The following is a 115,343-nucleotide window of genomic DNA, read 5'->3' on the forward strand; positions in this document are numbered from 1 at the left end:
GCGCATTATAGGGACTTCTCGCCGCCTGACAAGCGCTAAATGCAAAAAAATTATCGAGTGGGGATTTTTTCAGCAAAGCGCAGTAAAAGGCGGCGTTATGCCGGATTTTTCACCGCTAGCTGGGCGAAATCTTCACCGTACAGACTGGCGAACCATTAATTCCGGCGTTAACACCAAGACATTTGGCTCAGTATTAGGGTGATCCAAACGATACAAGAGGGTATCAACAGCTAATTCGCCGAGTTCGTCCTTGGGTTGATGAACGGTAGTAAGAGGCGGAGACATGTAACGGGCCAGCTCAATATCATCGTATCCCACAACCGCCATGTCTTGAGGAATCGAAAGCCCCGCCTGATAAAGCGCATGGTAAACCCCAACAGCCATCGCGTCATTGCTAGTGAACACGGCTTCAGGTTTATCATCCAACGCCAATAACTGCTGCATAGCGCGATAACCCGTTTCAAACTCAAAATCGCCGAAAATTTCATAGTCAGCGGGAATAAATAGCCCAGCGAGCTGCATCGCCTGTCGATAACCTTCTAATCGGTTATAGGCGGTCGTCTTATCTTTCGGACCCGCAATGCAGGCTATCTTTTTATAGCCACGAGAAATGAGGTAATTGGTCGCGATCTCCCCACCGAGCAGAGAGTTATCTTTAATAACGTCCATGACGCCTTCAAAAGGTGCCCAATCCATCATGACCATAGGTATAGAAGGATAGCGGCTCATCATTTCAGGCAAAGGGCGATGGCTTTCGGTGCACATCAGCAGTACACCGTCGACCCGCTTTTGCAGCAGCGTTTCGAGACTATGGCTCATTCTGTCGCGATCGCCTTCGGTGTTGCACAGAATCAGGCTATAACCTCGCTCATAACAGCAGCGCTCTACACCACGAACCACTTCGGCATAAAACGGGTTATTACTGGCAGTGAGCAACATGCCTATGGTGCGGGTCTGGTTTATTTTCAGACTTCTGGCTAGCGCAGACGGCGCATAGTTGAGATCCTCAACGGCCTTCATCACTTTTTCGCGAATGGTATCGCTGACAAAGCGGTTGTTATTTATGACGTGAGATACGGTAGAAGTAGAAACGCCCGCCAGACGGGCGACATCTTTCATGGTGGCCAAAGATCACCCCTGGGTTTGCAAAAATGCGTCGATCTCTTCACGCCACGGTACAGAGGGCTGAGCGCCTCGGCGAGTCACAGCGATCGCCGCTGCCGCATGGGCAAATTTGACGGCGGAGGACATGGGTTTATTTTCCAGCAATGCAGTCACTAACGCGCCATTAAAGGTATCGCCAGCGGCGATAGTATCCACGGCTTTTACACGATATCCCGGAATTCGCTGACCCTGACCGTTTTCACTTAACCATACGCCACGGCTACCCAATGTGATGAGAACCGTTTCAATGCCTTTATCGTGCAGAACCTGTGCTGCGCGAGCCGCATCGTCTTCCGTCTCAACGGTAATTCCCGTCAGGAACTGTGCTTCGGTTTCATTCGGCGTGATCATATTGACCAGCGATAACAATTCATCGGGCAGTTCGCGGGCAGGTGCGGGGTTCAGAATCACTTTTGTTTGGTGTTCATGCGCTAGTTTAGCGGCCGCAATAACCGTTTCCAACGGCGACTCAAGCTGCATAAGCAACGCAGAAGCATCAATAATGTGTTGCTGATGACGATGAAGGTAATCAGGCGACACCGCAGCATTTGCGCCTGCATTAATCGCAATCATATTCTCAGCGTCGGCGTTAACAAAAATCAGCGCAACACCAGTTGTTTCCCCGGAGATAGCCTCAACGGCGGAAACATCAATATTGTCCTTGGATAGCTGCTGACAAATACGGGCACCGATATCATCGACTCCGACACAGGCAATAAAAGCAATATCAGCACCACTTCGGCCAGCGGCAACGGCCTGATTGGCGCCTTTCCCACCGAAAGCAACGCTATATTGCTCACCGAGCACCGTTTCGCCCGGGCGGGGAAATTGCTCAAGATTGAGAATATGGTCAGCATTAATACTGCCCAGCACCACCAGTTTACCCGTTTTCATTATGTCGAATCCCGCTACGTTAATAATGCGCCACCACAAACGGGTGGCGCGAGCCCTGCTTTATTCTTTAATTATTTTGCTACCAGCTTCAGGTCAACCGGAATGATGGCCTGCGTTTTTTCACCTTTCAGCACTTTCGCTGCGGTCTCGATACCAATCACACCGATCTGATCGGGACGCTGAGCAACGGTTGCCGCCAGCTTGCCTGACTCAACAGCCTTCACACCATCCTGAGTACCGTCAAAACCAACAACCAGTACATCGGTTTTACCCGCCGTTTGCAGCGCACGCAGTGCACCCAGCGCCATTTCATCGTTCTGGGCAAATACAGCCTGAACATCTGGGTGTGCGGTCAGCAGGTTCTGCATCACATTCAGCCCTTTCGTACGATCGAAATCAGCAGGCTGGCTGGCCAGCATCGCGAATTTATTTTTCTCAGCCGATTTCATAAAGCCAGCGCCACGCTCACGTGCAGCAGACGTTCCGGCAATCCCTTCCAACTGAATCACTTTAGCGCTTTCACCCAATTTCTTGGCAATGAAGTCACCGGCAACTTTACCACCAAAGGCGTTATCAGAAGCAACGTGGCTCACCACTTCACCACTGCTGGCAACGCGGTCCAGCGTAATAACAGGGATCTTGGCCTGATTGGCCATTTTGATCGCATTACCGACCGCATCAGAATCAGTTGGGTTGATCAACAGAACTTTGGTGCCACGCACCGTCAAATCCTGAACGTTAGCCAGTTCTTTGGCTGGGTTATTTTGGGAATCCAGGACAATCAGTTCGTAACCCAGTTTGTCGGCTTCTTTCTGCGCCCCCTCTTTCATTGAAACAAAGAACGGGTTATTCAGCGTAGACACCACCAGCGCAACCGTATCTTTGGCCAACGCATTAGCACTGACAGTCGCGCTCAGCGCAACAGCGGAAACCAGAGTAGCCAGCTTTTTCATTTTCATAACGCAATTCCTGTGTGAATGAAGGTTATTTACTGCTTTTGTTATCTACCAGAACCGCCAGCAAGATGACGACGGCTTTAACGATCATTTGGTAGTAAGAAGAAACACCTAGTAAATTCAGCCCGTTGTTGAGGAAGCCAAGGATGAGTGCACCGATCAACGTGCCAACGATACGCCCTTTTCCTCCAGCCAGACTGGTACCGCCTAATACCACAGCCGCGATGGCATCCAGCTCATACCCTGTCCCTGCCGTAGGCTGTGCAGAGGACAAACGTGCGACTTCGATGATTCCCGCCAAGGCAGACAACAGTCCACAGAGGGAGTAGACAATGATCTTGATTTTATCAACGCTGATACCGGACAAACGGGTGGCGGATTCGTTGCCGCCTAACGCATAGATATAGCGTCCCAGACGAGTATGGTGCAGCATGTACCAGGCCGCCGCGAACACGATAGCCATGATCCAGATTGGCGTCGGAATACCCAGCGGACGGCCGATACCAAACCAACCAAACGCATCTGCCACATCGGAAAAGCCGGTATTAATCGGGCTACCATTGGTATAGACCATCGTCACGCCGCGTAGCAACAGCATCATGACCAGCGTAGCGATAAACGCCTGCACTTTGCCTTTGGAAACAATGATACCGGTGCCCGCGCCAATCAGCGCGCCCAGCGCCAGTGCGCCAAATACCGCCACCAGCGCATTGACTTCAAGCCCGACAATGGAAGCCGCGACCGCACCGGTCAACGCCAGCAGTGACCCCACCGACAAATCGATGCCCGAGGTCAGAATGACCAGCGTCATGCCAACCGCCATGATAGCGTTCACTGACGTCTGCTGAAGAATATTGAACAGGTTGTTCAGAGTGAAAAAGTTAGGGCTCATAGCGGAAACAATCGCAATAAGGATTAGGAGCGCAATCAGCGATTTCTGCTCCAGTAACCACTCTTTGCTGAACCAGCGTTTTGCCGTGATAGATTGAGAACTCATGTCTGACTTACTCCTGCTTTGCGCCGTATTGCTTACCAACGGCCGCAGCCATCAGTACTTCCTGGGTTGCTTGTTCAATCGGGAAATCACCGCTCAAGCGCCCTTCATGCATAACAATGATGCGATCGCTCATTCCCAATACTTCGGGCATTTCGGATGACACCAAAATGATGCTCAGCCCTTCTTCTTTGAATTGGTTGATTAACTGATAAATTTCTTTCTTCGCCCCGACATCGACGCCACGCGTCGGTTCATCGAGGATCAATACGTTGGGGCGCGTCATCAGGCCGCGAGCAATCGCCACTTTCTGCTGATTACCGCCGGAAAGCAGGCCGATTGGCTGCTCCATCGAAGGCGTTTTCACGTTGAACAGGCGAATAAAGTCGGCAACCGTCAGTTGCTCTTCAGCGTGCTTGAGACGACCGCCTGCATGGCTGAAATAGCGCAATGCCGTTAACGACATGTTTTCTTTTACCGACATGCCCAACACCAGGCCATCACGCTTACGGTCTTCCGAGATGTAAACGATGCCGTTCGCCAAACCATCCTGCGGTTTTCGGGTTACCACGTCGCGGCCATCAAGCGTCACATTACCGCCAGTACGGGGTAGTGCGCCGTAGAGGATCTTCATCAACTCGGTACGACCCGCGCCCATCAGCCCCGCCACGCCGAGGATTTCACCTTTTCGCACCGTAAAATTGACGCTGTCGACCCCCGGTCCGGACAGGTTTTGCACCTTAAGGCGGACCGCTCCCGGCGCTTTACTCGAACGCGGATACTGATCTTCCAGCTTGCGGCCCACCATCATTTCAATCAGCGTATCTTCCTCTAAGTCACTGACCGGGCGCTCGCCGATAAACTGGCCATCGCGGAACACGGTAATGTCATTGCAGATTTCAAAGATTTCTTTCAGACGGTGGGAAATATAGACAATGCCACATCCCTGAGATTGCAGCTCTTTGATGACACTAAATAGCGAAGCGGTTTCGGTATCCGTCAGCGCATCAGTGGGTTCATCCATGATGATGACTTTCGATTCAAAGCTCAGCACCTTGGCAATTTCCACCATTTGCTGATCGCCAATCGATAACTCTCCGACCATACGACGGCTGTCGTAGCGCAGATTAAGGCGCTTCAGCAGCTTGTCGGCTTCCGCATACATCTTATTCCAGTCGAGACGGCCAAAGCGGTTGGTAAATTCACGACCAAGAAAGATATTCTCGGCAATCGTGAGCTGGGGAATCAGGTTAAGTTCCTGATGGATGATACCGATACCTGCTTCCTGGGACGCTTTCGGCCCGTTGAAATCCACCTCCTGCCCCAGAAAATGGATGCTGCCGGCATCTTTACGATAGATCCCGGTCAACACTTTCATCATGGTGGATTTTCCCGCACCATTCTCACCCACCAGCGCCATCACTTTTCCCGGATAGACATTGAGTGCCGCACCGGAAAGCGCTTTAACGCCGGGAAAAGATTTCGTGATGCCTTGCAGTTGCAGTAAAGGTTGCATGGATGCCTCAGAACGTTACGCCAGCACAAAGGATGACATTGGCATACGGAGAGCACTCTCCGCTGCGAATGATGGCCCGGCTTTTGCCGCTTTGGGTTTTGAATTCTTCATGGCTAACATAGTGCAATGCAATTGAGTTTCCCTGGTGTTGTTCAAGTTGCTTCAATTGATCGAGTAATGCGTTATGGATTGTGGGGTTCTTTTCAATCATCTCTTCCGCCAGAATGGCGGCCTCGACCTGCATTTCACTGGTGACCACACTCACCACCTGTAAAAACGTCGGCACATTGTGCGTCAGTGCCAGATCGATACGCGTTGTCGTGTTAGGAATAGGCAACCCCGCATCGCCAATAACAAGGCTATCGGTATGGCCCAGCCGAGCAATCACGGAAGAAATATCTGCGTTCAATAGTGCTGCTTTTTTCATCTTCTTACCCCACTAGCGAAACGTTTCGCTGGTGATATTCTAGGAAAAGAAGAGGGAAAGGCAACGAAGAGATAAAAAAAGTGTGATCAGTATCGAAACGTTTCGCTAACAAAAATAAAGATAACGAGAGACCATTGTAGAAGATTGATAAATCGAGAAATGGCGGGTAAAAGCCCGCCAATAGGGAATTAAGGATAACGATTTAGAGTTTACGAATCTGCTTCACATCCAGTTCGACGGAATTGAAGTCTTTATCCAGTTCACCCTGAATTTCCACTTTATCGGTGGGTGAAACCATCTGACCATTCCAGCGCTTGTGATCGATCTCGACTTCCATCGTGCCCGTCGCATCGCGGAACAGGTAGTTCTCATCACCGATCCGCTTTTCAATATTGCCGCTCAGCGTAACCCAACTGTCGTCACGCAGATCTTTAGCCTTATCTACCGTCGTGAGGGAGTTCTGCGAATCGATGAATCCCCCTTTATGTGTGCTAACCGTCGGCGTTTCAGGGTTGACGAAACCACCGCCGCTTTGTGCAGCAAATACCGGAGCAGAAACCAGAGCGGTAATGGCAAGTAACGCAGCTGCTTTTTTCATATTTACCTTCCTTATTTTACCTGTCGTTTCACGGTCAACTATTTCGCAGTCAACCTGCGGGAGTAATCGGTCTTCGGGAAGGATTAAAACAAACCGTTCTTAACAGAATCTTAAGGAATCAGCGTCTGCATTTTTATTTTTTTATCTTGCCGAAATCGCCCGATTTCAGCGATTTGTCCTGTACATGCCGCCCCTCTATTTCGTATAAAAACCGGAAAAGGCGCAAACGCGACAGCGGCACATTCCCTGTGAGGCAGCCATGAGAATATTGTTAATTGAAGACGATCGCCTGATTGGCGACGGCCTGAAAGCAGGATTAATCAAACTTGGTTTTAATATTGACTGGTTTACGGAAGGCAAAGCGGGTGCCGCTGCCTTGAAGGCTGCGCCCTATGATGCGGTTGTGCTCGATCTCAGCCTGCCGGGTATGGACGGTATGGATATCCTGCGCCAGTGGCGTCAGGCGGGACATGATGAACCGGTGCTGATTCTGACCGCTCGCGATGCGCTGGAACAGCGTGTGGAAGGGTTGCAGCAGGGTGCCGATGATTATTTATGTAAGCCCTTTGCGCTGACGGAGGTTGCTGCTCGTCTGCAAGCGCTGATTCGCCGCCGCCACGGCCAGCTCCAATCCACACTAACGCACGGTGCGGTTTCCCTTGAGCCAGGCTCGCGAAGCGTCACGCTAAACAATGAACCGCTGATACTAAAATCCCGCGAACTGGCGCTGCTGGAACTGTTTTTGCTCAACCCAAACCGCGTGCTAACGCGCGCGCAGTTGGAAGAAAAGCTCTACGGATGGGATGACGATGTTTCCAGCAATGCAGTAGAAGTCCACATCCACCACCTGCGCAAAAAACTGGGCAGCGGATTTATCCGTACCGTACATGGCGTTGGCTATATTCTGGGAGACGCGCCATGAACCGACTCAGCCTGCGCTTACGCCTGATTACCGGTTTTACACTGCTGACATTGATTTGCTGGGGCATAGCCAGTCTGCTGGCATGGTATCAAACGCGCCATAACATCAATGAACTATTTGATACTCAGCAAATGTTGTTTGCCAAACGTCTGGCTACCATGAATCCCGATGAACTGCGAATCCAGCCAGTATCTCTGCCCAAAACCAAGAGTTTGGTGCATAAGAACCGCGGCAAGCAGGACGATGATGCGCTGGCCTTCGCTATTTTTACCCGCGATGGGAAAATGGTGTTGAACGACGGCGATAACGGCAAAAATTTCATTTTTGACTATAAGCGTAACGGCTTCACCGACGGCAAATTACGCGACGATGACGATGCCTGGCGCATCGTCTGGCTAACCACAGAGGACAATAGTTACGTGATTGCGGTAGGTCAGGAATGGGAATACCGTCAGGACATGACGTTAGATATTGTAAAAACCAACCTGATGCCCTGGCTATTCGCTCTGCCGATCATGCTCGCGCTACTATTCTGGCTGATCACGCGTGAACTCTCGCCGCTAAAACGTATAACCGCCGAGCTTCAGCGACGTTCCCCTGACGAAAGCACACCGCTGGCGACACAGCATATTCCACAAGAAGTTCGCCCGCTGGTTAACGCGCTGAACCATCTGTTTTCTCGTATCAGCGACATGCTGGTTCGAGAACGTCGTTTTACCTCTGATGCCGCTCACGAATTGCGTAGCCCGCTGGCGGCGCTGAAAGTTCAAACCGAAGTCGCGCAGTTGGCGCATGACGATGAAACCATGCGCCGCCATGCCTTAATCAATCTGGACAAAGGGATCGATCGGGCCACCCGGCTGGTGGAGCAACTCCTGACGCTGTCGCGGCTGGATGCCGATTCATCCCCCGAAGAGATGCAGCCCGTTCAGTTTAATGACTTACTGCAACAGGCAGTGATTGCCCATTATCATACGGCGCAAACCGCCGGGATCGAACTGACGCTGGATTTACCGGACACCCCGGTTACCCGACAAGGCCATCCGCTGTTGCTGGCTCTGCTGGTGCGTAATCTGCTGGATAACGCCATTCGCTATAGCCATGAAGGCGGTACGGTCAGTCTGGCACTAACGGAACACGGCTTTAAGGTAGCCGATAACGGACCGGGCATCAGCGAGGAAGCGCTGGCAAGAATCGGAGAACGCTTTTACCGTCCACCGGGACAGGAAAAATCCGGTAGTGGTCTGGGGATATCCATCGTCAACAACATCGCCAAACTGCACAAGATGCGAGTCACGTTCACCAACCAACCCGAAGGCGGGCTGATTGTCGCCATAAATTGGTAAAACCTAGCTTCAGAATGAAAACGGCGATAATGGGAGAGAAGAGTAAAGCGTTTGCGCCATGGATGGCGCAATCCGAGCGTACAGGGACGTATTCACAACGTCTTTACGATCTCCCCCATTATCACCGCTCATCAGTAAGCAACTTGAGTTTTTAAATCTCGACCTGTATCCCCAGCTCAATCAGCCGGTTCGGCGGTATTTCGAACTGATCCGCTGCTCGTAGCGCATTGCGGCTGAGCATCATGAATAGCTTGCCGCGCACACGCAAATACCACGGACGTTTACCCATGGTTATTGATTCATTGGACATAAAGAAAGAGGTCTCCATCATTTGGCAAGTCAGTCCATCCTGCCAACAACGATGAAAGACTTCTTCCACATTAGGTGTCTCACGCCAGCCGTAATTGGCAATCACACGCCAAAAAGTGGGGGAAAGTTGTTCAACAGAAACCCGACGGGCATTGAGCACATAAGGCGCATCTTCAGTCCGCATCGTCAATAAGACCACGCGCTCATGCAATATCTTGTTATGTTTGAGGTTATGTAAAAGTGCAAAAGGAATGACATGAATTGCCCGTGACAAATAAACCGCCGTCCCTGGCACACGCAGCGGCGGTGATTTTTCCAGTGAAATAATCATGGCATCCAACGAATTACCATGCTCATGCAAACGACGCAGCAGTCGGAAACGCTCGCTTTTCCATGTGGTCATGATGATAAACATCACCATCCCTAACGCCAGCGGTAACCATCCTCCAGACAGCACTTTTACTACATTAGCCAGGAACATCGGCACATCAATAAATAGCAACCCGATCAGCAATATCCACACAAAATAGCGATGCCATAGCCAATTCTTCACTGCCACCGTACAGAACAGAATGCTGGTAATCACCATCGTACCCGTTACCGCAATCCCGTAAGCCGCAGCCAGATTACTCGAATGCTCAAAGCTGACAATTACGATGACGACGGCGATATAGAGCATCCAGTTAATAGCAGGAATGTAAATCTGACCGGATTCCATATCTGACGTGTGTACGATACGCATCGGCGGTAAATAGCCCAGCCGCACCGCCTGACGGGTCAGAGAGAACACGCCGGAAATCACCGCTTGTGAAGCGATGATTGTCGCCAGCGTAGCCAATATCATCAGTGGAACCAGCGCCCAATCTGGCGCAAGCAGGAAGAAGGGGTTTTTGATCGCTTCTGGATTCTTCAACAGCAGCGCACCCTGCCCGAAGTAATTTAATACCAGCGACGGCAGCACGACCGTAAACCAAGCCAGACGGATAGGGAATTTGCCGAAGTGTCCCATATCGGCATACAGCGCCTCGACACCGGTAATGGCCAGCACCACCGCCCCTAGCGCAAAAAACGATACCGCCTTATATTCGATGAAGAAACGTACGGCGTACATCGGGTTCAACGCCTGCAAGACCTCGGGGTTAGCGATAATGCTGCGCGCACCCAGAACGCCAAGCGTCAAAAACCAAATTAGCATCACGGGCGCAAACAGCTTGCCGACACTGCCAGTGCCGTGTTTTTGGATAATAAAGAGTAACGTCAGCACGACAATCGATAGCGGGACGATATAGCTGTCCATCGACGGCGCGGCAATTTCCAACCCTTCCATCGCCGACATCACCGAGATCGCGGGCGTGATGACCACTTCCCCATAGAAGAAACTGCCGCCAATCAACCCCATGATAACCAGCACGGACGTCATGCGATCAGAAGTATTGCGCCCGGCTAGCGACATTAAGGTAAGAATCCCACCTTCGCCTGCGTTATCGGCACGCATCACATAGGTCAAATATTTCAGCGAAACAACAAGAACCAACAGCCAAAAGATCAGTGAAAGAAAGCCAAAGACCGAATCAGGTTCGACCCCAAAGCCAAACTGCCCTGATAAACATTCCCTTAACGTATAAAGCGGGCTGGTTCCTATATCGCCATAAACCACCCCGATGGCCGCCAGCGTGACAGCCGGAAGCGAACGTTTATGTTCTGAGCTCATAAACCTATCTTCTGTTATCAATTCGATCAGCAAATAGCGGGCGAAACATCTACGCCACTAGAAGCGCACAGTATGTATAAAGCTATGTTATGCACGAAACGGTGCGATACACAAAAAATGTAAGAGCCTGTGTTTATCCCCATCCAGACCAAGCCGCATGCGTATATCTGCACTGGTTATTGAGTTGATGACTGGGGAAGATGAAACATTCTGTAAAAGGTCGTTTATTGATTAATCACGCCTACAAGGGTAAATAATCGACAACTATGTACTAATAAAAATCTGTGATCTGCCGTTTATTGTTACTATTGTCTTTATAAAATACGTTGCGCTCATAAGATGCGGCGTTTAGGTAAAAATCAGGCTTTCCTGAAGATGACCGTTCATTTTTGAACCGTCCGTTTTTGAGCAAAACACCGAGAGAATAATTGATTAATTATGCTTCAATCCACCGCGTTAGCTGAAAGAATTTCACGACTCAGCAATGCACTTGAGCAGGGACTGTACGAACGGCAACACGCCATTCGTTTATGCCTGTTAGCCGCATTAAGTGGTGAGAGTGTTTTTCTGTTAGGTCCGCCAGGCATAGCAAAAAGCATGATCGCCAGACGATTAAAATTCGCATTTCGTCAGGCTAATGCTTTTGAATATCTGATGACTCGGTTTTCTACGCCGGAAGAGGTTTTTGGTCCATTATCGATTCAGGCGTTAAAAGATGAAGGACGTTATCAACGTTTAACTGCAGGTTATTTGCCTGAAGCTGAGATCGTTTTTCTGGATGAGATCTGGAAAGCTGGCCCTGCCATTCTGAATACGCTACTCACTGCCATTAACGAACGTCGTTTCCGTAATGGCAACAGCGAAGACCGCATTCCGATGCGCCTTCTGGTTACCGCTTCCAATGAATTACCCGAGACAGACAGCAGCCTGGAAGCACTGTATGACCGGATGCTCATTCGTTTGTGGCTGGACAAAGTTCAGGAAAAACATAATTTTCAGGCTTTACTGGTCAATAGCAGCAACGACAGAGAAAATCCCGTCAGCCCTTCACTCAGCGTCAGCGATGAAGAATATCAAGGCTGGCAAAACGAGATTGACCAGGTTGCGTTGCCAGATAACTGTTTCGAGCTGATTTATCAGTTGCGTCAGCGACTGGATAACCTAGAACAAGCGCCTTATGTATCCGACCGCCGTTGGAAGAAAGCATTACGTTTACTTCAGGCCTGTGCGTTTTTCAGCGGACGGGAAAGTATTACCCCCATCGATATCATTCTTCTGAAAGATTGCCTTTGGCACGATCATGATTCGTTGTTATTGGTGGAGCAACAAATAGAGCAACTTGTTACCGAGCAGGCTTATCAACAACAGAGTTTGATGTATCACCTGCAACAACTGAACCTCAAACGTCAGCAGTACCAATTACAACAAAGTGAGTCTCAGGCTTTATCCGTAGAAAAACACAGCGCTTTTCTGGGGAGGAAATTCCACTATTCTCTGCCTGAAGCACTTACTGATGATTCGCTAAATCTGGTTCTGCAACGACCATTAATTCTGAATGATCTTGAAGTCAGCCATCTGATTATTGAGCGTAGCGCTTTACAAAACTGGCTACAAAAAGGAGGAGAGATAAGGGGAAAACTTAACGGTATAGGCTTTACCCAACGGTTAGATCTGGTCGTAGACGATCGACGGCATCTGATTATTCGGGATATCAGCCTGCAATCTTCCATTCTTTCCCTTCCTGAAAAACGCGATTGCACACTTCCAACGGAAATCATCGAAGAATATAAAAAGCTTCATCTCCAGTTACGTGAGCAACGTCGGTTATTTGGTCAACATCAGCCATGTTTATTCGTGCCAAGCGAGTGGCTGGCCAGGATAGAAGCCAGTTTGCAACAGGTCGCTGAACAGCTCCAACAGTCGGAACAGGATTAGGTCAGCATGATAACGCTTGAATCACTGGAAGTGTTGCTATCTATCGATGAAAACGAACTGTTGGACGATCTGATCGTCACATTATTAGCAACCCCTCAGTTGGCCATTTTCTTTGATAAATACCCGAATCTCAAATCGGCCTTGTTAAATAAGCTGCCTGATTGGAAAGCAAATCTAAAGCAGCGTCTGCACAGCACTCCCGTCCCGTTAGAGCTGGAAACAGAATTTAATTGCTACCAGCGTACCCAAGCTGTCGATAATCAAGGGTTTCAGACTCGTATACCCAAAATCATGGATATGCTGAATAACGTTGAGTCACCTTTTCTGAAGCAAGCCGATCAATTAGTTAATCATCAGGACCAAACCGTTGGTCAAAAACTCAGTAGTGCGCTGCATACCCTATTTCTACAGCGCTGGCGGTTGAGCCTGACGTTACAAACGCTTTCCTTACACCATCAGATTATGGAACAGGAGCGAGAAACGCTGTTGGATGAGCTGCAACAGCGGCTGACGCTAAGTGGAAAACTAGAACCGATTCTTGCCGAAAATGAGAATGCGGCAGGCAGGTTATGGGATCTCAGCGCAGGCCAACACGTTAAGTCTGACGTCCAATTACTACTGGATTTTGGCGCATTTTTACAGAAGCAGCCTGTATTACAGCGTTTGGCAGAACGGTTGGGGCGTAGTCGCGAAACCAAATCCATCCTGAGTCAGGATGCCCCCAAAGAAACCTTTAACGTCATGGTTCGCGAACCGGCCACCGTTCCGGAAGAGGTCAGCGGTATCCATCAAAGTGATGATATCCTCCGCTTACTGCCAGCAGAACTGGCTACCATGAGTATTGACGAACTGGAATATGAATTTTACCGCCGCCTGTTGGAACATCGTCTACTCACCTATCGTTTACAAGGTGAAAACTGGCGCGAAAAAACAACAGAAAGACCCGTCATCCATCAAAAAAATGAACGTCAACCCCGCGGCCCTTTTATCGTCTGTGTCGATACCTCTGGCTCCATGGGCGGATTCAACGAACGCTGCGCCAAAGCCTTTTGTCTGGCGTTATTGCGCATTGCGCTGGCAGATAATAGGCGCTGCTACATTATGCTGTTTTCAACAAGCATCGTGAAATATGAACTTACATCGGCCGACGGGTTAGAACAGGCGATACGTTTTCTCAGCCAGTCTTTCCGTGGTGGCACAGATATGAGCGCTTGTCTGTCAGCCTTGCTGGATAAGATGGAGGACGCACAGTGGCATGATGCCGATGCCGTGGTGATTTCTGATTTTATCGCTCAGCGTTTACCGGACGAAATCATTAGCAAAGTACGCCAGCGTCAGAAGCAGCTTCAACATCGTTTTCATGCCGTATCTATGTCCAATCATGGCAAACCCGGCATCATGCGCATTTTCGATCATATCTGGCGCTTTGATACCGGGTTAAAAAGCCGCTTGATGCGCCGCTGGCAACACAAGCAAGCGTAATTACAGAAGGCCGGGAATCGACTCTTTCAGAGACGATGGCCACACACCGCACTGAACCTCACCAATGTGAGACAATTGTAATAACAACATCACCAATCGTGATTGACCAATCCCACCACCAATAGTCTGCGGCATTTCCCCACGTAACAGCGCTTGATGCCATTCCAATTTCAGACGATCTTCATCTTGTGTCAGAGACAATTGACGTTTCAGCGTCGCAGCATCAACACGAATCCCCATAGAAGAAAGTTCAAAAGCATCATTCAATACAGGGTTCCATACCAAGATATCGCCGTTCAAACCGGCTAATCCCTGTTCGCCCGGTGTTGTCCAGTCATCATAATCTGGTGCTCGTACATCATGAGACTGACCACTAGACAGCTTTCCACCAATTCCGATCAGGAAGACAGCCCCCAATTCTTTGGCAATCGCCCGTTCGCGCCCTTTTGCATCCAGATCGGGGTAGCGCGCCAAAAGAGATTCAGTGTGTACAAACTGAATGGTATCCGGTAGGAAAGGCTGAATGCCAAAAGCGCGATAAACAGCGTCTTCCGTTTCCTTAATCCCTTTATAAATCTGCGTAACCGTCGATTTCAGATAATCCACATGACGTTCACCATCGCCCATCACACGTTCCCAATCCCACTGATCAACGTACACTGAGTGGATCGGGCTAAGACGATCTTCATCAGGTCGCAGGGCCTTCATATGTGTGTAGATCCCTTCACTCGCCCCGAAATCATAAGATCCCAGCGTTTTTCTCTTCCATTTAGCCAGAGAGTGCACCACTTCAAAGGACGCATCCGGTAATGCTTTGACCTTTACCTGTACCGCTTTTTCCATCCCAGACAGATTATCCTGTGTACCATCACCGATACGGCTGAGAATCGGAGCCTGAACTTCAATCAGTCCCAGCTTTTGTTCTAACTGATTAGAGAAAAATGATTTAACGAAACTGATTTGCTGTTGCTTTTTAATATATTGTTTTTTCATTGCCGTATTCTCGTTAACTACTTTAGTCGCTTATTAAGCAATAAAAACCGCATGCCATTCAATAATCTTATGGAAAAATGAGGGTTATAAATACAATTCATTATTTTATAGCGGTATATAATGATGATTCGATAATTAAGGAGGCAAAAAATGGCAGAAATTTATCAGATCGATAATCTCGATCGGGACATCCTTTCGGCATTAATGGAAAACGCTCGGACACCTTATGCCGAATTGGCAAAACAATTTAACGTCAGCCCAGGAACTATTCACGTCCGAGTCGAAAAGATGAAACAGGCAGGCATCATTGCCGGAACACGCCTTGACGTAAATCCAAAACAGCTCGGCTACGATGTGTGTTGCTTTATCGGCATCATTCTGAAAAGCGCCAAAGATTACCCTTCCGCGCTGGAAAAACTGAACAACCTGGAAGAAGTGGTCGAAGCGTATTATACCACGGGCCATTACAGCATCTTTATCAAGGTCATGTGTCGTTCAATCGATGCATTGCAGCATGTACTTATCAACAAGATCCAAACAATTGATGAAATTCAGTCAACTGAAACGCTCATCTCCCTGCAAAACCCCATTATGCGGACGATCAAGCCATAAATCTTTTTTACTATACCCTTATTATCCACAGGTAGATCCCAGCTAGATCACAGCGTACAATGCCACGTCTTTTATTTGATGGGATCGCTATGGCAGACATTACCGTAATCAGCGGCAGCACGTTAGGTGGTGCAGAATATGTGGCTGAGCATTTGGCTGAATTGCTGGAACAAGCTGGCTTCTCAACGGAAACGTTGCATGGACCCGAACTCAATGAACTGCCGAATAACGGTCTCTGGTTGGTCGTGACATCAACGCATGGCGCAGGCGATCTTCCTGATAATTTACAGCCTTTGTTTAAGCAGCTGGAACAACAAAAGCCGGATCTTTCACAGGTTCGTTTTGGGGCTGTCGGTATTGGCAGCAGAGAATACGATACATTCTGTGGCGCGATCCTTACTGCGGATCGTACGTTAACCCAGCTTGGCGCACAAAGGATCGGGGAATTATTACAGATCGACATTACCAAACATGAAATACCAGAAGATCCCGCAGAAGAGTGGTTGGGATCGTGGGTGGTTTTATTCAAATAAGGTTAAATAACAAGCAAACGAATGTGTATAACTATGCTTTTTACCAGTGTAAAAGCAGTAGTTATCCCGATAACAACCCATGTTTACTTTTTAATCTGTGTATAACTAGCTATTAAGATCCCAGCTTATACGCGATAGGATCACCGATCATTCACAGCTAATGATCCTTACTAATAAATTGATCTTCATAAGAAATGATCACTTATCCACATGACAAGACGATCCTAATAAGAGATCTAATAAAGAGATCTTTAAATAAAAAGATCTTTCTTTAATTAACGACGATCCAACATGCTTGGTCGTTTGAGTAAAGTTGAGTAGAATCCCCACCCCGGGCAAATAACGGTCATTCGCCGCTAATCATTCGCAACTGTGCGAGGAGCAGTACCATGTTTTATCCAGATCCATTTGACGTCATCGTTATCGGTGGTGGTCATGCGGGAACCGAAGCAGCAATGGCTTCGGCTCGAATGGGACGTAAAACCCTTTTACTAACACATAACATTGATACGCTGGGACAAATGTCTTGCAACCCAGCAATTGGTGGTATTGGAAAAGGTCATCTGGTTAAAGAAATTGATGCCATGGGGGGATTGATGGCTCGCGCTGTCGATCAAGCCGGTATTCAGTTTAGGATACTAAACATTAGTAAAGGCCCAGCCGTTAGAGCCACTCGGGCTCAAGCTGACCGGGTGTTGTACCGGCAAGCGATCCGTACAGCCTTAGAAAACCAACCTAATTTAATGATCTTCCAACAAGCGGTAGACGATCTCATTGTTGAAAACGATCGCGTTACCGGCGCTGTAACCCAAATGGGGCTAAAATTCCGCGCCAATGCTGTTGTTTTAACGGTTGGTACCTTCCTGGACGGGAAAATTCACATTGGTCTGGATAACTACAGCGGCGGACGGGCAGGCGATCCTCCTTCCATTCCACTCGCTCGTCGCCTGCGTGAGCTGCCTTTGCGCGTTAACCGGCTGAAAACCGGGACGCCACCGCGTATTGACGCCAGAACGATCGATTTTAGCGTGTTGGCTCAACAGCATGGTGATAATCCCATGCCCGTTTTTTCTTTTCTGGGCAACGCCAGTCAACATCCAGCGCAGATGCCGTGTTATATCACGCATACCAATGAAAAAACGCATGAAGTGATCCGGAATAATTTGGATCGCAGCCCAATGTATGCAGGCGTGATAGAGGGGATCGGGCCACGTTACTGTCCATCGATCGAAGATAAAGTTATGCGTTTTGCCGATCGCAATTCACATCAGATCTTTCTGGAGCCTGAAGGGCTAACCAGTAATGAAATTTATCCCAATGGGATTTCAACCAGTTTGCCATTCGATGTTCAGTGGCAAATTGTGCGTTCCATGACCGGCATGGAGAACGCTCGTATTGTCCGTCCTGGATACGCTATTGAGTATGATTTTTTCGATCCCCGAGATTTAAAACCGACGCTGGAAAATAAGCATGTTCATGGTCTGTTTTTCGCCGGTCAGATCAACGGCACAACGGGTTATGAAGAAGCAGCTGCCCAAGGAATGTTGGCAGGGTTGAATGCGGCTCGTTTTGCTTTTGAGCAGGATGGATGGTCTCCACGTCGTGATCAGGCCTATTTGGGCGTATTAGTCGATGATCTTTGCACCTTGGGAACGAAAGAACCTTATCGTATGTTTACTTCACGTGCTGAATATCGGTTGATGTTACGTGAAGATAATGCGGATTTACGGTTGACTGAAATTGGACGTGAGCTGGGGATGGTAGACGATCACCGCTGGGCTCGTTTCAATGAGAAACTGGAAAATATAGAAAAAGAGCGTCAGCGTTTACGCGATATTCGGGTTCATCCTCAATCAGAACAGTTGGAACAGGTTAATACTCTGCTGAAAACGCCGTTATCACGTGAAGCAAATGGAGAAGAGCTCTTGCGTCGTCCCGAAGTGGATTATGCAGTATTAACAAATTTGCCATTGTTTGCTCCGGCTCTTGCAGACGAACAAGCGGCTGAACAGGTTGAGATTCAGGTTAAATACGAAGGGTATATCGCTCGTCAGCAGGATGAAATTGAAAAACAACTGCGCAATGAAAATACGCTTCTACCCGTTGATTTGGATTATAGTCAGGTCAATGGTCTGTCTAACGAGGTGATTGCTAAACTGAACGATCACAAACCGACTTCCATTGGACAAGCGTCGCGAATTTCTGGAATTACTCCCGCTGCGATATCAATCCTTCTGGTTTGGCTAAAAAAACAAGGATTGCTGCGCCGCAGTGCTTGATTTAGCCTAGATCACCATTCTCTGGACAGCCGACTATCGGCTGTCTTCCTCTTTTTCGAATATTTCCAGGATCTTATTGTGCATAACACACTCAATAATCTGCTGAACAGTGCGGGGATTTCGATCTCTGATAAACAAAAAAATCTGCTGATACAGTATGTTGAGATGCTGAATAAATGGAATAAAGCTTATAATTTGACTTCCGTTCGTGAGCCACGACAGATGCTTATCCGCCATATTATGGACAGTATCGTGGTGGAACCCTATTTGAATGGACAACGTTTTATCGATGTGGGTACAGGTCCTGGATTACCGGGGATCCCATTGGCAATCGTTCGTCCCGCATCGCATTTTACGTTACTGGACAGCCTGGGTAAACGCGTTCGCTTTTTACGCCAGGTGCAGCATGAGCTACAGTTGGAAAATATTACTCCGGTACAGAGTCGAGTTGAGGTTTTCCCTGCTGAGCCTCCTTTCGATGGCGTTATTAGCCGCGCTTTTGCATCGTTGCAAGACATGGTCAATTGGTGCCGCCACCTTCCGGCAAAATCCGAAGGGCGCTTTTATGCGCTTAAAGGCGTACTTCCTGAAGAGGAATTGTCTGCCTTACCGCAAGGTGTTCTGTTGGATCAGGTTGTTCGTTTATCGGTTCCTGAGTTGGAAGGCGAACGACATTTAGTCGTACTTAAATCAAACTAATTTTGTTTTTTATCAAAAAATTAATAACTAAATAGAGGGAGTCATGCTGTCTGTTGGTTTGTTCCGACGGTGGGCATTGGCGGTACTGCGATCACTGAAATTTTACATCTGTGTTTTTTCAGCGTTACCTTTTTGATTTCACGTTGAATAATCACGAGCGAAAATAAATCATTGTCATGAAAATTTGGTTGTTTCTGTGTTAATTGGGTAAAGAAATAATATCAATAATGTCAATAGATGGTTGAAACGTTGTTTGTTGGATGTTTTGAATTGAATAGTTTATAACTGATTGAAAATTAATACAGTAAATCCCCTTTTTTGCTAAAGACAAAAAAAAACGGATTCGGTTATAAATTATTGTAAATGCTTTTATGTGAGTTAAATCACAGATTGAAAGCCTTTTGAAATTAATGACACCTTGCATCAACAAGTAGAGTAGTTAGTGAAAACGGCGTTCTTGAAAGAAATTTAAATAATTGTTCACCTTTTCGCTACTTATCGATTGAATTCGCAAGGATGACCCGTATAATTTGCTCGTTTTTTGCTGCTTGACTCAATGGTGTAAAGGCAGTTTTATACATCATTCAGCATTCCTCTGGAAGGTACGGAGAGAGAAGCGAATGTCTGTATCTCTTTATGACGGAAAAGCTGCGTTAAAGCTGTTGTTGTTGCAGTTAGCGACTTTTATGCTGTTAAGCGCTATTTTCAGTATTAATAGCGCTGGCGCAGGAGCTTCCGCATTAGGTGGGGGATTGGCAGCCTGGTTGCCGAACGTGTTGTTTGTGCTGTTTGCTTTACGCCATCAGTCTCACAAACCTGCGGATGGAAAGGTCGCCTGGTCATTTGCTCTCGGTGAAGCATTTAAGGTATTGATCGCCATTGGATTGCTGGTCACAGCGTTAGGTGTATTTAAAGCGGCTTTTTTTCCGCTCGGCCTGACTTATTTATCGGTGTTGCTGGTACAAATAGTGGCTCCGATCGTAATTAATCGTTACCGTAATTAACAACAAAAGGGTAAGAGACATCATGGCAGCTGGAGAAATCTCTACTCCTCAAGAGTATATCGGTCATCACCTGACGCATTTTCAGGTGGGAACGGGATTCTGGTCGATCAATGTTGATTCGATGTTTTTCTCTGTCGCTCTTGGGATCCTCTTTCTGGTTATTTTCCGCAAGGTGGCGAAAAATGCGACCAGCGGTGTACCGGGAAAACTGCAAACCGCCGTTGAACTCGTTGTCGGCTTCGTTGACGGCAATGTTCGTGATATGTTCCATGGCAAAAGTAAGCTAATTGCACCTCTGGCGCTGACCATCTTCGTCTGGGTTTTCCTAATGAACCTGATGGATCTGTTGCCGATTGACCTGTTGCCTCAACTTTGGGCGGCGATTTATGGCGCACTCGGTTATGACCCAGCTCATGCTTATCTGCGTGCCGTTCCAACTGCTGATGTGAATATTACGTTGTCGATGGCGCTTGGCGTATTTATTCTCGTGCTGTTTTACAGCATCAAAATGAAAGGCGTAGGTGGTTTTGTTAAAGAACTGACCATGCAGCCGTTCAATCATCCTGTCTTTATTCCTATCAACCTGATTCTTGAAGGTGTCAGCCTGCTGTCCAAACCGGTTTCTCTTGGCTTGCGACTGTTTGGCAACATGTATGCGGGTGAGTTGATTTTCATCCTGATTGCCGGCTTGTTACCGTGGTGGTCACAATGGTTGTTGAATGTGCCTTGGGCCATTTTCCACATTTTGATTATTACGCTTCAGGCTTTTATTTTCATGGTTCTGACGGTTGTTTATCTCTCGATGGCATCTGAAGAGCATTGATTTTCTTTCAACACAATAACGTTTTAACTGAAACAAACTGGAGACTGTCATGGAAAACCTGAGTGTGGATCTGCTGTACATGGCTGCCGCTTTGATGATGGGTTTGGCGGCTATCGGTGCTGCGATCGGTATCGGCATTCTGGGTGGTAAATTCTTGGAAGGCGCTGCTCGTCAGCCTGACCTGATTCCTCTGCTGCGTACACAGTTCTTTATCGTCATGGGTCTGGTTGACGCCATCCCGATGATTGCTGTTGGTCTGGGCCTGTATGTGATGTTTGCGGTGGCTTAAGCGGGAATGTTTTCTGCTGGGGTCGAAACATCAACTTATTTAACTTTGAAAGAGGCATTGTGCTGTGAATATTAATGCAACAATCCTCGGCCAAGCCATTGCGTTCGTCCTGTTTGTCTGGTTCTGCATGAAGTATGTATGGCCGCCAGTGATGGCTGCCATCGAGAAGCGTCAGAAAGAAATTGCTGACGGTCTGGCTTCTGCTGAACGTGCCAAAAAAGATTTGAACTTAGCGCAGGCCAATGCGACAGACCAACTGAAAAAAGCCAAAGCGGATGCCCAGGTTATCATTGAGCAGGCGAACAAACGTCGTGCCCAGATCCTGGATGAAGCAAAAGTGGAAGCGGAAGCTGAACGTAACAAGATTGTGGCGCAAGCGCAGGCTGAAATTGAAGCCGAACGTAAACGTGCGCGTGAAGAGTTGCGTAAGCAAGTCGCCATGTTGGCTATTGCCGGTGCCGAGAAAATTATTGAACGTTCCGTGGATGAAGCTGCTAACAGCGACATCGTTGATAAACTGGTCGCTGAACTGTAAGGAGGGAGGGGCTGATGTCTGAATTTGTCACGGTAGCTCGCCCCTACGCCAAAGCAGCTTTTGACTTTGCGGTTGAGAACCAGGCTATCGATCGCTGGCAGACCATGCTGGCGTTTACGGCCGAAGTAACGTGTAACGATCAAATGGCAGAGTTGCTTTCTGGTGCGGTAGCGCCAAATGAACTGGCCAAAACGTTCATTGCCGTTTGTGGTGATCAACTTGATGAAGCCGGTCAGAACCTGATTAGGGTGATGGCCGAGAACGGACGTTTACTGGTGCTTCCTGAAGTACTGGAACAATTTATTCAACTGCGGGCAGCGCAGGAATCGACGGTTGACGTCGAGGTCGTTTCTGCCAGCACGTTGAGTGAGCAGCAGCTGTCAAAGATAGCGACTGCTATGGAACAACGTCTGTCACGCAAAGTGAAGCTGAATTGCAAAATTGATAAGTCTGTCATGGCTGGCGTGATTATTCGCGCGGGCGATATGGTGATAGATGGCAGCATTCGCGGTCGTCTGGATCGTCTGGCAGACGTCTTGCAGTCTTAAGGGGACTGGAGCATGCAACTGAATTCCACCGAAATCAGCGAACTGATCAAGCAGCGCATTGCTCAGTTCAATGTGGTGAGCGAAGCTCACAATGAAGGTACTATTGTTTCCGTCAGCGACGGAATCATCCGTGTTCACGGTCTGGCTGACGTGATGCAGGGAGAGATGATTTCTCTGCCGGGTAACCGCTATGCGATCGCACTGAACCTGGAGCGTGACTCCGTGGGTGCGGTGGTGATGGGTCCATATGCGGATCTGGCTGAAGGCATGAAAGTAAAATGCACCGGTCGTATTCTGGAAGTTCCCGTTGGTCGCGGCCTACTGGGTCGCGTCGTGAATACGTTGGGTGCGCCGATTGACGGTAAAGGTCCATTGGATCATGACGGTTTCTCTGCGGTTGAAGCGATTGCGCCTGGCGTTATCGAACGTCAGTCCGTTGATGAGCCCGTACAGACCGGCTATAAGTCTGTTGACGCCATGATTCCAATCGGTCGTGGTCAGCGTGAGCTGATTATCGGTGACCGTCAGACGGGTAAAACTGCACTGGCTATCGATGCGATCATCAACCAGCGTGATTCTGGCATTAAATGCGTGTATGTCGCTATCGGTCAGAAAGCCTCCACGATTTCTAACGTGGTGCGTAAACTGGAAGAGCATGGCGCACTGGAAAACACCATTGTCGTCGTCGCTACCGCGTCCGAGTCTGCTGCTCTGCAATATCTGGCACCGTATGCCGGTTGTGCGATGGGCGAGTATTTCCGTGACCGTGGTGAAGATGCGCTGATTATTTATGATGACCTGTCTAAACAGGCCGTTGCATACCGTCAGATTTCTCTGTTGCTCCGTCGTCCGCCAGGTCGTGAAGCTTATCCTGGTGATGTTTTCTATCTTCACTCCCGTTTGCTGGAGCGTGCATCGCGCGTTAACGCCGATTACGTTGAAGCATTCACCAAGGGTGAAGTGAAGGGTAAAACCGGTTCGTTGACGGCTCTGCCGATCATCGAAACGCAAGCGGGTGACGTTTCTGCGTTCGTTCCGACCAACGTTATTTCTATTACCGATGGTCAGATCTTCCTGGAATCCAACCTGTTTAACGCCGGTATTCGTCCTGCGGTTAACCCAGGGATCTCCGTATCCCGTGTGGGTGGTGCAGCACAGACCAAGATCATGAAGAAACTGTCTGGTGGTATTCGTACCGCGTTGGCACAGTATCGTGAACTGGCTGCGTTTTCTCAGTTTGCTTCCGATCTTGATGATGCGACCCGTAAACAGTTAAGCCACGGTCAGAAAGTGACCGAACTGCTGAAACAGAAACAGTATGCGCCGATGTCAGTCGCACAGCAGTCTCTGGTTCTGTTTGCGGCAGAACGTGGTTACCTGGAAGACGTAGAGCTGGCGAAAGTCGGTGGCTTTGAAGCGGCACTGCTGGCTTATGCAGACCGTGAGCATGGCGAACTTCTGCAACAAATCGACCAGACTGGCGCTTATAACGATGAGATCGAGGGCAAGTTTAAAAACATCCTCGATACTTTTAAGGCAACCCAGTCCTGGTAACGCCCGGTGGCCTGCTGTAAAGCGGGCCGCAAGGCTTTGAGGAGAAGCAAAGATGGCCGGCGCAAAAGAGATACGTAGTAAGATCGCAAGCGTCCAGAACACGCAGAAGATCACCAAAGCGATGGAAATGGTCGCCGCTTCCAAAATGCGTAAATCGCAGGATCGTATGGCGGCCAGCCGTCCTTATGCGGAAACCATACGCAATGTGATTGGTCACCTTGCGTTGGGGAATCTGGAATATAAGCACCCGTACCTGGAGGAGCGTGATGTTAAGCGCGTCGGGTATTTGGTGGTGTCTACTGACCGTGGCCTATGCGGTGGTTTGAACATTAACCTGTTCAAGAAACTGTTGGCTGATATGAAATCCTGGAGCGACAAAGGCGTTGAAACTGATTTAGCGCTGATTGGTTCCAAAGCGGTTTCTTTCTTCGGTTCGGTAGGTGGAAACATCGTTGCTCAGGTTACCGGTATGGGGGATAACCCTTCCGTATCAGAATTGATCGGTCCGGTTAAAGTTATGCTGCAAGCCTATGACGAAGGTCGTCTGGATAAGCTGTATATCGTGAGTAACAAATTCATCAATACCATGTCTCAGGAACCGCTCGTTGTTCAGCTGTTGCCGTTACCGCCTTCAGATGACGGTGAGTTGAAGAAGAAAGCCTGGGATTACCTGTATGAACCCGATCCTAAGTCGCTGCTGGATACCCTGTTGCGCCGTTATGTGGAATCTCAGGTTTATCAGGGCGTCGTAGAAAACTTGGCCAGTGAACAGGCCGCACGAATGGTTGCGATGAAAGCCGCGACTGACAACGGCGGTAGTCTGATCAAAGAGTTGCAGTTGGTATACAACAAAGCTCGTCAGGCCAGTATCACCCAGGAACTCACCGAAATCGTCGGGGGAGCCTCCGCGGTTTAAGCAGGTTTACGAATTACGTATTGTCGAATTACGTAGAGGATTCAAGATGGCTACTGGAAAGATTATCCAGGTAATCGGCGCCGTGGTGGACGTCGAATTCCCCCAAGATGCCGTACCTAAAGTGTACGATGCGCTTGAGGTAGAAAATGGTGCTGAAAAATTAGTGCTGGAAGTACAGCAGCAGTTGGGTGGTGGTGTTGTTCGTTGTATCTCAATGGGTTCTTCTGATGGCCTGCGTCGCGGGTTGACGGTTGTGAACCTGGATCACCCGATCGAAGTTCCCGTTGGTAAAGCAACGCTGGGTCGTATCATGAACGTGCTGGGTGAACCGGTCGACATGAAAGGCGACATTGGCGAAGAAGAGCGTTGGGCGATTCACCGTGCAGCGCCAAGCTACGAAGAACTGTCAAACTCACAGGAATTGCTGGAAACCGGCATCAAGGTTATCGACCTGATGTGTCCGTTTGCCAAGGGCGGTAAAGTGGGTCTGTTTGGTGGTGCGGGCGTAGGTAAAACCGTAAACATGATGGAGCTGATCCGTAACATCGCGATCGAGCACTCTGGTTACTCTGTGTTTGCTGGCGTAGGTGAACGTACCCGTGAAGGTAACGACTTCTACCACGAAATGACCGACTCCAACGTTATCGATAAAGTGTCACTGGTGTATGGCCAGATGAACGAGCCACCAGGTAACCGTCTGCGTGTCGCATTGACCGGGCTGACCATGGCGGAAAAATTCCGTGATGAAGGCCGTGACGTACTGCTGTTCGTCGATAACATCTACCGTTATACCCTGGCTGGGACGGAAGTATCTGCTTTGTTGGGTCGTATGCCTTCTGCGGTAGGTTATCAGCCAACGCTGGCGGAAGAGATGGGTGTTCTGCAAGAACGTATCACCTCAACCAAAACCGGTTCTATCACTTCCGTTCAGGCCGTTTACGTTCCTGCGGATGACTTGACTGACCCGTCTCCAGCCACCACCTTTGCTCACTTGGATGCAACCGTGGTACTGAGTCGTCAGATCGCGTCTCTGGGTATCTACCCGGCCGTTGACCCGCTGGATTCCACCAGCCGTCAGCTGGATCCATTGGTTGTGGGTCAGGAACACTATGATGTGGCGCGTGGCGTGCAGTCTATTCTGCAACGTTATCAGGAACTGAAAGATATCATCGCGATTCTGGGTATGGACGAGCTGTCTGAAGAAGATAAGCTGGTGGTATCCCGTGCGCGTAAGATCCAGCGCTTCCTGTCACAGCCATTCTTCGTAGCGGAAGTCTTTACCGGTTCTCCAGGTAAATACGTCTCTCTGAAAGACACTATCCGTGGCTTTAAAGGGATTATGGAAGGCGAATACGACCACCTGCCAGAGCAGGCGTTCTACATGGTTGGTTCCATTGAAGAAGCAGTGGAAAAAGCCAAGAAACTGTAACGCCTTGTAGGAGGGTGATATGGCTGCTATGACTTACCATCTGGATGTCGTTAGTGCAGAACAGCAAATGTTCTCCGGTCTGGTTCAGAAGATCCAGGTAACGGGGAGCGAAGGCGAACTGGGTATTTATCCGGGACATGCCCCTCTGCTCACTGCCATTAAACCTGGTATGGTTCGTATCGTTAAACAGCACGGTGAAGAAGAGTATATCTACCTGTCTGGCGGTGTTCTTGAGGTGCAGCCAAACATGGTAACCGTGTTGTCAGATACGGCTATCCGTGGTCAGGATCTGGATGAAGCGCGGGCATTGGAAGCGAAACGCAAAGCTGAAGAACATATCCGCAATTCGCATGGCGATGTGGACTATGCTCAGGCTTCCGCAGAGCTGACAAAAGCAATTGCGAAGCTGCGCGTTATCGAGCTGACCAGAAAAGCGATGTAACAGATAAGCTTGTAATAATTGAAGGCCAGTCAGTTCACACTGACTGGCCTTTTCTCTTTCAGGCGATGCTCTCTGTCTAGGCTTATTTTTTCTTCAGGAAATCGCCAAGTACCAGATTGCCTTTGGCATCACGCGTAAACGTCTCAGGGATGGTTACCGATACGAAGTTATTTACTGTGATTTCCTTGCCCTGAGCATTGACGGACTTATCACCTTTGATGAAATAGTTGGTGTTATCGATATTGCCGACAACCGCGTCATCATATTTACCCGCTTTGGTTTTCAGCGAAATGTTGTTCTTGAAGACGCCTTGTTTTTCCGGGCCAGAGTAAGGGCTTGGGCGGAAGATAAAGTTGAAGCGTTCGTTATCTAACGCGATGTTGTCTTCAACGATCAAAGCACCAGGGTTGAAGTTGTCAGTGAAGCCATCGAGTTTGTTGCCCACAGCAATGCTGTTTTTAACCTGATGTGCCACTGGCTGGCCTTCGCCACCCATTTTGAAGCCATTGCTGGTGTTGTTCATAGCAATTGAATTCTCGATCACCACAACGCCGTTGGCACCGTCTTCAATTTTGTTAAACAGGTCGAAGCCGTCATCGATGTTGTTGTGCGAGAACGCGCCGCGAATCACGTTGCCTTCACCGACACGCATTTTCACCGCGAAACCGTCAGCGTTAATTTTTCCAGGATCCTGGTTGCTGTGAGATTCTGAATTCAGAATCAGGTTGTGGCTAGCCCACAGTGGTCTGCCGACGTCAGCAGGAGAGGAAACCTGAATACCGGTATCGTCAGCGTGGTGTGCCAGAACGCGTTCGATTGTGTTGTAACTTCCCTCAATACGGAACGGTTTCTCGGTAATTTCAATCCCTTTAACATGCCAATGGCTCGCTTTCAATTGCAGGCCATGAATGACGGCTTTATTACCGACAGCAAACAGATTTTTGACGACTTTTTGCTGGCCACTGGCGCTGACGGGGATTTCAGCCGCGCTGTAATCACCATCGTTGAGCCAAATGGTACCACCGGCTGGCAGTGCAGCGACGGCGCTGGCTAAATCGATAGGAGCATTTTTGCTGCCGTCATTGCTGGCTGAACCTTGTGGCGAAACATACAGATTTTTAGCGTCTGCGTAGGTCACTCTTTCAACCTTGAAGGTGCTCTCTTTTACTGCTTTATCACTTCCCTCGGCAGGCTGATAGGCTAGTTTGAACTCTGCCCCATTAGCGGCAATTTTGGCTGGCAGAGAGAAGGTTTCCCCTGCTTTTATCTGCTTGGCTTCACCCAGCGATTTACCGTCTTGTGAAACGGTAACCGTACCGTTGTAGTTGGCTTTCGCCTGCACAACATAGTGTTCGCTGGTGGCTTTCGGCGATGACATCACCTGGAGCAGAGGATCATAAGCCTTAGCTTTAAACTCCGGTGACGCTTTGGTTTGTGCTGGCGTAGTGGTCAACTGTGCATTGCTAACGGTGATTTTGGCATTACGGGAGGCAAAGAAACCAACATAGTAATGGTCTTTATCCAGCTTGGTGACGACGTCTGCGCCTTTGACGTCTTTTGATACCCAGTTATCTGTGCCTTTCGGCGCGTAAGAGGTAATGAAGCCGTCGTTGGTGCGTTCCAGTTTCAGGCGGAACGTCGGTGTTTGCTCAAGGTTAATTTTTTCCTGATAGCTGGTTTTGGTAATCTTCGCGCCCGCGTTGCCCCACGGCTGCGTGACGCCATTACGCAAAATTGCCTGGAGTTTAACTTCGGTATGAGACTTTTTATCCTGCGTCATGATGGCGTTCATCACCATGTTGGACGCGGCAGGGAACTCCTCATACCCTTCTTTTAGCGGTTCCTGACGCGGCACGCCGATAATATCACGCACCAGAATCCCTGCCCCTTCCTGAGCCGCCGGTTTGGCGCCGTTTTCTGGCCCAAACTGCTCTACGGTAATATCAGACTGAAGCGTAAAGTTCACATTGGCGGGTAGCTGCGTATAGAAGAACGTCAGCCCGTCATGGGTGTTGGCAATCTTTCCGCCACGGCTCTCGATCGTAATCGGTGCGGACAAATCGGCTTTATCTCCCGGCGCCAATTTCTTGCCGTTGATGGTAACGTCATTAACGCCTACTTTTTCCGGCAGGACATTGGATGAGAAATTGACATCCGTTGACTGGCCAAAGGCGATGCCGTGCCAGGTTGGGGTGGTTTCGGTAGCTGCGTGTGTATTTAGGCTAAAAAGTAAAAATGCATTGGTCAGTGCAACTGTTGCGAGACGTGAAGCTCCACGTTTTTGTGAAGAAAAACGTTTCATAGTATCTCCTTCATTCATTGTTGATTATATACCCTTGCATATTGCTATAAATGAAACAGCGTTTCTTTTGTATTTGTCACAAATGGAAATATTTAAAAATAAAGTCTGTTTTTTATGAAACCCCGTGTCATTTTGCTTGTTTCTGATTGTTCGGTGGTTGTTTTAGCCAGGTATGGGTATTCGTTGTTTTTTGCGTCGTTTTCGGAAAAAACTCACCAAAAAATGTCTGCGTTATCCGCCAGTTTCGGTAAACTCTTGTGATTAATGCCGGTAACTGGCTGGTTGTTTTTATTCTTTTCAGGATTGTCTGCTAATCCGTACTGTCAGGATGCTTATGTCAAATAGCGCTATGAGTGTGGTCATCCTTGCCGCTGGTAAGGGAACCCGTATGTATTCCGATCTTCCCAAAGTGTTACACCAACTGGCGGGTAAGCCGATGGTTCAGCACGTCATTGATGCTGCTATGACGATAGGTGCTCAGCATGTTCATCTGGTGTACGGTCACGGTGGGGATTTGTTAAAACGTGAATTGACCGATCCGGCATTGAACTGGGTGTTACAGGCTGAACAATTGGGAACGGGTCATGCGATGCAGCAAGCTGCTCCTCACTTTGCTGATGATGAAGACATCCTGATGTTGTATGGCGATGTGCCGCTTATTTCGCCACAAACGCTGGGACGTTTACGTCAGGCTAAGCCGTTGGGGGGAATTGGTCTTTTGACGGTGAAGCTGGACGATCCAACGGGCTATGGGCGGATTGTGCGTGAAAAAGGTGCCGTCGTCGGGATCGTCGAGCATAAAGATGCCAGCGAAGCACAGCGCCAGATTAACGAGATCAATACCGGTATTTTGATTGCCAACGGCAAGGATTTGAAACGCTGGTTAAGCCAGTTGAACAATAACAACGTCCAGGGTGAGTTTTATATCACCGATATCATTGCGATGGCGGCGGAAGAAGGTCAACGAGTTGAAGCGGTTCATCCTGAACGCCTGAGCGAAGTTGAAGGTGTTAATAATCGCCTTCAACTGTCGGCACTGGAGCGGGTTTATCAGCGTGAACAGGCGGATAAGCTGCTGCTTGCTGGTGTTATGCTGCTCGATCCGGCTCGGTTTGATCTGCGTGGCGAGCTAACGCATGGTCGTGATGTGGTGATTGATGTCAATGTGGTCGTAGAAGGCAATGTTACGCTAGGCAATCGGGTAAAAATCGGCGCAGGCTGTGTAATTAAAAACAGCATCATTGGTGACGACTGTGAAATCAGCCCTTACTCTGTGCTGGAAGATGCCGTGTTAGAAACAAAGTGTACCGTTGGGCCGTTTGCTCGTTTACGTCCCGGTGCGGAACTGGCTGAAGGTGCGCACGTCGGCAACTTTGTCGAACTGAAAAAAGCACGTTTGGGAAAAGGCTCAAAAGCGGGTCACCTGAGCTATTTGGGGGATGCGGATATCGGTTCCGGTGTTAATATTGGCGCAGGAACGATCACCTGTAATTATGATGGTGCGAATAAACACAAAACGGTGATTGGCGACGATGTGTTTGTGGGATCAGATACGCAACTCGTTGCACCCGTTCGTGTTGCCAGCGGCGTGACCATTGGCGCAGGAACGACGGTCACCAATGATGTGGCCGAGAATGAGCTGGTGATTAGCCGTGTGAAACAACGGCACATTCCTGGCTGGATACGTCCAGTGAAAAAGAAATAGTGCCCGATGATGCCTCCGTATCGCGGAGGCCGTTTTGTTCTGTATTTTGGCTAAACACCCAGAGTACAGAACAAAACATAATAATCCCCAACTCTCTACAAGGCTCGGGGAACCCGGAAAAACCGGAACAATCAGGTCTAAGACATCACAGGTGACACAATATGTCACTTTTATAGGAATACCATCGATGTGTGGAATTGTAGGCGCAGTCGCGCAACGTGATATTGCAGAGATTTTGTTGGAAGGTTTACGCCGTCTTGAGTACCGCGGCTATGACTCGGCGGGTCTGGCGGTTGTTGATGGCGAAGGTAATGTCGCCCGTTTACGCCGTCTGGGGAAAGTGCAGGCTTTGGCTCAGGCTGCCGAAGATCATGAATTGCACGGTGGAACCGGTATCGCCCACACCCGCTGGGCAACGCATGGCGAACCTTCTGAAGAGAATGCTCACCCGCATGTTTCTGAACATATTATTATTGTTCATAACGGCATTATCGAAAACCACGAACCTCTGCGAGAACTGATGATCGGTCGCGGCTATCGTTTTGTTTCTGAAACCGATACCGAAGTGGTCGCTCATCTGGTGCATTTTGAACAGAAACAAAACGGCGGAACGCTGGTCGACGTGGTTAAGCGTGTTATCCCGCAACTGCGTGGTGCCTATGGCATGGTGGTGCTGGACAGCCGTGATCCTAGCGTACTGGTTGCCGCACGTTCTGGTAGCCCGCTGGTCATTGGTCGTGGTGTCGGTGAAAACTTTATTGCCTCCGATCAGTTGGCGTTGCTGCCCGTGACGCGCCGCTTCATGTTCCTGGAAGAAGGCGACATCGCAGAAATTACTCGCCGTGACGTGCGCGTGTTTGATAAAGCTGGACAGCTTGCCTCACGCGAAGAGATTGAATCAAAAGTGAATTACGATGCCGGCGACAAAGGCGCGTATCGTCACTACATGCAGAAAGAAATCTACGAACAGCCAATGGCGATCAAAAATACCCTTGAAGGGCGTTTTAGCCACGGCGAGATCAATCTTTCTGAATTAGGGCCAAAAGCGGATGCGCTGTTGGAAAAGGTTGAACACGTTCAGATTATTGCCTGCGGGACGTCTTACAACTCCGGTATGGTTTCTCGCTACTGGTTTGAAGCGTTGGCGGGTATTCCATGCGACGTAGAAATCGCCTCCGAATTCCGCTATCGCAAACCTGCCGTGCGTAAGAACAGCCTGATGATTACCCTGTCTCAGTCCGGTGAAACGGCAGATACGCTGGCAGCACTGCGTTTATCCAAAGAGCTGGGCTATCTGGGGTCGCTGGCTATCTGTAACGTGGCGGGTTCCTCGCTGGTGCGTGAATCCGATCTGGCGCTGATGACCAAAGCGGGCGTAGAGATTGGTGTGGCCTCGACCAAAGCTTTCACTACCCAGCTTACCGTTTTGCTGATGCTGGTGGCGCGTATTGGCCGTCTGCGTGGTATGGATGCCAAGATTGAGCATGACATTGTTCATGGCTTGCAAGCCTTACCGGCGCGTATTGAGCAGATGCTGTCTCAGGACAAACTCATCGAATCTCTGGCAGAAGGTTTCTCTGATAAACACCATGCGCTGTTCCTCGGTCGTGGCGATCAATATCCGATCGCGATGGAAGGGGCGCTGAAGCTGAAAGAGATCTCTTACATTCATGCAGAAGCCTATGCTGCGGGTGAGCTGAAACACGGCCCACTGGCGCTGATTGATGCGGATATGCCTGTCGTCGTGGTGGCACCGAATAATGAACTGTTGGAAAAATTGAAATCCAATATCGAAGAAGTTCGGGCACGCGGCGGAGAGCTGTACGTCTTTGCGGATGAAGATGCCGGTTTCACCAGCAGCGAAAACATGAAGATTATTCCGCTGCCACATATCGAAGAAGTCATTGCCCCAATCTTCTATACGGTGCCGTTGCAGTTGCTGTCTTATCACGTCGCGCTGATTAAAGGCACCGATGTCGATCAGCCGCGTAATCTGGCAAAATCCGTGACGGTAGAATAAGTTCCCGGTATTTTGTTAGTCATGATCGTCCGCCTTATGTTGTGAAATATAAGGCGGATTTTTATATCCTTTCTTTAATTGTGTTTATTACTCAACTTTCATTAAACAGAAATATTTTTGATAAAAAACTGACACAGATAACAACGTTTCTTTTGTCAAGTTATCTTTATTTTGTGTAAAATAGTCTTAATGGTGCATTAATTTTACACCTTGCATCAATAACGTGTTTTTTGGCAGAACTGTATTTATCTATGGATAGGAACTTTATGAAAAAGCAGCTTATTTTTGCGGGATTGGCCTGTGTTTTAACCTTGGCTGGTTGTGCTCGTACAGCGCCCGTTGCTAACGTAACGAAGCCTATTGTGGCACACGTCACCACCGATCAGGTAAAAACTGCCATTCTCCAGGCGGGGTTGGAGCGTGAGTGGGCGATGACGCCTGTTTCTCCAGGGGTAATTAATGGTCATCTTGATCAGCGTGGTCATGTTGCTGATATTCGCATTACTTATTCACAGACCAGCTACTCCATTAATTATGTCAGCAGTAAAAATCTCAAGGCAGGAAATGGTGAAATCCATCGTAATTATAACCGTTGGATAAATAACCTCGATCGTGAGATTCAGTTAAAACTAGCCAGTCAACAAATTAAATAAATTTAATTGTCGGATAGCTTTTTGCTATCCGACGCTATTTGTTTGTTCTTTTCTGATCGTTTTTGTCCGACCTCAAGGGAAAAGTCAGTGTATTACGGATATGACAAAGATAATGTCAGCGCGTTGGACGCTATTACCGAAGCGCAACGAATTGCATTTGCCCCCATGCTGTTTCAAGCCGCTATCAATCTGCGTAATCACGGTATTTTGGCTTTTTTGGATAAGTGTGGTCATCTGGGCGCGAATCTCGACGAAATCGTTGCTATCACTTCATTAAATCACTACGCCGTTGAACTTCTGTTGGACGTCGGGCTAAGTGGTCGCATTATTATCCAGAAAGATGAGCGCTACGTTCTGGCTAAAATTGGTCATTACCTGCTCCATGATCGCATGACGCGCATCAACATGGATTTTACTCAGGACGTTTGTTATCAGGGGATGTTTTACCTTGATGAAGCGTTGTCAAAAAATGAGCCTTCTGGATTAAAGGTTTTTGGTGAATGGCCAACAATATATCCCGCGTTAAGCCAATTACCGCCGCAGGCAAAAGAGAGTTGGTTTGCCTTCGATCATTTCTACTCAGATGCTGCATTTAATGCTGCTTTGCCACATGTATTCCAGTTAAAACCCAAGCATCTCTACGATGTTGGTGGGAATACGGGAAAATGGGCGATGCAGTGCTATGACTACGATCGTGATGTAAACATTACGATTCTGGATTTGCCTGAGCAGATTGCGCTGGCGACAGAAAATATTACTGATGCTGGAAAATCAGACCGTATTCAGGGCTGTGCTGTCGATATGCTTTCCGATTGCCCGTTGCCGGGTGAAGCGGATATTTGGTGGATGAGCCAGTTCCTTGACTGCTTCAGTGAAGAGCAAATTGTCGCTATCTTGCGTAAAATTGCCGGTGTGATGAAGCCTGATGCCAGAGTCTGCATTTTGGAAATATTCTGGGATCGCCAGCGGTGGGAAGCGGGGGCTTTTAGCCTGAATGCTTCTTCGCTCTACTTTACCTGTCTTGCCAATGGCACGAGCCGTTTCTATGCGGCCAGACGGTTTTTACCTTTAATAGAGCAAGCTGGATTTATCGTTGAGAATCAAATTGATAACATTGGTGTCGGCCACACGCTGCTGATCTGCAAAAAGCTCGAATAAAATAGCGGGTATAAACGGGAAATTGCAGCGATATAGCCGGGATAGGTTGAACTAGAAGAAGTCGGTATGAGATTAGCATTTTCAATCATTGATTGGCAGGCCTGTGCGCCGGGCCTCAGCAGCGTGGACGATTGGCTGAATTGGTCACGGATGCCCGCTGCTATCAATACTGAGCAACCGTTGGATAAATGTCGACATTTACCCATGATGATGGCCCGTCGCCTCAATCAAGGGAGTCGTCTGGCGGTCGATTGCGGGTTAGCGTTACTACGTCGCCAGACGGTGGATGCCATTGTTTTCACCTCTCGCCATGGTGAGCTGGAACGTAATCTGAGCATCTTGAGCGCGCTGTCAGAAAATGAAAATATTTCTCCTACTGATTTTGCCATGTCAGTACACAATGCTGCCGTGGGAAGCCTGACGATTACAGCAAAATCCCCGTTGGTATCTACGTCGATTGCCGCAGGGATAGACTCTTTTCAGCAAGGTCTAATTGAAGCCAAGGCGCTACAGGTTGCGGGATACAACAATATTCTGTTGGTTGATTTTGATGGTACGATCCCTGATTTCTACCACCCACACGTTCCGGCAAACATGCCTCGTTACCCCTACGCCGTCGCTCTGTTGCTAGGGCATGGCGATGATATGGTGTGTGAATCGCAACCACAGGTGGAATCTCACCGTGAAGATTCGCCACAAAGTTTGCTGTTTTTACATGGTTTTCTTGCCAGAAACCCTGGTTTTTCCTTACCGGGAGAACGCGTTGACTGGGTATGGGAGAGGGGCGATGTCTGAGTCATCAATAGCCTTTCGTCCTTCTGTTCGTCTGAATCGTTTATGGCGATTGGTGATGACGGGTATGTGTTTTGCCATGTTTGGTCTTGGTGGCTTACTGCTTTCTCTGGTGTGGTTCAATGTATTACTGATTCATCGTGATGCGACTCGTCGTCGCCAACTGGCTCGCCGCAGTATTTCTGCCAGTTTCCGATTCTTTTTATACTGTGCCCGTCGATTAGGGGTGCTGGACTATCGTATTGACGGTATCGAAACTTTACAGTGCGATCGGGGTTGCTTGATTGTCGCGAATCATCCGACGTTAATTGATTATGTTTTGCTGGCTTCTGTCATGCCAGATGCTGACTGTCTGGTTAAGGCTGATTTGCAGAAAAACCCGTTTTTCCGCGGCGTTATTCGCGCGGCGGATTATCTGCTCAACAGCCAGTCCGATGCGCTACTACCTGATTGCCAGCAGCGGCTTGATAATGGCGATGCGATCATTATTTTTCCTGAAGGCACTCGCTCGCGTTATGGGGAACCCCTTGTTCTGCAACGCGGTGCCGCAAACATTGCGGTGCGCTGCGGCTGTGATTTACGGGTCGTGCATATCCGCTGTAGTCAGGACACATTAGGAAAACAAAGTCGTTGGTATCATATTCCGCCTGAAAAACCGTATTTTACGGTGAATGTGCGCGAACGTATCAGTAACGACATTTTTATGGCGCCTGAAGAGGCGCGACCCTTGGCGGCTCGCCGTTTGAATCGCCTTTTGCAGCAATCTTTGACACCAGAAAGCTGATCACCATTTGGAAATTGTTATGGAAAGTCTATTTATTGAAATCAAAGAGATGATTATCGATTCTCTTAACCTTGAAGATATCAGCGTTGATGAAATAGAAACGGATGCCCCGCTTTTTGGCGATGGCCTTGGCCTGGATTCTATTGATGCGCTTGAGCTGGGGTTAGCGGTAAAAAACCGTTATGGCGTCGTGCTTTCCGCTGAAAGTGAAGAGGTGCGCCAGCACTTCTTTTCCGTTGCCACCCTTGCTGCTTTTATCAACACTCAGCGCGCCGTGAGTGCCTGATAGTAAAATAAAATGAGTTGATGATGGATAAAAATGAAATTTATCAGGAAATTATCGGTTTACTGGTCAAGCTGTTTGAACTGGATGCCGATGAAATAACACCTGAATCCCGCCTCTATGAAGATCTTGAGTTAGATAGCATTGATGCGGTGGATATGGTGGTTCATTTGCAAAAGCGTATTGGGCGCAAAATATCGCCGGAAATTTTTAAATCTGTGCGCACGGTACAGGATGTGGTTGACGCGGTAGAAAGCCTACTCCGTGAAGGTTGATGAGCCCACCAAGTGATGCGTGTGCTAATCGGCAGTTTGAACGTATTAATGACGCTGGCCTGGCCGTTTCTAGCCTGGTTTAGTATCACGCATCCCGAACATCGCTGGTTACTCATTGTGTTAGCGCTGATGTTTGTTCTACGTTTCACCACGTTGCGTGATGATAAACCTGTTTTTAAGGGGACGGCGCTGTGGCTGGCAACGGCTGGGGTGGCGCTTTCCGTTGCCAGTTTATTACTGCGCGATGGCGGTTGGCTGCTGTGGTATCCCGTTGTGGTAAACAGCGTCATGTTGATGCTTTTTGGTGGATCGCTTTATAGCGGCATGCCGATTGTCGAGCGCCTTGCCCGCCTTCGGGAACCAGAACTCCCTGCTCAGGCTATTTCCTATACGCGTCGTGTGACGAAAGTCTGGTGTTGGTTTTTTATTGTTAACGGCAGTATCGCCGTGCTGACCTGTCTTGTCGGCAATCTTCATTGGTGGACGTTATGGAACGGCGTGATCAGCTATGTGCTTATGGGGTTGTTGATGGGGGGAGAGTGGTTGATACGCCAGCGTCTGAGGGAGCGCGTATGAACGGGCCGACTGTCCGCGCCGTCAATGACTGGCTGACGAGTAATGATTCCCCTCAGCGCATTGTTGCCAGTAATGGCGCCAGTACGTTCACGCTGAGTATGTTGAAAACGCAGGTTGTCACACTTTGCCAGCAGTTAAGTCAGCGACAGGAAACGCGTTGGGCGTTGTGTTTTGAAGATAGCTACCGCTTCACTATCGGGCTTCTGGCCGCACTGCATGCAGGAAAAACCCCTGTCATTCCCGGCCACTGCCGCCAATCCGTATTAGAAGAACAGTCAGACGAGTTTGACGGGGTATTGACAGATGTGTCGCTGCATCTGGATTGCCCTGTGTTTGCCCTGACAGCGGAGACAGAGAGCGTTGCTGATGCCGTGCTACCTTCTATACCTGATGATTCCCGTGTGGTGTTGTTCACGTCAGGCTCCACCGGGAAGCCGCGTCAGATTGTTAAACCGGTACGCTGTCTGGATGAAGAGTCGCGTTGGCTGGCGGATCGCTGGGGGACGCATTTGCAAGGCTGTGATGTGATCGCTTCCGTCACCCACCAGCATTTATATGGGCTGACGTTTCGCATCTGGCTGCCTATGGCGCTGGGGCTGCGTTTTGATAGCCGCCAACTGCTTTATACCGAACAGCTTACTTCCCAACGTCGCCAGCGGCGTTACGTGTTTATCAGCAGCCCAGCGTTCTTACGCCGCATCGATCGCGCGCTTTCTGCCCCTGAGTGTTCCTTGATTGTCTCTGCGGGGGGAACCTTGCCCTGGCTGCATGCCGAAGCGGCAGCCGAGTGGTTTATGCAGCCCATCAATGAGATATACGGCAGTACCGAAACGGGCGTTTTAGCATGGCGCTCTCGCGAGACGGATACCGTGCCGTGGCAGCTGTTTCCCGGCGTGTCGCTGCGACGTGATGAACAAGATAACTGGTGGGCGCAGTCGGCGCTGATTCCCCATGCTCAGGGGCACAAGCTGGATGACAGACTGGCGTTTGATGATGCGGGGCATTTTCAACTGTGTGGACGACACGACCGCGTGGTGAAGATCGAAGACAAGCGCATTTCGCTAAGCGAGATAGAACGGCGTTTACTCGACCTGCCCGATATTGCTGATGCGGTTGCACTTCAGGTCACGCGCCCGGAGCGTAGCGGTATTGGCGTGGTACTGGTGTTGAATACCCCTGATAAGGCCGATGATTTACCGAATTTGAAACGCCAGTGGCGGCATGAATTGCAAAAATGGCTGGAGCCATTAGCGATGCCGCGTTTCTGGCGTGTCGTCGATGTTATTCCCCACAATAGCCAGAGTAAACGTGCCTGGCCACAGATACAGGAATTGTTTCATGTTGCCCGTTGAGCTTGTCCGGCACGATGTAAAAAAGACGGATGAAACGTCTCAGGTTGAATTGATGCTACGGGCTGACCCTGAACTGTTTTGGTTCAAGGGGCATTTTACGGGTCAGCCGCTACTGCCCGGTGTGGCACAGCTGGATTGGGTCATGCATTACGCGACGACGGTGCTGGCGCAAGGGTGGGCATTCTTGTCCATTGAGAACATTAAATTCCAGCAGCCGATTTTGCCCGGTAAAACGTTGCGTCTGGTACTGACATGGCACGCCGGAAAGCAACAGCTGACCTTTAGCTACACCATTCTGGATGATGATGTTGAGCGCACGGCCAGCAGCGGAAAAATCAAGCTCACGCCGATGATGGAAGCTAGCTCATGTTAGTAAATAGCACATTCTCGCCCTGCGTGGTGATCCCTTGTTATAACCACGGTGCCATGATGGCGTCGGTGTTGGCACGTTTGGCACCGCTAGCGCTGCCGGTTTTTATTGTTGATGATGGCAGCGATGCGGCAACGCAACAGACTCTCACTCAACTGGTGGCAGAGAATGACGGCGTGACGTTGATTCGGTTGGCGCACAACAGCGGGAAAGGTGCGGCGGTGATTAGTGGCATCAAAGCCGCGGCGCAGGCCGGGTTTAGCCATGCCTTACAGGTTGATGCCGATGGACAGCACCAAATTGAAGATGCGCCACTACTGCTGGATGAGGCAAAAACGCACCCGCATTGCCTGATTTCCGGTCGACCGCGTTATGATGCCTCGGTACCAAAATCACGCCTTTACGGGCGCTATGTCACCCATGTTTGGGTCTGGATTGAAACGTTATCTCTCTCCATCAAAGACAGCATGTGTGGATTCCGTGTCTATCCGGTTGCGGCCACGTTATCGCTGATTTCTCAGAAATCTCTCGGCCACCGTATGGATTTCGATACGGAAATTATGGTGCGCCTGTATTGGGCGGGAACGCCCAGTCGCTTTATTGAGACGGCGGTAACCTATCCAGAAAATGGACTGTCTCATTTCGATGCGTTGCACGATAACCTGCGGATTTCCTGGATGCATACCCGCCTGTTTTTCGGCATGCTTCCGCGTATTCCCGTGCTGTTACTGCGGCAGCGGCAGCAACACTGGGCTGGCGTGTCTGAGCGTAAAGGCCTGCTTGGGATGCGGTTCATGCTGGCGGTGTATCAACGGTTAGGGCGCGGGGTGTTTACGCTGTTTCTCTGGCCTGTTATTGCGTTTTACTGGCTGACCGGCCGTAGCGCGCGTCAGGCGTCTCAGTCATGGCTGCGGCAAATCGGGGAGTATGCGCGTCAGCACGATATCCTACTGCCTAAACCACTCAACAGTTATCACCACTTTCTCCGTTTTGGTCAGGCGATGCTGGATAAAATCGCCAGTTGGCGTGGCGATCTACAGTGGGGACGCGATATCGATTTTGCCCCCGGCGCGCGACAAACCATTGAGCACAGCAGACAAAAAGGGCAACTGATTCTGGCTTCACACCTCGGTGATATCGAGGTGTGCCGGGCGCTGGCGCAGCAGGTGAGCGGGCTGGTGATTAACGCGCTGGTGTTCACTGAAAATTCCCAACGTTTCAAGCAGGTGCTGGAAGAGATCGCCCCGCAGGCGGGCGTTAATCTTATCCCCGTCAGCGACATCGGGCCGGATACCGCAATGATGCTGCAAGAAAAGCTGGATGCGGGGGAATGGGTGGCGATTGTCGGCGATCGCACGGCGGTCAATCGTCAGCGCGGCGGTGTGCGGCGCGTGGTGTGGAGCCCATTTTTGGGCAAAGACGCACCATTTCCTCAAGGGCCTTTTGTGCTGGCGGCGGCGCTGCGTTGCCCCGTTCTGCTGATGTTTGTCATTCGCGAGCAGAAAAAGCTGCGCGTCTACTGCGAACCTTTTGCTGAGAGCATTGCGTTGCCTCGCCCAACCCGACAACAGGCCTTACAGCAGGTCGTCGATCGCTATGCCGAACGGTTGGCGCATTACGCGCTGAAATCCCCGCTCGACTGGTTTAATTTTTTTGATTTCTGGAGCCTGCCTGATGATGACGGTCAGGTTGCTGGGAAAAAGGAGTCATAGTGTTAAACGATCCTCGCTTAAGCAATGAGGTTGAACTGACGGTATCTTTCCATGACTGCGATCCGATGGGCGTGGTATGGCACGGTAACTATTTTCGCTTTTTCGAAGTCGCGCGTGAGGCATTGCTCAGCAAATTTAACTATGGCTATCGCGAGATGCAGGCCTCTGGCTATGTGTGGCCGGTGGTAGATACGCGGGTGAAATACCGTGCCGCGCTGACTTACGAACAGCGTATACGCGTTCGCGCCATTATCGAGGAAGTCGAGAATCGTTTGCGCATCGCCTACCAGATTTTCGATGCTGAAAGCGGTCAACGTACCACGACTGGCTATACGATTCAGGTTGCGGTACAGGAAGGATGCCGTGAGCTGAGTTTTGTTTCCCCTCCTATTTTGTTTGAGCGCCTTGGAGTGACGCCATGATACGACTGATTGTCGCGGTTTTTGTGCTGTTGAGCGGTATGGCGCAGGCCGTTACGTTGGATGATTTACAACAGCGATTCAGTAGCCAGCCTGTTGTGCGGGCTGATTTTACCCAACTGCGTGAAATAAAGGGGATGGCAAAGCCGCTGAAATCCGGTGGGCAGTTGCTGATCGCGCAGGATAAAGGGCTGTGGTGGCATCAGGCTACGCCGTTTCCGCTGACGATGGTGTTGGACGAAACGCGAATGGTTCAGGTAATGAATGGGCAAGTGCCGCAGATCGTCACGGCAGAAAGCAACCCGCAGATGTTTCAGTTTAACCACCTGTTACGCGCCTTGTTTCAGGCCGATCGTCAGGTATTAGAGCAGAATTTTTCCATCGATTTTACCGATCTCGGTCAGCAGCAGTGGAAATTGGTGCTGACGCCGAAAACGTCGCCGCTAGATAAACTGTTCAACGCCATTACGCTGAACGGCGGTGAGTTTCTTGACGGCATTGCGCTGGATGACCGCCAAGGCGACATGACCCGAATTACCCTGAGCAATCAGCGGATCGCACCACGAGAATTGAGTGATGATGAACGTCAGCGTTTCGTTTTCTGACGGTATGCGTCGTGCGGCGCGGGTGTGGATTGGTTGCTGTATTGCGCTGATCGCCGCGCTGGCGCTGCTGCTGCCGAACGCGCAGATCAACAGTAGCGTATTGGCGCTGTTGCCCAAGCAGTCGATGGGCACACTTCCCCCGGAGCTACAGCAAGGCTTTGTGCAGCGACTCGATCGGCAGATGGTATGGCTGGTGACGCCGGGCAAGCAGGCGGAGCCTGCGGTAGCGGACTGGTGGTTGAAGCACTTGCGTGCGCTTCCCGATCTACAGCAGGTTAATGGCCCGATTGATGCCGAACAGCAGCAGCGATGGGGTAAATTCGTTTTTGAACATCGCAATGGTTTGGTCGATCCCGTCACGCGTGCGCGGCTAGAGAATGGCGGTGTGGCGCAGGCCGATTGGGTGCTGGCGCAGCTTTATTCCGCGTTTGCGGGCGTGAGTGGCAAAGAGCTAAATCACGATCCCTTAATGCTGGTGCGCGGATCTCAACTGGCGTTGCAGCAAAATGCCAGCCAGTTGGGATTGTCGCAAGGCTGGCTAACGGCAAAAGATGCGCAGGGTCGCACCTGGTATTTCCTGCACGGCGAGCTTAGCACTGGCTCATTTGACATGGCGCGCAATCAGCAACTGGTTGATAAACTGGGTGTGCTTGAGCGCGATCTTAAGGCCGCATTCCCGGATGCCGAGGTATTAACACGCGGGACGGTCTTGTTCAGCAACTATGCCAGCCAACAGGCTAAAAAGGATGTGTCTACTCTTGGCGTCGCCACCGTGGCAGGCGTTCTGCTGCTGATCTTCTTTGTGTTTCGCTCACCGCGCCCGCTGTTGCTATGTGGACTCTCGGTGGGCATCGGTGCGCTGTCTGGAACGGTCTTTACTCTGCTGTTTTTCGGTGAATTGCATTTGATGACGCTGGTGATGAGCATCAGTATCGTCGGGATTTCAGCGGATTATACGCTCTATTATTTGACCGAACGGATGGTTCACGGCGGCCATGCTTCCGCGATGGAAAGCCTGAAAAAAGTCCTGCCAGCCCTTTTGCTCGCGCTGGGAACGGCGGTGGTGGCTTACTTGATTATGGCTCTGGCTCCGTTCCCCGGTTTACAGCAACTGGCGGTGTTCGCCGCAACCGGGCTGACAGCCTCCTGTCTGACCGTGGTGTGCTGGTATCCTTTTCTGGTTAAGGGATTGCCGGTCAGACCTGTTCCCGCGATGGTGCTGATGGGGCGCTGGCTGGCCGCATGGCGGCGTCAGCGTGGTGTGCGTTTTGGGGTTCCATTGGTGCTGCTGATACTTTCTGCTGTGGGATTGCTACGGCTGGAGGTCAATGACGATATCTCCCAGCTACAGGCATTGCCGAAGGATTTGATGCAGCAAGAACGGCAGTTGACGGCATTAACAGGACAGAGCGCCGATCAAACCTGGTTCGTCGTCTACGGCGACAGCGCGGAGGAGACATTGCTTCGTCTGGAACAACTCGCGCCTAAACTGCGTGACGCGCAGCAACAGGCATGGCTAAAGCAGTATCGGTTACTGCCGCTTTCTTCTCAGGCTCAGCAACAGCGCGATAGTCAGCTTATTGCGTCTGCCGCACCGGCGGTTATCGAGCGTCTTAAAGACACGGGCGTTGATGTGGCGATGCCAGATGTGCGACCGATGCCAGTCACACCGGATCGCTGGCTGAATAGCCCGATCAGTGAAGGGTGGCGACTGCTGTGGCTGACGTTACCTAATGGGAAAAGCGGTGTTCTGGTTCCGGTAAGCGGCGTGAGCGATAGCGCTGCGCTGGGACAGATGGCTAAAACCCTACCGGGCGTGGAGTGGATCGACAGAAAAGGGACCTTTGATGCCTTGTTTGGTTTCTATCGCGCCATGTTGGGATGGTTGTTGACGGCTGCACTGGTCGTGATTGCGCTGAGCTACGTGATTCGTCTTGGGCTACGTCGTGGATTGTTAAATGTGGTGCCGTCGGCGTTGTCGCTTTGCGGTGGGCTGGCGGTGCTGGCGTTGAGTGGTCATTCGCTGAACCTGTTTTCATTGCTGGCGCTGGTTCTGGTTCTTGGGATCGGCATCAATTATACGCTGTTTTTCAGCAATCCACGCGGTACGCCGATGACCTCGCTGCTGGCGGTGACGCTGGCGATGTGCGTCGCCTTGCTGACGCTGGGGATGTTGGTTTTCAGCAGTACTCAGGCCATCAGTAGCTTCGGGATTGTGCTTTGTAGCGGTATTTTTATCGCCTTCTTGCTGGCACCGCTGGCGTTGCCGGATTCAAAAGGGAAACGAAAATGACATTATTGCGACGTGGGCTTCTGCTTATTGGTGTGCTGCTGCTAAGCAGCTGTGCCAGCAAACAGCATGATGATAACCGCCCACAGGCGTGGCTCAAGCCGGGCGTAAAAGTTACGTTACCTGCCCCCGCCATTGCCCCATCGGTTAATGAACAGCAACTGCTGACAGGAACTTTTGAGGGTAAGCAGCAATCGCTGCTGGTGATGTTGAATGCCGATGATAAGCAACTTTCGCTGGTCGGGCTTTCCTCTATCGGCATTCGCCTGTTTAAGGTCACCTATGATGAGCAGGGCGTGCATACGGAACAGTCCATCGTCCTGCCGCAGTTGCCGCCAGCCAGTCAGGTACTGGCAGACATTATGCTGAGTCACTGGCCGATCGCCGTTTGGCAGACGCAGTTACCAGCGGGTTGGACGCTGAAAGATAGCGATGATAAGAGACAACTGCGTGACGATCGTGGCACGTTGATTACAGAAATTCGCTATATGACGCGGAATAACCAGCGTGTGCCGATGAGCGTTCAGCAATTTGTCTTTGGTTATCACATCGTGATTCAACATCTGGATAGCTAGCATGATTTACATTAACGCCGTCGGGGCGCTGAATGCGCTGGGCAATAATCTGGATGAGATTGCCGACAACCTTGCCAGCGGTTATGCACCGGGTATGCGCCCTGATACCGGATGGCTGTTGCACGATAAGCCCTGTTGGACGGGCAAGGTTGATGCGGAATTACCGGTTATCCCAGTGGAATTGGCGGCGCATAACAGCCGTAATAATCAGCTGTTGCTGGCTGCACTGGAACAAATTCGGCCTCAGGTGGACGCGGCTATTGCGCAATTTGGCTCTGACCGGGTGGCCGTGATTCTAGGTACCAGTACCTCGGGATTGGATGAAGCCGATCGTTACGTCAGCGAAAATCTTGCCACTTATCGTTATGCACAGCAGGAACTTGGCGATCCTTCCCGTTTTTTGGCCGCCTATCTGAAGTTAGATGGACCCGCTTACACTATCTCAACCGCGTGCTCTTCCAGCGCCAGAGCGCTGATCAGCGGTAAGCGATTGATCGAGGCCGGGCTGGTGGATGTGGCTATCGTTGGCGGCGCGGATACGCTGAGCCGTATGCCGCTTAATGGCTTTGATAGCCTTGAGTCGCTCTCTGCAACGCGCTGTCAGCCGTTCAGCGAAGAACGTAATGGGATCACCATTGGTGAAGGTGCAGCGCTGATGCTGATTGGACAGCAGCCCGATCGCGTGGCGGTATTGGGTTTTGGAGAATCCTCTGATGCTTACCATATGTCGGCACCTCACCCAGAAGGCGAAGGGGCGATTCGCGCGATCAATATGGCGTTGTCGCAAGCAGGGTTGCAGCCTGAGGACGTGGGTTATATCAATTTACACGGTACGGCCACGCGCCTGAATGACCAGATTGAGGCGAATGTGGTTCACGCCGTTTTTGGCGATCGCGTGCCTTGTAGCTCAACGAAGCATCTTACCGGTCATACGTTGGGGGCGGCGGGGATTAGTGAAGCGGTGCTCTGTTGGCTGCTTCTGACTCGGGAGCTTCCCTTGCCCGCGCAAGATTTTTCATGCAGCCATCCCGATGCCTCACTGCCATCCTGCGGCTTGCTCCGTGAACCAACCTCGCTGACACGCCCAGTCATTCTGTCTAATTCTTTTGCGTTTGGTGGCAACAATGCGTGTCTGATCCTGGGGACGAATCATGAGTGAGTATCTGTCTGCGGCAGCTTATCTGCCCCATTCAGCCCCGATGGTGCTGGTGGACGAGGTGGTCCATGTTGATGATGAACACGCGCACTGTCGTGTGGCGATCGGTCACGAGAGTATTTTGGCACCGTTTCTGAATGCTCAGGGACACTTGCCAGCCTGGTTTGGTATCGAAATTATTGCTCAAACTATTGGGGTCTGGTCTGGGTGGCACGGGCGTCAGAGCCGAGGACTGCAAGAGAAGCCGCGCCCCGGTATGTTGCTCGGCGGACGGGGTTATCGCAGTAAGCAGGCTATTTTTCCTGCCGGGTCCCTGCTTGATGTGACCGTCACGCTACTAATGCGTGACGACAAAGTCGGTAGCTTTGAGGGTGAGATCGCGATAGCCGGGGAGACGTATGCCTCTGGTCGGCTGAACACCTATCAGCCTGACGAACATGAGTTAAAAACACTTTTAGAACAGGGAAAGCTATGATGACAACCGGAAGAACGACGATGACAACCGGAGAACAAGCATGACGCGTTCTGTGTTAGTGACTGGTGCCAGCAAAGGGATCGGTCGAGCCATTGCACGGCGTCTGGCGGCAGATGGTTTTACCGTTGTGGTGCATTATCACCGTGATGAAAAGGGTGCACAGGAAACGTTAAGTCAGATTACGGCTCAAAACGGTTCTGGTCGTATCGTCAGTTTTGATATTGCCGATCGTGAAGTGTGTCGCACCGTGATCGAACAGGATATTGAGGCGCATGGGGCCTACTATGGCGTGGTTAGTAATGCAGGTATCACCTGCGACGGTGCTTTCCCTGCGCTTGACGAACAGGCGTGGGATAGCGTGATTCACACCAATCTCGACAGCTTCTATAACGTGATTCATCCCTGTGTGATGCCGATGATTGGCCTGCGTAAAGGCGGACGAATTATCACGTTGTCCTCTGTTTCCGGGATCATGGGGAATCGGGGACAGGTCAACTACAGCGCAGCAAAAGCGGGCATTATCGGCGCGACGAAAGCGCTGGCTATCGAACTGGCGAAACGAAAAATTACGGTGAACTGCATTGCACCCGGTTTGATTGATACCGGCATGATTCAAATGGAGCCGGTAGCCATCGAAGAAGCCATGAAGATGATCCCCATGAAACGCATGGGGCAAGCGGAAGAAGTCGCAGGGCTGGCGAGTTATCTGATGTCCGATATCGCGAGTTATGTGACGCGTCAGGTTATTTCTATTAATGGAGGGATGCTGTGATGCGTCGTGTCGTGGTAACCGGAATGGGGGGGATCACCGCGTTTGGTGAGTCATGGGAAAGCGTTTCTAACGGTTTGCGTGCGGGTCGCAATGCTATACGTAAGATGCCTGAATGGCAGGTATACGATGGGTTGCATACGCAGTTGGGCTCACCGATTGATAACTTTAGTCTGCCAGAACACTACACACGTAAACGCATCCGCTCGATGGGACGTGTGTCTCTGATGGCAACCCGAGCAACCGAACTGGCGCTGGAACAGGCTGGATTGATTGGTCATCCGGTGCTGACTAACGGAGAAACCGGCATTGCTTACGGTTCTTCAACGGGCAGTACGGGGCCGGTGAGTGAATTCGCCACCATGCTGACGGAAAAGCATACCAATAATATTACCGGTACGACCTATGTGCAGATGATGCCGCATACCACCGCGGTAAATGCGGGTCTGTTTTTTGGGTTGCGTGGTCGAGTGATCCCGACATCCAGCGCCTGTACGTCGGGAAGTCAGGCGATTGGCTATGCCTGGGAAGCGATTCGCCATGGTTATCAAACGGTCATGGTGGCTGGCGGTGCGGAAGAATTGTGCCCATCGGAAGCCGCTGTATTTGATACGCTGTTTGCCACCAGCCAACGCAACGATGCGCCAGAAACGACGCCGTCTCCTTTTGACGCCAGCCGCGACGGCTTGGTTATCGGCGAAGGTGCGGGTACGTTAGTGCTGGAAGAGCTTGAACATGCCGTTGCGCGTGGTGCGACGATCTATGCCGAACTGGTTGGTTTTTACACCAACTGCGATGCGGCACATATTACGCAGCCCCAGCGTGAAACCATGCAGGTTTGTATTGAAGGTTCGCTGCGCTGTGCTGGGGTGCAACCCCGAGATGTGGGGTATATCAGCGCTCACGGTACGGCAACCGATCGCGGGGATGTGGCGGAAAGCCAGGCGACCGCTGCCGTGTTTGGTAAATCCACACCGATTTCATCGCTAAAAAGCTATTTCGGTCATACGCTGGGTGCCTGCGGTGCGCTTGAAGCGTGGATGAGTATTGAAATGATGCATGAAGGCTGGTTTGCCCCTACTCTTAACTTACGGCAACCTGCGGAAGATTGTGGTGAACTGGATTACATCATGGGTGAACCACGCCATATCGAGACGAATTACATTCAGTCCAATAATTTCGCCTTTGGCGGTATCAATACGTCGCTGATTTTCCGTCGTTGGCAATAATGGATTGAAAACGTTAACGGGTTCATGATGAATAACAAACAACAATATCTGGATATTGCCGAAGGAAAGGGCGAGAAAGCGCCATCAACGATGGTGGCCTTTTCCTCAAGGGAAATGAGTTATCCATTGCTGGAAAGCCTGCTAGAGGCCCAGCCATGCTTTACCGAGGGTGAAATAAGCTATACCGAGCGGGAGCAAGGTGGGTTCTTTTATACCTGTCGCTGTGATGATAGAGAACTGACGTTTTATCTTGAGGTCTCGGAACGCGATCCCGAGCATCAAATCACGCCGTTGCATTCAACCGATGCGATTTCACCCGAACTGTTGGCCCAGGCTAATGCGGCCACGCAGGAAGTGATGGTCGAGTGTATTTTTGGGCAAAATCCGCTGGAAGATTACGTTCATCAATTGCGCTTATTGCGTGCCGTGGTACCGGATTTTCTCTTGGGCATCGATATGTCTGCTGCGGGTAACGTATTTACCCGCGAATGGCTGAATTTCCAACTGGAAGATGATGTTCTGCCGGAAATTGAATCGCTGTATACCATTCATGCCGTGTACGACACCGAGAACGATCCGCCGACCACATTCTGGTTTCACTCGCACGGTCTGGCGCGATGCGGACTGACGGAAGCGGAATTAGTCATTCCCGAAACACTGAATTCGTATTATGGCATTCCGGATTTATTCAGAAGTTTTGTTAATAATGCCATTCAGAATCAGAAAATTACCTTTAATGAACCGATTCTGTGCGGGCAAACGGACAGCGGCTATGAGTATCTGGTGGCATTACCGTTTGAAGAAGGGTTGCGGCATGTGAATCAATCCACGCCGATTGACCAACTGCGGCCGCTGGAAGAGATGCGTTACGATCTGGAAGGAACGCCGGAAGGCGTGTTTCTGGGCGATCGCGCCGATCGGGATGACGTGCATCAGGCACCTTCCTGTATGTTGTTTCGTACCAACGAAGAAAATCCGGTGCTGCAAACGTTCTTTAAGGGATTTGATGAGCAGAATGCCATCATGTTCTGGCGTACGAACGCGGAAACGGCAGAAATGTCACGTAAAGCACAGTTGCGCTGGCGTTATTTCGTCAACATGTTCAAAAACTATCATGTGAGTGCCGAACCGGCTAAGCCGGGTTTTTTAGCTAAACTACTCAAAAAAGCCCCTAAACCCGTCGAAGTCGAAAGTGAATGGCGCTTTATGGTGAAGTTTGGCATCCCTCATGGCGAAGAGGGAGAAGAACGCGAGCACATGTGGTTTATACCCGAAAACATCCATGATTCGACCGTTACGGGAACATTAATCAATCATCCGTTCTATGTTGAGGATATGCAGGAAGGTGGCGTTTATACTGTTGATGTATCGCGAATAACCGATTGGGCGATTTATTATCAGGGCGATAGCTACAAGCCGGATACGATTTACAAATTGTTGAGTCATAGCCAGACTCACTAACGTTTTTCCTTCACCGGTCAGAATAGGTGTTCTGGCTGGTGATGCCTGAATTTTCCTGCATGCTGCCTCATTGTCATAAAACTGTCACATTGCGTACATTTTACTGTCACTAAATTGTCCTATTTTTCCTCCTGCAAACTACACTCTGATTTGACAACTCTGATTGATAACGGCTCTACGTCGACACGTCGAGTATCCCACAGGAGGGATTATGAAACTGATGCGTACCACTCTTGCCAGTGTTGTTGCGGCAACCTTTTCTCTGATGGCGGTTTCCGCTTTTGCTGCCGCTAACCTCACCGGTGCCGGTGCGACATTCCCTGCGCCTGTTTATGCTAAATGGGCGGATTCCTACCAAAAAGAGACCGGCAATAAAGTTAACTATCAAGGCATTGGATCTTCTGGTGGTGTTAAACAAATTATCGCGAAAACGGTAGATTTCGGTGCCTCCGATGCGCCGTTGGCTGATGACAAATTAGCTCAGGATGGTTTATTCCAGTTCCCGACCGTTATTGGTGGGGTAGTCCTGGCGGTAAACGTTCCGGGCATCAAATCGGGCGATTTAACGCTGGATGGTAAAACGCTGGGTGATATCTACCTGGGCAAAATTAAAAAATGGAACGATCCTGCGATTACCAAGCTGAACCCGAATGCCAAACTGCCGGATCAGGACATTGCCGTTGTCCGTCGTGCTGATGGTTCAGGTACCTCTTTTGTATTCACCAGCTATCTGGCGAAAGTGAACCCAGAGTGGAAAGAAAAGGTTGGCGCTGGTTCTACGGTTAACTGGCCAACCGGTCTGGGTGGTAAAGGTAACGATGGCATCGCGGCGTTCGTGCAGCGTCTGCCTGGTTCAATTGGTTATGTGGAATACGCTTACGCCAAACAGAACAACTTGGCTTACACCAAGATGGTTTCTGCTGATGGAAAAGTGGTTAGCCCGACAGGTGCAAGCTTTAGTAATGCTGCTAAAGAAATCGACTGGAGCAAATCTTTTGCTCAGGACCTGACTAACCAGAAAGGCGCAGATGCATGGCCGATCACCTCAACCACGTTTATCCTGGTTCAGACCAAACAGGAAAAGCCTGAGCAGGGTGCTGAAGTGTTGAAATTCTTCGACTGGGCGTTCAAAAAAGGCGGCGAGCAAGCCACTGCGCTGGACTATGCGACCATCCCGAACGAAGTGGTTGAGCAAATCCGTGCGGCCTGGAAAACTCAGGTAAAAGACAGCAGTGGTAAAGCGCTGTACTAATTACTGTCTCGACCGTCGTGTTGGTAACCGGAGTACGACAACGTTTTAGACTCTGGAAACGCGCAACTGAATAGTAAGTCGTATCGAGGCGGAGAGGTGTCAATGACCTCTCCGCCTTAGGCCGCTCCGGTATTATTAAATGTAGCTAAATCGAGAAGAGAGACGCATGGCTGAGTACAAGCCAACTATAAAAGCCCCTGGGAAACACGGCGATATCATTTTTGGCGCACTGGTGAAATTGGCTGCGCTGATTACGCTGTTGTTATTGGGCGGCATTATTGTTTCCCTGATTGTGGCGTCCTGGCCCAGCATTGAGAAGTTTGGTTTCGCTTTTCTGTGGACGAAGGAATGGGATGCGCCAGCCGAACAATTTGGTGCGCTGGTGCCTATCTATGGCACGATCGTAACCTCACTCATTGCACTCATTATCGCGATTCCGATTAGTTTCGGTATTGCACTGTTTCTCACTGAATTGGCCCCCAACTGGTTAAAACGTCCGCTTGGCGTAGCGATTGAACTGTTGGCGGCGATCCCGAGTATTGTTTATGGCATGTGGGGGCTGTTCATTTTCGCTCCGCTCTTTGCTAAATATTTCCAGCAACCGGTAGGGAATGTTTTGTCTGGCATTCCTATCGTTGGGTCGTTGTTCTCCGGTCCGGCGTTTGGGATTGGTATTCTGGCGGCTGGCGTTATTCTGGCCATCATGATTATCCCGTACATTGCGGCGGTCATGCGTGATGTGTTTGAGCAAACGCCTGTCATGATGAAAGAGTCTGCCTATGGTATTGGCTGTACGACATGGGAAGTGATTTGGCGCATCGTGTTGCCTTACACCAAAAACGGCGTGATCGGTGGGGTGATGCTGGGATTAGGGCGTGCGCTAGGGGAAACCATGGCGGTCACCTTTATCATCGGTAATACCTACCAGCTCGATAGTGCGTCGCTGTATATGCCGGGTAACAGTATTACTTCTGCGCTGGCGAACGAATTCGCCGAAGCGGAATCCGGTTTACATACCGCAGCGTTGATGGAACTGGGGCTGATTCTGTTTGTGATTACCTTTGTCGTTCTGGCGTGTTCAAAGCTGATGATTATGCGTCTGGCAAAAAATGAGGGGGCGCGCTAATGGCAACATTAGGCATAGAACAAGAAGCCGAATTGGCACGCTCGCGGCGTAAAATGCAGGCCTGGCGTCGTCAGAAAAACCGCATTGCGTTGTTTTTATCCATGTCTACGATGGCATTTGGCCTGTTCTGGCTGATCTGGATCCTCTTCTCGACGGTCACCAAAGGGATTGATGGCATGTCGCTGGCATTGTTTACCGAGATGACGCCACCACCAAACACGGCCGGTGGTGGGTTAGCCAACGCGATTGTCGGGAGTGGATTGTTGATCCTGTGGGCGACGCTGCTGGGGACGCCGTTGGGCATTATGGCGGGGATCTATCTGGCGGAGTACGGTCGGAAATCCTGGATCGCCGAAGTGATCCGTTTCATCAACGACATTCTGCTATCAGCGCCTTCCATCGTCGTAGGGCTGTTTGTCTATACGCTGGTGGTAGCCAAGATGCAGCACTTCTCCGGTTGGGCGGGGGTGATTGCGCTGGCGCTGTTGCAGGTGCCGATTGTGATCCGTACTACCGAGAATATGCTCAAACTGGTGCCGGATAGCCTGCGTGAAGCGGCTTATGCGCTGGGTACGCCGAAATGGAAAATGATTTCTGCGATTACGCTGAAGGCATCCGTATCGGGCATCATCACCGGTGTGCTGCTGGCTATTGCACGTATTGCCGGGGAAACGGCACCGCTGCTGTTTACGTCGCTATCGAATCAGTTCTGGAATACGGATTTGATGCACCCGATTGCCAACTTGCCGGTCACCATATTCAAATTTGCCATGAGCCCGTTTGTTGAATGGCAACAACTGGCCTGGGCAGGGGTTCTGCTGATTACGCTGTGCGTGCTTCTGCTGAATATTCTGGCGCGTGTTATTTTCTCTGCGAAGAAGCATTAATTCTCTGAGAAACAGTGATTCGCTGAAAACATTAAATAAATTCAAGGTGTTGTCTGGCAACGCCCGGTAAAAGAGAGAAGTCTTGATGAGTATGGCTACTGAGACATCCACCAGCAAAATCCAGGTACGCGATCTGAATTTCTATTACGGGAAGTTTCATGCGTTGAAAAACATCACGCTGGATATTGCCGCCAATCAGGTTACCGCGTTTATCGGCCCGTCCGGCTGTGGTAAATCCACGCTGCTGCGTACACTGAACAAAATGTACCAGCTCTACCCTGAGCAACGCGCCGAGGGCGATATCCTGCTGGATGGCAATAACATTCTGACGGATAAACAAGATATTGCGCTGCTACGCGCCAAAGTGGGCATGGTTTTCCAGAAGCCGACACCGTTCCCAATGTCGATTTACGATAACATCGCATTTGGCGTTCGCCTGTTTGAGAAGTTGTCTCGTGCCGATATGGATGAGCGCGTTCAATGGGCGCTGACCAAAGCGGCGCTATGGCAGGAAACGAAAGATAAACTGCACCAGAGCGGCTATAGCCTGTCAGGTGGTCAGCAACAACGTTTGTGTATTGCACGTGGCATTGCGATTCGCCCAGACGTACTGTTACTGGATGAGCCATGCTCGGCACTTGATCCGATTTCGACCGGTCGCATTGAAGAACTGATTTCTGAGCTGAAAAAAGATTACACCGTAGTCATTGTGACGCACAACATGCAACAGGCGGCGCGTTGCTCGGACCATACGGCATTTATGTATCTGGGTGAACTGATTGAGTTCAGTGATACTGATACCCTGTTTACTGCCCCCCGGCAGAAACAGACTGAAGATTACATCACCGGCCGCTACGGTTGATTAGGAACCATCATGGATAATCTGAATCTGAATAAACACATTTCTGGTCAGTTTAACGCTGAACTGGAACATATCCGCACGCAGGTCCTGACCATGGGCGGGCTGGTGGAGCAACAGCTGAGTGATGCGATTACGGCGATGCACAATCAAGATGCAGAGCTGGCGCAGCAGGTGATTGAAGGCGATGCTAAAGTTAACCTGATGGAAGTGGCGATTGATGAGGCTTGCGTACGCATTATTGCGAAACGCCAGCCTACCGCCAGCGATTTGCGTCTGGTCATGGCGATCATCAAAACCATCTCTGAACTGGAACGCATCGGTGACGTGGCGGATAAGATCTGTCGCACCGCGCTGGAGAAGTTCTCCCATCAGCATCAGCCGTTGCTGGTGAGTCTGGAATCGCTGGGACGCCACACCGTGCAAATGCTGCATGACGTGCTGGATGCGTTTGCCCGTATGGATCTGGACGAAGCGATCCGTATTTATCGCGAAGACAAAAAAGTCGATAAAGAGTACGAAGGGATTGTGCGTCAGTTAATGACTTACATGATGGAAGATTCTCGTACCATCCCCAGCGTACTCACCGCCCTATTCTGTGCCCGTTCTATCGAGCGAATTGGTGACCGTTGCCAGAATATTTGCGAATTTATTTTCTATTTTGTCAAAGGGCAGGATTTCCGCCATTTAGGTGGCGATGCGCTGGAAAAACTGTTGATTGCCAAGGATGCGGAAGACGTAAAAGACGATGAATAATCGTTGCCAATTGCTGGTGGTGCAAACGCTCTGTTGATAGAGCGTTTGAATTTGATGGCAAATCTCTTACCTGTCCCCATAATTCCCGCGTAAGCGGGAATCTTTTCTTTAGATAATGCCTTGATATTAAAAAGCTATCTTCCTTTGTTGGACGGACATATTTGTCTCTCGCTTATTACCTGCCTGCTGCTTGAAATCTATTGAGTTATGTTGGCATTTGAGCAGGATAATCTGCCAAAAATGCAATGTAACATAAGGTTATATTATAGCTATTTATGTTATTTCCCGGTTTTTCGCTCTGCTGGTAGCCTGCAAAGAATTAAATTAAATATTCAGGGGCTGGGAATGAAAAAGCGAATTATGGCATTGGCATTAGTGGCAGGGTTAGCGTCTCTTTCTGGTGTCGCTCAGGCGGATAAACTGGATGATATTCAGAAAGCGGGAGTGGTTAAGATCGCGGTTTTTGATAGCAATCCGCCGTTTGGCTATGTCGATCCACAGAGCAAAAAGTTAGTGGGCTATGATGTTGATGTGGCTGAAGCGATTGGGAAAGCGCTAGGTGTGAAGGTTGAACTGCGTGCGACCAACCCGGCCAACCGTATACCCTTGCTCAGTTCCAATAAGGTGGATCTGATTGCGGCCAACTTTACTATTACCGATGAACGCGCCAAACAAGTTAATTTCAGCATTCCTTATTTTGCTACCGGACAAAAATTCATCGCTCGTAAAGGTGTTCTGAAAACGCCGGAAGACATTAAATCGCTGCGTATCGGCGCGGATAAAGGCACCGTTCAGGAAATCACATTACGGGAACACTATCCTACCGCGAAAGTGATTTCTTATGATGATACGCCGCTGGCGTTTGCCGCGTTACGCAATGGCAACGTTCAGGCGATTACTCAGGATGATGCGAAACTGGTTGGTTTACTGGCTAACGTACCTGAAGCGCAAAAAGCAGATTTTGAAATTTCACCGTTTAGTATTACCAAAGAATATCAAGGCGTGGGAATTCCTAAGGGTGAAGATCGCCTGACGGATAAGGTAAACGAAACGCTGCTGAACCTGGAAAAACAAGGTGAAGCAAAAACAATTTATGACCGTTGGTTCGGACCTGAGACAAAATCGGCACAGCCGCGTGGTGATTTCACCTTTGCCCCGTTGGATCAGCAACCGAAATCCTGATAGCTGACGCCTTCAGTGCTATGATCCCTGCCCTCTGCCTCGTAGAGGGCATTTCTATTTATGTCTCAGAATAATGACAAAGAGAGAGAGAACGCATGGATACGGCGCTGCAATCGCTTGAGTCGTGGCTGTTGGCTCCTCAGTACCTGACCTGGATGTGGCACGGCTTCCTGATCACGCTGGGCATTTCCCTCTGTACGATCGTTCTGTCGACGGCGTTGGGTTTTCTGTTGGCGGCAGCCAGAGACAGCCAGATTCGGGTATTGAGCGGCGTCGTTGTCGCTTACAGTTCGCTATTTCGTAATACTCCTCTGCTAATACAGCTTTTTTTCTGGTACTTCGGTGCTGGTCAACTGTTTCCATCAGGGATGATGCAGTGGATGAATACACCTCATGAGCTTACTGTCTTGGGGATAAACATAGCATGGCCATCATTTGAGTTTCTTGCCGGATTATTTGGATTGACGCTGTACTCCAGCGCGTTTATTGCTGAAGAAATTCGTGCAGGTATTGGTGGTGTCGCACGCGGGCAAAAATACGCGGCACAAGCGCTGGGGCTAACCGTTTGGCAATCGATGCGTCATGTGGTGCTACCACAAGCGCTGAAAATAGCGTTGCCGCCGCTTTTAGGGCAATACATGAATGTCATCAAGAATTCTTCTTTGGCGATGGCAATTGGCGTCGCTGAACTGTCTTATGCTTCACGTCAGGTAGAAACAGAAACCTTACGTACTTTTCAGGCGTTTGGTGTGGCGACGATACTGTATATCGCGATTATCGCACTGATAGAAGGTTGGGGGATGTGGCGTCAGCAGCGTAATCTGGTGGAGAAACACTGAAATGGATTTTACGATCGTTACTGATAATTTCAGTTACCTGATGTGGGGTACGTTCCCAGATGGTCCGCTTGGCGGCGCGGCGCTGACATTATTGATGAGCTTGCTGGCGGGTATCGTGTCTGCATTGCTGGGCACGCTTTTGGGGGTTGCGCTGGCGATGTCGCGCGGTATGGGTGCCGCGATACTGGCGATGATTCTCGGTTTTTTCCGTGCTATTCCCGTCATCATGCTGATTTTCTGGACGTATTTTCTGTTGCCGATTTTGTTTGGTGTCGATATTCCTGGGATCACCACGGTAGTATGCGCGTTAGCATTGATTGCGTCTGCTTATCTGGCTCACGGCGTGAAAGCCGGTATCGTTGCCATTGGTCGTGGGCAATGGCAGGCTGGGCTATCGCTGGGGTTCACTCGCTGGGAGGTGCTGTGGACCATTATTTTGCCGCAGGCGCTACGGATGATGGTGCCTTCGTTCATTAACCAATGGATTTCTCTGATTAAAGATACGTCGCTGGCTTACATTGTTGGCGTCGGAGAACTTACGTTTTTGGCGACACAGGTGAATAACCGCAGCATGGTTTACCCTATGGAAGTGTTTCTGTTTGTCGCGCTGGTCTATTTTGTATTTTGTTTGTCTCTGGAGCTGTTGGCAAACGGCATCAATACGCGTTTCGGGCAGCCACTTGCCCGACCGAAACGCGGTATTTTTGGGTGGCGTCGTAACGCAGCCTAGGCTGCGTTATTGACCAGATCCCATCCTTTCTCACGCCAGATCTGCGGCAATTCGCGCATATCGTCGAACATGGTGACCAACGGGTGGTGAATAGGTTGGTTGTGCGGATCCGCACAGTAGTAGAACACAGGAATGCCTGCGGTAATTCCCGCCTGAGTACCGGATGCGGAATCTTCCACTAAAATACAGTTCTCGATAGGAATGTTGAGCTGCTCTGCGGCGTGGAATAGCACCGCCGGGTCGGGCTTCCACTTTTTCAGGTCATAGCCGCTGTACAGGTGATCTCCGAATAAATCGAGCATATTCGTTAGGCCCAGTGAATGGTGCATTTTGCTGACCGGGCCGTTGGATACGACAGCCATAGGAACCTTGATTGACTGAACCAGTTCTTTTGCTCCGGCAATCGGCTGCAAGGATTCATCAAATAACCGTTTTATTTCCTGTCTGAAGTGACGTTCGGTCTCTTCCATTGATACTGTTAAGCCATATTGCTGGCTAACACGCTCAATGATTTCATACAGCTTCACGCCCTTGTAGGTTTTCGTCACCTCCTCCAGCGATAGCTCCAACCCATGTGGGATGAAAATATTCACGTAGGCCTGACAACACAATATCTCACTGTCAACCAGTGTGCCGTCACAGTCAAAGAAGACGCATTCAATACGGGACATGAAAGATCCTTATCAATGATAATTAAAGAAGAAGCCCCTACTTTAACCGACTGGATTAATATTGCGACTATAACCCGCTATCTTTTCCGTTCTGGTTCATCACCGGTCAAAAACAATGGATATCAATAGGTTGATTTTACCTTAACGATGCAGGAGGAAAGCGGGCTCGATAGGTTGTTCTTATCGTATGAAAAAAAATGAGGAATCAGCGTTAATAGCCTGCATTTTGTTATAGGATACGCGACGACTGTCATTCCCTTCATTGGATCGTTGAAATGAATAAATCACAATTTACCGAACAGGGCTTGCTGGAGCGCGTGTTTAAGCTGAAACAGCACGGCACCACGGCGCGAACAGAAACGATAGCAGGTTTCACCACGTTTCTAACCATGGTGTATATCGTTTTTGTTAACCCGCAAATTCTGGGTGTGGCGGGTATGGATACCAAAGCGGTATTTGTGACCACTTGCCTGATTGCAGCATTCGGTAGCATCCTGATGGGATTGCTGGCGAATTTACCTGTGGCGTTGGCACCCGCAATGGGATTGAACGCTTTCTTTGCTTTCGTCGTCGTCGGGGCGATGGGCCTATCATGGCAGGTTGCCATGGGCGCTATTTTTTGGGGCGCAATCGGTTTCCTTTTATTGACGATTTTCCAGATTCGTTACTGGATGATTGCCAATATTCCCCTCAGCTTGCGCCTTGGGATTGCCAGTGGTATCGGCCTGTTTATTGCCATGATGGGGCTGAAAAATGCGGGCATTATTGTACCGAATGCTGAGACTCTGGTGACGATTGGTAACCTGACGTCGCATAGCGCGCTGCTGGGTGCGGTGGGTTTTTTCATTATTGTGGCGTTGGCGTCGCGTAACATCCATGCGGCGGTATTGGTTTCCATTGTGGTCACGACGTCAATTGGCCTACTGCTCGGTGATGTGACATTTTCCGGTATTTTCTCTATGCCGCCGAGCGTGATGCCCGTTGTAGGGCAGGTTGATCTCGCCGGGGCCTTGAATCTGGGGCTATCGGGGGTCATTTTCTCCTTTATGCTGGTTAACCTGTTCGACTCTTCGGGCACTCTGATCGGTGTAACGGATAAAGCCGGCCTAGTGGATGCTCGCGGTAAATTTCCACGCATGAAGCAAGCGCTGTATGTGGACAGTATCAGCTCTGTCGCGGGTTCTTTCATTGGTACATCGTCAGTGACGGCGTACATTGAAAGTTCTTCCGGTGTTTCCGTTGGTGGCCGTACCGGGCTGACGGCGGTTGTCGTCGGTATCCTGTTTTTGTTGGTTATTTTTCTGTCACCCTTAGCGGGTATGGTGCCAGCCTATGCGGCGGCTGGTGCGTTGATTTATGTCGGTGTATTGATGACATCCAGCCTGGCTCGGGTGAAATGGGATGACTTAACGGAAGCGGTACCCGCTTTTATTACGGCGGTGATGATGCCGTTCAGTTTCTCGATCACGGAGGGGATAGCATTAGGCTTTATCTCTTACTGTGTGATGAAGCTGGCAACGGGACGCTGGCGAGAAATCAGCCCGTGTGTCGTGGTAGTGGCTTTGCTATTCCTGTTGAAGATTATTTTTATTGACGCACATTGATGCTTATCAGGCTCTGGGGGACCCCCAGAGCCAATATACCCGTCATACTTCAAGTTGCTTGTGCGTTGGCTACGTTCATTACTCGGCCCATCCATGAGCCTCGCCCCGTTGGGGCCGCTGCAAGCAGCGTTCAAATCTGCTCCCAGCAGATTTGTCACCCGAATCACTTACTCAAGTAAGCTCATCGGGATTAAATGAGAGACATCCTGTCTCTCACCGAAGGCCAGCCAAAGGCTGGTCAAATTCGTTCCCGACGAATTTGTCCCTCACTTGCCGCCTTCATGCAACTCGAATTATTTTGGGTATAGAGTATTACTGCGGTAGTACGGTTGCGGCTTTCTCGAGTGTGTGACTGGTCAGTTTCATATAACGTGCAGACTGACGTTGCTGATGTACGATTTCCCCTGTTTTTCTCATACCGCCTCCCGATGTGTATTCCCACATCACCAATCTATTCAGCGTGGGAACACGTGCGCATGCCCATGCCAGATAGTCATCAATATCGCTGATGACTTCAACCGCGGGAATTTCATTTGAACGTAACCGGCCTGATGCGGGATGTAATCTGAGATTTTCAGGACGATACCCGTTCTGGGTAGGGATTTTTATCAAAGACTGACGGATAGTACACAGTTGTGTAGCGGCTTCCAGCGGATCGTGCTGGGCGTCAATCCAGGCTTTTTCTGCCTGCGTCTGAGCCTGCATTGAATGCGGAACCTGATTATTCGGTCGAACGTGTACAATCTCGATATCCATACCGACAAGTCCGTCTTCACTGAGCAGAATGGCAATCGTATTGCCGGCATAGCCCAAACTAAAATGGGGAAGATGCGAATCGGCAAAGTAAGGTCGACCATCGGGAGATGAAAATAAGGGCGGCAGTATGGGGTAGCCGAAAAAGTAGAACATCATTTCAGCCAATAATGCCCGACTTTTCAGGTAGCGTTCACGACGCTTCGCTGAGAAACTCAACGTTGATGAAATCAGCTTATCTGATAGTCGTTGCAGGTCGGGAAGCGCTTCCGTGCTGGTCCACCTGACAAAATGACAGGTCATTGTTCACTCCGTGATAATGGTAAAAACGACGACTCATTTGGGCCTGCCTCAAACACCTCTATCTCATATTGATAAAAGGCGTGAGTGTGAATTTTCCTGATACCAGCCAAAACAGCATCGAAACAGGGCGGGTAGCTTATCGCGTACCGAGTGTATCCGATACATCTTAGCAGACTAATATATGAACTAAAGAAAAATTGACGGATAAATCTTCGACTATTATTTATTAGGTAAACCGATTTTCCGGCTAACTCGCCTTTTTTATGACGATAAGCGCTTCCCCTGAATGTATGCAGGAGACACGTTCGTTCTTTTATCAATCCGTTTTTTATCAATCGTAGAAAAAACACAAGATGTGCTTTTATCCCTGTCCTATTTCAAGTTGCTGGTGCGTTGGTTGTATTCGTCACCCGTCCATCCGTGGGTCTTTTCCTAAAGGGCCAACACCATGTGTTGGCCAAAACGTTAACGTGTTTGTCCTGCAACTCGAATGATTTAGGGTATCGATGTGAAGGGCGGTGGCGGTATTTTATGACTAAAACAGCCTAATATCCCGGTAACCCTGTGCGGAACGCCGTTGTTTCTCATCGGTTTTTTTTCGCAACTCATCCGTTGTCACTAACCTTAACGCCGACGTTGGGCAGACTTTGACGCAGGAAGGGCTGTCAGCAACGTCAACACACAAATCACACTTATGAACTTCACTTTTTGTCAGCGCCTGCTCATTGTTTGTTTCTGCCGTGACTACCACATTTATTGCTCCGAACGGGCAGGCGATCATGCAGCTTTTACAACCGATACAGCGTGATTGAATCACCTGAATACTGTCGCGATCGCGAACTAATGCGTCATGAGGACAGACGCTGGCACAGGGTGCATTTTCACATTGATGGCAGAGGACCGGTACGCTAACGCGAGAGCTTTTTATCACTTTTAAACGAGGAAAAAAGTGTGTGGATCGCAGTTTCGCGCTATTACCATGGGTGTGTGCGACCGCGCATGCTATTTCGCAGGTTCTGCAGCCGATACACTTCTCTGCATCGGCGATAACAAATTGATTCATGGCAGCGTTTCCTCTCGGGATGAATTGAAATCAGAGGCGAGAGAGGTTGCCGGTGTTGCTGATGGACAGGTCTTTAACCCCATGGCTTCAATCATGCCCATTGCCGCTTTACGGCCATCAGCAATCGCGGTGACGACCAGGTCGGCTCCGCGTACGGCGTCTCCGCCTGCAAAAATCTGCGGGTGATTGGTTTGGCAAGGGATGTGGCCGCTGGCCGGTGCAGTAATATGTCCCCAGCTATCTAAACTGACATCCGCTTCTTCCAGCCAGGGCATGCTGTGTGCCTGAAAACCAAAGGCGGTGATCACGGCGTCGGCGGGTTGTATAAACTCGGAGCCAGGAATGGGGCGAGGGCGTCGACGTCCACTGGCATCGGGAGCGCCTAACTCTGTACGAATGAAGCTGATACCACAAACGGCTCCCTGCTCGTTCAGGCAAATTTTTTGCGGTTGCACGTTGAACATAAATTCAGCGCCTTCCTCCCGGGAATTTTTCACTTCCTTTTTTGAGCCAGGCATATTGGCTTCGTCACGACGGTATGCGCAGGTAACAGTGACCGCACCCTGGCGGACGGACGTTCGCAGGCAATCCATTGCCGTGTCTCCGCCACCCAGAACCACTACGCGTTTTCCCTCCATAGAGATATAAGGTTCTTCTGCGAGTTCGGGTAATCCCATGATGTGTTTTGTGTTGGCAATAAGGAAAGGGAGCGCATCGAAAACACCGGAAGCCTCTTCATTTTCAAGGCCTGCTTTCATTGAGCGATACGTGCCCACACCGAGAAATACCGTATCAAATTCGTTCAGGATTTGAGTGAACGAGATATCTTTACCTATTTCGGTATTTAATTGAAATTCGATCCCCATTGCGCTGAACACTTCACGGCGGTGGGTTAGAACGTGTTTATCCAGTTTGAAAGAAGGAATGCCAAACGTCAGGAGCCCGCCGATTTCAGGGTGGCGATCGAACACGACTGCCTGAACTCCATTGCGTGCCAGAACGTCGGCACAGGCCAACCCCGCAGGCCCCGCGCCAATAATGGCGGCCCGTTTGCCGCTTGGCACCACCTGCGTCATATCCGGTGTCCAACCCATTTTCATTGCGGTATCGGTAATGTAACGCTCTATGTTGCCGACGGTGACCGCTCCGTATTCTTTGCCCAGCGTACAGGAACCTTCACATAGCCGATCTTGCGGGCAAACCCGGCCACAAATTTCCGGTAGGCTGCTGGTCTGGTGAGAGAGTTCGACGGCTTCCAGAATCCGTCCTTGCTTGGCCAGATTTAATAATTCAGGAATATTGTTGTGTAGTGGGCAGGTCCACTCACAGATAGAATGTTTTCCACAAGCGAGGCAGCGATCGGCCTGATCCTGAGTTTGTTGCGGGGTGAAGCCGTGATAAATCTCATCGAAAGTGGTTTTTCGTTGAACCAACGGTTTCTTTTCCGCATCAAGTCGTGGCCAATTTTTTCTGTGATTCAGTGGGTTACGTGGCTCGGATTTGCCTGTGGGGATTGAGCGTTGCCAGTGTGAGGAAGAACGTAGTGCCATGTTTTGCTGTTTCTCACGGCGTCGGGCTTCTAATATTTGTTCGCTCACTAGCTGTAGCGCCTGTGTCGGGCAGGCTTCTACACAGGCCTGTCCCTGTGGGCGATCGGCACAAAGATCGCATTTATGGGCGGCGGCGGTGCGCGTTGTTCTGTCGGTTACCACCGACATCGCACCAAATGGGCAGGCTAATACACAGGTTTTGCAACCGATGCACTTTTCTTTAATGATTTGAATACTATCGTTTTTTCTTACCAATGCTTGCGTTGGGCAAACGCTGGCGCAGGGTGCGTCTTCACAGTGGCGACAGGTAACGGCGGAGCGTAATTCGTGCGAATTAAAAGCCTTTATCCTTGGCTGGAACATGTCTACGCTGGTTGGATACTGCTCGTCGTTGTGTGAAATCACACAGGCAATTTCACAGGCGCGACACCCCATACAGTCCTGAGCACTGACAATAACAAACCGATTCATACCCTCTCCCCACACAATATACCTAAAAGGAACACAGAGGTGACGAAGTAAGCACAGGCTGTCAGGCCGGATTTTACTGCGCACAAACACATTAAATGTAAGCGCTCACTTACATTTAGGGCGATATTCTCTGATTGTTAGCGTTCGATTTTTTGTCTGGTCACCCAGAAAGTGGTTTGGAAGGGGTTGGCAAGGATCTCGTCAGGAGAAAATACAACTATCCCCCCATTTATTACCATCCATCCTAATGATTCTGATGGACTGTTATTTTGATGTGGCGCATGTAAAAAGCGGGTTAATATTAAATCATTCGATAAAAATGTCGAATCGATTCAGTCTGTTGTGTCTCCCTTATCAGGGCTATTTTATTTGCCATTTTGAACGTGGACAGTGCTAGCACTAACGCCACTGGGATAGGCTTTTAGTGAGAATCGTGTGTGTTATAAGGCACATATTTCCGGTGACACGTTTTCCAGACGATAACCGAAGCTATCAGGAGTATTAGCGTTGCTGCGGCTAGAACGACGGAGAACCCTTTATCAAACGCGGCATGTGCTTGTAATGTGATTGCCATTCTGGCGTTTTCAGATAATGATTCAGCGAAAATGAGCGCCTCATCCAGGCTGTCATAGGCGGTTTCTGGCGCATTTATGCCAACTGGCGCAATGAAGGTTGTTGAATAAACAAAAGACAGCACGCTTCCCATTAGCGTGACGCCTGTCGCTCCGCCCAACTCATAGGAAACTTCCTCAATGGATGCCGCCATGCCAGCCTGAGCGGCTGGCGCAACATGCATAATTGTGCTGGAGGCTGCGGTCATCACGGAACCGATGCCTGCACCAAGTACCATCAGGCTGGCAATTTGTGCCCCGATTGCGGCATCGTGTAGTAACAGATAGCTTCCCATGCCCAGCCCGGAAACCAAGAGCGCGCCCGATAATAATTTTCCACTATTTACCTTGGGCAACAATTTGCCTGTTAGTGGCCCGGCAATGAGCGAGGCGATCGATAATGGAAGAACAAACATTCCAGCTTCTAATGGAGATAGCCCAGTCACTAATTGCAATCGTTGGGTAAATGCCAGCTCCATACCGATAAGCGCAGCGGCAGCCACGATGGCAGAGGCAACGGCGGCAGAGAAGGCTCGGCGACGAAAAATAGAGAAATCGATTAATGGGTATTCGCTGTTGCGTTGGCGACGAACAAAACTGGCGATAAAAGCCAAACCTATAACCAGCGCGATAACGGTATCTTGATAAGACGGTACGCGTTTCCCCATTTCTTTTATTGCGTAAGTTACGCCAATTAATCCAACCATAATCAGCAATGAACCCACAAGGTCCCAGCGGTGAGACGAATGGCCGGGATGATGTGGGATAACAATGCTTCCCACAATAATCGCAATCAGAACAACGGGGACATTGATAAGGAAAACGGAGCCCCACCAGAAATATTCAAGCAATATTCCCCCCATCACTGGCCCAAATGCGGCACCACCTGATGCAACGGATGCCCATATACCAATCGCCAGCGCTCGTTCTTTTTCATCGGTGAACGTAAGGCGAATAATAGAGAGCGTTGCTGGCATCATCATTGCTGCACCGATGGCAAGCAGCGCTCGTGCGGCAATCAGAAAATTAGGTGTCGGTGAATAGGCGGCGCATAGCGACGCGGTGCCGAAGATAACTAATCCTTTGATAAATAACGGTTTATGTCCTATTTTATCGCCCAGCGTTCCCATACCAAGCAATAATCCAGAGGCAACCAGCGCATAAATGTTGAGTATCCATAATTTAGCGGAAGCAGAGGCTTGCAGGTCATGCGTTAACCGAGGAAGCGCGGTATAAAGAACGGTCATATCAATGACGATCAGCAACAAGGCGCTTGATACGATGGCCAGAATCAGCCACTTTTTTGGTGCTTGCATTTATTCAACCTGTGAGTCGTTTTTCGTCTGTCCGATGTGGTGGTGATGATATAGAATCTCTTTTCAAATACAAACGTATTTTAAAATGGAGATGCAATGGGACGCCATAAAGTCATTAATCCGGCGACGATACTGGATGCTGCCGAGCAGATTGTCAGAACTCAGGGGATAGCAGCACTGACGATTGATGCTGTTGCAAAATCGGCGGGCATTACTAAAGGCGGAGTGCAGTCGAGTTTCGGGACAAAGGATGCCCTGATCGATGCGATGTATAAGCGCTGGGAAGGCGAGTTCGACGTAATGACTTCATCCTTAATGGGGGGAGATACCAGCCCTCAGGCACGTATTCGGGCTCATATTGACGTGACTCGTCAGGCTGATGCAGTGGAATGCGATCGTGCTGCGGGTATGATGGCCGCACTGTTAAAAATGCCAGATTATTTATTAAAATCAAAAAATTGGTATGCAACAAGGCTAGCAGGGCTGGATTTAAATACGCAGGAAGGCCGAGAGGCTCGTCTTGCTTTCCTCGCTTCTGAAGGCATATTTATGCTGCGTTCATTTGGATTTATGGCAGTGGATGATGAAACCTGGCAAGACGTGTTTGACGATATCACCGCCATGATGCCTAACCCGTCGTCTCGTGTATAGAAGATCGTAAATCGTAAGACGTATAACGACCTCATCGCTCTTGCTGAAAGAAACAAAGGAAGCGTTGGTTTTTAGTTAGCATGATATTCCCAACAGGCTGATAAAACGGTTAATCAACACGATGATATGTCGTTGATTTGTTGTTGAGCGGTGACGATATTCTCTAGATTCTCTTCAATCCAATCGGATAATCCTCTGACTTTTTCACTCACCTCTTTTCCCAGTGGTGTTAGGCTGTATTCCACATGTGGCGGTACAACAGGATAAGAGATGCGTAGGATAAATCCATCGTTCTCTAGATTTTGTAAGGTCTGTGCCAGCATTCGTTCACTCACGCCCCCAATTTTACGTCTTAGCTGGCTGAAGCGGTGCGTTCCTTCCATCAGTGCAACCAGGATTAGCACGCCCCAGCGGCTAGTAACGTGGCTCAGTATTTGCCGTGATGGGCACTTTTCAGCGAAAAGGTTGCCTTTAGACATCATGGTGGCAGAGGTATCCACATTGCTTATTTGTGCCGACATTACACTTACCTTTTTGTGCGTACTTACTTTAAGTTAGCTTTGTAGATATTATGCCAGCCTGTGTTAACCAAAGAAAGGAACTTAATGATGATCGCAATTACAGGTGCCTCTGGCCAATTAGGCCGTTTAGTGATTGAACAACTGTTAAATAACGTGCCAGCGAATGACATTCTGGCGCTGGTACGGGATGTGAATAAGGTTGCCGATCTCGCCGCTCGCGGCGTTCAGGTTAAAGCAGCTGACTACAATCAGCCAGAAGCATTGCTTTCTGCATTACAAGGCGTTGATAAAGTATTACTGATTTCCTCCAGTGAAGTGGGTAAGCGTGCAACTCAGCATCGCAATGTGATTGACGCGGCCGTAAAAGCGAACGTTAAATTACTGGCTTACACCAGTCTTCTGCATGCAGATACCTCACCGCTTGCGTTAGCGGAAGAACACAAGCAGACCGAAGCGTTATTGAACGATTCAGGTTTACCGCATGTGCTGTTGCGCAATGGCTGGTATACCGAAAACTATGCTGCCAGTATCCCTGCGGCACTGGAACACGGTGTATTTATCGGTAGTGCGGGCGAAGGAAAAATCACCTCTGCAACGCGTGAAGACTTCGCCGCCGCTGCGGTCGCGGTGCTGACGCAAGAAGGGCAAGCTGGAAAAGTTTACGAACTGGCTGGTGATGAGTCTTATACATTGACCGATCTTGCAGCAGAAATCAGCAAACAATCAGGTAAACAGATCGGTTATCAAAATCTTTCTGAAGCGGAGTTCACCGCTGCGCTGGTTTCCGCCGGACTCCCCGATGTGTTCGCACAAATTATTGCAGATTCAGATGTTGGTGCATCCAAAGGTGGTTTGTTCGATGACGGTAAGCAATTGAGCCGTCTGATTGGCCGCCCAACAACATCGCTGTCAGCCGTCGTAAAAGCGGCGCTGAAATAAGAGAGTAAAGTGACATTTAAAAAATCGGCCCAGCGATAATGTTGGGCCGATTGCATCGGCTGTAGCGTGTCATTGGAAACCATATCGGGGGAGAGCGAATCACTTCCCAATACAGAAGCTCGAAAAAATTCGTCCTAGTAGGTCATCAGAGGTGAATTCCCCCGTGATTTCACTTAGCGCTTGCTGAGCCAGTCGTAGCTCTTCTGCCAGTAGTTCGCCAGCGTAGGCGCTTACCAGCTGTTCTTTGCCTTGAATCAGATGTTGCGCAGCTTGTTCCAATGCCTGTAGGTGGCGGCGGCGAGCGATAAAACCACCCTCTGTATTGCTGGTGAAACCCATACTCTGCTTGAGGTGATCGCGCAGCGTGTCCACGCCTTCTCCGGTACGGGCGGATAATCTAATAAGTGAGTGAGTGCTTACATTTTCTATGCCGAGCGCTTCACCTGTAATATCCGCTTTGTTACGTACTACCGTAATTGGCAGGTTTTTGGGTAAGCGAGCCATAAATTCTGGCCAGATAGCTGAGGGTTCTACCGCCGATGTGGTTGTACCATCGACCATGAATAATACTCGGTCGGCTTGTTCGATTTCCTGCCAGGCGCGTTCAATACCGATGCGCTCCACTTCGTCATTGGCATGACGCAAACCGGCAGTATCAATGATATGAAGCGGCATACCATCAATGTGAATGTGTTCGCGTAACACATCGCGAGTCGTGCCTGCGATATCGGTCACGATCGCCGCTTCTCGACCAGCCAGCGCATTAAGCAGACTGGATTTCCCCGCGTTAGGTCTTCCGGCAATCACAACTTTCATTCCTTCACGCAGCAGGCTGCCCTGATGGGCTTCGGTTCTTACGGCATCTAAATCTAACATAACGCCGTTTAGCTGAGCTTCAATTTTTCCATCGGAAAGGAAGTCTATCTCTTCATCAGGGAAATCAATCGCCGCCTCAACGTAGATTCGCAGGTGAGTAAGTGCTTCCACTAGCTGATTTATGCGTGTAGAAAATGCGCCTTGCAGTGAATTTAATGCGGAGCGGGCAGCCTGCTCGGAGCTTGCATCAATCAGATCGGCAATGGCTTCGGCCTGTGCCAGATCGAGTTTATCGTTTAGGAAGGCGCGCTCAGAGAATTCGCCGGGGCGTGCAATACGCACATTCGGCAACGTCAAAATACGCTGTAGAAGCAAATCAAGAATAACCGGGCCACCATGACCCTGAAATTCAAGCACGTCTTCGCCAGTAAAGGAATTTGGGCCGGGAAACCAGATAGCAATACCTTGATCGAGTGTCGTGCCATCAGTATCCCGAAATGGCAGATAATCGGCGTGACGCGGTTTAGGAAGCTTGCCTAAAACGGCATTAGCCACGGCTGAAGCCGCCTGACCGGAAACCCGTAAAATACCTACGCCACCGCGTCCCGGTGGCGTGGCTTGGGCAACGATGGTATCGGTACTACTCATGATCTTCTCTCTGTAATTGGTTAAAAAATAAGGCGGTCAATGACCGCCTTATTTTCGTTATTGCTGTGGCAATCTGATGATTATTTCTTCTCGCGGCTATGCAAGCCACGTTTTTCTAAACCGCGGTAGATCAACTGTTGCTGGATGATCGTTACCAGGTTGCTGACGATATAGTACATCACCAAGCCAGATGGGAACCACAGGAAGAACACCGTGAAAATCACTGGCATGTAAGTCATGATTTTCTGCTGCATTGGGTCGGTCACGGTGGTCGGTGACATCTTCTGGATGAAGAACATTGTCACGCCCATCAGGATCGGCAAAATGTAGTACGGGTCTTGCGCTGACAGGTCATGGATCCATAAAGCAAACGGCGCATGACGCAGTTCGACGGAGCCCATCAACATGTAGTACAGCGCCAGGAAGATTGGCATCTGAATCAGTAACGGGAAGCAACCACCCAGCGGATTGACTTTTTCAGATTTGTACAGCGCCATCATTTCCTGGCTCATGCGCTGTTTATCGTCACCAATGCGCTCACGCATCGCCTGCAATTTTGGTTGCAGCATACGCATTTTCGCCATGGACGTGTATTGCGCCTTGGTCAGCGGATACATGATCCCACGTACGATAAAGGTGATGGCAATGATGGAGAAGCCCCAGTTACCGATGAAGCCGTGCAGGAATTTCAACAGCTTAAACAGCGGCTGAGAGATAAACCATAACCAGCCGTAATCTACGGTTAAATCTAAATGTGGTGCGACTGCCGCCATTTTGTCCTGAATTTCCGGGCCAACCCATAGCGTGGCATTCAGGTTTTGTTGGCTACCCGCGCCAACGACAAGCGGTGTGGCTTTGAAGCCGATAGCGGCCTGACCATTCCCCAGATTGCTGGTATAGAACGTATTGGCACCTGCCGTCGTCGGGATCCAAGCCGTAGCGAAATATTGCTGCAACATGGCAACCCAGCCACCGTTGGTGGTGATGTTCAGGTTCTCTTCCATATCGCTGAAGCTGTACTTCTTGTACTTATCTTCGCTTGATGAGAACGCGGCACCACGGTAAGTATGTAGCGCAAAGTTGCTGCTACCAGTATCGCGATGTTTAGGCAAATCGATGGATTGTTTTAACTGACCGAACAGTGTCAGTTCCAGCGGCTGCGCACTGGTGTTGTTGACGTTGTAGTCAACGTTTAGCGCATAATCGCCACGTTTCAGAACAAACGTTTTGGTATAGATGACACCGTCTGCCGCCGTATAGGTCATCGGAATGCGCAATTCGTCTTGCTCTTCCGCCAGCTCAAAGTGATCTTGTGTAACAGTGAACAGTGGGCGTGGGCCATTGGCCGGGTTATCCGGGCCATTCTTGCCTGTTAAGCCGCTTTGTGCCTGATAGGTGAACTCTGGTGAGGTCTCCAACAGCAAAAAGGGTTTATCTGACCCCAGAGTGTCTGGATAAGCTTGCAAATGAGCTTGTTCAATGTCACCACCACGAGTGTTGATGGTCAGAGACAGCACATCGGTTTTCACGGTGATCAGTTGACCCTGACCACTGGTCGGTACGCCCTGGTTAGTATCACCGGGTGCTGCATTCGTTGCCTGCTGTATGGCTTGCGTGGTTGCCGGCGGATTTTTGTCCGTTTCCCAGGCTTGCCAGATCATAAAGGTTACGAATAGCAGAGCGATGAGAAGAAGATTGCGTTGCGAATCCATCGTTAATGTTCTCTGTTATTGTCGGTTTTTGGCGGTACGGGATCATCACCACCAGGGTTCAAAGGGTGGCATTTTAATACGCGTTTGAGCGTCAACCAACTGCCTTTTATCATGCCAAACCTGCTTATTGCCTCAATTCCGTATTGTGAACATGTCGGCCGGAACCGACAATGTGGTCCAAGTAACGGACTGATAACGAGTTGATAGCCGCGTATCAACCCGATCAGCAGGCGGGAGCCAAACGGCAGTGCCGACGCCATAATTTTTCCAATGCTTCCGTCAACGTTCGATTATCCAGTTCAGACACCCCTTTTTTTGCAATCACTACAAAATCCATTGCAGGCAATGAATGTTGATGTAGGCGAAAGCTTTCGCGAGTCAGACGTTTAATCCGATTGCGCTCATGAGCACGTTTAACATGCTTTTTGGCGACGGTAAGACCGATGCGGGGATGCCCCAGCGTGTTCAGGCGGCCGAGAATAGTGATTTGCGGCGTGCCAGCCCGTTGTGGCTGCTGGAAGACGAAAGTGAAATGGCTGGGAGTTAACAAGCGTAACTCCCTGGGAAAAGCGAGCTTAACCACTCGGTGGGTTAGCTTTTATTACTTAGAAACGGTCAAACGAGTACGGCCTTTCGCACGACGGCGGGCCAAAACCTGACGACCATTTTTAGTGGCCATACGAGCACGGAAACCGTGGCTACGGTTACGCTTCAATACGGACGGTTGGAAAGTGCGTTTCATGGCGATTTCTACCTAAACTTGGATAATTAACGGTTTGCCCTACTGATACAGTGAGCAAACACAACTTCACAGTAAACGCGTTTGGCTACTCGGCGTGAAAATGACCGACGCCTCAATCGCATATCACAATCATATAACTGAAAGAGGCGGGATTGTAATAATTGTACAGCCCTGAGTCAATTAACATCACACTTCACATGCCAGCCATTCCAGTTATTTTTGGGATTTCTGTCTGGCTGAGCACAGAAAGCAGGCGTAGACGCGCGGGCAGAGAATTATACGGACTCTACGGCAAAGCGCAAGGATCCTCCGGCGATCTCTCCGACAAGATCATGATCGCAATCACCGTAACGATCCGTTATTGGATTTACTCTTGAATACATCTTGCGCAGAGGATGGCGATCGGATCTTTCTGATACATATTTTCGTCATACTTCAGGCGGCTTATGGGGTGGCTTAGTTACTTGGCTAACCGATGACCTCGCTATTGAGGCGGGGCTTGCGTGCAACTTGAATTATTTAGGCGATAACGCAAAGTAGCGATAAGAATAGCCTGTGGATAAAAAGGATCGAAACTGTGTAGAAGGGGAGGATCTCTTCTGCGGATTAGGTTATGATCCGCCGTCCCGTAGATGATCCTTCGTCGGGATCGTCACGGTAACCGCTTAGGCAACGCGGTGCGCCCGCTCTTCCTGTCGATCAGAGAAGAGGGGAGCCAAAATCATGAGTTACATAAATAACGTTTCTTGTTTTTTTTCTTTTTGATCGTTCTTGTTCGAGTGGAGTCCGCCGTGTCACTTTCGCTTTGGCAGCAGTGTCTTGCCCGTTTGCAGGATGAGTTACCTGCCACAGAATTCAGTATGTGGATACGCCCGTTGCAGGCGGAACTGAGTGATAACACTCTGGCTCTCTACGCCCCTAATCGTTTCGTTCTGGATTGGGTTCGTGATAAATATTTAAATAATATCAATGGATTACTTAATGATTTTTGTGGGATGGATGCCCCTTTGTTGCGTTTTGAGGTGGGGAGTAAACCGCTGGTACAGGTGATGAGTCAGCCTGTCACTCATCATAATAATGTTAGCGTGACGCCGGCACCGCAGGCGCGTTCGGCACCGATACGCCCAAGCTGGGATAATTCTCCAGTACAGGCTGAACATACTTATCGTTCGAATGTAAACCCTAAGCACACGTTTGATAACTTCGTTGAAGGTAAATCAAACCAGTTAGCGCGTGCGGCGGCACGTCAGGTGGCTGATAATCCAGGCGGTGCTTACAACCCGTTGTTCCTGTACGGCGGCACTGGCCTGGGCAAAACGCACCTGTTGCATGCGGTTGGTAACGGCATTATCGCCCGCAAAGCCAACGCGAAAGTGGTGTATATGCATTCCGAGCGCTTTGTACAAGATATGGTAAAAGCGTTGCAAAATAATGCGATTGAAGAGTTCAAACGCTACTACCGCTCCGTGGATGCGCTGTTAATCGATGATATTCAATTCTTTGCCAACAAAGAACGCTCGCAGGAAGAGTTCTTCCACACGTTCAATGCCCTGCTGGAAGGTAATCAGCAAATCATTTTGACGTCTGACCGCTACCCGAAAGAGATCAACGGCGTGGAAGATCGCCTGAAATCCCGTTTCGGCTGGGGGCTAACGGTTGCCATTGAACCGCCAGAGCTGGAAACCCGCGTGGCGATTCTGATGAAAAAAGCAGATGAAAATGATATTCGGCTGCCTGGTGAGGTCGCGTTCTTCATTGCCAAGCGTCTACGCTCTAATGTGCGTGAACTGGAAGGTGCGCTGAACCGTGTGATTGCCAATGCCAACTTTACGGGTCGCTCTATCACCATTGATTTCGTGCGGGAAGCGCTACGCGATTTGCTGGCATTGCAGGAAAAACTGGTTACTATCGACAATATTCAAAAGACCGTAGCGGAATACTATAAAATCAAGGTAGCCGATCTGCTGTCTAAACGTCGTTCCCGCTCGGTGGCGCGCCCACGTCAGATGGCGATGGCGATGGCGAAAGAATTGACCAACCATAGCCTGCCGGAAATTGGCGATGCATTTGGTGGACGCGATCATACTACGGTGTTGCACGCCTGTCGTAAAATCGAACAGTTGCGTGAAGAAAGCCACGACATCAAAGAAGATTTTTCCAATTTAATCAGAACACTATCTTCATAACACTATGAAATTTATTGTTGAACGTGAACATCTGTTAAAGCCATTGCAGCAGGTCAGCAGCCCGTTGGGCGGCCGACCCACTTTACCGATTCTGGGCAACCTGCTGATTCAGGTTACGGAAGGTGCGCTGTCGTTGACGGGTACCGATCTCGAGATGGAGATGGTCGCAAAGGTCGCATTGACGCAGCCGCATGAGCCGGGAGCTACGACCGTCCCTGCCCGTAAACTGTTTGATATTTGCCGTGGGCTACCTGAAGGTGCGGAAATCACCATTATGCTGGATGGCGATCGCATGCTGGTGCGCTCTGGGCGCAGCCGTTTTTCACTGTCCACGCTCCCTGCCGCAGATTTCCCTAATCTGGATGACTGGCAGAGCGACGTTGAATTCTCTTTGCCGCAGGCGACGATGAAGCGTCTGATTGAAGCGACACAGTTTTCGATGGCGCATCAGGATGTTCGCTATTATCTCAACGGGATGCTGTTTGAAACCGAAGGGGAAGAGCTGCGTACGGTCGCGACCGACGGTCACCGTCTGGCGGTTTGCTCTATGCCGGTCGGGCAATCGTTGCCGTCACATTCGGTGATCGTGCCGCGTAAAGGCGTAATGGAACTGGTGCGTTTACTGGATGGCGGCGATACGCCGTTGCAATTGCAAATTGGCAGTAACAACATCCGTGCACACGTCGGTGATTTTATTTTCACGTCTAAGCTGGTTGATGGTCGTTTCCCCGATTATCGCCGCGTATTGCCGAAAAACCCGGATAAAACGCTGGAAGCCAGCTGTGATTTACTCAAACAGGCTTTCTCTCGTGCGGCGATTCTATCGAATGAAAAGTTTCGTGGCGTACGTCTGCACCTCATTCATAACCAACTGAAAATTACCGCTAATAACCCTGAACAGGAAGAAGCGGAAGAAATTCTGGATGTGCAGTATGAGGGAACGGAGATGGAGATCGGCTTTAACGTCAGCTATGTGTTGGATGTTCTCAATGCGCTTAAGTGCGAAGACGTTCGTCTGTTGCTGACCGACTCTGTTTCCAGCGTGCAGATTGAAGATGGCGCCAGCAGAGCGGCAGCTTATGTCGTTATGCCTATGCGGTTGTAGAATTATTGGGCAAGTTTGCTTGCCCTTTCATCATTAAGATAACTGCAACATGGCTCTCTCTCGTCTTCTCATTAAAGACTTCCGTAATATTGAAGCGGCCGATCTGGCACTGGCTCCCGGCTTTAACTTTTTGGTCGGGGCGAATGGCAGTGGCAAAACCAGCGTATTGGAAGCCATTTATACATTGGGTCATGGCAGGGCGTTTCGTAGCGTACAAGCCGCGCGAGTCATTCGCCATGACCAGCCTGAATTTGTTCTACACGGTCGTATCGACAGCGATGAGCAAGCTCGGTCCGTCGGCTTGAGTAAAACTCGTCAGGGTGACAGTAAGGTGCGGATCGACGGCAGCGACGGCCATAAAGTTGCTGAACTGGCGCAACTGCTACCGATACAGCTGATCACCCCGGAAGGGTTTACCCTGCTCAACGGCGGGCCAAAATTTCGGCGTGCCTTCCTCGATTGGGGCTGCTTCCATAACGAAACGGGTTTTTTTGCTGCCTGGAGCAACATGAAACGCCTGTTGCGTCAGCGTAATGCTGCACTGCGTCAGGTTAGCCATTACGGCCAACTCCGCGCCTGGGATCAGGAACTGGTGCCATTGGCGGAACGGATTAGTGAATGGCGGGCACAGTACAGTCAGGCGATTATTGAAGATATTTCGTCGACCTGTACGCAATTTCTGCCTGAATTTTCTCTTGGGTTTGCGTTTCAGCGTGGCTGGGACAAAGAGAGTGAGTATGCCAAGCTGTTAGAACGGCAGTTCGAACGCGACCGTATGTTAGGTTATACGGCGCTGGGGCCGCATAAAGCCGACTTCCGCATCCGCGCCAGCGGCGTGGCGGTCGAGGATATGCTGTCCCGTGGCCAGCTCAAGCTGCTGATGTGTGCGCTGAGGCTGGCTCAGGGTGAGTTTCTCACCCGTCAGAACGGACTGCGCTGTCTGTATCTGATTGATGATTTTGCTTCCGAACTGGATAGTACCCGCCGCCGTTTGCTGGCTGAACGGTTGAAAGCCACCCATGCGCAGGTTTTTGTCAGTGCGGTCAGCGCTGAGCAGATAGCCGACATGGTTGGTGAAAAGGGCAAGATGTTCCGCGTGGAACAGGGTAAAATAACGGTTCAATCACAGGACTAAAATGAGCGAGAAACGTTGATGTCGAATTCTTATGACTCCTCAAGTATCAAGGTATTGAAAGGGCTGGATGCGGTACGTAAACGCCCAGGTATGTATATCGGTGATACAGATGATGGTACCGGTCTTCATCATATGGTATTCGAAGTTGTGGACAACGCTATCGACGAAGCGCTCGCTGGCTATTGTAAAGACATTGTTATCACCATTCACGCGGATAACTCGGTCTCGGTGCAGGATGATGGTCGTGGCATTCCAACGGGGATTCACGAAGAGGAAGGTGTCTCTGCTGCCGAAGTGATCATGACGGTGCTGCATGCTGGCGGTAAGTTCGATGATAACTCGTATAAAGTCTCCGGCGGTCTGCACGGCGTCGGGGTTTCCGTGGTTAACGCCCTGTCGGAAAAACTGAAACTGGTTATCCACCGCGACGGGAAACTTCACGAACAAACCTATAAACACGGCGTGGCACAGGCTCCGCTGGCTGTTACGGGTGAAACCAATAGAACCGGTACGACGGTGCGCTTCTGGCCGAGCCATGAGACGTTCACCAACGTGGTGGAATTCGAGTATGAGATTCTGGCCAAGCGTCTGCGTGAACTGTCGTTCCTGAACTCCGGTGTCTCTATTCGCTTGATCGATGAGCGCGAGAAGGATAAAGCCGATCATTTCCATTATGAAGGCGGCATCAAGGCGTTTGTTGATTACCTGAACCGTAACAAAACCCCCATTCATCCTACCGTATTCTATTTCTCGACGATGAAGGATGATATTGGGGTGGAAGTCGCATTGCAGTGGAATGATGGTTTTCAGGAAAACATCTACTGCTTTACTAACAATATTCCACAGCGTGATGGTGGTACGCACTTGGCCGGTTTCCGCGCCGCGATGACCCGTACGCTGAATACGTATATGGATAAGGAAGGTTACAGCAAGAAAGCGAAAATTAGCGCCACGGGCGACGATGCGCGTGAAGGGCTGATTGCTGTAGTTTCCGTGAAAGTGCCGGATCCGAAGTTCTCCTCTCAGACGAAAGACAAGCTAGTGTCTTCCGAAGTGAAAACCGCGGTTGAATCGTTGATGAATGAGAAGCTGGTGGATTATCTGATGGAAAACCCGTCAGACGCCAAAATCGTGGTCGGAAAAATTATCGATGCCGCACGTGCCCGTGAAGCGGCGCGTAAAGCGCGTGATATGACGCGCCGTAAAGGCGCGCTCGATCTGGCTGGCTTGCCGGGCAAACTGGCGGATTGTCAGGAACGCGACCCGGCACTGTCTGAACTGTACCTGGTGGAAGGGGACTCTGCGGGCGGCTCTGCTAAGCAGGGACGTAACCGTAAGAATCAGGCGATTCTGCCACTGAAGGGTAAAATCCTGAACGTGGAGAAAGCTCGCTTTGACAAAATGCTTTCTTCACAGGAAGTCGCGACGCTGATCACTGCGCTGGGCTGTGGCATTGGCCGTGATGAATACAACCCGGACAAGTTGCGTTATCACAACATCATCATCATGACCGATGCGGACGTGGATGGTTCACACATTCGTACCCTGTTGTTGACCTTCTTCTACCGTCAGCTACCTGAAATCGTTGAGCGTGGTCACGTTTATATTGCGCAGCCGCCGCTATACAAGGTGAAAAAAGGCAAGCAGGAGCAGTACATCAAAGATGATGACGCGATGGATCAGTACCAGATCATGCTGGCGTTGGATGGTGCGACGCTGCACACCAATGCTCAAGCCCCTGCGCTGGCGGGTGAACCGTTGGAGAAGCTGGTTTCTGAACATTACGCCGTACAGAAGATGATTGGCCGTATGGAACGTCGCTTCCCGCGTGCGTTGTTGAATCGCCTGATCTATCAACCGACGCTGTCTGAAGCCGATTTGGGTGAACGCGAAAAAGTGCAGGCATGGGCGGAATCGCTGGTAAACAGCCTGAACGAAAGTGAACTGCACGGTAGCTCGTATAGCTTTGTGATTCACCACGATGAAGAACGCAGCGTGTTTGAACCGGCGCTGCGCGTGCGTACACACGGTGTGGATACCGATTATCCGCTGGGTACCGGCTTCGTGGCGGGTAGCGAATATCGCAAGCTGAATCAGTTGGGTGAGAAACTGCGTGATCTGATTGAAGAAGATGCGTACATCGAACGGGGTGAGCGCCGTCAACCGGTTGCCAGTTTTGAGCAGGCGCTGGAATGGTTGGTGAAAGAATCTCGTCGTGGTTTAGCTATTCAGCGTTATAAAGGGCTGGGTGAGATGAACCCAGAACAGCTGTGGGAAACAACAATGGATCCAACCAGCCGCCGTATGTTGCGCGTGACGGTGAAGGACGCCATTGCTGCTGATGAACTGTTTACTACCCTAATGGGTGATGCCGTTGAACCGCGTCGTGCGTTTATCGAAGAGAATGCCCTGAAGGCGATGAACATCGATATCTGATTCGGCTTACGTTGTTATCGTGACCTGAGCCAGCTCCTTGCGGAGCTGGCTTTTTTTGTGGCGAGCTTTCTGCCGCCACCCTTTGGGCCGTCGAGAGCGACGTGGAAAAACGTTTTATCAGGCTAATGCACGCCGTTTGGCGCTGCGCATTTCCTGTAGCAGCGTGATGAATGCGGTGATCAGCATAAAGACAACGGCAGACCAGAAAATGGCATGAGGATGACCGTGATCCAGCATCCAGCCGAACAGTACCGGCCCTGCGGCCCCGCCCAGATTAAAGCCAGTGGAAACAATACCAAACACCCGCCCTTCCGCTCCCGGTGGTGAGGCGGCACGTACCAACATATCCCGAGACGGTGCGATCATACCGGAGAGGAAGCCTGCGGTAGCCAGCAACGGTACGAGCGCGACGGTAGGTAAGGCGTACATAGCAACGATACTGACCAGTACGGCAGTGATAGCCAGCGCTGCCGTCGCCACCAGCCCGTGACGTTGGGTTTTATCCGCCAGTGAACCGCCTGCCAATACGCCAAAAGCGCTGGCGAACAGAAACGCAGTTAGCGCCACGTTAGCCTGTGACAGCGACAAATCGTAGCCCGTGACTAACGCCGTCACCGAGAAGTTCTGGATCGAACCCGTACTTAAATTCAGCAGCAGGAACAAAATCAGCAGCGCTAAAATCGGCAACGTGAAAACAGGTGTGCGCGGTTTGTCCGGCTGGGTGTTCGTTGCCGCCGCGGGTTTTACCCGACTGGGTTCATCACGGTTAGTCATCAGTAGTGGGATCGTCAGTAAGCCAATGATACCAGAAACGATGAATGCACTGTTGATGCCAGAAAAGGCGGCAACGGACAGTAAAACCCCAGGGGCAATGGCCGTACCCAGAAAGCCGGAGAAGGTATGCATAGAGAAAGCGCGACCCATGCGTTTTTCATCAATTCCGCGTGATAGTAAGGCATAGTCTGCCGGATGATAAACCGCGTTCGCCACGCCAGCGAGCCCCATCGCAACGACTAGCCACGTGTAACTTTCTGAAAATCCTAACGAAAGAAAACAGAGGCTCCCGAGTGTTAAACCCGTGGTTAACGTGCGACGTGCGCCGATGCGGTCCACCATAAAACCAATTGGCGTCTGCACGCAGGCGGAGACAATGTTGAATACGCTGAGTGCGAATCCAAGTTCAACAAAGCTGATATCGCGCTGGGCTGACAGCAGTGGAATGAGCGCGGGTAGCACCATCATATGGAGGTGACTTACCAGATGGGCTGAGGAGATTTGCGCCAATAATGGAATGTGTATCTTCATCAAATTACTCATGAGAGGGGAGGAAAATGCGTCTGCTCTTAATCTTATGCGTCACGAGCTTAGCATACGCTTATATTTTTTAGATCGGATCCGTTATTTACCACGCTAATGGGGGATGCGGTTGAACTACGTCGGGCGTTTATTGAAGAAAATGCCCTGAAGACGATGAATATCGATAGCTGATTTTTTCGTCTTGCCGATGACGTTAAGCCAGCATGCCACGTGGTGGGATGCCGGCTTATTAATATTGATTGGTTAAGCGCCTCAATAATTCGTGCTGCAGATTACGCACAAGCCACTCGAAATAGACGGCGTGTTATTTGCTGTTTTTCTTTAACCACTTAGGGTAGGTTGTATCCAGCAATTTTGTTGGCCATGTGCCGTACCAGCTATAACCTGTTCTGCGTTCACGTGCTATTTTATCGTAGCTATCAACACGATTCCCGTCACGGTTGGCCAGAATGACACTGTTGTCATTGATATCATAAAAACGAGCCCACATCGGTGGAGCTGCCGGATCTTTCACCAGACGTCTATCCCAGTCACTGGAGTGCCATTGGTACTGCTCTTTTTCTGCCTGGAATTTTTCTATTCTGATACCGGGTATGGCTGATTTTTTTAGCCAGGTGACGGCGCTATTCACGCTATTAATGATTTCAGGTGAGGGGTTCGGAATGGACATTAAATATTCCAAAACACCAATGGTTTCCTGCGTCAAAATAGATGTCAGCTCATAAGAACGCCCACCTTTTGGCTCTAAGGATTCAGGATCATATTGTCCTGCCCATCCGGTTTTAACGCCATTTTGAACAAGTTGAGTACGTAACAGGCATTCATCGCCAGACTGAATGGCTTTCTCGGCAACCGTTTTGGTGTGCTCATCAACAAAATCAAACGTTTTTGGTTCATTAATCACGCGACGCAACATGGTTAGAATGCCGGATGTTATATCGTCTGCGTTGGTAATATAGCGATGATAATTGGTATTTTCATTCTTTGTTGCTGGTTTGGGGGGAATAGTATGTGGCCAGCCTCCGCATATTTTATATTGTTGATTTAACGTATAGCGTAAGCCTTTTAAAGCGGCATCAGCATAGCGTTTATCCCCAGTTTCTTGATATGCATAGGCTAAATAAATTACTTGGGTGTAGGTGTTTCGATTATCAAACGATATTCTCAGGTCACTTTTTCCTGCGGCGATTTTATTGACTTCTTCGTCGCTTAATATTCTAAGTGGATCCTGGTTTTCAACCCAGCCACCAACATTCTTTTGATATAACAGTAAATTATCAGCGATCTTTACTGTCTCGCTCTCTTTGTAACGAGGGTAGTCTTTTCCGTTTTTATTCTGGTAGTGATGAATGCCATCGTTAAAACCTTCAATGCTGATATCGGCATAAGCATTGCCTGCGAGAATCATACCGATAAACATTATGCTTGTTCTTTTCATTTTTCCCCCAGATATACCCGTCATATTTCAAGTTGCCTGTACGTTGGCTGTGATACTCGACACACTTGCATGTGCCCACCCTTTGGGGTCAACGCTGGCACCGTTCAAAAACACTTTTCTGTTTTTGTCCTGAAACTTAAATTATTTAGGGTGCAATATATTAAAATGTAAAACAGCATTTTAATATTATTTGCGTATTGGTTTTTTTTCTGTGACTCGTGTCGAAATAAGTCATTTTTAATTGAGACTGGTCAATTATTAAGAAATTCTTATAGAAAAAAGAAATAATGCATTTTAATTTGCCGAGATGGGGCTGTGTATATTAGGACAATGAAGTGGAGAATAGCGCGTCATATTCTCCACCTATTTTTGACGTCAGTCGGGGGATTAGAATTGGATAATGGTGCGTTGTTTGGTCCTTCGTGATCCTTGCCATAAGGTAATGAGCGCGGCAATTAGCATGAAAATCACGACTGACCAGAAAATAGCCTTTGGATAAGCGAGGTAGAGTAGCCAACCCGATAACATCGGACCTGCCGCACCGCCGATACTAAAACCGGTGAAAACAATACCGAAAACACGGCCCTCAGCACCTACCGGTGAGGCTGCTCGTACCAGCATGTCACGCGATGGTACAACTATACCGGACATAAATCCTGCAATCGTAAAGAGAGGAATCAATACCGGTACGGGGAGCGGATATAGAGCGGCAATACTAATAAGCATTGCGGTAGCACGCTGGGGGCGATTGATGATGAACCCACCATTGCGCTGACGATTGGAAATTTTGATGAAAAGAACAGCCCGGAACTGAAACCAACGTCGCATTCGTTCGAGGATTGTTGCCCATGCTGGGAATAACGTACAGGCCGTTTCCGGTCTGTACGTTATTTTGCTGGCGAAGAACGGTGGTTATGAGAGCCTGAATACCAGCACGGTCTGTGCCAGTTGTTTGGCCTGCGCTTCCAGTGAGGCTGCTGCTGCTGACGCTTCTTGCACCAATGCGGCGTTTTGCTGGGTGACGCCGTCCATTTCGTGAACAGCCTGTGTGACCTGACTGATTCCGCGCGACTGTTCGTCGGATGCGGAAACAATTTCATCCATAATATCTTTTACCGATGTGACCGCTTTCAGCATTTCCTGCATTGTCGTACCGGCGCTTTGTACCAGCGTTACGCCATTATCGACCCGACTGGCGGATTCGGTAATCAGTCCGGTAATCTCTTTCACCGCATCGGCACTGCGCTGGGCAAGGTTGCGTACTTCATTGGCAACGACAGCAAATCCTCGTCCCTGTTCACCAGCCCGTGCCGCTTCCACGGCCGCATTCAGCGCCAGAATATTGGTCTGAAAGGCAATGCCACTGATAATGCTGGTTATGTCGGCTATTTTCCTCGAACTGTCGTCAATTTCTCCCATGATATGGACAACCTGCCCAACAATCTCATCACCTTTTTGGGCAATTTGCTCGGCGTTTTGGGCCAGACGTGTTGCGTTGTGTGCATTGTCTGCGTTCTGTTTTACGGTTGACGTGATTTGTTCCATGCTGGCTGCTGTCTCTTCTAACGCGGCCGCCTGTTGCTCGGTGCGTGATGCCAGATCGGTATTGCCAGCCGTGATCTCCGTTGCACCATGACTAACGGATTCACTCGTGCTAATCAACTGATTCGCAATATCTTTTAGTTGAGTCTGCATGGTGTGCATGGCGTAAAAAATACTGCTTTGATCATTAGCCTGTACGGGAATGGTATTGGTTAAATCACCTTGTGCGACCGATAGCGCAATACTTGCTGCCTGTGCGGGTTCTCCCCCAATCGGACGTACTACTTTTCGAGTAAAAATAATGCCCAGGATACCGGAGACAATCATGATGCTGAGCGCCATCAACAGTAGCGCGAGATTACGTTGGTGTGCCGTTTCAGCCATCACGATATTGACCGGAGCGGACAGGCCGAGCATCCAGGGTGTACCCGTATTTCCAATGGTGACCGGTACGTAAATGTTGAACGCTGGCGTATTTAACACCGGATTATCACGTTCGATCTGATAGGCGGTGCCAGTAGTGACATGTTCCAGCAACGTTGGGTCATTCTCGATTTTTTTGGTGATCCGGGTTGAGTCAGGGTGGGAAATGTAGGCACCCGTGTGCGAGAGCAATTGCGCGTAACCCGTACCTTGATAGGGTTTAATTCGATTTGTCAGTTGTTGCAGCGTATCTAAGGCGAAATCTGCTGTGACTGAACCATAAAATTTGTTGTCGATCATGATTGGGACAGCAATCGATGTGAGTAAGACTTCAACGCCGTTGTAGGGATAGCGGTAGGGTTCCAGTACCACCTCTTTTTGTAATTTTTTAGGCAACAGATAGTAATCACCGCTGCCGGGCGTTTCGTAATCAACTAAATTATGCAGGGCGACATTCCCGGCATTATCGCGATCAACATAGCGAACAAAGCGCCCTTTTGGATCCTGATCGGGTTGTCCTGCGTAGTCTTGGTCTTTCCCATCAAAGGCATTGGGCTCCCATGCCAGCGACATGGAGAGAAAATCAGGATGACTTTTTAGCGCATTTTTCAGCAGCGTTTCTGCTGTATGGCGGTCCGCATTATCGGCTTGCTGTAAGCTAATGACGCCTTGGACCAGATTGCGGGCGGCGGAAAGGGCCAGGTCCAACTTCTGTTGGATCAGGTAGCTGTTGGTATAAGCGGTTTGTTCCAGATATTGCTGAGCAATGGCTTTTTGCTGCTGGCTGGACTGCCAAATCAATAGGCCAATCGTCAGAGCGAAACCCAGAGCGATAGTCACGATGCCTGTTGATAACATCAGCATGCGGGTGCTGAGTTTTCTTTTTACTGGAGAGCGTGAATGTGTCGACGTCGTCGTTGGAGCGTGGTGTTCAACCGGAAATAATGTATTGGACATATGCGTATATCCCCTGAGAGACAAGCGCCGGTAAGGCACTTTGTTGAAGTAAAAATCAACCCGTTACTGTGTCCTTCAGCATTATTGGTAATTCCTTTATGTGATCTGCATCATTTTTTTGTGATGCAAATCACATCGATATCATCGGCCATAAAACACGATGGCTTTAACTTGTTTACAAAAAAAACCGAACCGCACCACATCCGTAACATTAACCGTTAACGGATGAGGTGGGATAGGCAATGAACCGATGGCGGGACGTACTGAAAAATAAGGGAAAAGAGAGGGCTATCGCGCAGTTGGCCCTTTGCCTACGGATTCTCGAATAATCAAAGATCCCTCGAATTTGGCAGAGGGAGCGGCGATTTTCCCTTCCAGCATACAGAGCAGTTTTTCCAGCGTGCGTTTAATCATCTCTGCTACCGGGACATGTACCGTCGTGAGTGGTGGATGGAACCAGGATGCCATCGGTAGGTCGTCAAACCCCAGTAAGGAAATGTCGTCTGGAATGGTGAGTCCTTGCTCGCGAAAGGCTTTTGCCGCGCCGATGGCCATATCGTCATTGCTGGCGACCAGTGCGCTAAACTTAGCGCCGCGCTGATGCAGTGTTTTCACCGCAGCATAGCCACTTTCTGGCGTCCAGTTACCACTGACCAGCAGCCGATCGTTAAGAGGGATACCTCGTTTTTCGAGAGCCTGTTGGTAACCTAATCGGCGGCTTTCGCCCGTGGGGGAATCTGATGCGCCGAGGATAAAGGCGATATCACGGTGCCCCTGATCTATCAGATAGTTAACCGCATCGAAACAGTGTTGTTGGTGATCGGCGCAGATGCCGTTTTCTTCATGCTGGGCCAGTTTGCGGTTGACCACCATAATGGGTTGTTCGTGCTGTTCGATGATGTCTTCCAACGCCTCAATGGATAAAAAACGCGGATAGATGACGACCGCATCGCAGCGTAAATCGAATAAAAACTCAATGGCCTGTTGCTCTTCTGCCGCGCTGTGCTTGCCATCGGCAAGAATAAGCTGACGACCATGCTGTTCTGTCATCGTTGCGGCCTGAAAGAGTAACTCATTGAAATACGGACCGTTGTATAACGTATTAGTAATAACCAGACCAATACTTTGCGATTTATTGGTGGCGAGTTGGCGCGCCAATAAGTTGGGTCGGTATCCCATTTCCTCAATGGCTGCGAAAACCCGGTCTTTAGTGGTTTGACTGACGTAGTTATTCCCTGTCAACACGCGAGATACGGTTGCTTTTGAGACGCCAGCTCTTTTGGCAACATCCAGCATGGTTATCATTCTTTCTTCCTAAAAAGTGGCTACTGACCGTAGCGTTAACATAAAACGCAGCGGCGATTATAAAGAGAAAATCATCGTTTTTATCACTATGAGGCAATAAACACCGCCGTTTTATCAAAAACCGTTCCTATTTATGATCGCGTTCAAATATTACTCACGCCCAAATGAAACCGGTTGCATATTCAGAGCTATGTTGTTTGAATGAGAAAAAATAGATGTGGCAAGCTGTCAGGAAATGTGGTCGAAACTGCGAAGAGAGGCGGCTGAACACGGTTTCTGTTGCGATAAACCGAGCCCATCATCTGAATTAACGAGAAGGAAATAGCATGTCTGTAGAACAATTACCGAAAGACTTTCTGTGGGGTGGCGCGGTAGCGGCGCATCAGGTTGAAGGTGGTTGGGATCAAGGCGGCAAAGGCATCAGCATTTGTGATGTCCTGTCCGGCGGCGCTCATGGCGTTGACCGTGTGATGACCGATGGCGTACAGCCTGGTGTCAGTTACCCTAATCATCAGGCGGTGGAGTTCTATTCCCACTATAAACAGGATATCGCCCTGTTTGCCGAAATGGGCTTCAAATGCTTCCGCACCTCGATTGCCTGGACGCGTATTTTCCCCAATGGCGATGAGCTGGAGCCGAATGAAGCGGGGCTGCAATTCTATGACGACCTGTTCGATGAGCTGCTGAAGTACAACATCGAGCCAGTGATTACGCTGTCCCACTTCGAGATGCCGCATCATCTGGTTAAGCAGTACGGCGGCTGGCTGAACCGTAAAGTGGTGGATTTCTTTGTTCGCTATAGCGAAGTGGTCATGAAGCGTTATCAGTCCAAAGTGAAATACTGGATGACCTTCAATGAGATCAACAATCAACGTAACTGGCAGTACCCGTTGTTTGGCTACTGCTGTTCCGGCGTGGTTTTTACCGATCACGACAAGCCGGAGCAGGCGATGTACCAAACGCTACACCACCAGTTTGTCGCCAGTGCAAAAGTGGTGAAGCTGGGACATGAGATTAACCCGAACTTCAAAATTGGCTGCATGCTGGCGCTGGTGCCGATCTATCCGTGGTCATGCCATCCGGATGACGTGATGTTTGCCCAGGAAGCGATGCGCGAACGCCACCTGTTTGGGGATGTACAACTGCGTGGTTATTATCCGTCCTACATCCTGAAAGAGTGGGCGTGCAAAGGCTATCAGATTGCTATGCAGCCGGAAGATGAACAGACGCTGCGCGAAGGTTGCACAGATTATCTGGGCTTCAGCTACTACATGAGCAGCGCGGTGCAGTTGGCGGCAAAAGGCCAGAAAACAGAAGATGCGATTACGGGCTTTGACGGCGGCGTGAAAAATCCGCATGTGAAGGCGTCGGAATGGGGTTGGCAGATCGACCCGGTTGGCCTGCGCTATACGCTGAACAGTTTCTACGAGCGTTATCAGAAACCGATGTTCATCGTCGAAAACGGTTTTGGTGCGGTAGACAAAGTGGAAGCCGACGGCAACATTAACGACGATTACCGCATAGAATACCTCAAGGCGCATATCGATCAGATGAAGAAAGCTGTCGTGGAAGACGGCGTGGAGCTGATGGGTTATACCCCGTGGGGCTGCATCGACTGTGTGTCGTTCACCACGGGTCAGTACAACAAACGCTATGGTTTTATCTACGTGGATAAACATGACGATGGCACCGGCACCTTCAAGCGCTCGAAGAAAAAGAGCTTTGACTGGTATAAGAAGGTGATCGCCAGCAACGGTGCCGAGTTATAACGGCGATGGCAAAATATGTTCGAGCCGTGCTTAACTGCACGGCTTTTTACGTTGTGCCGTCATACGCCTGTCACTCTGCCGTATTTCACTGGCGACTTCATCACTGAATCGCGTTAGCATGAAAACAGATAATTGATGCTGAGAAAATTATGTCTATAAAACTGATCGCAATTGATATGGACGGGACGTTGCTGACGCCCCAAAACCAAATTTCACCTGCGGTAAAAGCCGCGATTGCCGCTGCCAGAGAGAAAGGCGTGCAGGTCGTGTTGGCAACTGGCCGTCCTTACATTGGCGTTGAACGTTACCTGAAGGAATTGGACTTGCAGCAGGAAGGCTGTTACTGCGTTACCAATAACGGCGCGTTGGTGCAGCGTACGATCAATGGCGATTGTGTGGCGCAAACCGCGCTCAGCTTCGACGATTATCTCTATTTTGAAGGGTTGGCCTGCAAATTGGGCGTCCATTTTCACGCGCTGGACTTCAATTTCGTCTATACCGCCAACAAAGACATTAGTCCTTATACCATTCACGAATCTCACCTGACCGGGATGCCGTTGAAGTATCGTGCGGTTGAAGAAATGGATCGCAGCCTGACGTTCCCGAAAGTGATGATGATTGATGAGCCAGAGATACTGGATCGCGCCATCCGCCAGATTCCTCCTGAAGCTTTCGAACGCTACACCATCATGAAGAGTGCTGAATACTATCTGGAAATTCTGGATAAGCGCGTCAACAAAGGTGAAGGCGTGAAGATGTTGGCGGAGCACCTCGGCATTCCACGCGAAAGTGTCATGACGCTGGGCGACCAGGAAAATGATGTGGCAATGCTGGAGTATGCCGGGTTAGGTGTAGCGATGGGTAATGCTACTGAGGCCGTCAAAGCGGTCAGCCAATTTGTGACGAAAACCAATCAGGAAGATGGTGTCGCTTATGCGATTGAGAAATTTGTGCTGAATGTTTGAGAACTCAATAGCCACAGGTCGTGGCTATTTTTTCGTATTTAATGATTTGCCTGCTATTTATTATTTTCTAAATGACATTATTGGAAATACTTTTCTGATAAAAGCATTTAAAAAATTAATCTTGCTATAAAACAAGAAATATAAGGTCATTATTTTAACGCCAGACAATCTTTTATTTGTGCTTTCATCATTTGTGTTATGTGATTCATCAATTGGCTGCGAGGAATTTGTGGTGGAAACACGGCACAATAAACGATTTTTATATCGGGCCTAAACGGTTTGACCACAATAGGAGAAGCGCTATTTAGCGCGGTAATGAAATCTACCACGCCAATGCCGACATTTTTAGCCGCCAGCACACAGCAGTTTGCCATTGATGTTTCAATCGGGTTTGGCAGGTAGCCCAGTTCTTTTCGGCTCAAATGATCTATTTGTGCCCGCAGCGGCGTTTTTCTTCCTGGCAAAATAGCACGATGGTGGATTAAGTCGGCGATGGTAATCTCTTCGGCTTCCGAAAGCGGGTGAGTCATGGATAAAACCGCGACAGCGCTGGCTTCCGCCAAGGGTTCTGCTTCAAGACCTTTGCTACCCACCTGACCAAAAATGAAACCGACGTCGTATTGGTTTGCTGTAATGGCACTAGTGATGTGGGTTGTGCTTTCGATATCCAGAAATAGGGAAATATCAGGGTAGCGCGAGATTAAAGAAGGCAGCATTTCGTTTGAACAAAGGAATGACAACGCAGGGACGGCAGCAATGCGCAGCACGCTGCCTTTGGCGTGGCGAATTTCATCGGCAATCAGTGCGATCTGGTCCAACCCAAGATAAAGGCGTTCGACTTCCCGATAAAGTTTCATCGCTTCGGCACGTGGAATCAGGCCACGTCCGTCTCTGTCAAACAGCGTTAGATTCAATGCTTCTTCGAAATCCCGGATGAGCCGACTTACCGCAGGTTGGGTGATATACATCATGTTGGCGGCGGCCGTAATGCCACCAGTGAGGATGACTTTATGAAACGCTTCAACCTGACGGGGATTGATACGCATATCGTTCACTCCAATACATAACATTTGGTTATCAATTTAACACAAAATGCAATTTTTAATTATTCAATCTAACGCATAGACTCAAAATCATAATACTTAATACACTTCATAAATCAGTCATGGAATAGAGGGTTTAGTGAATGAAAAAATCAACACTGGCTTTATTATTTACCGTTTTATTTTCATCGTCACCTTTGGTTTATAGCGCCGACTTAAATATTGGTTTGGCGTCATCCACAACGTCAATGGACCCTCAGTTTTATGTGGGGGGCGCAAATAGCGCAATGGCACGTAATATTTTTGATGGTTTGGTTGTACAGGATGAAAAACAGCAGATTGCACCTGCCCTGGCAACCAGTTGGAAAGTGATTGACGACAAGACGTGGGAATTTGTATTGCGTCCTGGCGTCAAGTTTCACGACGGCAGTGATTTTACGGCTAAAGATGTGATTGCCAGCATTAAGCGTGTTGCGCTGGCATCGAAAAACAGCCCTAGCTCTTACGCACCTTACGTCAGCGACATTGCTGAAGTAACAGAAGTTAATCCACTAACGGTGCGGATTAAGACAAAAGAGGCGTCGCCGCTGCTGCTGAATAACTTAAGTCGGATTTCGATTCTACCGGCCCGACTTGAGAACGTCCCAACGGAAACGTTGAATTCAGGAAAAGATGTGATTGGTACAGGGCCATTCAAATTTGTTTCCTGGGTGCCGGACGACCGGGTAGTCCTTGCACGTAACGATGATTACTGGGGAGGAAAAGCAGAGTGGGACAACGTTACTGTCCGTGTATTTAAAAACAGTAGTGCACGAGTAGCAGCCGTATTATCCGGTGATGTGGACATGATTGAAAACGTTCCAACAGCCGACAGCAGTAATATTGAAAAAAATCAGCAGTTAAAAACGATTTCAACACCAGGGAATCGTGTTATTTACCTTCACATGGACCAGCAGCGAGATGAATCACCGTTCGCCAAAGGTCCTGATGGTAAAAACCCATTACTAAAAAAAGAAGTACGCCAGGCGATGTCTTTAGCGATTAATCGTCAGGCAATCGTCGACCGTGTGATGGAGGGGCAGGCTGTTGTCGCCTCTCAGCTTGTACCGAAGGGGTACCCAGGCTATTCCGCTTCCATTCCTGCGCCGGTTTATAATCCGGAGAAAGCCAAGCAGGAACTGGCGGCAGCGGGTTACCCCAACGGCTTCACGCTGACCTTCCACGCGTCGAACGACCGTTATCCTAATGATTCTAAAATTGCTCAGGCCATTGGTCAGATGTTTACCCGCGTGGGTATTAAAACCGATGTGGTGACGATGCCGGGCAGTGTCTATTTTTCGCGCGCCTCACGCCTTGAGTTCAGTTTAATCATGGGGGGCGCAGCGATTGAAACCGGGGAAGCTTCTGGTGTGTTGGGGCCATTGTTAGAAACCTTTGGGCCCAATGCAGGGCAGGGGAATCGTGGTCGCTATGCGAATCCTGCTTTTGATAAAACGCTGAATGAGGCGCGTTCTACGCTGGATGATACCAAGCGTGAAGCGTTGCTGGCTGAGGCAATGAATATCAGTATGAACGATCTGGGTGTGATTCCGGTGATGTTCCTGTCCAATACCTGGGCGATGAAAAAGCAGTATACCTACGTGGGTCGTTCTGATGCCTATACGCTGCCGTATTTTGTCCGCTCAGTGAAATAAATCTACGCTCCATCTTTCTGAACGCAGGTAGCGCGATGTTTTCCTCCAGTCATTTCGTTAATGAAATGACTGGCAGGTTCGCCTCGTCTGTCAGAGGCCAACGCCTTACGTTGTTTAAAACATTACGTGGTTTAAAACATCACGCTGTTTAAAACATGATGCCTTATTAAAACAATAAGGCGTTGTCCATCCCTCAAGCACTATTGGATCGCCAATAGTGATTAAGCCAGTAATGAATTGATTATTCGATAAAAGGAGAACGGCGTGAATTCATTTAGCGGGGTTTTTCCCTACCTGGTTTCACCGGTTAAATCAGATGGTCAGGTTGACCGTCCGGTATTGGCTCAACTTTCTGAGCACCTCATACAGTGTGGTGTGCATGGGCTGGTGCCATTGGGCAGTACCGGTGAGTTTGCTTACCTTTCTTCCGCACAGCGCGAAGATGTAGTTAAAACGGTCATTGAGACGGCCAAAGGTCGCGTTCCTGTGATCGCCGGTGTGGCTTCTACCACGATCCGTGATGCGGTTGAGCAAACAAAACGCTACATCGAACTGGGTGCCGACGGCATTCTGGCCGTATTGGAAGCGTATTTCCCCCTGAAAGATGAAGGCGTTGAACAGTATTTTCGGGCGATTGCCGAAGCGGCTCAGGGTAAGCCCGTTGTGCTGTATACCAATCCGCAATTCCAGCGTTCCGACTTAAGCCTACCCGTCATTGAGCGTCTGAGCCATGTCGAAAATATTCGCTATATCAAAGATGCTTCGACTAATACCGGGCGGTTGCTATCGATTATTGAGCGCACTCGCGGTCGGATGGAGGTCTTCTCCGCATCGGCCCATATCCCAGCCTGCGTCATGCTGATTGGCGGTGTCGGCTGGATGGCGGGTCCGGCGTGTATTGTGCCGAAACAAAGTATCGCCCTGTACGAAGCGGCCAAAGCCGGTGACTGGGAGAAAGCGATGGAATTACAGCGTCCGCTATGGCGTATCAATGAGATTTTTGCTCGTTATTCTATCGCGGGCTGCATCAAAGCGGCCTTGCAGCTACAGGGATTTGAAGTCGGTGATCCACTGCCGCCGCAACAACCGCTGGACGAGCAGGCTCGTAAAGATATTGCTGCTGTCCTGGCATCGGTTGGTTCGCTATAGCACCGGGTAACGTGCAGAAGAAAAAAGGAATGAGTGCAGAATGAAAGCGGTACCCATCATTATTGATTGCGACCCAGGTATTGATGATGCCATTGCGCTATTGAGTGCGTTTGTGGCACCTGAATTAGATATTCGCGGTATTTGTACCGTGTTTGGTAACCAGCCACTGACGCGGACGTTGCGTAATGCGTTGCAAATTACCGAACTGGGAAAACGGACGGATATTCCTGTCTATGCCGGTTGCCATCGCCCTTTGTTGCGAACCCCGATTCATGGGCAGTTTCATGGAGAAAGCGGACTGGGGAACACGATCTTACCTGAGCCCCAGAAGCAGGCCGAGTCGCAGCATGCTGTGAGTTTCATTATTGAACAGTGTGAACAGGCTGCGGCGAATGGTCATCCCATTACGTTATGTACCTTGGGGCCATTAACCAATGTGGCAACGGCGCTCTCCATGAAGCCATCCATTGCGGCCGGTATCGCACGTATCGTGATGATGGGTGGCGCGTACCGGGAGCCGGGTAATCGTAGTCTGACATCGGAATTTAATATGCTGGCCGATCCGCATGCGGCACATGTGGTGTTCTCTTCCTCTCTTTCCCTAGTTGCTTTACCGCTGGATGCGACTCATCAGGTGATCCTGACGCCAGAGCGTGTGGCCCAGTTTATCAAGCGGTCCGGCCGAATTTCCGCGCCACTGGGAGACATGATGGCGTTTTGGGATCGCAATGATATTCGCCGTTATGGTTCCCGTGGCGGGCCGTTACACGATCCGCTGGTGATTGCCTGGGTATTGGCACCGGAGTGTTTTAAAACGGAAAAAGCGCGGGTCTATGTTGAGCATGATAGCGAGCTTTGCATGGGGCAAACCGTTGCCGACTGGTATGGAAAAACCGATCGGCAACCGAATGTTGATATCGTTACTCGCGTTGATGCTGAGCGAGTTTTCGAATTATTTTCTGATTTACTGAGCCGTTATGAACAAACATCCTGATACCAACCGACAGCGTATCATTATTGATACCGATCCCGGCGTGGATGATGCTATCGCTATCTGGCTGGCGATGGCGGCATCGGAGCTGGATATTCTGGGGATCACCGTCGTGGCGGGCAATGTTCCGCTTGAAGCTACGCTCGAGAATGCCTGCAAAGTGGTAGCGCTAACGGGCAGAACCGATGTGCCGATTTTTGGCGGTGCGCAACAGCCACTGGTACGCGATCAGGTATTGGGTAAGTACGCGCATATCGGTGCGTTTTCGGCGGAATTGGTGCCGGATACCTCGCTGCGTCCACAGCAGGAACATGCCGTTGATTTTCTGGTACGGATGGCGCGGCAGGCCGCGGCAGACAATAATCCCATCACGGTGTGTTCTCTGGGGCCGATGACGAATCTGGCGCTGGCTCTTTGCCACCATCCCGACGTTGCGCGAGGCATTAAACGAATTGTCACGATGAGCGGCGCATTTACCGCGATGGGTAACCGTGTTCCATGGGCTGATTTCAATGTTTATGCCGATCCCCATGCGGCGCAGACGGTTTTCGCTTCAGGTGTGCCCGTCGTGATCATGCCGCTGGATATGACGTTTCAGGCTCTGATTCAACCCGATCAGATCGACGCTATCGAACGCGGTGGCGGTGCGCCGGGGCGTGCACTAGCCGCGTTGTTGCACACCTTCGATCGCAATGATGTTGCTCGCCTTGGGCGTGAAGGTGGTCCGATTCATGATGCCACGGTGATTGCATGGCTACTCCGACCTGAATTGTTCACGAGCGCCTCCGCCTACGTGGAGGCCGAGGTTTCAGGTAAAACGTCTGGCTACGTTTTTGCTGATTTTTACGACAAGCTGGAGAGATCGGCAAATGCTTTGGTCATGAGACACATTGATGAGCAGGGATTCCTGTCCCTGCTTGCTGACTACCTGAGTCGCTATGACTCTGAGGAGCGCTGATGATTGCCTTCCTGCTAAGCCGAATCGGACAGACGATGTTGACGTTAATCGTCATGTCGATACTGGTATTTGTCGGGGTCTATATGGTTGGTAACCCGGTAGATATGCTGTTGGGGGCGACGGCCACGCCAGCGGAACGGCTAGCGGTGATTCAGTCTTTCGGGTTGGATAAACCGGTCTGGGAACAGTACGGGTTATTTGTGTGGAATGCATTGCATGGCGATATGGGGAAATCCTTTATTTTCAATCAGCCGGCGCTGACCCTGATTTTTCAGCGAATGCCCGCCACGCTTGAGCTGGCGATGACGGCGTTTCTTATTGCGCTGGTGGTGGGGATGCCGTTAGGTATTTATGCTGGCCTGCGACCCGATAGCGCTGTCTCCAAGTCGATTATGACATTTTCCATACTCGGCTTTAGTTTACCGACGTTCTGGATCGGTCTGGTAATGATTATGCTGTTCAGCGTGAAGCTTGGCCTGTTGCCTGCGTCGGGGCGTGGCGATACGGGCACGTTGTTCGGTATCCCCTTCAGTTTTTTGACGAAAGATGGCCTTGAGCACCTGTTACTTCCGGCATTTAACCTGGCGCTGTTTAAAATTTCGCTCATTATCCGTCTGATGCGAGCAGGCGTTATGGAGTGTCTGCAACAGGATTATGTGCAGTTTGCTCGCGCGAAAGGGCTGTCGGAAACGCGTATCGTACTGGTTCATGTGTTGCGTAACACATTGATTCCACTGATTACGGTGATCGGTTTGGAGTTAGGGTCGCTCATCGCGTTTGCGGTGGTAACGGAAACCATTTACGCCTGGCCTGGTATGGGCAAACTCATTATTGATTCGATAGCGGTGCTGGATAGGCCGGTGATTCTGGCGTATCTGATGATTACCGTGGTGATGTTCAGCGTCATCAATCTGCTTGTTGATCTGCTGTATGTGGTCGTCGATCCACGTGTCCGGCTAGGGGGGAATAACTGATGTCTGCGAATACGGTACATCAGCGCACGGTAGGGCAGGAAAATACCCAATCGGCGTTGGTTAAGGTTTTTCTGGCATTGGTCAACGATCGTGGTGCGTTTTGCGGCCTGATCATTCTGGGTATTTTTGTCCTGCTGGCCGTTTTTGCGCCGCTGATTTCGCCGCAAAATCCTTATGATCTGATGCAGTTAGATATCATGGATGGCCGATTGGCACCGGGATCCAGCAGCATGGGTGGGATGACATATCTGCTGGGTACGGACGATCAGGGGCGCGACTTGTTCAGCGCGATTTTATATGGCACTCGAATCAGCCTGATGGTGGGCTTCTCCAGTGCGGTATTTGCCCTATTGATCGGTGCGTCGCTGGGGCTGATCAGCGCCTATGTCGGCGGTAAGACGGATGCGGTCATTATGCGTATCGTCGACATCCAACTCAGTTTCCCACCTATTTTGATCGCGCTGATCCTGTTAGCGGTACTCGGGCAGGGCGTCGATAAAATTATTCTGGCGCTGGTGGTCACGCAGTGGGCCTATTACGCACGCACGATTCGGGGGTCGGCACTGGTTGAACGTCGGCGGAGCTATGTGGATGCGGCGCGTAGTATGGCAATGTCCAATCGCCGAATTCTGTTTCGACATATCTTACCGAATTGCCTTGCACCGCTCATTGTCGTGGCGACGATGCGCATGGCGTACGCCATTATGCTGGAAGCGACGCTTTCTTTTCTGGGAATTGGGCTGCCGGTGACGGAGCCTTCGTTAGGGTTGCTCATCTCCAATGGGTTTGAGTATCTGATGTCGGGTGACTACTGGATTAGCTTTTTTCCAGGGCTGACGCTACTGCTGCTGATTGTTGCGATCAATCTGGTTGGGGATTCGCTGCGCGATATCCTTAACCCAAGGAATTAACGCTATGGGAATGAAGGGGTCAAACATGACGTCGCCAATAATGTCCGTATCGCATCTGACGACCGCATTTCAGGTGAATGGCGAGTGGATGAATGTGGTGCGCGATCTGTCTTTCACCATTGGTGAAAAAGAAACCGTCGCCGTCGTTGGCGAATCGGGGTCGGGTAAAAGCGTGATGGCAAAGTCCATTATGCGGCTATTGCCACCGGGACAGAGTCAGGTCAGCGGGGAAATTCATTTTGGTGGTACTGAGTTGCTCTCTTTGTCGTCCAGAGCGATGCAGGATATTCGAGGTAATCGCATCGGGATGATTTTTCAGGAACCGATGACCAGCCTCAATCCGGTATTGCCGATTGGCTACCAGATTACCGAGGTTTTACGTCGTCACCGGGGAATGAATCAGGTTGAAGCAAAAGCCGAAGCGGTTCGTTTGTTGGAGAAGGTCCGTATTCCTGGTGCGAAATCGCGGTTGGATGAGTATCCACAAAGTTTTTCCGGCGGTATGCGTCAGCGTGTGGTCATTGCGATTGCATTAGCGTGTCACCCGCAATTGTTGATCGCTGATGAACCGACGACGGCACTGGATGTCACCATTCAGGCGCAAATTCTGGCGTTGATTAAAACCCTTCAGGAAGAAGAAGGGATGTCGGTCTTGTTTATTACTCATGATATGGGCGTTGTCGCGGAGGTTTCCGACCGCACGCTGGTGATGTATCAAGGTGAAATGGTGGAAAATGCGACCACCAGAGAGATCTTTCATCATCCAACGCGACCCTACACCCGAATGTTGCTTTCGGCTGTTCCTAAATTAGGGTCGATGTCCGGCACCGACTGGCCACAGCGTTTTCCACTGGTTGATCTCCAAACTGGCTCGCTCCAGCCAGCGGCGGAAACGGTCAATACGATTTCTGGTGATGCGCCGATACTGGAAGTGAAAAATCTGGTGACCCGATTCGATATTCGTTCGGGGTTTTTCCGGCGCTTGTCCGGGCGAGTACACGCGGTAGAAAACGTCTCTTTTGATTTGTGGTCAGGTGAAACGCTTTCTCTGGTGGGGGAATCGGGCTGCGGAAAATCGACGACCGGACGGTCGATTATCCGGTTGGCTGAAGCAACCAGTGGTGAAATTCTTGTGCAAGGGCGGGATATCCTTACGGCGGATAAGCAGGAGCTGTCCGAGCGTCGCCGTCAGATCCAGATGGTATTTCAGGATCCGTATGAAAGTCTGAACCCCAGAATGCGAGTGGGGGAGGCGATTGCCGAGCCCATGTTGTTCCACGGGTTGTCGAATGCTAAAACGGTGAAATCTCAGGTTCATGCTTTACTTGAACAGGTGGGGCTGCCCGCGTGGATGGCGGAGCGTTTCCCGCATCAGTTTTCCGGCGGGCAACGTCAGCGCGTGTGTATTGCCAGAGCATTGGCGCTGGAGCCCAAAATTATTATTGCTGATGAATCGGTTTCTGCGTTGGATGTGTCGGTGAAAGCACAGGTTATTAATCTGATGCTGGATTTACAGCAAAAGCTGAATCTCTCTTTTTTGTTTATTTCTCATGATATGGCTGTCGTTGAACGGATTAGCCACCGCGTGGCGGTGATGTACCTCGGCGAAATCGTGGAGATCGGCCCACGCTCGGCGATTTTTGATAATCCACAACATGAATATACCCGTCGTCTGATTGCTGCGGTGCCCGTTCCCGATCCTGATTCCAGACCTGTACGTGCGATGGTTCACGATGAACTCCGTAGTCCAGTGAGACCACCTGATTTTAACTGTCCGACACGGCGTTATCGGGAAGTCTCTCATGGGCATTTTGTACAGATTTAGGCGGGAGACGTGATCCATAAAAAAACTGACTTTACGTAAAAGTACGTAAAGTCAGTTTAATTTTTTGATTATCTTTTTGATAGCTATCAGTTGTAAATAACCGCGGTGCCACGCAGTGTGTTGTTACCCGTTGCGGAGGTAATCGTGTAGGCTTTGGCACCTGCTTTTTCTGCCTTCGCGGCCAGTTCAGCTTTCAGGGAACTCAGGTCAAGTGCTGTAGCTGTTACCACACCGGCTTTATCGAGGTTCTGTGCCTGTTGTGTCGTGACATAATCAGCGGCAGAAGCACCAAAAGACAACGTGGCGAGAACGGTAGCAGCGGCGAAGAATTTTACGTTTTTCATGTGATGTTTCCTATTCAGTTTTATTCGGAGTGAAAGGTCATTGCCTTTCGATGAAGTGAATACTACGCCGATATGCTTTGAAGGAAAAATGGAGCTTATTGATTAAATTGTTCGATTATTTTGAATGTAATTTCAGTGGTTGCTGAAATGGCGGTGTGTGATTTATTACGCCGATGTCATCTGATTACGTTGCCCCCTATCTGCGCTTGTATCCCTGCTTTATCCCCCCGTTTTCTCATCTGTATGTGAATTTTTTCTATTTCTGATGTTGCAATTTTGCTGTTATTGTCTGTTTTGTGATCCAGATTGTAGTACAACATGAATTATTGGTACTACAATGAGCGCAGAAAAAGAGAGAATACATTGGGTATTGTGCAACAGTTCTACGACGCTCGGCGGCATGACAGGTAAAGTAGAAGGGATAAAGACCAACCCGTTTTGTCCTGTTGAGGTGACGATGAACAAGCAAGCGTTGAGCAAAACCGACCGTATCATCCTGGATATCGGCCAACAGATCGTTGGCGGGAAATATGCGCCAGGTGCGCCATTACCCGCAGAAGCCGAGTTATGCGAAGAATTTCAGACTTCGCGCAATATCATTCGTGAGGTCTTTAGGGCGCTGATGGCGAAAAGGCTGGTAGAGGTGAAACGGTATCGTGGTGCGTTTGTGGCTCCGCGTAATCAGTGGAACTACCTGGATACGGAGGTTTTGCAGTGGGTACTGGCCAGCGATTACGACCCTCGTTTGATCGGTGCGATGAGTGAGGTACGTAATCTGGTTGAACCGACCATTGCTCGCTGGGCCGCAGAACGAGCGACCTCAAGCGAGCTGGCGGTAATTGAAGCGGCGCTGAACGACATGATTTCCAACCATCAGAATCGTGATGCGTTCAATGAAGCAGACATTCGTTTTCATGAGGCGGTATTAGCGGCGGTACATAACCCGGTGTTACAGCAGCTTAGCGTAGCGATCAGCTCGCTACAGCGAGCGGTTTTTGAACGAACCTACATGCCAGATGAAGACAACATGCCGCACACATTGCGTGAACACCAGGATCTTTATGATGCTATCCGGCATCAGGATATTGAAGCAGCAGAGCGGGCGGCGCTGACCATGATTGCCAGCTCAACAAAACGGTTAAAGGACATTACATGAATGATAGCTACATTGCGGTTGATTGGGGGTCGACCAACCTGCGTGCCTGGCTGTATCGGGATGGCGTCTGTATCGACAGGGTGCAATCCGAAGCTGGTGTAACCCGCCTACAGGGACAAACGCCGCAGCAGGTTTTTCAAAATACCCTCGGGCCATGGCAACAGTACAACGTACCGATTGTGATGGCTGGCATGATCGGCAGCAATGCTGGCTGGCTTTCGGTGCCTTACCTGCCATGCCCGACCCGATTGACGAATGTCGCTCACCAATTGACGCGTGTTGAAGCGGCTAACCCCTTGTCCGCTTGGATCGTGCCGGGACTGAGTATTGAGACGAGTGACAATTGTAATGTGATGCGCGGCGAGGAAACGCAACTTATCGGCGCATATCGCGAATCTCCATCGTCGCTCTACCTGATGCCGGGTACTCATTCGAAGTGGGTTCGGGCAGATGGGGATCGCGTTGTGGATTTTCGTACGGTCATGACGGGCGAGCTCCACCATTTACTCATGACGCAATCGCTTATCGGCGTGGGATTAAGTGAACAGCAATGCTCACCACAGGCTTTTCAGCAGGGGCTGATACTGGGATTTTCCGATGACAATATCATTCGCTGTCTTTTTGAAACCCGGGCGGCGCACGTATTGGGACGACTGGATAAAAGTGCCGTCAGTGACTGGCTTTCGGGGGTACTGATTGGCAACGAAATATCTCAAATGCAGCGCCAGTATCAAGTTGCGGCAGGGGAGTCCGTTACGCTGATTGGCTCGCCTTCTTTAACGGCACGCTATGAGCAAGCATTACAAAAAGCGGGATTGCGCTGGCAGTTGCTGGATGGCGATCGGGCTTTTCAAGCAGGTATAAGGAGCATTGTTAATGAGTTGGAATACTAGTCTTCCCTTAATTGCCATTTTACGCGGCATAACGCCTGAAGAGGTGGTGGAACATGTCGCGGCGTTAGTGGATGCTGGGTTTGATGCCATAGAAATTCCGTTGAATTCACCTAACCCTTACCAAAGTATTCAGTTGGCGGTTGAGCACTTTGGCGATCGCGCATTGATTGGGGCCGGAACGGTATTGGAGCCCGATAGCGTTGATAAATTGCACGCGATTGGCAGCAAACTGGTCGTCACGCCTAACATCAGCCCGGATGTGATCCGTCGTGCGGTTGAGTGTGGCATGACGGTTTGCCCTGGGTGTGCGACGGCGACGGAAGCGTTTGCTGCCCTGAATGCAGGTGCCCGATCGTTGAAAATCTTCCCGTCATCGGCATACGGGCCGGACTATATCAAGGCGCTGAAAGCGGTACTGCCAAAAGATGTCTCGGTTTTCGCCGTAGGGGGTGTCACCCCGGAAAACCTCAATGACTATCTTCGTGCGGGTTGCATTGGTGCTGGATTAGGTAGCGACCTGTATCGCGCCGGTCAGTCGGTTGATGCGACGGCACAAAAAGCCCATGCATTTGTTAAAGCCTATAAGGATGCTGTTTTATGAAAATTACCAAACTAACGACATACCGATTACCGCCGCGCTGGATGTTTTTGAAAATTGAGACGGATGAGGGGATTGTTGGCTGGGGTGAGCCGGTGATTGAAGGCAGAGCGCGTACGGTTGAAGCTGCCGTTCATGAGCTTTCTGATTATCTGATCGGTCAGGACCCGGCTCGAATTAACGATATCTGGCAAGTTCTTTATCGTGCCGGTTTTTATCGCGGTGGCCCGATTTTAATGAGCGCCATTGCCGGTATCGATCAAGCCCTGTGGGACATTAAAGGCAAGGCGCTAGGCGTCCCGGTCTATCAATTATTGGGAGGCTTGGTACGCGATAAAATTAAAGCTTATAGCTGGGTTGGCGGCGATCGTCCTTCCGATGTGATTGAGGGGATTAAAAAGCTGACAGACATTGGTTTTGATACCTTCAAACTAAATGGCTGTGAGGAAATGGGCATTATTGATAATGCGAGAAAAGTGGATGCGGCCGTTGCCGTCGTCGCTGAGATTCGCGAGGCCTTTGGTAACAAGATCGAGTTTGGTCTGGATTTCCACGGACGCGTTGATGCGCCGATGGCGAAAATTTTGATTAAGGAGTTGGAACCCTATCGTCCGCTCTTTATTGAAGAGCCGGTATTGGCTGAGCAGGCGGAATACTATCCTCGTCTGGCTGCGCAAACCCATCTGCCGATTGCAGCGGGTGAGCGTATGTTCTCTCGCTTCGATTTCAAGCGTGTGCTTGCGGATGGTGGTTTGGCTATTATTCAGCCCGATCTGTCTCATGCTGGCGGGATTACGGAGTGCTTTAAAATTGCCGCGATGGCGGAATCTTATGATGTTGCACTGGCTCCGCACTGTCCACTTGGCCCAATTGCATTAGCGGCTTGCCTACATTTGGATTTTGTTTCTCGTAATGCGGTATTCCAGGAGCAAAGTATGGGCATTCATTATAATAAAGGTGCCGAGTTATTGGACTACGTTACGAATAAAGAAGACTTTACTATGACGGACGGCCATTTCTATCCCTTAAATAAACCTGGTCTTGGCGTAGAAATTAATGAGGAGTTGGTGATTGAGCGAAGTAAAAATGCACCGGACTGGCGTAATCCGGTATGGCGTTACCCCGATGGTGCGGTAGCCGAGTGGTAAAGATATAGCTTTATACCCCAGCGGGAATAACGATATTAATCGATGATTCACACAATGTAGCGTTATATTGTGCGTCTTTTATTGGCGGTAATGATACCTGTCATATTTAAGACTGTGTGGGTCTTAACCTGTTGAGACGATACTAATCAATATTACGTTGGGGTATTAATGCGATCGTTTTTCTTGGTTATTAAAGAATAAGATGAATCATTATCTGTAGTGAAAATAATAACCTTGTATTTATTGTGATGTTCAAGGGGAATTAACGGTAATGTAAAAATAGACCACCTGCTGGTGTTGTTTATATACCAACATATCTGACAGAACGATATTACTGCCAGTGTTGAAAAAAATAAATATATACCCGTCATACTTCAAGTTGCATGTGCGTTGGCTGCGTTCAGTCACCCGAATCACTTACTCAAGTAAGCTCATCGGGATGAAATGAGAGACATCCTGTCTCTCACCTGAGGCCAGCTAAAGGCTGGTCAAATTCGTTCCTGACGAATTTGTCCTTCGCTTGCCGCCTTCCTGAAACTTGAATTATTTAGGGTATAGATAACAGGAATATAAGATGGATATGACATTAACTGCCCGACCTACAAAACGGCGTTATCTGACACTATTGATGATTTTTATTACGGTAGTGATCTGTTACGTTGACCGGGCCAATCTGGCTGTGGCTTCTGCACACATTCAGGAAGAATTCGGTATTAGTAAAACACAGATGGGATATATTTTCTCTGCCTTTGCCTGGACATATACTTTATGTCAGATTCCCGGCGGCTGGTGCCTCGACCGCGTCGGATCGAAAATGACGTATTTCATTGCTATTATGGGATGGTCAATTGCGACATTATTACAGGGGTTTGCCACAGGGCTCGCTTCATTAATTGGTTTACGTGCGGTTACCGGGTTATTTGAAGCTCCCGCATTTCCGACGAATAACCGGATGGTGACCAGTTGGTTTCCAGAACAAGAACGTGCTTCTGCCGTTGGTTTCTATACATCTGGTCAATTTGTGGGCTTAGCGTTTTTAACGCCGCTGTTAATTTGGCTTCAGGAAATATTGAGTTGGCATTGGGTTTTTATTGTTACGGGTGGAATCGGTATCGTCTGGGCATTAATCTGGCATTTTGTCTATCAGCCACCGAAAAAGAGTAAAGGGATAAATAACGCGGAACTGACATATATTGCCGAAGGTGGCGGTATTATCGATGGTGATGCGCCTTCCGAGAAAAAATCCCGTACGCCATTGACGGCGGCCGACTGGAAGTTGGTGTTTAACCGTAAATTGGTTGGCGTCTATATCGGGCAGTTTGCCGTGACATCGACATTGTGGTTCTTCCTGACGTGGTTTCCTAATTATCTGACACAGGAAAAGCATATCAGTGCGTTAACCGCAGGCTTTATGACCACGGTTCCGTTTCTGGCTGCGTTTTTTGGTGTTTTACTGTCGGGGTATGTGGCTGATCGACTGGTTCGCAACGGGAAATCCATTGGTTTTGCCCGCAAAACGCCCATCATTTGTGGTTTGCTGATCTCAACCTGCATTATGGGAGCGAATTATACCAATGATCCGATCTGGATTATGACGCTGATGGCGATTGCATTCTTTGGTAATGGATTTGCTTCTATCACCTGGTCGTTAGTGTCGTCGTTGGCACCTATTCGGTTGATTGGTCTGACTGGTGGGGTATTCAACTTTGTTGGTGGGTTAGGTGGTATCACCGTGCCGTTAATTATCGGTTATCTGGCTCAGGATTATGGCTTTGCCCCAGCTCTGACTTATATCGCCGGAGTGGCTTTGGTTGGTGCGCTGTCTTACATTTTCCTGGTTGGCAATGTTGAACGCGTAGGGTAAATACGAAGGGATAAAAAACGAACTTTCCTCATATAGGGAAAGTTCGTTTGATTTTTTGATTGATTCTATTAGTTATAAATTACCGCTGTACCGCGCAGTAGATTATTACCGGTTGCTGAGGTAATGGTATAAGTTTGTGCCCCTGCCTTTTCCGCTTTTTCCGCCAGCTGTGCTTGCAGCGAGCTAAGATCTTTAGCGCCAGTTACTGAAACAACACCCAGCTTCTGATGCTGTTTAGCCTGTTGTGCATCAATATGTTCAGCAGCGAATGTTCCAAAAGAAACGGTAGCAAGTACGATAGCAGCGGCGATGGTTTTTACGTTTTTCATGATGTCTTATCCTGTTTTGATTTATGAGGTGAAAGGCTATTTCCTTTCGATGTGAGGAATATTACGCCGATGCTTGTGAGTTAGAAAACGGAGGTTATTGAGATAGTCTTTCTGTTTTTTTGAAAAAGAATTTGGCGTGTTTTTGTACGAGTTGTGCTCAGCTATATCGTTCGAATGGTCTGGCTTGTATAGGGTTTCAGTCAGAGGATAAACGCGGCATGGGTTAATTTTTGCCACGGGAATCGGGGATGTGCAATGACATAAAGCCCCAGATAAAGAGAGTATCGTGCGGGCTTAAAGTTGGTTGTGAGTCGGTGAGGGCGATACGGTTTGTGAGTGGGCCGTTTGGTTCTCTTGCTCACTATGTGAAATTCGTTCACGCATTGAGGTGTTATCGCTTCCTGAACGATAATAATCATAGGGTAGCAACAGCGTATCTGCGACGGCAGAAAAGGGAATATCAAGTACGACCAGCGGCATCATGACCCAACTGGTTTCATCATCGCGCAGTATGTTCATACTGGCTCGAGTACCAGAGTAATACCCTTGCTCACCGCCGGTATGTGTCATGACGCTGGAGCACCCGCTGAGCGATAGGATGCCGCTGCCAGTGATGAGGAAAGAGAGGAAGGCGCTTTTCAGTATGGTCATTTTTAGCATGGTATTGTCTTTGGCCTGAAGATCATATTGCCCAGTCATCAATTTATCTGTCATTACGTCATGGATGCTTATTTCTCGCACCATTGAGTGTATGTGATAACACTCGTCTTATGAGTGAATTTTGCATGAAAAGCACGAGTTTTTCTTTTCAGGCTATTGAAAGTCTGAGAGGGGTCACCATATTGATAGTAAGCCGAACAAGAAGGATATGCCGTAAGGGTATCTGTTCAGGCTAAAAACCTGTCCTGAGGGAAGGTTGACAATTAATCCTCGCTGAATTTTTTAGGAGGCTGTTTTATGCGTAACCCCGATTTTTCTCCGCTTTATCGCTCCGCTATTGGTTTTGATCGTCTGTTTAACCTGCTGGAAAGTGGTCAGACGCAAAGCAACGGTGGCTATCCCCCTTATAACGTCGAGTTAGTCGACGAAAACCAATATCGTATCGCCATTGCCGTTGCAGGCTTTGCTGAGCAAGAACTGGATATCACCGCCCATGACAATTTGTTGATTGTCAAAGGGGCGCACGCAGGTGAACAAACCGCGCGTAATTATCTGTATCAAGGCATTGCCGAGCGCAATTTTGAACGCAAATTCCAGTTGGCTGAGCATATCCAGGTAAAGGGCGCCAATCTGCAAAACGGTTTGTTGTATATCGATCTGGAACGTATTGTGCCGGAAACGATGAAGCCGCGTCGGATTGAAATTAAATAATCGGTATTGAACCTGGATAAACGTGTGTCGTCCGCCGAATGGGGACGAGCCCAGACCCGTATTACTGCGGCTGGGAGACATGGTCTCGCTTCATAGAAGGAGTAAATATTATGCGTAACTATGATTTATCACCACTTTTGCGTCAGTGGATTGGTTTTGACAAATTAGCCAGTGCCATGGGCGGTCAGGAACCGATTGAGTTTCCTCCCTATAACATTGAGAAAAAAGACGATAACCATTATCGCATCACGCTGGCGTTGGCCGGTTTTCAGCAAAGTGAGTTGGATATTGAAGTGGAAGGCCCACGCCTGACGGTGAAAGGCACCCCTACGCCAGCAGAGAAAAAAGTGGAATATCTGCATCAGGGGTTAGTGTTCAAGCCGTTTAACCTGAGCTTTACTTTGGCAGAGCATTTGCACGTATCGGATGCGCATTTTGAGCTTGGGTTGCTGCATATCGATCTGGTCCGTGATGTGCCAGAAGCGCTGCAACCGCAGCGGATCGCCATTGGCGGCGGCCAGCCAGCATTAACTCAGTCGCCTGATGATGCGTCATAACCCTTAGCTTTTTCATCTATTGATTATCGATGCCCGTGGCTTATTTGAGTCACGGGTATTTTTTATGGCGGTTTAGTCCTGTCTATCACGCTTCGGGCTGCCGTTAACGATGTTGAAAATTTTTGTGCTGCCCGCCACGTTTCCTCCCGCGCCATTCTGCCAGAATCAATCTTAGTGAGTGTTTTGCTTTGCGTTTCCCAAGAAGATACGTCCGCACAAGGATACAAGGTATGAGTGATATTGCGCTTACCGTTAGTATGCTGGCGCTGGTAGCGGTTCTGGGGTTATGGATCGGTAACTGGCGGATTTACGGTGTAGGGTTAGGGATTGGCGGGGTCTTGTTTGGTGGGATCATCGTCGGGCATTTCGCCCAGAGCTATCAGTTTGAACTGAATAGCGACATGCTGCATTTTATTCAGGAGTTTGGATTAATTCTGTTTGTTTACACCATTGGTATTCAGGTTGGTCCGGGCTTTTTCTCTTCTTTACGTGTTTCTGGTTTACGTCTCAATGGATTTGCCATTCTTACGGTCTTTATCGGCTGTATCGTGACGGTGGCTATCCATAAAGCGTTCAATGTTCCTTTACCCATTATTCTCGGCATTTTCTCAGGTGCGGTAACGAATACGCCTTCGCTTGGTGCGGGTCAGCAAATTCTGACCGACCTTGGCACGGAGGGTGCGCTGGTGAATCAAATGGGGACCGGGTATGCCATGGCCTACCCGTTGGGTATTTGTGGCATTTTACTGGTGATGTGGTTATTGCGGGTCGTGTTTCGTGTGGTGATTGACGCGGAAGCAAAACAGTTTGAAAGCCACAACGGGCAACAGCATGAACAGTTACATACGATGAATGTGTCCGTGACAAACAGTAATTTGCAAGGGTTGGCGATTCAGGATGTCCCCATCTTGAACAGCGACACGATTGTGTGTTCCCGACTGAAACGCGGCGATGAGTTGATGGTGCCTTCACCGATGACGGTCATTCAACTGGGTGACTATTTGCATTTGGTTGGCGTGAAGAGCGATTTGGAACAGGCTCGCGTGGTGATTGGTCAGGAGGTAGATACATCGTTATCGACACGTGGCACGGCGCTGCACGTTGAACGGGTGGTCGTGACAAACGAGAAGGTGCTGGGACGTAAGATTCGCGAATTGAACCTGAAGCAAAATTATGATGTGGTTATTTCGCGTTTGAACCGTGCGGGGGTGGAGTTGGTTGCCAGCAACAACGCCAGTTTGCAGTTTGGTGACATCCTGAATCTGGTTGGTCGACAATCTGCCATTGATGCCGTGGCCGATATTGTGGGGAATGCGCAACAGAAGTTGCAGCAGGTACAAATGTTGCCCGTGTTCATTGGTATCGGGCTGGGCGTCCTGCTGGGATCTATCCCGCTATTTATTCCTGGTTTTCCGGTTGCCTTGAGGCTTGGTCTGGCTGGCGGACCGTTGGTCGTCGCGCTGATTTTGGGGCGGATTGGCGGTATCGGCAAGCTGTATTGGTTTATGCCTCCCAGTGCAAACCTCGCGTTACGTGAATTGGGTATTGTGCTGTTTTTGTCGGTAGTGGGACTAAAATCCGGTGGCGATTTTATTGATACACTATGGTACGGCGATGGGCTGTGGTGGGTGGGGTATGGCGCACTCATTACCATTATTCCATTGCTGATTGTCGGCGTATTGGCGCGAGTATTCGGCGGCATGAATTATTTAACACTGTGCGGAATGTTGGCAGGGTCGATGACCGATCCCCCAGCACTGGCATTCGCCAATGGATTGCATGCAACCAGCGGTGCGGCCGCGCTTTCCTATGCCACCGTTTATCCGTTGGCGATGTTTTTACGTATTATGTCTCCTCAACTATTAGCCGTGCTGTTTTGGACAATGTAGTGAAACATCGTTCTCCCAGACGCCGAATGTTCCGGTGTCTGGGAGAAGTAAACACGCTAACCACAGCCTGAAAATCTATTGTGAAGACAGTCTGAAAATGGTTGCGCCTTCCTCCGCACTGGATACCGCGTGACGAAAGACAGAAAACCATTCTCTCCCTGAACCATGATGTTCTGATGAGAGGTCGGGATGGTAATCGGGTCTGCCTGTGATATCCGTCAGCACCTCTATTTTTCCATTTTCAGCATCGATGCGGATAATGTCGCCATCTGCAACGCGACAGAGCGGTCCCCCTTTATAGGCTTCTGGACACACGTGCAAGATGGAGGGGACTTTGCCGGATGCGCCAGAGAGTCGCCCGTCTGTCACCAGAAAGATCTTTAAACCCTGTCCCATCAGGTTACCCAGTATGGGCATCAGCTTGTGTAATTCAGGCATACCCGTTGCGGCAGGGCCGTTGTGACGGACAATAATCACGACATCCTCCGTGAATTCCCCAGCCTGATACGCCCGCTCCACTTCATGCTGTGATTCAAAAACACGTGCTGGCGCTTCAATAAAGCAATGTTCTGACTCAACGGCGCTGATCTTAATCACTCCCCGGCCAAGGTTCCCTGAAACAACGCGCAATCCTCCCTGAGGGCTAAATGCCTGACCGGGTAACGCCAGGACATCCGGGTTGGTGGAGTCCAGCGCATCGTGATAAGTGAGCTGGTCATTTTGGCAATACGGTATTTTCAGGTAATCATCCAGCGTGCCGTAGACGGGGGTGGCATCCATATTCAACAGGCCGCGTTCGTTGAGCGCTTTCATCAATGTGGGGACGCCGCCAGCCTGTTGGAAATCGTTAATGTCCGCTGGGCCATTCGGATACATTTTTACTAGCAAAGGGACGACTCTGGATAAAACATCAATATCGTCCCAGTTGACGGTGTAACCGGCACTTGCTGCAACCGCGAGCAAGTGAATGGTGTGATTGGTACTCCCTCCCGATGCCAACAGGGCAACCAGACCATTCACTATTGCTTTTTCATCAACCACATGGGCAAGCGGACGGTAGTGTGTCCCCTTTTGCGTCATCGTCGCGATGTGTTCTGCAATGCTGGCCGTCATGATTTCGCGCAGTGGATCGGTGGGGGAAAGAAAAGCGGAGCCGGGCAGCATCAACCCCATCGCCTCAAATACCAACTGATTGGTATTGGCTGTACCGAAAAAGGTACAAGTCCCCGGTGAATGATAAGACGCACATTCCATATGCAACAGTGATGTTTTATCCACTTCGCCTGCAACATATCGTTGGCGGACGTTAACCTTTTCCTTATTGCTGATCCCTGTAGACATGGGACCTGATGGGACAAATGCCGCGGGAAGATGGCCAAAAGACAGCGCGCCCATCAGCAAACCGGGGGCGATCTTATCGCAAACGCCAAGAAGGAGTGCGGCATCGAAGGTGTTATGGCTTAGGGAAACCGCTGTGGCTTGTGCGATCAAATCGCGAGAAAACAACGACAGCGCCATTCCATTTTGTCCCTGGGTTATGCCATCGCACATGGCTGGCACTCCCCCTGCGACTTGAGCGCTATGCCCTTGGTGGCTTAATGCCTGCTTGATAATGTCAGGATAAATACCATAGGGCTGATGTGCACTTAACATATCGCTATAAGCCGTAACGATACCGACATTGGCGCGCGTAAAATCCAGGATATGTTGTTTTTGCGTGGCAGAACACACGGCAACCGTATGGGCAAGGTTGGCGCAGGACAGCGCGGTGCGATTTTGCCATTGCGATGCTTGCGTTTCTACCGTGTGCAAATAACGTCGGCGTGATGCCTGACTTCTTTCCGCTATTTGTTGAGTAACCTGTTTAATGGTCTGATTCTGATGAGTGAACTGGCCCATAGACGCTCCCGGCGATCAACGATGCGTATGAATTGCGGTCATGCAACGTGCGATAACATCGTCAAGGCTACCGTCGATATTGACATGGATAACATCTGTCTCTTCTTTCTGCGGACATTCCAGCGATTCGAATTGGCTTCGTAATAGCTCGACGGGCATAAAATGCCCGGCGCGGGACTGCATCCGAGCCAGAACGAGATCAAAATCCCCGAACAGATGAATGAAAATAACGTTTTTATTGCCTTCACGAATTAAATCACGATAGCGTTTCTTTAATGCTGAACAGACAATAACGCCCGTTTCATTTTTCTTTTCCATGCTAAAGGCCGCGTCTCTGATGCGTTCCAGCCACGGTGAACGATCTTCATCATTCAGCGGGTTCCCCCCAGACATTTTTATAATATTGGCTTTTGGATGTAGATCATCGCCATCAATAAATTTTGCATTAATTTGATTTGCCAGTTTGGCACCAACCGTTGATTTACCGGTACTGGTCACGCCCATTAATATAAAACTTCTTCCACCTTGTTTGGTTTCCATTGCGGTTTCACTCTCTCTTTGACGTAATTTCTTTTATACCCGTCATATTTCAAGTTGCCTGTGCGTTGGTCTCGCTCGTTATTCGGCGCATTGATGAGCCTCGCCCCGACCCGCGCTATTAAAAAACGTGTTGTCGTTTCCGTTTTGCAACTCAATTATTTAGGGTATATACGACACCGTTCATCTTCCAGAATGGAAAATGAAATGTAATGTGTATTCCGTGATGAGAATACCCTGCGGCATTCTCCTTTTTTCAGCTTTATTTCTGACGAGATTGGCTCATATCATAATGTATCGCCACGATAAATTTGGTAGCCTAAGTCCGCAGAATAAGTTGAGTATTCATTATCATTAATTTTATTCAATAATATTGTTGCCGCCCGTTGCCCAATAGCAAAACGAGGGGTAATAACGGAGGCAAGACTCGGTATCATTTCTCGTCCTATTTCTAATCCATGAAATCCTGCTATGGATATATCCTTCGGTACATTAATACCTTTCCTCATACAATATAATAATGCGCCAACGGCGATATCATCATTCGTACAAAAAATACCGTCGAGATCGGGGTATTCTGTTAATGCACGGGATAGCAATTGTGCGCCGAGTTGCATTGATGATATTGATTGCGGGTTAATATGATAAATCGGTAATCCATGTTTCCTCATGGCCTCACAGTACCCCTGGTAGCGGAGTTCATCGCGTAAATCATCCTGTGAACCAAGATAGACAATCGTCTTTTTATTGCTATTTTCCAACATGGTAGAAACCATATCGAACGCCGCCCGGCTGTTGGCATATCCTACTTCCATATCCAGGCTGGGTCCCTCGGTATCCATCACTTCCACGATCGGAATTTTTGCATGGCGTAAATTTTTAATTGCACGCAAGGTATGCGATTTTTCAGATAAAATAATGCCATCAATATTATAAGAAAGCAGGTTGAGGATCTGTTTCTCCTCTGAATCCTTTTTATAGTTATAATTCGCAATAAGAATTTGATATTGTTTCCCTGATGTGACTGATTCGATCCCCGCGAGCATATCGGCAAAAACCTGATTTTTAAAAGAGGGAATTAATACACCTATCGTGTAGCTCTTGGTGTTCAATAACATTTCAGGTGCGCGATTGGGAATATAATCAAATTCTTCCATCACCTGAGCAATCCTTTTCCCTGTTTCAGGTGAAACCTGATTTGGGGTACGCAGATATCGACTGACAGTCATTTTGGTCACGTTGGCCAAATTAGCGATATCTTGCAAGGTTACTCTGTGCTTCTTCATTTTTTACTTTTACCTCAGATACAGGACAGGAAAAGGGTTCTTCTCCTATCCTGTATAGCACTCCAATGGGTCAATGAATAATACTATTCAGAATCAGTACGCCAATAAGTCCCAGAATGGAGATGAGCGTTTCCATTACCGTCCAGACTTTCAGTGTTTCCCCTACGCTCAGGTTGAAATATCCTTTAAACAACCAAAATCCAGGGTCATTCACATGAGAGGCAATGACACTGCCTGACCCTACTGCCAGCACCATTAATGCGGGGTCGGCGTGGGTGATACTGATCAACGGTAGAACAATGCCTGCCGTGGTGATCGCGGCAACGGTAGCGGAGCCCAGAGCGATACGTAACAGTGCAGCGACGGTCCAGCACATCAGAAGTGGTGATAATGATGAACCTTTCATGATATCTGCAATGTAATTGCCTACGCCGCTGTCAACCAGCACTTGCTTGAATGCGCCACCGCCAGCAATGATAAACAGGATCATGGCAATCGCGCCGATGGAATCGCTGACGATATCCATGACGGATTCCAGGTTGCGTCCGTTGCGCAGACCCAGTGTGAATACCGCCAGAACGATAGCAATAAACAGGGCGACGGCCGGGTGACCAATAAACTCGAAGAACTGCCGGATGCTATTTTCTTTTGGCATCGACATTTCACATATGGCGGCGGCGGCCATCAAAATAACAGGGATGACGGCAGCCAGAATGCTGACACCGAAACCGGGCATTTCCTCTTCGGTGAAGATCTTAGGATTGAATAGCCCTTTGGGTGGCTCCTTCTCATATTTTTTAAGTAATTTAGAAAATAGCGGGCCTGCAATAATGACCGTAGGGATCGTGATGATGATACCGTAAAGCAGCGTAATCCCCAGATTGGCATTAAAAATCGTCGCAATGGCGGTTGGGCCGGGATGCGGTGGTAAAAAACAGTGCGTAACGGATAGGGCGGCAACCATCGGCACCCCAACGTACAACAGTGGTAACTGGGCGGCGGCCACAATGGTAAAGACGAGCGGCAAAAGCAGAACGAAACCCACTTCGTAAAACATGGCCAACCCGACAATCAGCCCGGTGATGACCAGTGCCCACTGAATTTTATCTTTCCCTAAACGATGAATGAGGGTGGTGGCGATGCGCTGTGCTGCGCCTGTATCTGAGATGAGACGCCCTAGCATCGCCCCGAATCCCAGAATCATCGCTAGACCACCCAATGTGCCACCGATACCGGTCTGAATGGAGGCGAGGACTTTCAGTGGCGCCATTCCTTCCAGGACGCCGACAACCGCAGCGACAAGCGTTAACGCAATAAAACCATTAATCTTGAATCCGATCATAAGGATCAGAAGCAGTACGACACCTATCGCAATAATGACTAAAGGCATAAGATGTTCCCGTAAATAAAGGCAGCGAAACCTCGCCGCCATAATCATGATGACGTTCTACTTGTGTTTTTATAAGTGAGCTTATACTGCGACTAACATTCCGCCATCGACAAACAGAAGGTGTCCGTTCACAAAGTCGGATGCGCGTGAGGACAGGAAAACGGCTGAGCCAATCAGCTCTTCCGGATTACCCCAACGAGCTGCAGGCGTCCGTTTCGTCAACCATGCGGTAAATTCAGTATTCTCTACCAATGCTTTAGTCATTTCTGTTTTGAAATAGCCCGGTGCAATACCGTTCACCTGAATATTGTAACGTGCTAATTCTACACACATACCTCGAGTCAGCATTTTCACTGCCCCTTTTGATGCGGCGTAAGGCGTAATAGTGTCTCGACCTAATTCGCTTTGCATGGAGCAGATATTGATAATTTTTCCGGCACGACGTTCAACCATTTTTTTGGCAACGGCCTGGGAAACGAAAAATACTGCCGATTGGTTAACGGCAATAACATCATTCCATTCATTTTCAGGGAATTCGGTGAAAGGATGACGACGTTGGATCCCTGCATTATTAATTAATACATCAATGTTGCCGATATTTTCTTCGATATGGTCAATCGCGTTATTGACGTCCTGATGGTTGGTGACATCGAAAGAAGCGGAATAAGCGCGATATCCCATATCGGTTAATTGTGATACGGCGTGGTCTGCACGTTCTGCCGTAATATCATTGACGATAATTTCGGCACCTTGTTCTGCGAGTCCTTTGGCTAATAAGAAACCAATACCTTGCGCTGCGCCGGTGATTAATACTTTTTTATTCTCTAACGAAAAGATGTTCTTCATGTTTATCTCTCTGGTTTATTTTTTAGTTAGAATGTCAGTTGCACTTTGGCGGCTTTCGATTTGTCAGAAGCAAAGAGCAACGCTTTTTCGAGGTCAGTAAAGGTAAATTCGCCGCTGAGTAACGGCAGTGGGTCGATTGTGCCGTCATTCAACCAGTGTACGGATGTTGTAAATTCTTCGGTAAAGCGGAAGGTGCCAACCAGTTTTATCTCTTTTGCAATCAGCATCATCATTGGGAAGTCTGGTATTGCGCTCCCCATTCCAACCTGTACCTGAGTGCCTTTCGCGCGGGTAACTTCCAGGCAACGCGTCACGGATTGAGGGTGGCCGGATACTTCGAATGAAACATCGAAATAGCCTTTCTCTTTCAGGTACTCCGTGAAGTCGCCATTTTGTGCATGTACGACTTTTGTTGCACCCATCGCGGTTGCTAATGTCAGTGAACGTTCACTAATGTCAGCGCAAACAATTTCTGCGGCGCCCATCACTTTTGCCGCGGCTACAACCAGACAGCCAATTGGACCGACGCCAGAGACAAATACGCGTTTGCCACGCACATCTCCAGCCTGGTTAACGGCATGGATCGCGACAGCCAGTGGCTCGGCAAATACCATGACACGTTCATCTGACTGGTTATCAAAAGGAATACATTGTGCGGTGTCTACGATTTTATATTGTGTGAAACCGCCATCGACATGTGGGAAATACATTGCGCTACCGAAGAAGCGCATAGAAACGCACTGGTTCTCTTCATGGGCAAGGCAATATTTACAATGGCCGCACGGCTTGCTGGGATTCACCGCGACTTTCTGGTGAGGCAAGAATTTATCGTTGTCACTTTTTTCTATTGTGCCAATGACTTCGTGACCAAGGATCATCGGTTGTTTAACTTCATAATTGCCTATTTTACCTTCATGATAATAATGAAGATCTGAACCGCATATTCCTCCACGTGTTATTTTTACTAGCGTGCCTTTTCCCTGATAATCATATTCCTGGTGAATAACGTTGACTTTTTTCTTTCCTTCAACCACACAGGATTGTGTACTTTCAATCATGCTGCACCTCACTCATCCACTAAAAGATGCCGCTATGAAACGTTAATTCTAATGTTAAAAGTTTGAACTTCGTCACTATAAATCATGTTACATAACATATGTTACGCATAATGTGACCGAATCAAATGGTTGTTACAAAAACGATGTTACAAATACTGTGACCTATTCACCACATGCCACAT

The 115,343-nt window shown here is 49.5% G+C and carries 106 protein-coding genes and 2 pseudogenes; 72 read left to right on the top strand and 36 right to left on the bottom strand.

The features are described 5' to 3' along the window. Positions 1-132: 132 nt before the first annotated feature. The 7 genes from rbsR to ACKPVM_RS12395 all read right to left on the bottom strand — a co-directional run bounded on the left by rbsR (position 133) and on the right by ACKPVM_RS12395 (position 6,549). The gene (gene rbsR / locus ACKPVM_RS12365) at positions 133-1,128 is read right to left on the bottom strand and encodes a ribose operon transcriptional repressor RbsR (RefSeq protein WP_409309353.1); all 996 of its coding nucleotides are present in this window, start codon (positions 1,126-1,128) and stop codon (positions 133-135) included. A gap of 3 nt (positions 1,129-1,131) precedes the next feature. Further along, positions 1,132-2,058, bottom strand: coding sequence for a ribokinase (gene rbsK, locus ACKPVM_RS12370; protein WP_409309354.1), 927 nt, complete (start codon positions 2,056-2,058; stop codon positions 1,132-1,134). Between the two features lie 71 nt (positions 2,059-2,129). Next, positions 2,130-3,017, bottom strand: a complete 888-nt coding sequence (gene rbsB / locus ACKPVM_RS12375) for a ribose ABC transporter substrate-binding protein RbsB (protein WP_409309355.1) — start codon at positions 3,015-3,017, stop codon at positions 2,130-2,132. Positions 3,018-3,042: 25 nt separating this feature from the next. Beyond that, the gene (gene rbsC / locus ACKPVM_RS12380; protein ID WP_409160012.1) at positions 3,043-4,011 is read right to left on the bottom strand and encodes a ribose ABC transporter permease; all 969 of its coding nucleotides are present in this window, start codon (positions 4,009-4,011) and stop codon (positions 3,043-3,045) included. Between the two features lie 7 nt (positions 4,012-4,018). Continuing rightward, the gene (gene rbsA, locus ACKPVM_RS12385) at positions 4,019-5,524 is read right to left on the bottom strand and encodes a ribose ABC transporter ATP-binding protein RbsA (RefSeq protein ID WP_409309356.1); all 1,506 of its coding nucleotides are present in this window, start codon (positions 5,522-5,524) and stop codon (positions 4,019-4,021) included. A 7-nt stretch (positions 5,525-5,531) separates the two neighbouring features. Beyond that, positions 5,532-5,951: a D-ribose pyranase gene (gene rbsD, locus ACKPVM_RS12390; RefSeq protein ID WP_409309357.1), complete on the bottom strand. Its 420-nt coding sequence runs from the start codon at positions 5,949-5,951 to the stop codon at positions 5,532-5,534. 202 nt (positions 5,952-6,153) lie between these two features. Beyond that, positions 6,154-6,549, bottom strand: a complete 396-nt coding sequence (locus ACKPVM_RS12395) for a YgiW/YdeI family stress tolerance OB fold protein (RefSeq protein WP_409309358.1) — start codon at positions 6,547-6,549, stop codon at positions 6,154-6,156. 259 nt (positions 6,550-6,808) lie between these two features. Between ACKPVM_RS12395 and qseB the strand changes: the two genes are divergently transcribed. Continuing rightward, the gene (gene qseB, locus ACKPVM_RS12400) at positions 6,809-7,471 is read left to right on the top strand and encodes a quorum sensing response regulator transcription factor QseB (protein WP_409309359.1); all 663 of its coding nucleotides are present in this window, start codon (positions 6,809-6,811) and stop codon (positions 7,469-7,471) included. Continuing rightward, entirely contained in the window at positions 7,468-8,817 is a 1,350-nt protein-coding gene (gene qseC, locus ACKPVM_RS12405) for a quorum sensing histidine kinase QseC (protein WP_409309360.1), read from the top strand. Before qseB ends, qseC begins: the two co-directional genes overlap by 4 nt. Before the next feature lie 151 nt (positions 8,818-8,968). Here qseC and kup read toward each other — a convergent pair whose 3' ends face one another. Further along, positions 8,969-10,837 carry a low affinity potassium transporter Kup gene (gene kup / locus ACKPVM_RS12410; RefSeq protein WP_409309361.1) on the bottom strand — a complete coding sequence of 623 codons (1,869 nt, stop codon included), beginning with the start codon at positions 10,835-10,837 and terminating at the stop codon, positions 8,969-8,971. Positions 10,838-11,275: 438 nt separating this feature from the next. Between kup and ravA the strand changes: the two genes are divergently transcribed. Next, the gene (gene ravA / locus ACKPVM_RS12415; RefSeq protein ID WP_409309362.1) at positions 11,276-12,772 is read left to right on the top strand and encodes an ATPase RavA; all 1,497 of its coding nucleotides are present in this window, start codon (positions 11,276-11,278) and stop codon (positions 12,770-12,772) included. Positions 12,773-12,778: 6 nt separating this feature from the next. Next, positions 12,779-14,254: an ATPase RavA stimulator ViaA gene (gene viaA, locus ACKPVM_RS12420; protein ID WP_409309363.1), complete on the top strand. Its 1,476-nt coding sequence runs from the start codon at positions 12,779-12,781 to the stop codon at positions 14,252-14,254. Here viaA and asnA read toward each other — a convergent pair whose 3' ends face one another. Continuing rightward, on the bottom strand, positions 14,255-15,247 hold the full coding sequence (gene asnA / locus ACKPVM_RS12425; protein ID WP_409309364.1) for an aspartate--ammonia ligase: 993 nt from the start codon (positions 15,245-15,247) through the stop codon (positions 14,255-14,257). Between the two features lie 150 nt (positions 15,248-15,397). Between asnA and asnC the strand changes: the two genes are divergently transcribed. The 13 genes from asnC to ACKPVM_RS12490 all read left to right on the top strand — a co-directional run bounded on the left by asnC (position 15,398) and on the right by ACKPVM_RS12490 (position 26,910). Beyond that, positions 15,398-15,859, top strand: a complete 462-nt coding sequence (asnC, locus tag ACKPVM_RS12430; RefSeq protein ID WP_409309365.1) for a transcriptional regulator AsnC — start codon at positions 15,398-15,400, stop codon at positions 15,857-15,859. Between the two features lie 89 nt (positions 15,860-15,948). Further along, complete coding sequence (mioC, locus tag ACKPVM_RS12435; RefSeq protein WP_409309366.1) at positions 15,949-16,392, top strand: FMN-binding protein MioC; 444 nt, start codon at positions 15,949-15,951, stop codon at positions 16,390-16,392. 389 nt (positions 16,393-16,781) lie between these two features. Next, complete coding sequence (gene mnmG / locus ACKPVM_RS12440) at positions 16,782-18,671, top strand: tRNA uridine-5-carboxymethylaminomethyl(34) synthesis enzyme MnmG (RefSeq protein WP_409309367.1); 1,890 nt, start codon at positions 16,782-16,784, stop codon at positions 18,669-18,671. A 78-nt stretch (positions 18,672-18,749) separates the two neighbouring features. Beyond that, positions 18,750-19,370, top strand: a complete 621-nt coding sequence (gene rsmG, locus ACKPVM_RS12445) for a 16S rRNA (guanine(527)-N(7))-methyltransferase RsmG (protein WP_409309368.1) — start codon at positions 18,750-18,752, stop codon at positions 19,368-19,370. A gap of 620 nt (positions 19,371-19,990) precedes the next feature. After that, positions 19,991-20,374 carry a F0F1 ATP synthase subunit I gene (gene atpI, locus ACKPVM_RS12450; protein ID WP_409309369.1) on the top strand — a complete coding sequence of 128 codons (384 nt, stop codon included), beginning with the start codon at positions 19,991-19,993 and terminating at the stop codon, positions 20,372-20,374. A 22-nt stretch (positions 20,375-20,396) separates the two neighbouring features. Further along, entirely contained in the window at positions 20,397-21,197 is an 801-nt protein-coding gene (atpB, locus tag ACKPVM_RS12455) for a F0F1 ATP synthase subunit A (protein ID WP_409309370.1), read from the top strand. Between the two features lie 49 nt (positions 21,198-21,246). Then, a complete protein-coding gene (gene atpE / locus ACKPVM_RS12460) occupies positions 21,247-21,486 on the top strand; it encodes a F0F1 ATP synthase subunit C (RefSeq protein WP_005976545.1) in 240 nt (79 codons plus the stop codon). Positions 21,487-21,550: 64 nt separating this feature from the next. Continuing rightward, a complete protein-coding gene (gene atpF, locus ACKPVM_RS12465; RefSeq protein ID WP_409309371.1) occupies positions 21,551-22,021 on the top strand; it encodes a F0F1 ATP synthase subunit B in 471 nt (156 codons plus the stop codon). A 14-nt stretch (positions 22,022-22,035) separates the two neighbouring features. Then, positions 22,036-22,569 (top strand): F0F1 ATP synthase subunit delta, encoded by a 534-nt coding sequence (gene atpH, locus ACKPVM_RS12470; RefSeq protein ID WP_409309372.1) that lies wholly within the window; start codon positions 22,036-22,038, stop codon positions 22,567-22,569. 12 nt (positions 22,570-22,581) lie between these two features. Then, entirely contained in the window at positions 22,582-24,123 is a 1,542-nt protein-coding gene (gene atpA, locus ACKPVM_RS12475) for a F0F1 ATP synthase subunit alpha (protein ID WP_409309373.1), read from the top strand. A 52-nt stretch (positions 24,124-24,175) separates the two neighbouring features. Continuing rightward, positions 24,176-25,039, top strand: coding sequence for a F0F1 ATP synthase subunit gamma (gene atpG / locus ACKPVM_RS12480; protein ID WP_409309374.1), 864 nt, complete (start codon positions 24,176-24,178; stop codon positions 25,037-25,039). 46 nt (positions 25,040-25,085) lie between these two features. Next, entirely contained in the window at positions 25,086-26,468 is a 1,383-nt protein-coding gene (atpD, locus tag ACKPVM_RS12485) for a F0F1 ATP synthase subunit beta (protein ID WP_409309375.1), read from the top strand. Between the two features lie 28 nt (positions 26,469-26,496). Continuing rightward, complete coding sequence (locus ACKPVM_RS12490) at positions 26,497-26,910, top strand: F0F1 ATP synthase subunit epsilon (RefSeq protein WP_168709767.1); 414 nt, start codon at positions 26,497-26,499, stop codon at positions 26,908-26,910. Between the two features lie 82 nt (positions 26,911-26,992). Here ACKPVM_RS12490 and pelX read toward each other — a convergent pair whose 3' ends face one another. Then, positions 26,993-29,212 carry a pectate disaccharide-lyase PelX gene (gene pelX, locus ACKPVM_RS12495; protein ID WP_409309376.1) on the bottom strand — a complete coding sequence of 740 codons (2,220 nt, stop codon included), beginning with the start codon at positions 29,210-29,212 and terminating at the stop codon, positions 26,993-26,995. Between the two features lie 334 nt (positions 29,213-29,546). Between pelX and glmU the strand changes: the two genes are divergently transcribed. The 29 genes from glmU to ACKPVM_RS12640 all read left to right on the top strand — a co-directional run bounded on the left by glmU (position 29,547) and on the right by ACKPVM_RS12640 (position 57,502). After that, positions 29,547-30,917 (top strand): bifunctional UDP-N-acetylglucosamine diphosphorylase/glucosamine-1-phosphate N-acetyltransferase GlmU, encoded by a 1,371-nt coding sequence (gene glmU / locus ACKPVM_RS12500; protein ID WP_409309377.1) that lies wholly within the window; start codon positions 29,547-29,549, stop codon positions 30,915-30,917. Positions 30,918-31,104: 187 nt separating this feature from the next. Further along, complete coding sequence (glmS, locus tag ACKPVM_RS12505) at positions 31,105-32,937, top strand: glutamine--fructose-6-phosphate transaminase (isomerizing) (protein WP_409309378.1); 1,833 nt, start codon at positions 31,105-31,107, stop codon at positions 32,935-32,937. Positions 32,938-33,203: 266 nt separating this feature from the next. Then, complete coding sequence (locus tag ACKPVM_RS12510) at positions 33,204-33,590, top strand: hypothetical protein (RefSeq protein WP_409309379.1); 387 nt, start codon at positions 33,204-33,206, stop codon at positions 33,588-33,590. Between the two features lie 87 nt (positions 33,591-33,677). Further along, entirely contained in the window at positions 33,678-34,748 is a 1,071-nt protein-coding gene (locus ACKPVM_RS12515; protein ID WP_409309380.1) for a methyltransferase, read from the top strand. A 66-nt stretch (positions 34,749-34,814) separates the two neighbouring features. Then, positions 34,815-35,543: a beta-ketoacyl synthase chain length factor gene (locus ACKPVM_RS12520; protein WP_409309381.1), complete on the top strand. Its 729-nt coding sequence runs from the start codon at positions 34,815-34,817 to the stop codon at positions 35,541-35,543. Then, positions 35,536-36,324, top strand: a complete 789-nt coding sequence (locus ACKPVM_RS12525) for a lysophospholipid acyltransferase family protein (RefSeq protein ID WP_409309383.1) — start codon at positions 35,536-35,538, stop codon at positions 36,322-36,324. Before ACKPVM_RS12520 ends, ACKPVM_RS12525 begins: the two co-directional genes overlap by 8 nt. A gap of 19 nt (positions 36,325-36,343) precedes the next feature. Continuing rightward, positions 36,344-36,610 (top strand): phosphopantetheine-binding protein, encoded by a 267-nt coding sequence (locus tag ACKPVM_RS12530; RefSeq protein WP_409309384.1) that lies wholly within the window; start codon positions 36,344-36,346, stop codon positions 36,608-36,610. Between the two features lie 23 nt (positions 36,611-36,633). Further along, positions 36,634-36,882 carry an acyl carrier protein gene (locus ACKPVM_RS12535; RefSeq protein WP_409309557.1) on the top strand — a complete coding sequence of 83 codons (249 nt, stop codon included), beginning with the start codon at positions 36,634-36,636 and terminating at the stop codon, positions 36,880-36,882. Positions 36,883-36,897: 15 nt separating this feature from the next. Then, positions 36,898-37,458, top strand: coding sequence for a COG4648 family protein (locus tag ACKPVM_RS12540; protein WP_409309559.1), 561 nt, complete (start codon positions 36,898-36,900; stop codon positions 37,456-37,458). Then, entirely contained in the window at positions 37,455-38,810 is a 1,356-nt protein-coding gene (locus ACKPVM_RS12545; RefSeq protein ID WP_409309386.1) for an AMP-binding protein, read from the top strand. Before ACKPVM_RS12540 ends, ACKPVM_RS12545 begins: the two co-directional genes overlap by 4 nt. Next, positions 38,797-39,183, top strand: coding sequence for an ApeI family dehydratase (locus ACKPVM_RS12550; RefSeq protein WP_409309388.1), 387 nt, complete (start codon positions 38,797-38,799; stop codon positions 39,181-39,183). The genes ACKPVM_RS12545 and ACKPVM_RS12550 overlap by 14 nt, the downstream gene beginning before the upstream one ends. After that, complete coding sequence (locus ACKPVM_RS12555) at positions 39,177-40,892, top strand: glycosyltransferase family 2 protein (protein WP_409309390.1); 1,716 nt, start codon at positions 39,177-39,179, stop codon at positions 40,890-40,892. The genes ACKPVM_RS12550 and ACKPVM_RS12555 overlap by 7 nt, the downstream gene beginning before the upstream one ends. After that, positions 40,892-41,314 (top strand): acyl-CoA thioesterase, encoded by a 423-nt coding sequence (locus tag ACKPVM_RS12560; RefSeq protein WP_409309392.1) that lies wholly within the window; start codon positions 40,892-40,894, stop codon positions 41,312-41,314. Before ACKPVM_RS12555 ends, ACKPVM_RS12560 begins: the two co-directional genes overlap by 1 nt. Next, positions 41,311-41,916 (top strand): LolA family protein, encoded by a 606-nt coding sequence (locus ACKPVM_RS12565; RefSeq protein WP_409309393.1) that lies wholly within the window; start codon positions 41,311-41,313, stop codon positions 41,914-41,916. Before ACKPVM_RS12560 ends, ACKPVM_RS12565 begins: the two co-directional genes overlap by 4 nt. Continuing rightward, positions 41,888-44,209, top strand: coding sequence for an MMPL family transporter (locus tag ACKPVM_RS12570; RefSeq protein WP_409309395.1), 2,322 nt, complete (start codon positions 41,888-41,890; stop codon positions 44,207-44,209). Before ACKPVM_RS12565 ends, ACKPVM_RS12570 begins: the two co-directional genes overlap by 29 nt. After that, positions 44,206-44,781, top strand: a complete 576-nt coding sequence (locus tag ACKPVM_RS12575) for a DUF3261 domain-containing protein (RefSeq protein ID WP_409309397.1) — start codon at positions 44,206-44,208, stop codon at positions 44,779-44,781. The genes ACKPVM_RS12570 and ACKPVM_RS12575 overlap by 4 nt, the downstream gene beginning before the upstream one ends. A 1-nt stretch (position 44,782) precedes the next feature. Continuing rightward, positions 44,783-45,940, top strand: coding sequence for a beta-ketoacyl-[acyl-carrier-protein] synthase family protein (locus ACKPVM_RS12580; RefSeq protein ID WP_409309398.1), 1,158 nt, complete (start codon positions 44,783-44,785; stop codon positions 45,938-45,940). Next, entirely contained in the window at positions 45,933-46,412 is a 480-nt protein-coding gene (locus tag ACKPVM_RS12585; RefSeq protein WP_409309400.1) for a hotdog family protein, read from the top strand. Before ACKPVM_RS12580 ends, ACKPVM_RS12585 begins: the two co-directional genes overlap by 8 nt. A 40-nt stretch (positions 46,413-46,452) precedes the next feature. Then, positions 46,453-47,184, top strand: a complete 732-nt coding sequence (locus tag ACKPVM_RS12590; RefSeq protein ID WP_409309402.1) for a 3-ketoacyl-ACP reductase FabG2 — start codon at positions 46,453-46,455, stop codon at positions 47,182-47,184. Next, on the top strand, positions 47,184-48,410 hold the full coding sequence (locus ACKPVM_RS12595) for a beta-ketoacyl-ACP synthase (RefSeq protein WP_409309561.1): 1,227 nt from the start codon (positions 47,184-47,186) through the stop codon (positions 48,408-48,410). The genes ACKPVM_RS12590 and ACKPVM_RS12595 overlap by 1 nt, the downstream gene beginning before the upstream one ends. Before the next feature lie 27 nt (positions 48,411-48,437). Then, positions 48,438-49,871 carry a DUF4026 domain-containing protein gene (locus tag ACKPVM_RS12600; RefSeq protein WP_409309563.1) on the top strand — a complete coding sequence of 478 codons (1,434 nt, stop codon included), beginning with the start codon at positions 48,438-48,440 and terminating at the stop codon, positions 49,869-49,871. Positions 49,872-50,082: 211 nt separating this feature from the next. Then, entirely contained in the window at positions 50,083-51,123 is a 1,041-nt protein-coding gene (gene pstS / locus ACKPVM_RS12605) for a phosphate ABC transporter substrate-binding protein PstS (RefSeq protein ID WP_409309403.1), read from the top strand. 166 nt (positions 51,124-51,289) lie between these two features. Further along, positions 51,290-52,249 carry a phosphate ABC transporter permease PstC gene (gene pstC, locus ACKPVM_RS12610; RefSeq protein ID WP_409309404.1) on the top strand — a complete coding sequence of 320 codons (960 nt, stop codon included), beginning with the start codon at positions 51,290-51,292 and terminating at the stop codon, positions 52,247-52,249. Beyond that, positions 52,249-53,136 carry a phosphate ABC transporter permease PstA gene (gene pstA, locus ACKPVM_RS12615; RefSeq protein ID WP_409309406.1) on the top strand — a complete coding sequence of 296 codons (888 nt, stop codon included), beginning with the start codon at positions 52,249-52,251 and terminating at the stop codon, positions 53,134-53,136. The genes pstC and pstA overlap by 1 nt, the downstream gene beginning before the upstream one ends. An 85-nt stretch (positions 53,137-53,221) precedes the next feature. After that, positions 53,222-53,998 carry a phosphate ABC transporter ATP-binding protein PstB gene (gene pstB / locus ACKPVM_RS12620; RefSeq protein ID WP_039346412.1) on the top strand — a complete coding sequence of 259 codons (777 nt, stop codon included), beginning with the start codon at positions 53,222-53,224 and terminating at the stop codon, positions 53,996-53,998. Positions 53,999-54,010: 12 nt separating this feature from the next. After that, complete coding sequence (phoU, locus tag ACKPVM_RS12625; protein WP_409309408.1) at positions 54,011-54,751, top strand: phosphate signaling complex protein PhoU; 741 nt, start codon at positions 54,011-54,013, stop codon at positions 54,749-54,751. A 345-nt stretch (positions 54,752-55,096) separates the two neighbouring features. Next, on the top strand, positions 55,097-55,933 hold the full coding sequence (locus ACKPVM_RS12630; RefSeq protein WP_409309409.1) for an ABC transporter substrate-binding protein: 837 nt from the start codon (positions 55,097-55,099) through the stop codon (positions 55,931-55,933). A 95-nt stretch (positions 55,934-56,028) separates the two neighbouring features. Beyond that, complete coding sequence (locus ACKPVM_RS12635; protein ID WP_409309411.1) at positions 56,029-56,772, top strand: amino acid ABC transporter permease; 744 nt, start codon at positions 56,029-56,031, stop codon at positions 56,770-56,772. 1 nt (position 56,773) lies between these two features. Continuing rightward, entirely contained in the window at positions 56,774-57,502 is a 729-nt protein-coding gene (locus ACKPVM_RS12640) for an amino acid ABC transporter permease (RefSeq protein WP_409309413.1), read from the top strand. Here ACKPVM_RS12640 and yieH read toward each other — a convergent pair. After that, positions 57,499-58,173, bottom strand: coding sequence for a 6-phosphogluconate phosphatase (gene yieH, locus ACKPVM_RS12645; RefSeq protein ID WP_409309415.1), 675 nt, complete (start codon positions 58,171-58,173; stop codon positions 57,499-57,501). The two genes, ACKPVM_RS12640 and yieH, sit on opposite strands and share 4 nt — an antisense overlap. Positions 58,174-58,448: 275 nt before the next feature. Here yieH and ACKPVM_RS12650 point away from each other — a divergent pair, with 275 nt between their 5' ends. After that, the gene (locus tag ACKPVM_RS12650; RefSeq protein WP_409309417.1) at positions 58,449-59,777 is read left to right on the top strand and encodes an NCS2 family permease; all 1,329 of its coding nucleotides are present in this window, start codon (positions 58,449-58,451) and stop codon (positions 59,775-59,777) included. A gap of 312 nt (positions 59,778-60,089) precedes the next feature. Here the strand turns inward: ACKPVM_RS12650 and ACKPVM_RS12655 are convergent, their stop codons facing one another. The 4 genes from ACKPVM_RS12655 to ACKPVM_RS12670 form a co-directional block, all read right to left on the bottom strand. Then, positions 60,090-60,833 carry a 4'-phosphopantetheinyl transferase family protein gene (locus tag ACKPVM_RS12655; RefSeq protein ID WP_409309418.1) on the bottom strand — a complete coding sequence of 248 codons (744 nt, stop codon included), beginning with the start codon at positions 60,831-60,833 and terminating at the stop codon, positions 60,090-60,092. 535 nt (positions 60,834-61,368) lie between these two features. Further along, the gene (locus ACKPVM_RS12660; protein ID WP_409309420.1) at positions 61,369-61,896 is read right to left on the bottom strand and encodes a 4Fe-4S binding protein; all 528 of its coding nucleotides are present in this window, start codon (positions 61,894-61,896) and stop codon (positions 61,369-61,371) included. Continuing rightward, positions 61,893-63,917, bottom strand: coding sequence for a formate-dependent uric acid utilization protein AegA (gene aegA / locus ACKPVM_RS12665; RefSeq protein ID WP_409309422.1), 2,025 nt, complete (start codon positions 63,915-63,917; stop codon positions 61,893-61,895). The genes ACKPVM_RS12660 and aegA overlap by 4 nt, the downstream gene beginning before the upstream one ends. Before the next feature lie 421 nt (positions 63,918-64,338). Continuing rightward, positions 64,339-65,844 (bottom strand): MFS transporter, encoded by a 1,506-nt coding sequence (locus ACKPVM_RS12670; RefSeq protein WP_409309425.1) that lies wholly within the window; start codon positions 65,842-65,844, stop codon positions 64,339-64,341. Between the two features lie 96 nt (positions 65,845-65,940). On the opposite strand from ACKPVM_RS12670, the gene ACKPVM_RS12675 reads away from it, so the two are divergent. Further along, positions 65,941-66,495 (top strand): TetR/AcrR family transcriptional regulator, encoded by a 555-nt coding sequence (locus ACKPVM_RS12675; protein ID WP_409309427.1) that lies wholly within the window; start codon positions 65,941-65,943, stop codon positions 66,493-66,495. A 113-nt stretch (positions 66,496-66,608) separates the two neighbouring features. Here the strand turns inward: ACKPVM_RS12675 and ACKPVM_RS12680 are convergent, their stop codons facing one another. Further along, a complete protein-coding gene (locus tag ACKPVM_RS12680; RefSeq protein ID WP_409309429.1) occupies positions 66,609-67,016 on the bottom strand; it encodes a winged helix-turn-helix transcriptional regulator in 408 nt (135 codons plus the stop codon). An 87-nt stretch (positions 67,017-67,103) separates the two neighbouring features. Here ACKPVM_RS12680 and ACKPVM_RS12685 point away from each other — a divergent pair, with 87 nt between their 5' ends. Beyond that, the gene (locus ACKPVM_RS12685; protein WP_409309565.1) at positions 67,104-67,955 is read left to right on the top strand and encodes an SDR family oxidoreductase; all 852 of its coding nucleotides are present in this window, start codon (positions 67,104-67,106) and stop codon (positions 67,953-67,955) included. Positions 67,956-68,054: 99 nt separating this feature from the next. On the opposite strand, the gene mnmE is transcribed toward ACKPVM_RS12685, so the two are convergent. The 5 genes from mnmE to rpmH form a co-directional block, all read right to left on the bottom strand. Then, complete coding sequence (gene mnmE / locus ACKPVM_RS12690; protein WP_409309431.1) at positions 68,055-69,419, bottom strand: tRNA uridine-5-carboxymethylaminomethyl(34) synthesis GTPase MnmE; 1,365 nt, start codon at positions 69,417-69,419, stop codon at positions 68,055-68,057. An 80-nt stretch (positions 69,420-69,499) separates the two neighbouring features. Beyond that, positions 69,500-71,131: a membrane protein insertase YidC gene (yidC, locus tag ACKPVM_RS12695; RefSeq protein ID WP_409309433.1), complete on the bottom strand. Its 1,632-nt coding sequence runs from the start codon at positions 71,129-71,131 to the stop codon at positions 69,500-69,502. A gap of 2 nt (positions 71,132-71,133) precedes the next feature. After that, on the bottom strand, positions 71,134-71,391 hold the full coding sequence (gene yidD / locus ACKPVM_RS12700) for a membrane protein insertion efficiency factor YidD (RefSeq protein ID WP_409309434.1): 258 nt from the start codon (positions 71,389-71,391) through the stop codon (positions 71,134-71,136). After that, complete coding sequence (gene rnpA, locus ACKPVM_RS12705; RefSeq protein ID WP_009115146.1) at positions 71,355-71,714, bottom strand: ribonuclease P protein component; 360 nt, start codon at positions 71,712-71,714, stop codon at positions 71,355-71,357. The genes yidD and rnpA overlap by 37 nt, the downstream gene beginning before the upstream one ends. Before the next feature lie 18 nt (positions 71,715-71,732). Next, a complete protein-coding gene (gene rpmH, locus ACKPVM_RS12710) occupies positions 71,733-71,873 on the bottom strand; it encodes a 50S ribosomal protein L34 (protein WP_004093983.1) in 141 nt (46 codons plus the stop codon). A 791-nt stretch (positions 71,874-72,664) separates the two neighbouring features. Here rpmH and dnaA point away from each other — a divergent pair. The 4 genes from dnaA to gyrB are packed head-to-tail and all read left to right on the top strand — an operon-like array spanning position 72,665 to position 78,735. Beyond that, entirely contained in the window at positions 72,665-74,059 is a 1,395-nt protein-coding gene (gene dnaA, locus ACKPVM_RS12715; RefSeq protein WP_409309439.1) for a chromosomal replication initiator protein DnaA, read from the top strand. A gap of 4 nt (positions 74,060-74,063) precedes the next feature. Beyond that, positions 74,064-75,164, top strand: coding sequence for a DNA polymerase III subunit beta (gene dnaN, locus ACKPVM_RS12720; RefSeq protein WP_409309441.1), 1,101 nt, complete (start codon positions 74,064-74,066; stop codon positions 75,162-75,164). A 49-nt stretch (positions 75,165-75,213) separates the two neighbouring features. Beyond that, positions 75,214-76,299: a DNA replication/repair protein RecF gene (gene recF, locus ACKPVM_RS12725; protein ID WP_409309443.1), complete on the top strand. Its 1,086-nt coding sequence runs from the start codon at positions 75,214-75,216 to the stop codon at positions 76,297-76,299. Positions 76,300-76,317: 18 nt separating this feature from the next. Continuing rightward, positions 76,318-78,735: a DNA topoisomerase (ATP-hydrolyzing) subunit B gene (gyrB, locus tag ACKPVM_RS12730; protein WP_409309445.1), complete on the top strand. Its 2,418-nt coding sequence runs from the start codon at positions 76,318-76,320 to the stop codon at positions 78,733-78,735. A gap of 117 nt (positions 78,736-78,852) precedes the next feature. Here the strand turns inward: gyrB and ACKPVM_RS12735 are convergent, their stop codons facing one another. Further along, positions 78,853-80,040: an MFS transporter gene (locus ACKPVM_RS12735; protein WP_409309447.1), complete on the bottom strand. Its 1,188-nt coding sequence runs from the start codon at positions 80,038-80,040 to the stop codon at positions 78,853-78,855. Positions 80,041-80,124: 84 nt separating this feature from the next. On the opposite strand from ACKPVM_RS12735, the pseudogene ACKPVM_RS12740 reads away from it, so the two are divergent. Next, positions 80,125-80,223: pseudogene (locus ACKPVM_RS12740) on the top strand (DNA gyrase subunit B family protein); the annotation flags it as partial. 133 nt (positions 80,224-80,356) lie between these two features. Here ACKPVM_RS12740 and pelA read toward each other — a convergent pair. Together pelA and ACKPVM_RS12750 are read right to left on the bottom strand one after the other, a co-directional pair. Next, positions 80,357-81,490 carry a pectate lyase gene (pelA, locus tag ACKPVM_RS12745; RefSeq protein WP_409309449.1) on the bottom strand — a complete coding sequence of 378 codons (1,134 nt, stop codon included), beginning with the start codon at positions 81,488-81,490 and terminating at the stop codon, positions 80,357-80,359. Between the two features lie 387 nt (positions 81,491-81,877). Next, complete coding sequence (locus ACKPVM_RS12750; RefSeq protein WP_409309567.1) at positions 81,878-82,216, bottom strand: MFS transporter; 339 nt, start codon at positions 82,214-82,216, stop codon at positions 81,878-81,880. Between ACKPVM_RS12750 and ACKPVM_RS12755 the strand changes: the two are divergent. After that, positions 82,214-82,351, top strand: a pseudogene (locus ACKPVM_RS12755) (GFA family protein); the annotation flags it as partial. The gene ACKPVM_RS12750 and the pseudogene ACKPVM_RS12755 overlap by 3 nt on opposite strands. Before the next feature lie 51 nt (positions 82,352-82,402). Here the strand turns inward: ACKPVM_RS12755 and ACKPVM_RS12760 are convergent. Both ACKPVM_RS12760 and ACKPVM_RS12765 read right to left on the bottom strand, forming a co-directional pair. Beyond that, complete coding sequence (locus ACKPVM_RS12760; RefSeq protein WP_498044281.1) at positions 82,403-84,412, bottom strand: methyl-accepting chemotaxis protein; 2,010 nt, start codon at positions 84,410-84,412, stop codon at positions 82,403-82,405. A gap of 288 nt (positions 84,413-84,700) precedes the next feature. Continuing rightward, complete coding sequence (locus ACKPVM_RS12765; protein WP_409309450.1) at positions 84,701-85,717, bottom strand: LacI family DNA-binding transcriptional regulator; 1,017 nt, start codon at positions 85,715-85,717, stop codon at positions 84,701-84,703. A gap of 326 nt (positions 85,718-86,043) precedes the next feature. On the opposite strand from ACKPVM_RS12765, the gene ACKPVM_RS12770 reads away from it, so the two are divergent. Further along, complete coding sequence (locus ACKPVM_RS12770) at positions 86,044-87,486, top strand: 6-phospho-beta-glucosidase (RefSeq protein ID WP_409309451.1); 1,443 nt, start codon at positions 86,044-86,046, stop codon at positions 87,484-87,486. Positions 87,487-87,635: 149 nt separating this feature from the next. Next, positions 87,636-88,451: a sugar-phosphatase gene (yidA, locus tag ACKPVM_RS12775; RefSeq protein WP_409309453.1), complete on the top strand. Its 816-nt coding sequence runs from the start codon at positions 87,636-87,638 to the stop codon at positions 88,449-88,451. A 149-nt stretch (positions 88,452-88,600) separates the two neighbouring features. Here yidA and ACKPVM_RS12780 read toward each other — a convergent pair whose 3' ends face one another. Further along, positions 88,601-89,497, bottom strand: a complete 897-nt coding sequence (locus ACKPVM_RS12780; RefSeq protein ID WP_409309454.1) for a LysR substrate-binding domain-containing protein — start codon at positions 89,495-89,497, stop codon at positions 88,601-88,603. Between the two features lie 140 nt (positions 89,498-89,637). Here ACKPVM_RS12780 and ACKPVM_RS12785 point away from each other — a divergent pair, with 140 nt between their 5' ends. The 7 genes from ACKPVM_RS12785 (at position 89,638) to ACKPVM_RS12815 (ending at position 97,996) form a co-directional block, all read left to right on the top strand. Beyond that, positions 89,638-91,188 (top strand): ABC transporter substrate-binding protein, encoded by a 1,551-nt coding sequence (locus ACKPVM_RS12785; protein WP_409309456.1) that lies wholly within the window; start codon positions 89,638-89,640, stop codon positions 91,186-91,188. A 264-nt stretch (positions 91,189-91,452) separates the two neighbouring features. Next, positions 91,453-92,337 carry a dihydrodipicolinate synthase family protein gene (locus ACKPVM_RS12790; RefSeq protein ID WP_409309458.1) on the top strand — a complete coding sequence of 295 codons (885 nt, stop codon included), beginning with the start codon at positions 91,453-91,455 and terminating at the stop codon, positions 92,335-92,337. A gap of 40 nt (positions 92,338-92,377) precedes the next feature. Next, a complete protein-coding gene (locus tag ACKPVM_RS12795; RefSeq protein WP_409309460.1) occupies positions 92,378-93,331 on the top strand; it encodes a nucleoside hydrolase in 954 nt (317 codons plus the stop codon). Continuing rightward, a complete protein-coding gene (locus ACKPVM_RS12800; protein WP_409309461.1) occupies positions 93,315-94,286 on the top strand; it encodes a nucleoside hydrolase in 972 nt (323 codons plus the stop codon). The genes ACKPVM_RS12795 and ACKPVM_RS12800 overlap by 17 nt, the downstream gene beginning before the upstream one ends. Beyond that, positions 94,286-95,260 carry an ABC transporter permease gene (locus ACKPVM_RS12805; protein ID WP_409309463.1) on the top strand — a complete coding sequence of 325 codons (975 nt, stop codon included), beginning with the start codon at positions 94,286-94,288 and terminating at the stop codon, positions 95,258-95,260. The genes ACKPVM_RS12800 and ACKPVM_RS12805 overlap by 1 nt, the downstream gene beginning before the upstream one ends. After that, the gene (locus tag ACKPVM_RS12810; protein WP_409309465.1) at positions 95,260-96,171 is read left to right on the top strand and encodes an ABC transporter permease; all 912 of its coding nucleotides are present in this window, start codon (positions 95,260-95,262) and stop codon (positions 96,169-96,171) included. The genes ACKPVM_RS12805 and ACKPVM_RS12810 overlap by 1 nt, the downstream gene beginning before the upstream one ends. Before the next feature lie 25 nt (positions 96,172-96,196). Next, complete coding sequence (locus ACKPVM_RS12815; RefSeq protein WP_409309466.1) at positions 96,197-97,996, top strand: ABC transporter ATP-binding protein; 1,800 nt, start codon at positions 96,197-96,199, stop codon at positions 97,994-97,996. An 86-nt stretch (positions 97,997-98,082) separates the two neighbouring features. Here the strand turns inward: ACKPVM_RS12815 and bhsA (ACKPVM_RS12820) are convergent, their stop codons facing one another. Beyond that, positions 98,083-98,340: a multiple stress resistance protein BhsA gene (bhsA, locus tag ACKPVM_RS12820; protein WP_409309468.1), complete on the bottom strand. Its 258-nt coding sequence runs from the start codon at positions 98,338-98,340 to the stop codon at positions 98,083-98,085. 457 nt (positions 98,341-98,797) lie between these two features. Between bhsA (ACKPVM_RS12820) and dgoR the strand changes: the two genes are divergently transcribed. The 5 genes from dgoR to ACKPVM_RS12845 all read left to right on the top strand — a co-directional run bounded on the left by dgoR (position 98,798) and on the right by ACKPVM_RS12845 (position 103,999). After that, a complete protein-coding gene (dgoR, locus tag ACKPVM_RS12825) occupies positions 98,798-99,496 on the top strand; it encodes a D-galactonate utilization transcriptional regulator DgoR (RefSeq protein ID WP_409309570.1) in 699 nt (232 codons plus the stop codon). Further along, a complete protein-coding gene (locus ACKPVM_RS12830) occupies positions 99,493-100,389 on the top strand; it encodes a 2-dehydro-3-deoxygalactonokinase (RefSeq protein WP_409309470.1) in 897 nt (298 codons plus the stop codon). The genes dgoR and ACKPVM_RS12830 overlap by 4 nt, the downstream gene beginning before the upstream one ends. After that, positions 100,373-100,990 (top strand): 2-dehydro-3-deoxy-6-phosphogalactonate aldolase, encoded by a 618-nt coding sequence (locus ACKPVM_RS12835; protein WP_409309472.1) that lies wholly within the window; start codon positions 100,373-100,375, stop codon positions 100,988-100,990. The genes ACKPVM_RS12830 and ACKPVM_RS12835 overlap by 17 nt, the downstream gene beginning before the upstream one ends. Continuing rightward, the gene (dgoD, locus tag ACKPVM_RS12840; protein WP_409309474.1) at positions 100,987-102,135 is read left to right on the top strand and encodes a galactonate dehydratase; all 1,149 of its coding nucleotides are present in this window, start codon (positions 100,987-100,989) and stop codon (positions 102,133-102,135) included. Before ACKPVM_RS12835 ends, dgoD begins: the two co-directional genes overlap by 4 nt. 574 nt (positions 102,136-102,709) lie before the next feature. Continuing rightward, the gene (locus ACKPVM_RS12845) at positions 102,710-103,999 is read left to right on the top strand and encodes an MFS transporter (RefSeq protein WP_409309475.1); all 1,290 of its coding nucleotides are present in this window, start codon (positions 102,710-102,712) and stop codon (positions 103,997-103,999) included. 68 nt (positions 104,000-104,067) lie between these two features. On the opposite strand, the gene bhsA (ACKPVM_RS12850) is transcribed toward ACKPVM_RS12845, so the two are convergent. After that, positions 104,068-104,328 (bottom strand): multiple stress resistance protein BhsA, encoded by a 261-nt coding sequence (gene bhsA / locus ACKPVM_RS12850; RefSeq protein WP_409309477.1) that lies wholly within the window; start codon positions 104,326-104,328, stop codon positions 104,068-104,070. Positions 104,329-104,622: 294 nt separating this feature from the next. Then, positions 104,623-104,979, bottom strand: coding sequence for a YceK/YidQ family lipoprotein (locus tag ACKPVM_RS12855; RefSeq protein WP_409309572.1), 357 nt, complete (start codon positions 104,977-104,979; stop codon positions 104,623-104,625). A 306-nt stretch (positions 104,980-105,285) separates the two neighbouring features. Here ACKPVM_RS12855 and ibpA point away from each other — a divergent pair, with 306 nt between their 5' ends. The 3 genes from ibpA (at position 105,286) to ACKPVM_RS12870 (ending at position 108,145) form a co-directional block, all read left to right on the top strand. Further along, entirely contained in the window at positions 105,286-105,699 is a 414-nt protein-coding gene (ibpA, locus tag ACKPVM_RS12860) for a small heat shock chaperone IbpA (protein ID WP_409309479.1), read from the top strand. 110 nt (positions 105,700-105,809) lie between these two features. Continuing rightward, complete coding sequence (gene ibpB, locus ACKPVM_RS12865) at positions 105,810-106,256, top strand: small heat shock chaperone IbpB (RefSeq protein WP_409309481.1); 447 nt, start codon at positions 105,810-105,812, stop codon at positions 106,254-106,256. 230 nt (positions 106,257-106,486) lie between these two features. After that, positions 106,487-108,145, top strand: a complete 1,659-nt coding sequence (locus ACKPVM_RS12870; protein WP_409309483.1) for a putative transporter — start codon at positions 106,487-106,489, stop codon at positions 108,143-108,145. A gap of 75 nt (positions 108,146-108,220) precedes the next feature. Here the strand turns inward: ACKPVM_RS12870 and edd are convergent, their stop codons facing one another. The 6 genes from edd to idnD form a co-directional block, all read right to left on the bottom strand. Then, positions 108,221-110,044, bottom strand: a complete 1,824-nt coding sequence (gene edd, locus ACKPVM_RS12875; protein ID WP_409309485.1) for a phosphogluconate dehydratase — start codon at positions 110,042-110,044, stop codon at positions 108,221-108,223. A 15-nt stretch (positions 110,045-110,059) separates the two neighbouring features. Continuing rightward, on the bottom strand, positions 110,060-110,584 hold the full coding sequence (locus tag ACKPVM_RS12880; protein ID WP_409309487.1) for a gluconokinase: 525 nt from the start codon (positions 110,582-110,584) through the stop codon (positions 110,060-110,062). A gap of 284 nt (positions 110,585-110,868) precedes the next feature. Next, positions 110,869-111,867, bottom strand: coding sequence for a DNA-binding transcriptional regulator IdnR (gene idnR / locus ACKPVM_RS12885; RefSeq protein WP_409309489.1), 999 nt, complete (start codon positions 111,865-111,867; stop codon positions 110,869-110,871). A 70-nt stretch (positions 111,868-111,937) separates the two neighbouring features. Next, positions 111,938-113,257, bottom strand: a complete 1,320-nt coding sequence (locus ACKPVM_RS12890; protein ID WP_409309491.1) for a gluconate:H+ symporter — start codon at positions 113,255-113,257, stop codon at positions 111,938-111,940. 81 nt (positions 113,258-113,338) lie between these two features. Beyond that, positions 113,339-114,103: a gluconate 5-dehydrogenase gene (idnO, locus tag ACKPVM_RS12895; protein ID WP_409309493.1), complete on the bottom strand. Its 765-nt coding sequence runs from the start codon at positions 114,101-114,103 to the stop codon at positions 113,339-113,341. Between the two features lie 26 nt (positions 114,104-114,129). After that, positions 114,130-115,161 (bottom strand): L-idonate 5-dehydrogenase, encoded by a 1,032-nt coding sequence (gene idnD, locus ACKPVM_RS12900; RefSeq protein WP_409309495.1) that lies wholly within the window; start codon positions 115,159-115,161, stop codon positions 114,130-114,132. Positions 115,162-115,343 lie beyond the last annotated feature (182 nt).

The sequence above is a fragment of the Pectobacterium hainanensis genome (genome assembly GCF_046237015.1).
GTDB lineage: Bacteria > Pseudomonadota > Gammaproteobacteria > Enterobacterales > Enterobacteriaceae > JBJYIN01.

Coding starts and splice junctions, on each gene's coding strand:
- ACKPVM_RS12835 (WP_409309472.1), top strand. CDS start 100,373: ATGAGTTGGAATACTAGTCTTCCCTTAATTGCCATTTTACGCGGCATA.
- ACKPVM_RS12640 (WP_409309413.1), top strand. CDS start 56,774: ATGGATTTTACGATCGTTACTGATAATTTCAGTTACCTGATGTGGGGT.
- ACKPVM_RS12550 (WP_409309388.1), top strand. CDS start 38,797: ATGTTGCCCGTTGAGCTTGTCCGGCACGATGTAAAAAAGACGGATGAA.
- ACKPVM_RS12660 (WP_409309420.1), bottom strand. CDS start 61,896: ATGAATCAATTTGTTATCGCCGATGCAGAGAAGTGTATCGGCTGCAGA.
- ACKPVM_RS12760 (WP_498044281.1), bottom strand. CDS start 84,412: ATGTCCAATACATTATTTCCGGTTGAACACCACGCTCCAACGACGACG.
- ACKPVM_RS12685 (WP_409309565.1), top strand. CDS start 67,104: ATGATCGCAATTACAGGTGCCTCTGGCCAATTAGGCCGTTTAGTGATT.
- rpmH (WP_004093983.1), bottom strand. CDS start 71,873: ATGAAACGCACTTTCCAACCGTCCGTATTGAAGCGTAACCGTAGCCAC.
- ACKPVM_RS12795 (WP_409309460.1), top strand. CDS start 92,378: ATGAAAGCGGTACCCATCATTATTGATTGCGACCCAGGTATTGATGAT.
- mioC (WP_409309366.1), top strand. CDS start 15,949: ATGGCAGACATTACCGTAATCAGCGGCAGCACGTTAGGTGGTGCAGAA.
- dgoR (WP_409309570.1), top strand. CDS start 98,798: ATGAACAAGCAAGCGTTGAGCAAAACCGACCGTATCATCCTGGATATC.
- rbsC (WP_409160012.1), bottom strand. CDS start 4,011: ATGAGTTCTCAATCTATCACGGCAAAACGCTGGTTCAGCAAAGAGTGG.
- ACKPVM_RS12575 (WP_409309397.1), top strand. CDS start 44,206: ATGACATTATTGCGACGTGGGCTTCTGCTTATTGGTGTGCTGCTGCTA.
- idnO (WP_409309493.1), bottom strand. CDS start 114,103: ATGAAGAACATCTTTTCGTTAGAGAATAAAAAAGTATTAATCACCGGC.
- recF (WP_409309443.1), top strand. CDS start 75,214: ATGGCTCTCTCTCGTCTTCTCATTAAAGACTTCCGTAATATTGAAGCG.
- dgoD (WP_409309474.1), top strand. CDS start 100,987: ATGAAAATTACCAAACTAACGACATACCGATTACCGCCGCGCTGGATG.
- ACKPVM_RS12580 (WP_409309398.1), top strand. CDS start 44,783: ATGATTTACATTAACGCCGTCGGGGCGCTGAATGCGCTGGGCAATAAT.
- pstS (WP_409309403.1), top strand. CDS start 50,083: ATGAAACTGATGCGTACCACTCTTGCCAGTGTTGTTGCGGCAACCTTT.
- mnmG (WP_409309367.1), top strand. CDS start 16,782: ATGTTTTATCCAGATCCATTTGACGTCATCGTTATCGGTGGTGGTCAT.
- ACKPVM_RS12815 (WP_409309466.1), top strand. CDS start 96,197: ATGACGTCGCCAATAATGTCCGTATCGCATCTGACGACCGCATTTCAG.
- ACKPVM_RS12845 (WP_409309475.1), top strand. CDS start 102,710: ATGGATATGACATTAACTGCCCGACCTACAAAACGGCGTTATCTGACA.
- ACKPVM_RS12510 (WP_409309379.1), top strand. CDS start 33,204: ATGAAAAAGCAGCTTATTTTTGCGGGATTGGCCTGTGTTTTAACCTTG.
- yidD (WP_409309434.1), bottom strand. CDS start 71,391: ATGGCGTCGGCACTGCCGTTTGGCTCCCGCCTGCTGATCGGGTTGATA.
- asnA (WP_409309364.1), bottom strand. CDS start 15,247: ATGAAAAAACAATATATTAAAAAGCAACAGCAAATCAGTTTCGTTAAA.
- pstB (WP_039346412.1), top strand. CDS start 53,222: ATGAGTATGGCTACTGAGACATCCACCAGCAAAATCCAGGTACGCGAT.
- rbsK (WP_409309354.1), bottom strand. CDS start 2,058: ATGAAAACGGGTAAACTGGTGGTGCTGGGCAGTATTAATGCTGACCAT.
- ACKPVM_RS12805 (WP_409309463.1), top strand. CDS start 94,286: ATGATTGCCTTCCTGCTAAGCCGAATCGGACAGACGATGTTGACGTTA.
- gyrB (WP_409309445.1), top strand. CDS start 76,318: ATGTCGAATTCTTATGACTCCTCAAGTATCAAGGTATTGAAAGGGCTG.
- rbsA (WP_409309356.1), bottom strand. CDS start 5,524: ATGCAACCTTTACTGCAACTGCAAGGCATCACGAAATCTTTTCCCGGC.
- ACKPVM_RS12635 (WP_409309411.1), top strand. CDS start 56,029: ATGGATACGGCGCTGCAATCGCTTGAGTCGTGGCTGTTGGCTCCTCAG.
- ACKPVM_RS12870 (WP_409309483.1), top strand. CDS start 106,487: ATGAGTGATATTGCGCTTACCGTTAGTATGCTGGCGCTGGTAGCGGTT.
- atpG (WP_409309374.1), top strand. CDS start 24,176: ATGGCCGGCGCAAAAGAGATACGTAGTAAGATCGCAAGCGTCCAGAAC.
- mnmE (WP_409309431.1), bottom strand. CDS start 69,419: ATGAGTAGTACCGATACCATCGTTGCCCAAGCCACGCCACCGGGACGC.
- pelA (WP_409309449.1), bottom strand. CDS start 81,490: ATGAAAAGAACAAGCATAATGTTTATCGGTATGATTCTCGCAGGCAAT.
- dnaN (WP_409309441.1), top strand. CDS start 74,064: ATGAAATTTATTGTTGAACGTGAACATCTGTTAAAGCCATTGCAGCAG.
- ACKPVM_RS12810 (WP_409309465.1), top strand. CDS start 95,260: ATGTCTGCGAATACGGTACATCAGCGCACGGTAGGGCAGGAAAATACC.
- yidA (WP_409309453.1), top strand. CDS start 87,636: ATGTCTATAAAACTGATCGCAATTGATATGGACGGGACGTTGCTGACG.
- ACKPVM_RS12570 (WP_409309395.1), top strand. CDS start 41,888: ATGATGAACGTCAGCGTTTCGTTTTCTGACGGTATGCGTCGTGCGGCG.
- ACKPVM_RS12830 (WP_409309470.1), top strand. CDS start 99,493: ATGAATGATAGCTACATTGCGGTTGATTGGGGGTCGACCAACCTGCGT.
- ACKPVM_RS12880 (WP_409309487.1), bottom strand. CDS start 110,584: ATGGAAACCAAACAAGGTGGAAGAAGTTTTATATTAATGGGCGTGACC.
- ACKPVM_RS12650 (WP_409309417.1), top strand. CDS start 58,449: ATGAATAAATCACAATTTACCGAACAGGGCTTGCTGGAGCGCGTGTTT.
- ACKPVM_RS12595 (WP_409309561.1), top strand. CDS start 47,184: ATGCGTCGTGTCGTGGTAACCGGAATGGGGGGGATCACCGCGTTTGGT.
- atpH (WP_409309372.1), top strand. CDS start 22,036: ATGTCTGAATTTGTCACGGTAGCTCGCCCCTACGCCAAAGCAGCTTTT.
- glmS (WP_409309378.1), top strand. CDS start 31,105: ATGTGTGGAATTGTAGGCGCAGTCGCGCAACGTGATATTGCAGAGATT.
- qseB (WP_409309359.1), top strand. CDS start 6,809: ATGAGAATATTGTTAATTGAAGACGATCGCCTGATTGGCGACGGCCTG.
- atpE (WP_005976545.1), top strand. CDS start 21,247: ATGGAAAACCTGAGTGTGGATCTGCTGTACATGGCTGCCGCTTTGATG.
- ACKPVM_RS12655 (WP_409309418.1), bottom strand. CDS start 60,833: ATGACCTGTCATTTTGTCAGGTGGACCAGCACGGAAGCGCTTCCCGAC.
- ACKPVM_RS12490 (WP_168709767.1), top strand. CDS start 26,497: ATGACTTACCATCTGGATGTCGTTAGTGCAGAACAGCAAATGTTCTCC.
- ACKPVM_RS12590 (WP_409309402.1), top strand. CDS start 46,453: ATGACGCGTTCTGTGTTAGTGACTGGTGCCAGCAAAGGGATCGGTCGA.
- ACKPVM_RS12890 (WP_409309491.1), bottom strand. CDS start 113,257: ATGCCTTTAGTCATTATTGCGATAGGTGTCGTACTGCTTCTGATCCTT.
- idnD (WP_409309495.1), bottom strand. CDS start 115,161: ATGATTGAAAGTACACAATCCTGTGTGGTTGAAGGAAAGAAAAAAGTC.
- ACKPVM_RS12785 (WP_409309456.1), top strand. CDS start 89,638: ATGAAAAAATCAACACTGGCTTTATTATTTACCGTTTTATTTTCATCG.
- yieH (WP_409309415.1), bottom strand. CDS start 58,173: ATGTCCCGTATTGAATGCGTCTTCTTTGACTGTGACGGCACACTGGTT.
- edd (WP_409309485.1), bottom strand. CDS start 110,044: ATGGGCCAGTTCACTCATCAGAATCAGACCATTAAACAGGTTACTCAA.
- ACKPVM_RS12765 (WP_409309450.1), bottom strand. CDS start 85,717: ATGATAACCATGCTGGATGTTGCCAAAAGAGCTGGCGTCTCAAAAGCA.
- ACKPVM_RS12395 (WP_409309358.1), bottom strand. CDS start 6,549: ATGAAAAAAGCAGCTGCGTTACTTGCCATTACCGCTCTGGTTTCTGCT.
- ACKPVM_RS12540 (WP_409309559.1), top strand. CDS start 36,898: ATGCGTGTGCTAATCGGCAGTTTGAACGTATTAATGACGCTGGCCTGG.
- pstC (WP_409309404.1), top strand. CDS start 51,290: ATGGCTGAGTACAAGCCAACTATAAAAGCCCCTGGGAAACACGGCGAT.
- ACKPVM_RS12750 (WP_409309567.1), bottom strand. CDS start 82,216: ATGCTTATTAGTATTGCCGCTCTATATCCGCTCCCCGTACCGGTATTG.
- aegA (WP_409309422.1), bottom strand. CDS start 63,917: ATGAATCGGTTTGTTATTGTCAGTGCTCAGGACTGTATGGGGTGTCGC.
- asnC (WP_409309365.1), top strand. CDS start 15,398: ATGGCAGAAATTTATCAGATCGATAATCTCGATCGGGACATCCTTTCG.
- bhsA (WP_409309477.1), bottom strand. CDS start 104,328: ATGAAAAACGTAAAAACCATCGCCGCTGCTATCGTACTTGCTACCGTT.
- viaA (WP_409309363.1), top strand. CDS start 12,779: ATGATAACGCTTGAATCACTGGAAGTGTTGCTATCTATCGATGAAAAC.
- ACKPVM_RS12555 (WP_409309390.1), top strand. CDS start 39,177: ATGTTAGTAAATAGCACATTCTCGCCCTGCGTGGTGATCCCTTGTTAT.
- kup (WP_409309361.1), bottom strand. CDS start 10,837: ATGAGCTCAGAACATAAACGTTCGCTTCCGGCTGTCACGCTGGCGGCC.
- yidC (WP_409309433.1), bottom strand. CDS start 71,131: ATGGATTCGCAACGCAATCTTCTTCTCATCGCTCTGCTATTCGTAACC.
- ACKPVM_RS12545 (WP_409309386.1), top strand. CDS start 37,455: ATGAACGGGCCGACTGTCCGCGCCGTCAATGACTGGCTGACGAGTAAT.
- atpD (WP_409309375.1), top strand. CDS start 25,086: ATGGCTACTGGAAAGATTATCCAGGTAATCGGCGCCGTGGTGGACGTC.
- ibpA (WP_409309479.1), top strand. CDS start 105,286: ATGCGTAACCCCGATTTTTCTCCGCTTTATCGCTCCGCTATTGGTTTT.
- qseC (WP_409309360.1), top strand. CDS start 7,468: ATGAACCGACTCAGCCTGCGCTTACGCCTGATTACCGGTTTTACACTG.
- ACKPVM_RS12800 (WP_409309461.1), top strand. CDS start 93,315: ATGAACAAACATCCTGATACCAACCGACAGCGTATCATTATTGATACC.
- ACKPVM_RS12585 (WP_409309400.1), top strand. CDS start 45,933: ATGAGTGAGTATCTGTCTGCGGCAGCTTATCTGCCCCATTCAGCCCCG.
- phoU (WP_409309408.1), top strand. CDS start 54,011: ATGGATAATCTGAATCTGAATAAACACATTTCTGGTCAGTTTAACGCT.
- ACKPVM_RS12565 (WP_409309393.1), top strand. CDS start 41,311: ATGATACGACTGATTGTCGCGGTTTTTGTGCTGTTGAGCGGTATGGCG.
- atpA (WP_409309373.1), top strand. CDS start 22,582: ATGCAACTGAATTCCACCGAAATCAGCGAACTGATCAAGCAGCGCATT.
- ACKPVM_RS12735 (WP_409309447.1), bottom strand. CDS start 80,040: ATGAAGATACACATTCCATTATTGGCGCAAATCTCCTCAGCCCATCTG.
- ibpB (WP_409309481.1), top strand. CDS start 105,810: ATGCGTAACTATGATTTATCACCACTTTTGCGTCAGTGGATTGGTTTT.
- ACKPVM_RS12535 (WP_409309557.1), top strand. CDS start 36,634: ATGGATAAAAATGAAATTTATCAGGAAATTATCGGTTTACTGGTCAAG.
- atpI (WP_409309369.1), top strand. CDS start 19,991: ATGTCTGTATCTCTTTATGACGGAAAAGCTGCGTTAAAGCTGTTGTTG.
- ACKPVM_RS12630 (WP_409309409.1), top strand. CDS start 55,097: ATGAAAAAGCGAATTATGGCATTGGCATTAGTGGCAGGGTTAGCGTCT.
- pstA (WP_409309406.1), top strand. CDS start 52,249: ATGGCAACATTAGGCATAGAACAAGAAGCCGAATTGGCACGCTCGCGG.
- ACKPVM_RS12670 (WP_409309425.1), bottom strand. CDS start 65,844: ATGCAAGCACCAAAAAAGTGGCTGATTCTGGCCATCGTATCAAGCGCC.
- rbsB (WP_409309355.1), bottom strand. CDS start 3,017: ATGAAAATGAAAAAGCTGGCTACTCTGGTTTCCGCTGTTGCGCTGAGC.
- ACKPVM_RS12525 (WP_409309383.1), top strand. CDS start 35,536: ATGTCTGAGTCATCAATAGCCTTTCGTCCTTCTGTTCGTCTGAATCGT.
- ACKPVM_RS12680 (WP_409309429.1), bottom strand. CDS start 67,016: ATGTCGGCACAAATAAGCAATGTGGATACCTCTGCCACCATGATGTCT.
- ravA (WP_409309362.1), top strand. CDS start 11,276: ATGCTTCAATCCACCGCGTTAGCTGAAAGAATTTCACGACTCAGCAAT.
- pelX (WP_409309376.1), bottom strand. CDS start 29,212: ATGAAACGTTTTTCTTCACAAAAACGTGGAGCTTCACGTCTCGCAACA.
- ACKPVM_RS12780 (WP_409309454.1), bottom strand. CDS start 89,497: ATGCGTATCAATCCCCGTCAGGTTGAAGCGTTTCATAAAGTCATCCTC.
- bhsA (WP_409309468.1), bottom strand. CDS start 98,340: ATGAAAAACGTAAAATTCTTCGCCGCTGCTACCGTTCTCGCCACGTTG.
- ACKPVM_RS12770 (WP_409309451.1), top strand. CDS start 86,044: ATGTCTGTAGAACAATTACCGAAAGACTTTCTGTGGGGTGGCGCGGTA.
- idnR (WP_409309489.1), bottom strand. CDS start 111,867: ATGAAGAAGCACAGAGTAACCTTGCAAGATATCGCTAATTTGGCCAAC.
- glmU (WP_409309377.1), top strand. CDS start 29,547: ATGTCAAATAGCGCTATGAGTGTGGTCATCCTTGCCGCTGGTAAGGGA.
- ACKPVM_RS12600 (WP_409309563.1), top strand. CDS start 48,438: ATGAATAACAAACAACAATATCTGGATATTGCCGAAGGAAAGGGCGAG.
- ACKPVM_RS12675 (WP_409309427.1), top strand. CDS start 65,941: ATGGGACGCCATAAAGTCATTAATCCGGCGACGATACTGGATGCTGCC.
- atpB (WP_409309370.1), top strand. CDS start 20,397: ATGGCAGCTGGAGAAATCTCTACTCCTCAAGAGTATATCGGTCATCAC.
- ACKPVM_RS12530 (WP_409309384.1), top strand. CDS start 36,344: ATGGAAAGTCTATTTATTGAAATCAAAGAGATGATTATCGATTCTCTT.
- rbsD (WP_409309357.1), bottom strand. CDS start 5,951: ATGAAAAAAGCAGCACTATTGAACGCAGATATTTCTTCCGTGATTGCT.
- ACKPVM_RS12520 (WP_409309381.1), top strand. CDS start 34,815: ATGAGATTAGCATTTTCAATCATTGATTGGCAGGCCTGTGCGCCGGGC.
- ACKPVM_RS12855 (WP_409309572.1), bottom strand. CDS start 104,979: ATGACCATACTGAAAAGCGCCTTCCTCTCTTTCCTCATCACTGGCAGC.